At 66.0% G+C, this 115,343-nt stretch carries 98 protein-coding genes, 2 tRNA genes and 2 pseudogenes (2 of these 102 cut by a window edge); 40 read left to right on the forward strand and 62 right to left on the reverse strand.

Annotation, left to right across the window (positions count from 1 at the left end; translation table 11 throughout):
* Positions 1-767, reverse strand: the 5' portion of a protein-coding gene (gene ruvB / locus KX816_05960) for a Holliday junction branch migration DNA helicase RuvB (protein ID QXQ07564.1). Its footprint begins 265 nt before the window's first position; only the first 767 of its 1,032 coding nucleotides appear in the window; it begins with the start codon at positions 765-767; its stop codon lies off the left edge, out of view.
* A 148-nt stretch (positions 768-915) separates the two neighbouring features.
* On the opposite strand from ruvB, the gene KX816_05965 reads away from it, so the two are divergent.
* From KX816_05965 to KX816_05975, 3 genes and pseudogenes are all read left to right on the forward strand, one after another.
* Positions 916-1,353, forward strand: coding sequence for a hypothetical protein (locus tag KX816_05965; GenBank protein ID QXQ07565.1), 438 nt, complete (start codon positions 916-918; stop codon positions 1,351-1,353).
* Positions 1,350-1,636 (forward strand): annotated as a pseudogene (locus tag KX816_05970) (hypothetical protein). The gene KX816_05965 and the pseudogene KX816_05970 overlap by 4 nt, the downstream one beginning before the upstream one ends.
* A gap of 80 nt (positions 1,637-1,716) precedes the next feature.
* Positions 1,717-2,808: a dipeptidase gene (locus KX816_05975; GenBank protein QXQ07566.1), complete on the forward strand. Its 1,092-nt coding sequence runs from the start codon at positions 1,717-1,719 to the stop codon at positions 2,806-2,808.
* Here the strand turns inward: KX816_05975 and ruvA are convergent.
* The 5 genes from ruvA to KX816_06000 all read right to left on the reverse strand — a co-directional run bounded on the left by ruvA (position 2,805) and on the right by KX816_06000 (position 5,993).
* Positions 2,805-3,407: a Holliday junction branch migration protein RuvA gene (ruvA, locus tag KX816_05980; protein QXQ07567.1), complete on the reverse strand. Its 603-nt coding sequence runs from the start codon at positions 3,405-3,407 to the stop codon at positions 2,805-2,807. The genes KX816_05975 and ruvA overlap by 4 nt on opposite strands.
* Complete coding sequence (ruvC, locus tag KX816_05985; GenBank protein QXQ07568.1) at positions 3,404-3,901, reverse strand: crossover junction endodeoxyribonuclease RuvC; 498 nt, start codon at positions 3,899-3,901, stop codon at positions 3,404-3,406. Before ruvC ends, ruvA begins: the two co-directional genes overlap by 4 nt.
* Positions 3,902-3,986: 85 nt before the next feature.
* The gene (locus tag KX816_05990) at positions 3,987-4,730 is read right to left on the reverse strand and encodes a YebC/PmpR family DNA-binding transcriptional regulator (GenBank protein ID QXQ07569.1); all 744 of its coding nucleotides are present in this window, start codon (positions 4,728-4,730) and stop codon (positions 3,987-3,989) included.
* Positions 4,731-4,776: 46 nt separating this feature from the next.
* On the reverse strand, positions 4,777-5,172 hold the full coding sequence (locus KX816_05995) for a J domain-containing protein (protein ID QXQ07570.1): 396 nt from the start codon (positions 5,170-5,172) through the stop codon (positions 4,777-4,779).
* Positions 5,169-5,993, reverse strand: coding sequence for a division plane positioning ATPase MipZ (locus KX816_06000; protein QXQ07571.1), 825 nt, complete (start codon positions 5,991-5,993; stop codon positions 5,169-5,171). The genes KX816_05995 and KX816_06000 overlap by 4 nt, the downstream gene beginning before the upstream one ends.
* Positions 5,994-6,066: 73 nt before the next feature.
* On the opposite strand from KX816_06000, the gene panC reads away from it, so the two are divergent.
* Positions 6,067-6,954: a pantoate--beta-alanine ligase gene (gene panC, locus KX816_06005; GenBank protein ID QXQ07572.1), complete on the forward strand. Its 888-nt coding sequence runs from the start codon at positions 6,067-6,069 to the stop codon at positions 6,952-6,954.
* Between the two features lie 46 nt (positions 6,955-7,000).
* Here the strand turns inward: panC and KX816_06010 are convergent, their stop codons facing one another.
* The 12 genes from KX816_06010 to KX816_06065 form a co-directional block, all read right to left on the reverse strand.
* The gene (locus tag KX816_06010; GenBank protein QXQ07573.1) at positions 7,001-7,402 is read right to left on the reverse strand and encodes a hypothetical protein; all 402 of its coding nucleotides are present in this window, start codon (positions 7,400-7,402) and stop codon (positions 7,001-7,003) included.
* Between the two features lie 94 nt (positions 7,403-7,496).
* A complete protein-coding gene (locus KX816_06015) occupies positions 7,497-8,660 on the reverse strand; it encodes a GNAT family N-acetyltransferase (protein QXQ07574.1) in 1,164 nt (387 codons plus the stop codon).
* Positions 8,653-9,114 carry a RidA family protein gene (locus tag KX816_06020; GenBank protein QXQ07575.1) on the reverse strand — a complete coding sequence of 154 codons (462 nt, stop codon included), beginning with the start codon at positions 9,112-9,114 and terminating at the stop codon, positions 8,653-8,655. Before KX816_06020 ends, KX816_06015 begins: the two co-directional genes overlap by 8 nt.
* 1 nt (position 9,115) lies before the next feature.
* Complete coding sequence (locus KX816_06025; GenBank protein ID QXQ07576.1) at positions 9,116-9,721, reverse strand: HAD family hydrolase; 606 nt, start codon at positions 9,719-9,721, stop codon at positions 9,116-9,118.
* On the reverse strand, positions 9,718-9,957 hold the full coding sequence (locus KX816_06030) for a DUF3572 domain-containing protein (GenBank protein QXQ08423.1): 240 nt from the start codon (positions 9,955-9,957) through the stop codon (positions 9,718-9,720). The genes KX816_06025 and KX816_06030 overlap by 4 nt, the downstream gene beginning before the upstream one ends.
* A gap of 76 nt (positions 9,958-10,033) precedes the next feature.
* The gene (gene rpmG, locus KX816_06035; GenBank protein ID QXQ07577.1) at positions 10,034-10,207 is read right to left on the reverse strand and encodes a 50S ribosomal protein L33; all 174 of its coding nucleotides are present in this window, start codon (positions 10,205-10,207) and stop codon (positions 10,034-10,036) included.
* 126 nt (positions 10,208-10,333) lie between these two features.
* On the reverse strand, positions 10,334-12,538 hold the full coding sequence (locus KX816_06040) for a VacB/RNase II family 3'-5' exoribonuclease (GenBank protein QXQ07578.1): 2,205 nt from the start codon (positions 12,536-12,538) through the stop codon (positions 10,334-10,336).
* A gap of 49 nt (positions 12,539-12,587) precedes the next feature.
* Positions 12,588-12,977, reverse strand: a complete 390-nt coding sequence (locus KX816_06045; protein QXQ07579.1) for a DUF3597 domain-containing protein — start codon at positions 12,975-12,977, stop codon at positions 12,588-12,590.
* Positions 12,978-13,249: 272 nt separating this feature from the next.
* The gene (gene topA / locus KX816_06050) at positions 13,250-15,865 is read right to left on the reverse strand and encodes a type I DNA topoisomerase (GenBank protein ID QXQ07580.1); all 2,616 of its coding nucleotides are present in this window, start codon (positions 15,863-15,865) and stop codon (positions 13,250-13,252) included.
* Positions 15,866-15,962: 97 nt separating this feature from the next.
* Complete coding sequence (locus KX816_06055; GenBank protein ID QXQ07581.1) at positions 15,963-16,382, reverse strand: type II toxin-antitoxin system PemK/MazF family toxin; 420 nt, start codon at positions 16,380-16,382, stop codon at positions 15,963-15,965.
* Positions 16,342-16,623, reverse strand: coding sequence for a type II toxin-antitoxin system Phd/YefM family antitoxin (locus tag KX816_06060; protein QXQ08424.1), 282 nt, complete (start codon positions 16,621-16,623; stop codon positions 16,342-16,344). The genes KX816_06055 and KX816_06060 overlap by 41 nt, the downstream gene beginning before the upstream one ends.
* Positions 16,624-16,704: 81 nt before the next feature.
* On the reverse strand, positions 16,705-19,047 hold the full coding sequence (locus tag KX816_06065; protein QXQ07582.1) for a transketolase: 2,343 nt from the start codon (positions 19,045-19,047) through the stop codon (positions 16,705-16,707).
* A gap of 205 nt (positions 19,048-19,252) precedes the next feature.
* Here KX816_06065 and KX816_06070 point away from each other — a divergent pair, with 205 nt between their 5' ends.
* Positions 19,253-20,122, forward strand: coding sequence for an alpha/beta hydrolase (locus tag KX816_06070; GenBank protein QXQ07583.1), 870 nt, complete (start codon positions 19,253-19,255; stop codon positions 20,120-20,122).
* Here KX816_06070 and KX816_06075 read toward each other — a convergent pair.
* Complete coding sequence (locus tag KX816_06075) at positions 20,119-21,246, reverse strand: hypothetical protein (GenBank protein ID QXQ07584.1); 1,128 nt, start codon at positions 21,244-21,246, stop codon at positions 20,119-20,121. The two genes, KX816_06070 and KX816_06075, sit on opposite strands and share 4 nt — an antisense overlap.
* Positions 21,247-21,523: 277 nt before the next feature.
* Here KX816_06075 and KX816_06080 point away from each other — a divergent pair, with 277 nt between their 5' ends.
* Positions 21,524-22,975, forward strand: coding sequence for an oligosaccharide flippase family protein (locus tag KX816_06080; protein QXQ07585.1), 1,452 nt, complete (start codon positions 21,524-21,526; stop codon positions 22,973-22,975).
* Here KX816_06080 and KX816_06085 read toward each other — a convergent pair.
* Together KX816_06085 and KX816_06090 are read right to left on the reverse strand one after the other, a co-directional pair.
* The gene (locus KX816_06085) at positions 22,918-24,222 is read right to left on the reverse strand and encodes a hypothetical protein (GenBank protein ID QXQ07586.1); all 1,305 of its coding nucleotides are present in this window, start codon (positions 24,220-24,222) and stop codon (positions 22,918-22,920) included. The genes KX816_06080 and KX816_06085 overlap by 58 nt on opposite strands.
* Entirely contained in the window at positions 24,219-25,340 is a 1,122-nt protein-coding gene (locus KX816_06090) for an acyltransferase (protein ID QXQ07587.1), read from the reverse strand. The genes KX816_06085 and KX816_06090 overlap by 4 nt, the downstream gene beginning before the upstream one ends.
* A gap of 176 nt (positions 25,341-25,516) precedes the next feature.
* Between KX816_06090 and KX816_06095 the strand changes: the two genes are divergently transcribed.
* Complete coding sequence (locus KX816_06095; GenBank protein ID QXQ07588.1) at positions 25,517-25,750, forward strand: hypothetical protein; 234 nt, start codon at positions 25,517-25,519, stop codon at positions 25,748-25,750.
* A gap of 11 nt (positions 25,751-25,761) precedes the next feature.
* Here the strand turns inward: KX816_06095 and KX816_06100 are convergent, their stop codons facing one another.
* The 9 genes from KX816_06100 to KX816_06140 all read right to left on the reverse strand — a co-directional run bounded on the left by KX816_06100 (position 25,762) and on the right by KX816_06140 (position 36,042).
* Positions 25,762-27,939: a polysaccharide biosynthesis tyrosine autokinase gene (locus KX816_06100; protein ID QXQ07589.1), complete on the reverse strand. Its 2,178-nt coding sequence runs from the start codon at positions 27,937-27,939 to the stop codon at positions 25,762-25,764.
* Positions 27,940-27,941: 2 nt separating this feature from the next.
* Positions 27,942-29,252 (reverse strand): outer membrane beta-barrel protein, encoded by a 1,311-nt coding sequence (locus tag KX816_06105; GenBank protein ID QXQ07590.1) that lies wholly within the window; start codon positions 29,250-29,252, stop codon positions 27,942-27,944.
* The gene (locus tag KX816_06110) at positions 29,252-29,806 is read right to left on the reverse strand and encodes a polysaccharide export protein (protein QXQ07591.1); all 555 of its coding nucleotides are present in this window, start codon (positions 29,804-29,806) and stop codon (positions 29,252-29,254) included. Before KX816_06110 ends, KX816_06105 begins: the two co-directional genes overlap by 1 nt.
* Positions 29,803-30,837: a glycosyltransferase family 2 protein gene (locus KX816_06115; GenBank protein QXQ07592.1), complete on the reverse strand. Its 1,035-nt coding sequence runs from the start codon at positions 30,835-30,837 to the stop codon at positions 29,803-29,805. Before KX816_06115 ends, KX816_06110 begins: the two co-directional genes overlap by 4 nt.
* A gap of 2 nt (positions 30,838-30,839) precedes the next feature.
* Positions 30,840-31,955, reverse strand: a complete 1,116-nt coding sequence (locus KX816_06120) for a glycosyltransferase (GenBank protein QXQ07593.1) — start codon at positions 31,953-31,955, stop codon at positions 30,840-30,842.
* A gap of 3 nt (positions 31,956-31,958) precedes the next feature.
* The gene (locus KX816_06125; protein ID QXQ07594.1) at positions 31,959-33,080 is read right to left on the reverse strand and encodes a glycosyltransferase; all 1,122 of its coding nucleotides are present in this window, start codon (positions 33,078-33,080) and stop codon (positions 31,959-31,961) included.
* A gap of 56 nt (positions 33,081-33,136) precedes the next feature.
* Complete coding sequence (locus KX816_06130) at positions 33,137-33,838, reverse strand: sugar transferase (protein QXQ07595.1); 702 nt, start codon at positions 33,836-33,838, stop codon at positions 33,137-33,139.
* A 342-nt stretch (positions 33,839-34,180) separates the two neighbouring features.
* Positions 34,181-35,152 (reverse strand): glycosyltransferase, encoded by a 972-nt coding sequence (locus KX816_06135; protein QXQ07596.1) that lies wholly within the window; start codon positions 35,150-35,152, stop codon positions 34,181-34,183.
* Positions 35,149-36,042, reverse strand: coding sequence for a beta-1,6-N-acetylglucosaminyltransferase (locus KX816_06140; GenBank protein ID QXQ07597.1), 894 nt, complete (start codon positions 36,040-36,042; stop codon positions 35,149-35,151). The genes KX816_06135 and KX816_06140 overlap by 4 nt, the downstream gene beginning before the upstream one ends.
* Before the next feature lie 541 nt (positions 36,043-36,583).
* On the opposite strand from KX816_06140, the gene KX816_06145 reads away from it, so the two are divergent.
* Together KX816_06145 and KX816_06150 are read left to right on the forward strand one after the other, a co-directional pair.
* Entirely contained in the window at positions 36,584-37,084 is a 501-nt protein-coding gene (locus KX816_06145; protein QXQ08425.1) for a PEPxxWA-CTERM sorting domain-containing protein, read from the forward strand.
* A gap of 435 nt (positions 37,085-37,519) precedes the next feature.
* Positions 37,520-38,299 carry a Crp/Fnr family transcriptional regulator gene (locus tag KX816_06150; GenBank protein QXQ07598.1) on the forward strand — a complete coding sequence of 260 codons (780 nt, stop codon included), beginning with the start codon at positions 37,520-37,522 and terminating at the stop codon, positions 38,297-38,299.
* Here the strand turns inward: KX816_06150 and KX816_06155 are convergent.
* The 6 genes from KX816_06155 to KX816_06180 are packed head-to-tail and all read right to left on the reverse strand — an operon-like array spanning position 38,296 to position 46,412.
* Positions 38,296-39,723, reverse strand: coding sequence for an amidase (locus KX816_06155; protein QXQ07599.1), 1,428 nt, complete (start codon positions 39,721-39,723; stop codon positions 38,296-38,298). The two genes, KX816_06150 and KX816_06155, sit on opposite strands and share 4 nt — an antisense overlap.
* Positions 39,724-39,745: 22 nt before the next feature.
* On the reverse strand, positions 39,746-40,360 hold the full coding sequence (locus tag KX816_06160) for a TetR/AcrR family transcriptional regulator (protein QXQ07600.1): 615 nt from the start codon (positions 40,358-40,360) through the stop codon (positions 39,746-39,748).
* Positions 40,357-41,526 carry a hypothetical protein gene (locus KX816_06165; protein ID QXQ07601.1) on the reverse strand — a complete coding sequence of 390 codons (1,170 nt, stop codon included), beginning with the start codon at positions 41,524-41,526 and terminating at the stop codon, positions 40,357-40,359. The genes KX816_06160 and KX816_06165 overlap by 4 nt, the downstream gene beginning before the upstream one ends.
* On the reverse strand, positions 41,523-42,668 hold the full coding sequence (locus KX816_06170) for a DSD1 family PLP-dependent enzyme (GenBank protein ID QXQ07602.1): 1,146 nt from the start codon (positions 42,666-42,668) through the stop codon (positions 41,523-41,525). The genes KX816_06165 and KX816_06170 overlap by 4 nt, the downstream gene beginning before the upstream one ends.
* 10 nt (positions 42,669-42,678) lie before the next feature.
* A complete protein-coding gene (locus KX816_06175; protein ID QXQ07603.1) occupies positions 42,679-43,968 on the reverse strand; it encodes an FAD-binding protein in 1,290 nt (429 codons plus the stop codon).
* 2 nt (positions 43,969-43,970) lie between these two features.
* Entirely contained in the window at positions 43,971-46,412 is a 2,442-nt protein-coding gene (locus tag KX816_06180) for a TonB-dependent receptor (protein QXQ07604.1), read from the reverse strand.
* A 129-nt stretch (positions 46,413-46,541) separates the two neighbouring features.
* Between KX816_06180 and KX816_06185 the strand changes: the two genes are divergently transcribed.
* Positions 46,542-47,129 (forward strand): biliverdin-producing heme oxygenase, encoded by a 588-nt coding sequence (locus KX816_06185; protein QXQ07605.1) that lies wholly within the window; start codon positions 46,542-46,544, stop codon positions 47,127-47,129.
* Here KX816_06185 and KX816_06190 read toward each other — a convergent pair.
* Positions 47,122-48,744 carry an OFA family MFS transporter gene (locus KX816_06190; GenBank protein ID QXQ07606.1) on the reverse strand — a complete coding sequence of 541 codons (1,623 nt, stop codon included), beginning with the start codon at positions 48,742-48,744 and terminating at the stop codon, positions 47,122-47,124. The genes KX816_06185 and KX816_06190 overlap by 8 nt on opposite strands.
* 223 nt (positions 48,745-48,967) lie before the next feature.
* Here KX816_06190 and KX816_06195 point away from each other — a divergent pair, with 223 nt between their 5' ends.
* The 3 genes from KX816_06195 to KX816_06205 all read left to right on the forward strand — a co-directional run bounded on the left by KX816_06195 (position 48,968) and on the right by KX816_06205 (position 51,060).
* Complete coding sequence (locus KX816_06195; GenBank protein QXQ07607.1) at positions 48,968-49,252, forward strand: hypothetical protein; 285 nt, start codon at positions 48,968-48,970, stop codon at positions 49,250-49,252.
* A gap of 19 nt (positions 49,253-49,271) precedes the next feature.
* The gene (locus tag KX816_06200; protein QXQ07608.1) at positions 49,272-49,928 is read left to right on the forward strand and encodes an HAD-IA family hydrolase; all 657 of its coding nucleotides are present in this window, start codon (positions 49,272-49,274) and stop codon (positions 49,926-49,928) included.
* 121 nt (positions 49,929-50,049) lie between these two features.
* Positions 50,050-51,060 carry a nitronate monooxygenase family protein gene (locus KX816_06205; protein ID QXQ07609.1) on the forward strand — a complete coding sequence of 337 codons (1,011 nt, stop codon included), beginning with the start codon at positions 50,050-50,052 and terminating at the stop codon, positions 51,058-51,060.
* Here the strand turns inward: KX816_06205 and KX816_06210 are convergent.
* The gene (locus KX816_06210) at positions 51,028-51,597 is read right to left on the reverse strand and encodes a TetR/AcrR family transcriptional regulator (protein QXQ07610.1); all 570 of its coding nucleotides are present in this window, start codon (positions 51,595-51,597) and stop codon (positions 51,028-51,030) included. The genes KX816_06205 and KX816_06210 overlap by 33 nt on opposite strands.
* 275 nt (positions 51,598-51,872) lie before the next feature.
* On the opposite strand from KX816_06210, the gene KX816_06215 reads away from it, so the two are divergent.
* From KX816_06215 to KX816_06240, 6 genes are read left to right on the forward strand one after another with little or no spacing between them, the layout of a single operon-like run.
* A complete protein-coding gene (locus tag KX816_06215) occupies positions 51,873-54,032 on the forward strand; it encodes a TonB-dependent receptor plug domain-containing protein (protein QXQ07611.1) in 2,160 nt (719 codons plus the stop codon).
* A complete protein-coding gene (locus KX816_06220) occupies positions 54,032-54,853 on the forward strand; it encodes an SDR family oxidoreductase (GenBank protein QXQ07612.1) in 822 nt (273 codons plus the stop codon). The genes KX816_06215 and KX816_06220 overlap by 1 nt, the downstream gene beginning before the upstream one ends.
* Before the next feature lie 13 nt (positions 54,854-54,866).
* Positions 54,867-56,234 carry an aromatic ring-hydroxylating dioxygenase subunit alpha gene (locus KX816_06225; GenBank protein QXQ07613.1) on the forward strand — a complete coding sequence of 456 codons (1,368 nt, stop codon included), beginning with the start codon at positions 54,867-54,869 and terminating at the stop codon, positions 56,232-56,234.
* Positions 56,234-57,028, forward strand: coding sequence for a ThuA domain-containing protein (locus tag KX816_06230; GenBank protein QXQ07614.1), 795 nt, complete (start codon positions 56,234-56,236; stop codon positions 57,026-57,028). Before KX816_06225 ends, KX816_06230 begins: the two co-directional genes overlap by 1 nt.
* On the forward strand, positions 57,025-57,771 hold the full coding sequence (locus KX816_06235; protein ID QXQ07615.1) for an SDR family oxidoreductase: 747 nt from the start codon (positions 57,025-57,027) through the stop codon (positions 57,769-57,771). The genes KX816_06230 and KX816_06235 overlap by 4 nt, the downstream gene beginning before the upstream one ends.
* Positions 57,768-58,136: a Rieske 2Fe-2S domain-containing protein gene (locus KX816_06240; GenBank protein ID QXQ07616.1), complete on the forward strand. Its 369-nt coding sequence runs from the start codon at positions 57,768-57,770 to the stop codon at positions 58,134-58,136. The genes KX816_06235 and KX816_06240 overlap by 4 nt, the downstream gene beginning before the upstream one ends.
* On the opposite strand, the gene KX816_06245 is transcribed toward KX816_06240, so the two are convergent.
* Complete coding sequence (locus KX816_06245; GenBank protein ID QXQ07617.1) at positions 58,133-59,038, reverse strand: LysR family transcriptional regulator; 906 nt, start codon at positions 59,036-59,038, stop codon at positions 58,133-58,135. The genes KX816_06240 and KX816_06245 overlap by 4 nt on opposite strands.
* 161 nt (positions 59,039-59,199) lie before the next feature.
* On the opposite strand from KX816_06245, the gene KX816_06250 reads away from it, so the two are divergent.
* The 5 genes from KX816_06250 (at position 59,200) to KX816_06270 (ending at position 68,851) form a co-directional block, all read left to right on the forward strand.
* A complete protein-coding gene (locus KX816_06250; GenBank protein QXQ07618.1) occupies positions 59,200-62,391 on the forward strand; it encodes an efflux RND transporter permease subunit in 3,192 nt (1,063 codons plus the stop codon).
* A complete protein-coding gene (locus KX816_06255; protein ID QXQ07619.1) occupies positions 62,384-63,535 on the forward strand; it encodes an efflux RND transporter periplasmic adaptor subunit in 1,152 nt (383 codons plus the stop codon). The genes KX816_06250 and KX816_06255 overlap by 8 nt, the downstream gene beginning before the upstream one ends.
* A complete protein-coding gene (locus KX816_06260; GenBank protein QXQ07620.1) occupies positions 63,522-64,940 on the forward strand; it encodes an efflux transporter outer membrane subunit in 1,419 nt (472 codons plus the stop codon). Before KX816_06255 ends, KX816_06260 begins: the two co-directional genes overlap by 14 nt.
* A gap of 33 nt (positions 64,941-64,973) precedes the next feature.
* The gene (locus tag KX816_06265; protein QXQ07621.1) at positions 64,974-65,357 is read left to right on the forward strand and encodes a hypothetical protein; all 384 of its coding nucleotides are present in this window, start codon (positions 64,974-64,976) and stop codon (positions 65,355-65,357) included.
* Between the two features lie 101 nt (positions 65,358-65,458).
* A complete protein-coding gene (locus KX816_06270) occupies positions 65,459-68,851 on the forward strand; it encodes an amidohydrolase family protein (GenBank protein QXQ07622.1) in 3,393 nt (1,130 codons plus the stop codon).
* Here KX816_06270 and KX816_06275 read toward each other — a convergent pair.
* From KX816_06275 to KX816_06290, 4 genes are all read right to left on the reverse strand, one after another.
* Entirely contained in the window at positions 68,848-69,657 is an 810-nt protein-coding gene (locus KX816_06275; protein QXQ07623.1) for a MaoC family dehydratase N-terminal domain-containing protein, read from the reverse strand. The two genes, KX816_06270 and KX816_06275, sit on opposite strands and share 4 nt — an antisense overlap.
* 13 nt (positions 69,658-69,670) lie before the next feature.
* Positions 69,671-70,828: an acyl-CoA/acyl-ACP dehydrogenase gene (locus tag KX816_06280; protein ID QXQ07624.1), complete on the reverse strand. Its 1,158-nt coding sequence runs from the start codon at positions 70,826-70,828 to the stop codon at positions 69,671-69,673.
* A gap of 33 nt (positions 70,829-70,861) precedes the next feature.
* A complete protein-coding gene (locus KX816_06285) occupies positions 70,862-71,236 on the reverse strand; it encodes a reverse transcriptase-like protein (GenBank protein QXQ08426.1) in 375 nt (124 codons plus the stop codon).
* Between the two features lie 262 nt (positions 71,237-71,498).
* Positions 71,499-72,314, reverse strand: coding sequence for a transglutaminase family protein (locus KX816_06290; GenBank protein QXQ07625.1), 816 nt, complete (start codon positions 72,312-72,314; stop codon positions 71,499-71,501).
* Between the two features lie 865 nt (positions 72,315-73,179).
* Here KX816_06290 and KX816_06295 point away from each other — a divergent pair.
* Both KX816_06295 and KX816_06300 read left to right on the forward strand, forming a co-directional pair.
* The gene (locus KX816_06295; GenBank protein ID QXQ07626.1) at positions 73,180-73,461 is read left to right on the forward strand and encodes a hypothetical protein; all 282 of its coding nucleotides are present in this window, start codon (positions 73,180-73,182) and stop codon (positions 73,459-73,461) included.
* Complete coding sequence (locus tag KX816_06300; protein ID QXQ07627.1) at positions 73,458-73,757, forward strand: hypothetical protein; 300 nt, start codon at positions 73,458-73,460, stop codon at positions 73,755-73,757. The genes KX816_06295 and KX816_06300 overlap by 4 nt, the downstream gene beginning before the upstream one ends.
* Positions 73,758-74,480: 723 nt before the next feature.
* Here KX816_06300 and KX816_06305 read toward each other — a convergent pair.
* Genes KX816_06305 through KX816_06315 form a run of 3 tightly spaced genes read right to left on the reverse strand, consistent with a single transcriptional unit; the run spans position 74,481 to position 79,911 of the window.
* Positions 74,481-77,519, reverse strand: a complete 3,039-nt coding sequence (locus KX816_06305; GenBank protein ID QXQ07628.1) for an efflux RND transporter permease subunit — start codon at positions 77,517-77,519, stop codon at positions 74,481-74,483.
* Complete coding sequence (locus KX816_06310; protein QXQ07629.1) at positions 77,519-78,556, reverse strand: efflux RND transporter periplasmic adaptor subunit; 1,038 nt, start codon at positions 78,554-78,556, stop codon at positions 77,519-77,521. Before KX816_06310 ends, KX816_06305 begins: the two co-directional genes overlap by 1 nt.
* The gene (locus KX816_06315; protein QXQ07630.1) at positions 78,553-79,911 is read right to left on the reverse strand and encodes a TolC family protein; all 1,359 of its coding nucleotides are present in this window, start codon (positions 79,909-79,911) and stop codon (positions 78,553-78,555) included. The genes KX816_06310 and KX816_06315 overlap by 4 nt, the downstream gene beginning before the upstream one ends.
* 182 nt (positions 79,912-80,093) lie before the next feature.
* Between KX816_06315 and KX816_06320 the strand changes: the two genes are divergently transcribed.
* The 4 genes from KX816_06320 to KX816_06335 all read left to right on the forward strand — a co-directional run bounded on the left by KX816_06320 (position 80,094) and on the right by KX816_06335 (position 85,882).
* Positions 80,094-80,774 carry a response regulator transcription factor gene (locus tag KX816_06320; GenBank protein ID QXQ07631.1) on the forward strand — a complete coding sequence of 227 codons (681 nt, stop codon included), beginning with the start codon at positions 80,094-80,096 and terminating at the stop codon, positions 80,772-80,774.
* Positions 80,771-82,147 carry a HAMP domain-containing histidine kinase gene (locus KX816_06325; GenBank protein ID QXQ07632.1) on the forward strand — a complete coding sequence of 459 codons (1,377 nt, stop codon included), beginning with the start codon at positions 80,771-80,773 and terminating at the stop codon, positions 82,145-82,147. Before KX816_06320 ends, KX816_06325 begins: the two co-directional genes overlap by 4 nt.
* Positions 82,148-82,311: 164 nt before the next feature.
* On the forward strand, positions 82,312-84,882 hold the full coding sequence (locus KX816_06330) for a TonB-dependent receptor (GenBank protein QXQ07633.1): 2,571 nt from the start codon (positions 82,312-82,314) through the stop codon (positions 84,880-84,882).
* A gap of 10 nt (positions 84,883-84,892) precedes the next feature.
* Positions 84,893-85,882 (forward strand): YncE family protein, encoded by a 990-nt coding sequence (locus KX816_06335; GenBank protein QXQ07634.1) that lies wholly within the window; start codon positions 84,893-84,895, stop codon positions 85,880-85,882.
* A gap of 518 nt (positions 85,883-86,400) precedes the next feature.
* Here KX816_06335 and KX816_06340 read toward each other — a convergent pair.
* From KX816_06340 to istA, 4 genes are all read right to left on the reverse strand, one after another.
* Complete coding sequence (locus KX816_06340) at positions 86,401-86,697, reverse strand: antibiotic biosynthesis monooxygenase (GenBank protein QXQ07635.1); 297 nt, start codon at positions 86,695-86,697, stop codon at positions 86,401-86,403.
* Positions 86,698-86,959: 262 nt separating this feature from the next.
* Complete coding sequence (locus KX816_06345) at positions 86,960-87,667, reverse strand: AhpC/TSA family protein (GenBank protein ID QXQ07636.1); 708 nt, start codon at positions 87,665-87,667, stop codon at positions 86,960-86,962.
* Between the two features lie 254 nt (positions 87,668-87,921).
* The gene (istB, locus tag KX816_06350) at positions 87,922-88,701 is read right to left on the reverse strand and encodes an IS21-like element helper ATPase IstB (GenBank protein QXQ08427.1); all 780 of its coding nucleotides are present in this window, start codon (positions 88,699-88,701) and stop codon (positions 87,922-87,924) included.
* Entirely contained in the window at positions 88,691-90,217 is a 1,527-nt protein-coding gene (istA, locus tag KX816_06355; GenBank protein QXQ07637.1) for an IS21 family transposase, read from the reverse strand. Before istA ends, istB begins: the two co-directional genes overlap by 11 nt.
* 211 nt (positions 90,218-90,428) lie before the next feature.
* Between istA and KX816_06360 the strand changes: the two genes are divergently transcribed.
* From KX816_06360 to KX816_06375, 4 genes and pseudogenes are all read left to right on the forward strand, one after another.
* On the forward strand, positions 90,429-93,107 hold the full coding sequence (locus tag KX816_06360) for a hypothetical protein (protein ID QXQ07638.1): 2,679 nt from the start codon (positions 90,429-90,431) through the stop codon (positions 93,105-93,107).
* The gene (locus KX816_06365; GenBank protein QXQ07639.1) at positions 93,104-93,661 is read left to right on the forward strand and encodes a response regulator transcription factor; all 558 of its coding nucleotides are present in this window, start codon (positions 93,104-93,106) and stop codon (positions 93,659-93,661) included. The genes KX816_06360 and KX816_06365 overlap by 4 nt, the downstream gene beginning before the upstream one ends.
* Before the next feature lie 60 nt (positions 93,662-93,721).
* Positions 93,722-94,893: pseudogene (locus KX816_06370) on the forward strand (IS3 family transposase).
* Between the two features lie 20 nt (positions 94,894-94,913).
* Positions 94,914-95,357, forward strand: a complete 444-nt coding sequence (locus KX816_06375) for a DUF2779 domain-containing protein (protein QXQ07640.1) — start codon at positions 94,914-94,916, stop codon at positions 95,355-95,357.
* Between the two features lie 551 nt (positions 95,358-95,908).
* On the opposite strand, the gene KX816_06380 is transcribed toward KX816_06375, so the two are convergent.
* From KX816_06380 to KX816_06400, 5 genes are all read right to left on the reverse strand, one after another.
* Positions 95,909-95,995, reverse strand: a tRNA-Leu gene (locus tag KX816_06380).
* A gap of 79 nt (positions 95,996-96,074) precedes the next feature.
* Positions 96,075-97,601 (reverse strand): acetyl-CoA acetyltransferase, encoded by a 1,527-nt coding sequence (locus tag KX816_06385; protein ID QXQ07641.1) that lies wholly within the window; start codon positions 97,599-97,601, stop codon positions 96,075-96,077.
* On the reverse strand, positions 97,598-98,818 hold the full coding sequence (locus KX816_06390) for an FAD-dependent oxidoreductase (GenBank protein QXQ07642.1): 1,221 nt from the start codon (positions 98,816-98,818) through the stop codon (positions 97,598-97,600). Before KX816_06390 ends, KX816_06385 begins: the two co-directional genes overlap by 4 nt.
* A 32-nt stretch (positions 98,819-98,850) precedes the next feature.
* On the reverse strand, positions 98,851-100,071 hold the full coding sequence (locus KX816_06395; protein ID QXQ07643.1) for an acyl-CoA dehydrogenase family protein: 1,221 nt from the start codon (positions 100,069-100,071) through the stop codon (positions 98,851-98,853).
* Positions 100,072-100,159: 88 nt separating this feature from the next.
* Complete coding sequence (locus KX816_06400) at positions 100,160-100,900, reverse strand: zinc-ribbon domain-containing protein (protein ID QXQ07644.1); 741 nt, start codon at positions 100,898-100,900, stop codon at positions 100,160-100,162.
* 198 nt (positions 100,901-101,098) lie between these two features.
* On the opposite strand from KX816_06400, the gene serS reads away from it, so the two are divergent.
* Positions 101,099-102,364, forward strand: coding sequence for a serine--tRNA ligase (gene serS, locus KX816_06405; GenBank protein ID QXQ07645.1), 1,266 nt, complete (start codon positions 101,099-101,101; stop codon positions 102,362-102,364).
* A gap of 5 nt (positions 102,365-102,369) precedes the next feature.
* Here the strand turns inward: serS and KX816_06410 are convergent, their stop codons facing one another.
* Together KX816_06410 and KX816_06415 are read right to left on the reverse strand one after the other, a co-directional pair.
* Positions 102,370-102,651: a hypothetical protein gene (locus KX816_06410; GenBank protein QXQ07646.1), complete on the reverse strand. Its 282-nt coding sequence runs from the start codon at positions 102,649-102,651 to the stop codon at positions 102,370-102,372.
* Between the two features lie 473 nt (positions 102,652-103,124).
* Entirely contained in the window at positions 103,125-103,970 is an 846-nt protein-coding gene (locus KX816_06415) for a hypothetical protein (protein ID QXQ07647.1), read from the reverse strand.
* 662 nt (positions 103,971-104,632) lie between these two features.
* On the opposite strand from KX816_06415, the gene KX816_06420 reads away from it, so the two are divergent.
* The 3 genes from KX816_06420 to KX816_06430 all read left to right on the forward strand — a co-directional run bounded on the left by KX816_06420 (position 104,633) and on the right by KX816_06430 (position 108,249).
* Complete coding sequence (locus tag KX816_06420; GenBank protein ID QXQ07648.1) at positions 104,633-105,307, forward strand: recombinase family protein; 675 nt, start codon at positions 104,633-104,635, stop codon at positions 105,305-105,307.
* A 1,307-nt stretch (positions 105,308-106,614) separates the two neighbouring features.
* A complete protein-coding gene (locus KX816_06425) occupies positions 106,615-107,100 on the forward strand; it encodes a hypothetical protein (protein QXQ07649.1) in 486 nt (161 codons plus the stop codon).
* A 594-nt stretch (positions 107,101-107,694) separates the two neighbouring features.
* A complete protein-coding gene (locus KX816_06430; GenBank protein ID QXQ07650.1) occupies positions 107,695-108,249 on the forward strand; it encodes a hypothetical protein in 555 nt (184 codons plus the stop codon).
* Positions 108,250-108,690: 441 nt separating this feature from the next.
* On the opposite strand, the gene KX816_06435 is transcribed toward KX816_06430, so the two are convergent.
* The 4 genes from KX816_06435 to KX816_06450 form a co-directional block, all read right to left on the reverse strand.
* A complete protein-coding gene (locus tag KX816_06435; protein ID QXQ07651.1) occupies positions 108,691-109,026 on the reverse strand; it encodes a hypothetical protein in 336 nt (111 codons plus the stop codon).
* 46 nt (positions 109,027-109,072) lie between these two features.
* Positions 109,073-110,449, reverse strand: coding sequence for a site-specific integrase (locus tag KX816_06440; GenBank protein ID QXQ07652.1), 1,377 nt, complete (start codon positions 110,447-110,449; stop codon positions 109,073-109,075).
* Positions 110,450-110,617: 168 nt separating this feature from the next.
* Positions 110,618-110,706: transfer RNA gene (locus KX816_06445), tRNA-Ser, on the reverse strand.
* A 69-nt stretch (positions 110,707-110,775) separates the two neighbouring features.
* Entirely contained in the window at positions 110,776-112,077 is a 1,302-nt protein-coding gene (locus KX816_06450) for a UDP-glucose/GDP-mannose dehydrogenase family protein (protein ID QXQ07653.1), read from the reverse strand.
* 110 nt (positions 112,078-112,187) lie between these two features.
* On the opposite strand from KX816_06450, the gene KX816_06455 reads away from it, so the two are divergent.
* Positions 112,188-112,820, forward strand: coding sequence for a DUF1134 domain-containing protein (locus KX816_06455; GenBank protein QXQ07654.1), 633 nt, complete (start codon positions 112,188-112,190; stop codon positions 112,818-112,820).
* A 59-nt stretch (positions 112,821-112,879) separates the two neighbouring features.
* On the opposite strand, the gene KX816_06460 is transcribed toward KX816_06455, so the two are convergent.
* Positions 112,880-113,848 (reverse strand): LysR family transcriptional regulator, encoded by a 969-nt coding sequence (locus tag KX816_06460; protein QXQ07655.1) that lies wholly within the window; start codon positions 113,846-113,848, stop codon positions 112,880-112,882.
* A gap of 129 nt (positions 113,849-113,977) precedes the next feature.
* Here KX816_06460 and KX816_06465 point away from each other — a divergent pair, with 129 nt between their 5' ends.
* On the forward strand, positions 113,978-115,343 hold the 5' portion of the coding sequence (locus KX816_06465) for an L-serine ammonia-lyase (GenBank protein QXQ07656.1). The gene runs 11 nt beyond the window's last position; only the first 1,366 of its 1,377 coding nucleotides appear in the window; its start codon is at positions 113,978-113,980; the stop codon falls past the right edge of the window.

Consider the following 115,343-nt stretch of genomic DNA (forward strand, 5'->3'; position numbering starts at 1 on the left):
CCGAGCCCGTCGACCTCGAGCCGGTTCAGCGCCGCGTCGGCGATCTTGACGGTGACCTGCCCGTCGCCCGCAACCACGGCAAAGTCGCGCACGCGCCTGAGCAGCCGCCCGGCGATCCGCGGCGTGCCCCGTGCTCGCCCGGCAATCTCGCGCGCGCCGTCGTCGGTCAGGTCGAGCCCGAGCAGCCCGGCCGCGCGGCGCACCACGAGGTCGAGCTCGGCGACGGTGTAGAACGTCAGCCGCAGCGGGATCCCGAAGCGGTCGCGCAGCGGCGTCGTCACCAGCCCCGAGCGGGTGGTCGCGCCGATCAGCGTGAACGGCGGCAGGTCGATCCGCACCGACCGCGCGCTCGGCCCTTCGCCGATCATCAGGTCGAGCGCCCGGTCCTCCATCGCCGGATACAGGATCTCCTCGATCGCCGGCGACAGGCGGTGAATCTCGTCGATGAACAGCACGTCGTGCGGTTCGAGGTTGGTCAGCAGCGCCGCGAGGTCGCCCGCCTTAGCAATCACCGGGCCACTGGTCGCGCGGAAGCCGACGCCCAGTTCGCGCGCCACGATCTGCGCCAGCGTCGTCTTGCCCAGCCCCGGCGGCCCCGACAGCAGGACGTGGTCGAGCGCCTCGCCCCGCGACCGCGCTGCCTCGATGAACACCCGCAAATTGGCACGCAGCCCGGCCTGGCCGACGAACTCGTCGAGCGTCTTCGGGCGTAAGGCCGCGTCGACATCCTCGGGGCGGCGCAGCGGAGTTTGGAGGCGGTCGTCCATGTGCTTCCTTGCACCGCGGACCCGAGGCTTGGGAAGGGTAGGAAAGCTCGCATGTTACGTCGTAGAGCGCGATAATGATCTGATACGGTTATAATACTCGACTTTATAAGTCATTTTAGGTAAATATTTGTCCAGTCGGAGGGATTACATGGAGCCGGATATCCGCGGCGCAGCGTCTCTGACGTCTGCACGGCTCGCCTATCGATATTATCTGCGGACGGGCCGCCGCGTCGCCGAGAGCACGTTTGAGAGTCCGCCGATTGAAGCCAAGTTCAACCCGAACCACGATCCGGGCAATGGTCAGTTCACCTTTGGCTTAGGCGGCGGGTTTGGGCGCACCAATCCGCTGCGCATGCAAGTTCAATATCGTGCGAACCCGCGTGCGCGGATTGGTGTAAACAGCGGTGCTTTCCGTGACCCGATGACGTTCGAACACACGTTTCCAGGCCTTCGCGACGCGCCGGGCGGCGTCATGGGCGGGCTCGCCGACAATGCCTTCGACCTGATGGGACCGGGTAGAGAGGCGACCGACGCGCTGACGATCGCACGGACGAGGGAGCTGGTCGCGATATGCTCGCATCAATGATGCTTGCCTCTCCCACCTTTATCGACCGTCTTGGAGACTTTCCGGATCGCAATATCGACACAGAATTTGCGGCGTTAAAGGAGAGCTTCAGCGTTGTTCCCCGCAAACTTGGCGAAGAGCGCTACGCACAACTGATCGACATGGCCGACCGCATGCGCGCCATTTCGAAGCGGACCCGGAAGAGAAGACCGAGGACAGCGCGGCCGGGCGCCGGCTGATCGTCGAGATGGAGGACATCCTGCTCGCGGCGCGGGCTCGCAAGCCGAAGGCCGCCGACGGCTGACTGGTCGCGCGGCCCGGTTCCCCCTATCGTCATGGGCGACATTGGGGGACACACGAATGCAGGCCACAAGGCGAGCGCTCATGGCGGGCGCGGGGATGCTCGCGGCGAGCGCGGCGCTGGCGAAGCTGCCGGCTGGCTCCCACTACGACCGCGCCATCGTCATCGACGGCCTCGGCACTCCCGACGATCCGGACGGCAAGGACGGCAGCTTCGAGTTGTCCCCCCGCGGCCTCGCCCAGATTCGCAACTCGGGGGCGACCGCGTGGCAGGTCACCGTCGGCGACGTCGGCAACCTGCCGACCAACTGGGACAATTCGGTGGACCAGACCGCCTACTGGTCGGGGCTTATCGCTGCCAACCCCAAGGTCTTCATCCTCGCCCGCACCGCCGCCGACATTCGCGAGGCGAAGGCCTCGGGCCGCGCGGCGATCATCTTCGGGACGCAGGACACGGCGATGGCGGGGACCAATCTCGACCGCCTCGACACGCTAGGCAACCTCGGCGTCCGCGTCGTCCAGCTGACGTACAACAACCGCAACCTGAGCGGCGACGGCGCGCTGGAGTCGGCCAACGCCGGGCTGTCGAAGCTTGGCTACAAGACCATCGAGCGCATCGAGAAGAACAAGCAGCTGCTCGACCTGTCGCATGGCGGCCAGCGCACCATCGCCGAGGCCATCGCCACCGCGAAGCGCCCGCCGACGATCAGCCACACCGGCTGCCGCTCGGTCTACGATCACCCGCGCAATGTCTGGGATGCCGAGCTGAAGGCGCTCGCCGACAAGGGTGGCGTCGTCGGCATCTACTGGATGCCGTTCCTGGTCGCGGGCGGCAAGCCGACCACCGCCGACCTCGTCCGCCACATCAGCCATGCCGTCGACGTCTGCGGCGAGGACCACGTCGGGATCGGCACCGACGGCGGGCTCCGCGAGATCGTCGTCGACGCCAAGTACCGCGCCGAGGCAAAGAAATCCAACGAGGACCGCACCGCTCGGGGCATTGCCGCGCCGGGCGAGGGACCCGAGGTTTTCCCCTTCATCGCCGAGCTTAATAGCCCGATGCGTTTCCGGATGCTCGGCGAAGCGCTCGACAAGGCGGGCTGGAGCGCGGCGCGGGTCGACAAGGTACTCGGCGGCAACCTGCTCCGGCTGTACGGCGAGGCCTGGGGCGGCTAGCGCGCGCTTTTCTTCAGCGCCACCCGGACCAGCGCGCCGACGTCGGCCGCTTCTCCGACCTCCGCGACTGCCTCGGCGACCGCGCGGCTGGCATCCATCGGGCGGAAGCCGAGGTTGGCGAGCGCCGACAGCGCGTCCGCGACCGCGGACTTGGGCGAAGCGGCAAGCGGCGCGACGCCGAGCGGTCCGGTCGGCAGCACCCCGGCCTTGTCCTTGAGCTCCAGCACGATCCGCGCGGCGAGCTTCGGCCCGACGCCGTTGGCGCGCGCGACGCTGGCGGTGTCCTTGGCGGCGACGGCTTGCTGGAGATCGCCCGGCGTCAGCACCGACAGGATCGCCAGCGCGACCCGCCCGCCGACGCCCTGGACCGAGAGCAACAGCCGGAACCAGTCGCGCTCCTCGTGGCTGCCGAAGCCGAACAGCTGGATCGCGTCCTCGCGGACCTGGGTCTCTATGTGCAGGCTGAGCGGACCGCCGATCGGGCCGAGGTTGCCGAGCGTCCGTGCGCTCGCGGCGACGAGATAGCCGACCCCGTCGACGTCGACGACGCAGGTGTCGACGGCGACTGAATCGAGCAGACCGGTGAGTTTGGCGATCACGCCAGCACCCGCGCGCGCGTCGTCGCCGACCCGGCAATGTGGGCGTGGCAGATCGCCACCGCGAGCGCATCCGCCGCGTCCTCGCCGTCGACCGCGCAGCCGGGCAGCAGCCGCTCGACCATCGCGCGGATCTGCGCCTTGTCGGCGGTGCCGGTGCCGACGATCGCCTTCTTGACGAAGCGCGTCGCATATTCCGCTACGGGGAGCCCGGCCTTGGCGGCGACCAGCAGCACGATCCCGCGGGCTTGGCCGAGCTTGAGGGTCGACTGCGGGTTGACGTTGACGAAGGTTTCCTCGACCGCCGCACCGTCGGGGCGATGGGCGGCGATCACCGCGGCCAGCGCGTCGTACAATTGCACGAGCCGGTCGCTCAGGCTGTCCGCCGACCGGCTTTTCACGCAGCCGTTGGCGATGTGGCGCAGGCGGTTGCCCTGCGCCTCGATGACACCCCAGCCGGTCTTCTGCAGCCCCGGGTCGAGGCCGATCAGGATCACCGCGAAAGGTCGCCGTCATCCCCGCGCAGGCGGGGACCCATCACCCACTGCGCGGGGATGACGGGCGAAAAGTTGCAGGCTCCGGTCACCCCAGCTTCGCCAGCACGTCCTCGGGCACGTCGTAGTTGCCCCACACGGTCTGGACGTCGTCGTCGTCCTCGAGCGCGTCGATCAGGCGGAGCAGGGTGCCGGCGTCGCTCTCGCCGACCGTGACCTCGAGCTGCGGGCGCCACGCGAGCTTGCCGCCGTCGCCCTCGCCGAGCACGGCCTCCAGCGCCTTGACGACTTCGTGCAGGTTATCGAGCGCGGTCCAGATCTCGTGGCCGTCTTCCGTCGAGACGACGTCCTCGGCCCCGGCTTCGAGCGCGGCTTCGAAAACCTTGTCGGGGCTGCCCGCCTTGGCGGGGTAGGTGACCAGGCCCATGCGGGCGAAGCCGTGGCTGACCGAGCCGCTGGCACCGAGGTTGCCGCCGTTCTTGGCGACGATGGTGCGGACGTTGGTAGCGGTCCGGTTGCGGTTGTCGGTAAGGGTCTCGATGATCAGGCTGACGCCGCCGGGACCGAAGCCCTCATAGCGGATTTCCTCGTAGATCTCGCCGTCGTTGCCCGCCGCCTTGTTGATCGAGCGCTCGATATTGTCCTTCGGCATACCGCCGGCGCGCGCCGCCAGCACCGCAGCGCGAAGCCGCGCGTTCATCGCCGGGTCGGGTAGGCCGGACTTCGCCGCGACGGTGATCTCGCGCGCCAGTTTCGAGAAAGCGGCGGCGCGCTTGCGGTCCTGCGCACCCTTGCGGTGCATGATGTTCTTGAATTTGGAATGGCCGGCCATGGGGTCTCTTGCGTTCGCTAATTATGACGGCGGTGTAGCGCCTCGGTCAGCGGCGCGCCAGCCGGGCAAGCAGCAGGTCTCGCGCCGCGGTCGCCTGGGCGGTCGCCTCGCTCGACCCACCGGCATCGGGATGGGCGGTGGCGAGTGCCCGGCGCCACGCGGCATGAACCTGGTCGGCATCCGCCTCGGCCGTGACTCCGAGCACCTTCCGTGCCTGCGCCGCCTGGCGCTCGTCGCCGAGTTTCTGGCGCGAGGCATAGCCCCAGAAGGCCGCGCCGGCCGCCGCGAGCGCCGCCGCAGCGATGTTGCCGGTCTCGAGGAAACGCAGCGCCAGCAGCCCGAGCGCCGCGACCGCACCCCAGCGCTTGACCGCGGGGATCAGCTCGCCGCGCGTGTGCAGCCAGTAGGCGAGCAGCGCGACGGCGACGATCGGAAGGATCATGCCGCTGCTGCCGCGATGGCACTCTCCCAACCCGGGAGTGCAAGCGCGCCGATCAGTGCCCGCAGCTCGGCGCGCGCGGCGACGTGGCTGAGGCTGAAATCCTCGAGTTGCCCGACGTCGAGCAAGGTCAGCCCGCGCGGGAACAGCTCGCGGAAGATGACGCGCTCGCTGAGGCCCGGGGCAACGCGGAAGCCGACGCGCTTCGACAGCTCCGCCAGCGCCGACGCCATGCGCCGCATGTTGCGCGCGTCGAGGTTGGCGAGGCGGTTGCGCAGCACGACCCAGTCGACGGTGCCGCCGTCGACGCGGCCGCGGACCTTGCGGGCGTCCCAGACCAGCTCGGAGTAGAAGCTCGGGCGCCTGACCTTGAAGGTGTCGGGGTCGACCTGCCCGATCAGGTCGAAGTCGACGAAGCTGTCGTTCATCGGCGTGACCAGCGTGTCGGACTTGGCGAGCGCTGCGCGGGCCATGGCGGAGTCGCGGCCCGGCGTGTCGACCACGATGAAGTCCTTGCCGCGCCATTCGAGCAGCTGGTCGGTCAGGATATCGACGTCGCCGGCGCCGTCCTCGATCACCGCAATGTCGGGCGAGGGCAGGGTGACATCGCGCTTCTTCGACAGCGCCGCACGGTTCTCGAGGTAGCGCGCGACGGTGCGCTGCCGCGCGTCGATGTCGATCGCGCCGACGTCGAAACCGGCGTGGGACAGGGCCACAGCGATGTGGACGGCGGTCGTGGACTTGCCCGAACCGCCCTTTTCGTTGCCGAGCACGATGATGTGCGCGCGCCGTTCCGCTGGCTTGTCGCCGGCCCCCGCCTGCATTGCGAATGATTTCCCGCTTGATTGACGCCGCGGTGTTTCCGACAGGGGGCCGTTCAAGTCAACGAAAGCCCGCATGTCCGACGCTCTCCCAGTCGTCTCCGACGCACTCCTCACCGTCCGCACGGTCGCCGACCTTCGGAAGCAGGTCGCGACCTGGCGCGCCGCGGGCCATGCCATCGGCCTCGTGCCGACGATGGGCGCGCTCCACGCCGGGCACCTGTCGCTGATCGCTGCAGCCCGCGCACGGGGTGGCCGGGTCGTTGCCTCGATCTTCGTCAACCCGAAGCAGTTCGGCCCGAACGAGGACCTCGACCGCTACCCCCGCGACGAGGCTGGCGACGCGGCGCTGCTGGCGGGTGCGGGCTGCGACCTGCTGTTCGCGCCGCCGGTGACCGAGGTCTATCCCGCGGGGTTCGCGACCGAGGTCCGTGTTGGCGGGCTCGGCGACCTGCTGTGCGGCGCGGCGCGTCCGGGGCATTTTGACGGCGTTGCGACGGTCGTGACCAAGCTTCTCAACATGGTGCGGGCCGACGCTGCGTTCTTCGGTGAGAAGGACTGGCAGCAATTGGCGATCATCCGGCGGCTGGCGGCGGACCTCGACAGCGGCACCGAGATCGTCGGGCGGCCGATCATCCGCGATGCCGACGGGCTCGCGATGAGCTCGCGCAACGCCTACCTTGACCTGGCTCAGCGCCACGATGCGGTCGCGCTACCGATCGCGCTTCATGCCGCCGCGCGGGCACTGACGAAGGGCGAAAAGGTCGAGACGACACTGATCGCGGCACGGGCTGCGCTGACGGCCGCGGGCTTCGGGCCGATTGACTATATGACGCTTGCCGACCCCGGCAGCCTGGTCACGCTCGACCGGCTGGACCGCCCGGCGCGCCTGCTGGCGGCGGCCTGGATGGGCAAGACCCGGCTGATCGACAACGTGCCGGTGCTGTTGCCAGACGCGCACTAGGCCGACGAGCGGTCACCAGGCGTATCGGTCGAAAAGCGCGTATTGCCTAGCGCGGGCGGTAGCGACGGCCGTCGAACTGGCTGTTCTCGAACGAGAAGCTGGCGCTGCCGGTGTCGCCGAGCGGCACCGTCGTCGCGCCATAGACGCCGTGCGAGCCGCCCGAGCCGACGAAGGCGCCGACCTCGCCGTGGGGGCGGCGGTCACGCGGCGCGGCGTTGGGGTTGTCGAACAGCGACCGGTCGAACAGCGGGTCGTAGGCAAGCTTGGGGTCCTGTGCGCGCGGGTTCGGGTCGATCTTGGCGATCTCGTCCGGCGACAGGCGATAGACGGTGCCGCCGTTGCTGGCCGGCTGCGTGATCGTCAGCGTGTCGGGTGCCGGCTCCTGCGCGAACGCGGCACTGCCGGCGATGGCCAGCGTGAACCCCAGCAGTGGCCGCAAAATATTCATCGTCGCTCCTTCGGCCCGCCCGCAATGCCCATCGTCAATGTAGGCATGCAGCGTACGGATAGCCAGTCGCCCACCCCCTGCATATTCGCCCGGCTCATTCGCCCTTGCGGAACGGCGTCTCGTCGTCGAGTTCGTCGATCTGCGCGACGACGGCCTCGCGCTCGACCTCGAGGTAGCGCGCGACCGCATCCCGGAAGCCTGGGTTGGGGATATAGTGGGCGCTGTAGGTCGGGGTCGGGCGGTAGCCGCGCGCCAGTTTGTGCGACCCCTGAGCCCCGGCCTCGACGCGCTTCAGGCCATGCTCGATCGCCCAGTCGATGGCGCGGTAATAGCACAGCTCGAAGTGCAGGAACGGCACCTCCTCGCTGCAGCCCCAGTAGCGACCGTACAAGCAGTCGTCGCCGATCAGGTTGAGCGCCCCGGCGACGTAGCGCCCGTCGCGCTTCGCCATCGCCAGCACGACGCGGTCGCCCATCGACGCGCCGAGCAGCGTAAAGAACTTGCGGGTCAGATACGGCCGGCCCCATTTGCGGCTGCCGGTGTCCTGGTAGAACTCCCAGAATGCGTCCCACTCCGTCTCGCCGATCTCGTCGCCGGTCAGCATGACGATCTCGAGGTCGGGGTCGATCAGGCGCTCCTTGCGGAGCTGCTTGCGCTTGCGGCTGCTCAGCGCCGCGAGGAAGCCGTCGAAGCTGGCGTAGCCATCGTTGTACCAGTGGAACTGCTGGTCGACGCGGATCAGCCAGTCGGCGGCCTCGAACGTCTGCACCTGCTCGGGCTCGATGAACGTCGCGTGCGCCGACGACAGGCCGTTCTGGACGGTCAGCGCCTCCGCCGCGCCGAGCAGGGCGGGGGCCAGCGCGGGGTCGCGGAGCAGCAGGCGCGGGCCGGTCGCCGGGGTGAACGGCACGCACGACTGGAGCTTGGGGTAATAGTCGCCGCCGGCCCGGCTCCAGGCATCCGCCCAGCCGTGGTCGAAGACGTATTCGCCCTGGCTGTGGGACTTCAGGTAACCCGGCAGGATCGCCGCGGCGGCTCCGTCGGGACCGTCGACGACGAGGTGGACGGCCTGCCATCCGGTCTTGGCGACGGCGCTGCCCGACTCCTCGAGCGCGACGAAGAATTCGTGCTGTACGAACGGGTTGCCGGAGCCGGCGCAGGCATTCCATTCAGCCGCGGGCAGGTCGCTGGCAGCGCGCAGGATGCGCGCGGTGACGCCGCCCTCGGCTCCGGCATCGGCTGTCCCCGAGTCAGCCATCGACGGCGATGATAGCGTCGATCTCGACGGCCACGCCGAGCGGAAGCGCTGCCACGCCGACCGCAGAACGTGCATGGCGGCCTTTCTCCCCGAACACTTCGACCATCAGGTCCGACGCGCCGTTGGCGACCTTGGGCTGGTCGGTGAAGTCAGGCGTCGACGACACGAACACCCCGAGCTTGACCACCCGCACGACCTTGTCGAGCGAGCCGAGCACCGCGTTCATCTGCGCCAGCAGCCCGATCGCGCAGCGGCGGGCAGCAACGACGCCCTCCTTCATGGTCAGGTCGTCGCCCACCCGGCCGCGGATGAGCTGCCCGTCCTCGTCGAACGGGATCTGCCCGGAAATGTGGAGCAGCCCGCCGTGGACGACGCCCGGCACATAATTGGCGGCGGGCGCAGCGGCATGGGGCAGGGTGATCCCGAGTGTCGCGAGGCGGTCGTTGATGCTCATGTCAGCCCTCCATATAGCGCAGGATGTGCGGCAGCGCCTGCGACCAATCGTCGATGCGGATGTCGGCGTCGGCGGCGCTCGGGATCAGATTGCGCAGCTTCGGCTCGGCGACCATGTGCAGCCGATACACCCCCGGCGATGCCTTCTTCACTGAGCTGTGGTGCGGCGGCAGGTCGTCGACGAAGACCGCGCGGCGCGGCTGGAACTGGTCGACCAGCGCCGCCACCGGAGCGCCCTTCGGGCCGTTGTTGCCGATTACCCGGTACGGCATGCCGAGCTTCTCCAACTCGCCGGTGCGGACCAGCGCGTGATGCTCGGCGATGTTGGTCAGGATGATGATGTCGGCCACCTTGGCGATCTCGGCGAGCGCCTCGGGGGCACCCGGCGCCGGCGTTTGGGTCGGCATGTGGGTGTCGAAGAAGCCGTCGAGGAGCGGCTTGAACTCCCACGGCTCGACCGCGCTGCCGTCGTTGCGGCGGACGTTGCCGGTCAGCGCGAAGCTGTCGAGGTGGAGGGTCAGGTCGTGGACTTCGGTCAGATAGTCCGAGAACGGCGTCACGAAGTGCAGCAGCACCTCGTCGCAATCGCAGATCAGCAGCGGCTTCATGCCTCAAGCAGCCTTTCCGCCGCGGCGAGTGCCTGCGGCTTGACGTCGAGAGCTTCGGCGGTGGCGATCAGGCTCGGCTCGTGACCGGTCAGGAAGCCGAGCACGGCCGCGAGGGTATCGGGGTCACCGGCCCGCGCCCGCAGCGTCGCGGCATCGAGCCCGGTGATGTCGAGCAAACGCGGCCCGAGGTCGGGGTCGCCCGCGACATAAGCGAGGGCGCGCAGCGCGAGGGTCATCGCGCCGTCGATGGATGTCGGATTTGAACTCACCGGGGAGGCTCTACCGCCTCCGCAAGCCGTCCGCCAGCGGCGGCTACTTGATCTTCGCTTCCTTGAACTCGACGTGCTTGCGAACGACGGGGTCGTACTTGCGGAAGGTCAGCTTTTCCGTGGTGTTCGGGCTGCGCGGGTTCTTCTTGGTGACGTAGTAATAGCCCGTGTCGGCGGTCGAAACGAGCTTGATCTTGAGGGTTGTCGGCTTGGCCATGTCACTATCCTGGAGAGCGCGGACAGCAGGCTGACGCGCGAACGAGGGCGGTCAATGGCGGCGGGGGGGCGAAAAGTCAACCTGCAGGTGAGGGAGCTGGCTGCTTCGTCGTCACTACAGCAATCGCTACCGCCTCCGCCGCACCCCCCTCGGCACCCGGCTCTGCCCGACCCGCCGCCCCTTGTGGACCCGGTCGTTCCGCGGTCGCGCTGTCCCGGTCCCCTCGCCGAACGGCAGCTCGAAGCGCAGCGCCCCGGTGATCGGGTTCGACTCGACCAGCCGGAGATCGAGGCGCTGGCCGGGCACGAAGCGCGTCCCGGTCTCGATGCCCTCCAGCACCTTGGTGCCCTCGTCGAACACGAAGCGCTCGTCGCCGAGCGTCGACACCGGCACCAGCCCGTCGCCGCCGATGCCCTCGACCGTCGCGAAGAAGCCGAAGCGCGCGACGCCGGTGATGCGGGTCGGCAGCGTCTCGCCGACGCGGGTCGCGAGGAACGCAGCGACGTAGCGGTCGACGGTGTCGCGCTCGGCCTCCATGGCGCGGCGCTCGGTCATCGAGATGTGCTCGGCGGTGCGGACCAGCCGCGCGTCCTCGGCGTCGCCCAGTCCGCCGTCGCCGAGCTTGTAGGCCCGGACCAAGGCGCGGTGGACGATCAGATCCGCGTATCGCCGGATCGGCGAGGTGAAGTGGCCATAGCTCGACAGCGCCAGCCCGAAGTGGCCCTTGTTCTCGGGCGAGTAATACGCCTGGGTCTGCGTCCGCAGCACCTGCTCGCTGACCTGCTGGCTGTGCTCCTGAGTCTTGGCGTCGTGGAGGATCCTGTTGAAGGTCCGCGGCTGGATGACCTGGCCGAGCGCGAACGGCACGCCGAAGGTTTCGAGATAGTCCTTCAGCGCGACCAGTTTCTCGCGGCCGGGCGCCTCGTGGACACGGTACATGCACGATGTCCGCTTCGCCTCGAGCGCCAGTGCGGCGGCGACGTTGGCGGCGATCATGAAATCCTCGATGACCCGGTGGGCGTCGAGCCGCTCGCGGACCTCGATCGCGGCGATGCGACCGGCCTCGTCGAGGCGGACGCGGCGTTCGGGCAGGTCGAGGTCGAGCGGGGCGCGGGCGTCACGGGCGACGGACAAGGACTTCCACGCGCCCCAGAGCGGCTTTAGCACCGGCAGCCACTCGCCCGCGTCGGCGTCGATGGTCGCCTGCGCTTCCTCATAGGCGATGTTCGCGGCGCAGCGGATCACCGCTCGCGTAAACCGGTGCCCGAGTAATTTGCCGTCGCCGCCGATGTGCAGGTGGCACGCCAGCACGGCGCGGTCGACGCCCTCGACCAGCGAGCACGCGTCGGCGCTGAGCACCTCGGGCAGCATCGGCACGACGCGGTCGGGGAAGTACACCGAGTTGCCGCGCTCGCGGGCCGAGCGGTCGAGCGCGCTGCCCTCGCGGACGTAGAAGGATACGTCGGCGATCGCGACGACCGCGTCCCAGCCGCCGTCGTCGCGGGGTGTAGCGAACACCGCGTCGTCGTGGTCGCGAGCGTCGGCAGGGTCGATGGTCAGGATCGGGAGGACGCGGAGGTCCTCGCGCGGCCCGAGGTCGCGGTGGGCGGCGGCTTCGGCCTCGTTGAGCACGTCGGCGTTGAAGGCGTGCGGGATACCCTTGGCGTGAATTGCGATCAGCGAGAAGCTGCGCGGCGCGAACGGGTCGCCGAGCACCTCGACGATGCGGGCATGCTGGCGGGGCGGACGGCCCGAGGGCTCGGCGAGGACAAGGTCGCCGGGCTCGGCCTCGCCGCGGTCGAGGACGGCAAGGTCGGTTCGGGCGCGCTTGTCGGTGGGGATGAGGCGGAAGCCGTTGGCATCCTTGCGCAGGATGCCGAGAACGAACTCCTCGGTCTTGGCCAGCGTCTTCATCGGGAAGGCCTGGTAGCCCGAGCCCTTTTCCTCGATGCGCGCCAGCACGCGGTCGTTGACGCCCAGCGCGGCGCGGTTGCGGCCCTCGATCAGGCGGATGCGGGGCGGCGGGGTGCCGCGGTCCCAGGCGTCGGGGACAGCGATGGTGCCGCCGTCGCCGGCCTCGACGATGCGGAGCACAGTAACCGGGGGCAGGCCGCCGCCCTTATGGACCGAGCGCCCGGGGCCACTGTCAAGGGCGCCGTCGTCGGCCATCTCGCGCAGCAGCGCCTTCAGTGCGATCTTGTCCTGGGCGTGGAGTCCGAAGGCCTTGGCGATCTCGCGCTTGCCAACCGCGGTCGGGGAGCCGCTGACGAACGCCAGCACCTGTTCGCGGGTCGGAAGGCCCGGAGGCGGAGCGGGGGGACGGCGTGGCACGTATGCCTAATGCACGGCGAACGCCGTCCCCCGCAACGTTTAGTCGAGATTAGTCCCGCAGTGTCGCCGGCACGCGCCCGCCGTTCTCGGCGAGCTTGGCCCAGACGGCCTTCGACAGCGCGATGTTCTGCTCGGCGCTACCGTCGGCACCGGCGTGGACGCCGAGTTCCTGGCCGAGCGCGGTGCGGTTCGACAGGCTCGAGTCGATGCCCAGCAGCTTGAGCAGGTCGACGATCGAGGTCTGCCAGTTGCCGCCGCCGCCCGACTGCTGCGCCATGATCGTCAGGACCTGCTCGACATCGACCTGCGGCTGGGCGGCAGGTGCAGCGGCTGCGGCAGGCGCGGCGGCGGCAGCAGCGGGCGCTGCGGTTGGAGCCGGCGCGGCCTTGGCGGCGCTGTGGTGGAAGATCTTGTCCATTATACTGCCGAAGACGCTCATTGCTCATACTCCTTGGTTGTGCGGAGCGCTAACGCCCGTCGCGGCAACTTGGTCGCGCGGCCCGTCGCGCAATCACACGAAAGGGCCGCCCGCGAACGGACGGCCCCCTGTGCGCACCCAGCGTACAAACTTCCGGCGAGCCACCGGCTCAGCCACGAATGATACGCTTTCGGCTATGCAACGACCGTGCCAAGCTTCGCAATTACACGATAACAACGAGTTCGCCGTTAACTATATTACCAAAGTGTAAAGAAACCCGACGTTTCGCCGGGTCACGCCTTCGTCGACGCACGCTTGGCTGCCGGTTTGGCAGCGGTCTTGCCGGCCGGCTTTGCCTTGGCTGCGGGCTTTGCCGCCGCCTTCTTCGCCACCGGGCGCTTCTTGCCCTTCGCCGGAGCTGCCGCCGCCCGCGCATCGAGCAGCGCCACCGCCTCGTCCAGCGTCAGCGTCATGCCGTCCGAACCCTTGGGCACCGTCGCGTTGGTGGTGCCGTCCGCCAGATACTGGCCGAAGCGTCCCTCGATCAGCTTGATCGTCGCGCCGCTGACCGGGTGCGCCCCGACTTCGCGCAGCGGTGCGGGCGAATTGCGCGAGCGTGGCCCCGCGGCCAGCGCCTCCGCCAGCTTGACGACCGCGGTGTTCATGCCGGTCTCGAAGACCTCGGCGGTCGAGGTCAAGCGCGCGTACTTGCCGTTGTGGGCGAGGTACGGCCCATAGCGCCCGATGCTCGCGGTGATCGGCTCGCCGCTCTCCGGGTGGATGCCGACTTCGCGGGGCAGCGCCAGCAGGCGCAGCGCCAGCGGCAGGTCCTCGGGACCGGCGACCGACACGTCCTTGGGGATCGAGGCGCGCGGCGGCTTGGGCGCGCCCTTCTCGCCGTCCTCGCCGAGCTGGATGTAGGCGCCGAAGCGCCCCGAGCGCAGCGTCACCGGCTCGCCGCTGACGTCATCGATGCCGAGCAGCAGCGGTGCGCCGCCGGTCGCCGCAGAGTCGCCGCCTTCGCTGGCGAACTGGCGGGTGTAGCGGCACTCGGGGTAGTTCGAGCACGCCACGAAGGCACCGAACTTGCCGGTCTTGAGGCTCAGGCGTCCCGTCCCGCAGGTCGGGCACAGGCGCGGATCGCTGCCGTCTTCCTTGGGCGGGAACAGCAAGGGCGACAGGAACTCGTCGAGCGCGATCGTCACGTCGGACGGCCGCATGTCGAGGATTTCCTTGGTCCGCGCCTCGAAGTCGCCCCAGAAGTCGCGGAGTACCTTGAGATAGTCCAGCGTGCCGGCCGAGACCTCGTCGAGCTCGGTCTCGAGCTCGGCGGTGAAGTCGTAGCCGACGTATTTCTCGAAGAAGCGCTCGAGGAACGCCGTGACCAGCCGGCCCTTCTCCTCGGCGAAGAAGCGGTTCTTCTCCATCTTGACGTACGAGCGGTCGCGCAGCGTCTGCAGGATCGAGGCGTAGGTCGACGGCCGGCCGATGCCGAGCTCTTCGAGCTTCTTGACCAGGGTCGCTTCCGAGAAGCGCGGGGGTGGCTCGGTGAAATGCTGGTCGGCGGTGACGTCGTTGACCGCCGGAGTCTCGCCCTGCGTCAGCTTGGGCAGGCGCTTGCCGTCGTCGTCGTCCTCGGCGTCGGTCGGCGTCTCGTCGCGGGTCTCGGTGTAGACCGCGAGGAAGCCCGGGAACAGCATGACCTGGCCCGAGGCGCGCAGGCCGGTGCGGCCGTCGTCGCTGAGCAGGTCGACGCTGGTCCGCTCCATGCGGGCGCTCGCCATCTGGCTGGCGATCGTGCGCTTCCAGATCAGGTCGTACAATTTGGCGGCATCGGCGTTGCCGGCGTGGCGCTTCGATGGCTCGGTGGGCCTGATCGCCTCGTGCGCTTCCTGCGCGTTCTTGGCCTTTGTCGCGTAGTGACGCGCCTTCTCGGGGAGCGCGTCCTTGCCGAACTCCTTGGCGATGACGTCGCGGATCACCGCGATCGACTCCGCCCCGATCTGGACGCCGTCGGTCCGCATGTAGGTGATGTGGCCCTCCTCATAGAGCCCCTGCGCGACGCGCATCGTGTGGCTGGCCGTGAAACCGAGCTTGCGCGATGCTTCCTGCTGCAGGGTCGAGGTGGTGAACGGCGGATAGGGGTTGCGGGTGACCGGCTTGGTCTCGACCGCCGACACCGTGAAGCGCCCGGCCTGGACCTGTGCCTTGGCCTTGGCGGCGTCGGCCTCGTTGGTCAGGTCGAACTTGTCGACCTTCTTGCCGCCGAGCAGCGACAGGCGCGCGGTGAAGACAGTGCCGGACGAAGCCGCCAGCGTCGCCTCGACGGTCCAGTATTCGCGCGCCCGGAAGGCCTCGATCTCACGCTCCCGGTCGACCACGAGGCGCAGGGCCACCGACTGCACGCGCCCCGCCGACTTGGCGCCCGGCAGCTTGCGCCACAGCACCGGCGACAGCGTGAAGCCGACCAGATAGTCCAGCGCCCGCCGCGCCTTGTAGGCGTCGATCAGCGCGTCATCGAGCTCGCGCGGATTGGCCATCGCCTCCAGCACGGTCGCCTTGGTGATGGCGTTGAACGTCACCCGCTGCGCACCGCCCTTGGGCACTGCCTTCTTGCCCTTCAGCCACTCCAGCAGATGCCAGCTGATCGCCTCGCCCTCACGATCGGGGTCGGTCGCGAGGATGACGCGGTCGGCACCCTTGGTCGCATCGGCGATGGCCTTCAGCTGCCGCGACTTGTCGCCGTACAGCTCCCACTGCATCGCAAAGTCGTGCTCCGGGTCGACCGAACCGTCCTTCGCCGGCAGGTCGCGGATGTGCCCATAGCTGGCGAGCACGGTGAAACCGGGGCCGAGGTACTTCTCGATGGTCTTCGCCTTGGCCGGCGATTCCACGATGACGACTTGCATTTATGTCTCCGGGGACGGCCCAACAGGCGGGGCGGCCCCTACGCGCATGATATGGGGCTTGGCAAGCGGAGGGGGCAAGGGTGGGGTGCGTTACCGCTCAGACCGACCTGTCCACCGGTGCGATCGCGGCATTATGGACGAGGACCCTGACCCTGTCCCACAGCAGCCCCGGCACCTGTCCGTAGTAGGGCGTACCGCCGCGGAGCAGCCCCACATCAGGCCCGACCCACGTAAAGCGGTTGAGGTCGGTCCAGACGATCCGGGACCGGTCGTCGAGGCCGAGATGTCGAATGACACGCGGTGGAATTTCGACGGAATGCGCGGGATCGTATTTTCGCGTCGTGATCGCAACCGTGATGACGGTCAGCCCACCGCTGCGCTGGTCGGCGCTCAACACCAAACACGGCCGATCCTTGCGTCCGTCCTCCTCGCCACGCTCCGCCTCATGCCGCCACAAATAGCGGTAGTGGATGACGTCAGCCGGTTGCGGCGTCGTCCATGAGGTAGTTGAGGGCATGCGCGGTTTCCGGGGCCTTGGCGTCCCGGAGGGCGCGGATGTCGTTGCGGCTTAGTTCTTGGGGTGTCAGCGCGACGTGATCGAGCGCTGCCAGCCGCAGATATTCTGCGACCGGCATCATGACTACGCGCGCCGTTCCATTACGCTCGACTGCAATCGGGTGCGTGATGGCCTCGTCGTAAAAATGGCCGAAGCGCTTGGAAACGTCGGTGGAGGAAACCCTCTCCAAGGTAGCTGCCATGACTGCCTCAATCTGGCGCGCCAATAGTGGAACGCTCGAATAGGCATATATCACGGAAAATCCGTATTTCAAGGAATCTTGTTAGAGGAACAGCTCCGCCGCCGCATCGACAATCGCCGCCGCATCCAGCCGGTACTCGCGGTACAAATCCCCCAGGTTCCCCGTCTGCCCGAACCGGTCGACCCCGAGCGGCGAGACCCGCTGCCCGCGCACGCCCCCCAGCCACGACAGCGTCCCCGGCGCGCCGTCGCAGACCGTGACCAGCCCGGCAGTGGGGCTAAGCGCGGCGAGCAGTTTCGCGGCGTGGCTCTCGGCGCGCTCGCCGGTCCAGCGCGCGGCGCGGGCGGCGGACCAGCTGCGGTGGAGGAGGTCGGGGGAGGTGACCGCGAGCAGCCCGATGCCCGGCAGGTCGTCCTTGAGCTGTTCCCACGCGGCCAGCGCCTCGGGCATCAGCGCACCCATCGCGACGATCGCGGCCTCGGCGCCGGGGGCGGGGGGCTTGAGCCAGTAGCCGCCGGCCAGTGCCCCGGTTTCCCAGCGGTCATCGGCTCGCTCGACCTGCGCGATGCTGCGCGTGGTCAGGCGGAGGTAGACCGCGCCGCCGTCGTCGGCCTGCATGTGGTCGAAGCTCCAGCGCATCAGCAGCGCCAGCTCGTCGGCGTAGGCGGGCTCGAAATAGGTCAGGCCGGGCTGGCCCATGCCGATCAGGGGCGAGTTGATCGATTGGTGCGCGCCGCCCTCCGGCCCGAGGGTCAGGCCGCTCGGCGTCGCGACCAGCAGGAAGCGCGCGTTCTGGTAACACCCGTAGTTGAGCGCATCGAGGCCGCGCGCGATGAACGGGTCGTAGACGGTGCCGATGGGCAGCAGCCGCGTCCCGAACAGCGGCGCCGAGAGCCCCGCGGCGGCAAGCATAAGGAACAAATTGTTCTCGGCGATCCCCAGCTCGATGTGCTGGCCCGCCGGACGGCCGGCCCACTTCTGGGCGCTCGGGATGCGCGCGATGTTGAACACGTCCGCCATGTCCTGCCGGCGGAACAGGCCGCGCTGGTTGACCCACGCGCCGAGGTTGGTCGACACGGTGACGTCGGGCGAGGTCGTGACGATGTGGTCCGCCAGCGGCCCGCCAGCCTTGGAGATGTCGAGCAGGATGCGCCCGAAGGCGGCCTGGGTCGACTGCTCGACTCCGTCGGGCACCGGCAGGCGATAGGGTATCTGGATACCTTCAAAGGCCCGGTCGCCGACCTTGGCATGGAGTGGCGACGCCTCGACGAAGGCCTGGACGCTTGCCGCGGCGTTGTTGCCTAACCCCGCATAAGCGTCCCATTCGTACCCTTCGGGGATGCCCATCGAGGTTCGGAGGCCGTCGATCTGGCCCGGGTTCATCAGCCCGGCGTGGTTGTCCTTGTGCCCCGCGAACGGCAGGCCGTAGCCCTTGATGGTGTAGGCGATGAAGCACGTCGGGGTGTCGTCCTGCGCCTCCGCGAACGCCTCCAGCAGAGTCGCGATGCAATGCCCGCCGAGGTTGGTCATCAGGCGCGCGAGGGCATCATCGTCGTGTGCCGCGAGCAACTCGACGACGGTCTGACCGAGGTCCTTCTGCAGCCGCTCGCGCCACGCCGCGCCGCCCTGGTAGGTCAGCGCCGCGTACTCGGCGTTCGGGCAGGCATCGATCCACGCCTCGAGCGCCTTGCCGCCCTGCTTCGCGAACGCCGCCTTCTGCAGCTTGCCCGACTTCAGCGTCAGCACCCGCCAGCCGCAGGTCGCGAAGATGTCGTCGAAGCGGTCGAACATGCGGTCGGCGGTGGTGTGGTCGAGCGACTGGCGGTTGTAGTCGACGATCCACCAGCAGTTGCGGACGTCGTGCTTGTACGCCTCGATCAGGCACTCGTAGATGTTGCCCTCGTCGAGCTCGGCGTCGCCCATCAGCGCGATCATCCGGCCGCGGTCGGCGTCCGCGAGCTTGCCGTGGGCGACCAGATAGTCCTGCACCAGGCTGGCGAAAGCGGTGACCGCGACGCCGAGGCCGACCGAGCCGGTCGAGAAGTCGACGTCGATGCGGTCCTTGGTGCGGCTCGGGTAGCTCTGCATGCCGCCGAACGCCCGGAACGCTTTGAGCTGCTCCACCGTCTGCCGCCCGAGCAGGTACTGGATCGCGTGCAGCACCGGCCCCGCGTGCGGCTTGACCGCGACCCGGTCGTTCGGCCCGAGCGCGGCGAAGTACAGCGCGGTCATGATCGTCGAGATCGACGCGCACGATGCCTGGTGGCCGCCGACCTTCAGGCCGTCGGGATGCTCGCGCAGGTGATTGGCGTTGTGGATCGTCCACGACGCGAGCCAGCGCAGCCGCGCGTCAAGGGTGTCGAGCGTCGCGATCAGCTCGCGTGAAACGCCGGCGGGTTCGGTGACACGGAGGGAGCTGGCCATGCTTTCGCGGTACCCCGCTGCGGAAGGCCCCGCAAGAACATGGGGTCATGCTTTTAGCGGTGAGCCACCACGTGCGGCCACGACGCTTGCTTCCGTATCAGGGGTTGCGGCGTTATGCTCGCAGCCTCGATGAGTGGTTGAAGTTATGCGTCGGCCTATTCGCGTCTTCGGTGTCCTCCTCGCTGTCATTGTGGGGGCATCGCTGGTGAGCGCCGCCGATACGCCGGCACCGACGACCCCGATGTTCCCGGGGGATCGGATCGAGACCTTCCCGCGGATCAGCGTCGAGGTGACCGGCTCGGGTCCGGACGTGATCTTCATTCACGGCTGGGGCAGTTCGCGCGAAGTCTGGCGCGAGGCTGCGGAGCGCCTACGCCATCGATACCGCCTTCATCTCGTGCAGATTGCCGGGTTTGCCGGTGAGCCGTCGCGGGACAACGCGTCCGGCCCGGTGTTGCTGCCCACTGCCGAGGCGATCGATGCGTATATCCGTGCGGCGAAACTGAAGTCCCCCGCCGTCGTGGGCCATTCGTCGGGCGGCACGATCGCGCTCTGGCTTAGCGAGATGCACCCCGAGGATATCGGCAAGGTGTTGCTCGTCGACGCGATCCCGTCCCAGAATCTGGCCGCGCTCAACCCCGACCAGAGCGTCGAGATGGCACGCGCCAAGGCGGGCTCGATGCGGCGCCAGATCAGCCAGACCGACTACCGGGACGTGTGGATCCACGCGAAACTGCGCGCCCGCATGCAGTGGCTGACGACCTCCGATAAGAGCGAGGAAATCATCGACTGGATGGCGGCCGGCGACCGGTTGGTGAATGCCCAGGCGTACTATGACCTCGGTATGCTCGACCTGCGGCCCGGGCTCGACGGCATTCAGGTTCCGGTGACGCTCATGTATCCGGTCGATCGCTCGCTCCCGAGCGGCATGGTGCCGGACGAGGCACTGTACCGCGCCGCCTATGCGTCGGTGCCGCACATGCGGTTCGTGCGGATCGATAGTTCCCGCCATTATATCATGTACGACCAGCCGAAGGTGTTCGACGCCCAGCTCAGGCGGTTCCTGCGCTCTTAGCAGCCAGCCCTGGGCTTTTCGGTACCGAAGCAGGCCGCCCAGACTTTCGCCGCCAGCGGCTTGCGCCCAGTCTTGAACTCCCAGTCGCCGTCGCCGAGCCTGGTGTCCCAGATGTTGACGTTGCGGACGGTGATGCCCAGCGCCTCGATGCGGGCGATCTGCTGCGCTAGGAAACGCGGGTATTCCGGCTCGTCGTCGCGGCCGAGCGCGCCCTTCGCGGCCCCGGAGCCGGCCTCGTCGAAGCCGATCGGCTTGTTGTGCAGCTTGGCCATCGCAATGGTCTGCTCGAGCGACCAGCCCCAGTTGCCCAGCTTGGGCTGCTTGATGCGCGCCGACGCGTTCGGGTAGTGCCAATAGTGGACGCGGTTCGCCAGGATGTCGGCCCACTCCTGCTTGCTGCCGAGCTGCCGCGTCCCGCCGGTCGACCAGTCGGTCAGGTCGAGCGGGTACATTGGGCTGTAGAGGTCGGTCGAGATCACGTCGACGTACGCGTCGCCCGGATACAGCGACTGGACGTCGAACGACGTGTCGTTGATGGCGCAGGGGTTCCAGTGGATGTACGCGCGGATGTGCTTTTCCTTCGCCCGGGCGTGGATGATGTCGGCGACGTGGCGGAAGGCGGCGACGAAATTGGCGCGCGCCGCGGGAGCCTTGGAGTTGCCCGGGGCCCACGGCATGAAGTTGCCGTTCATCTCGTAGGCGATGCGGAAATCGACGGTTTTGTAGCCCTGTCCGGCCCAGGCATCGACGATGCCGGCGTAGATCGCGTCATATTTGCCGGCGATGATCTCCTGGTAGAAGGTATCGACCTTGCCCCAGCCGCCGGTATTGGAGGCCAGCGGCACCCCAACCAGCGGGATCATGCCCGACTCCGCCGCGAGATAGTCCCTGCCGCTCTGCTTCGCCGACCACGCGCCCCAGTTAGCAGAGGAAATCCACGCTGCGGTCGGCTGGCCGAAGTCGGTGAAGGTGTTGAAGAATTTCGGACGCCGGCCGTTTAGCGCGGCAATGTGCGCATCGAAGTCATGCTTGAAGCGCGCCATCGCCTTGGGATCGTTGCCGTTCGGCCCGCCGACGTAGACGCCGGTCTCGTAAGCGGCGGCGCTGCCGGCGTCGAGCGCCATGCACGCTCCGACGCATAGCGCATAGCAGGCAGCGCGCATAAATATATCGGAAACAACTTTCACGTTATCGATCCAATGTTGATTGCATGAACTGCTACGAATACTGATCAGAACCCTGTTGAAAAGCGCGAGCTGTTTCACGTCAGGCATTTAAACACACCTTATTTGGCTCTGATGTGAATGACCTCTTTATCACGGAACCGAATGTGGGTATGCCGCCTTGTGAAGCCGCACGACACTCGATCCGATCGTCGTCGGGTTGAAAAACGGGATATTCATGGCAGTCCGCTCCTCCTTCGTCTGGATGGCCTTTGGCCAGGCGAGCTATTTCGGGCTGCAGTTCGTCGGCTCGATCGTCGTCGCGCGCCTGCTCGGCCCGTACGACATGGGCGTTTTCGCGATCGCCATGGCGGTCATCGGCATGATCGGCGTCGTCCAGATGGTCGGCCTCAACACCTTCCTGATCCGGGAACCGGTCCTGACCCCGGAGATCATCGCGACCGCCGCCACCGTGAACCTCGCGATCTCCGCGCTGATGGCGGTCGTGATCGGCGGGCTGGGGCTGGCCGGCGACGCGTTGTTCGCCGAACCTGGGGTGCGGAGTTTGTTGCTTCTGCTCGCCGTGGTCCCGCTCATCGGGCAGTTCGCGTTCGTTCCCAACGCCCTTCTGGAGCGCGACGGAGCTTTCAAGACCATCGCTACGATCAAGGCTGCGTCGACGGCGTTCGGAATGGCCCTGACGATCATCCTCGCGCTCAAGGGCTTTCGATACATGAGCCTCGGGTACAGCCAGGTCGCGACCGCGCTGCTGACCAATATCGCGATCAACATCATTGCGAGGCAGCACGTCAGCTTCCGCCTGTCGCTCGCCCATTGGTCGGCGATGTCCCGCTTCGGCGGACAGATATTCGCCGTCTCGGGCCTCACCCGGGTTGCGTCGCGCCTTATGGAACTGGTGCTCGGGCGCACCCTCGGGGTCGCGGCCCTCGGACTGTATTCGCGCGCCTCCAGCAACCACGCAATGGTCTGGGACAGCATCCACGGAGTCGTCGCCCGCGTCGTCTTTGCCGACTTTTCGCGCTGCCAACGTGAGAATATCCCGCTTGGCGACCGTTATCTCAAGGTCCTGGAGCTGATGACCGGCATCCTCTGGCCGCTGTTCGCCGGGGTGGCGATCCTCGCCGGCCCAGCCGTGCAGCTGATTTACGGCCGTGACTGGAGCGGCGCTGCCGTGCCGTTGTCGCTGCTGTGCATCGCCAGCATGGTCCTCGTCTCGACGACGATGAGCTGGGAAGTCTTCGTGGTGCGGGGCGAGACCGGACGCCAGGCTCGCTTCGAGTTCATTCGCACGATCTTCGGCACCACCATCTTCGTCGCGGCGTGCTTCCATAGTCTTGCCGCTGCTGCTGCGACCCGGATCGCCGACGCGCTGTTCGCGCAATATCTGTATCGCCCTCATCTTGAGCGGATGACCGGCACCAAGCGCTCGCAATTCGGCGCGGTCTATCTGCGCAGCGGCATCGCGGCGGTCGCGGCGGTCGCGCCGGCGCTCGGACTGATGATCTTCTGGCGGTTTTCTGTGACGGTCCCCATCGTGCCGCTCGGAGTTGCGGTCGCTGCCGGGGGACTGGCGTGGCTGCTGGCGATGCGCAGCACCGACCACGTCATCTATCACGAGATGCGAACTGCGCTGCGCCGGTTGCGCGGTTCCGCGGCCCCTGCCACCTGAGGCGCGGCCCAGATACACAGCAGGCCCGACATCACCACGAACGGCGCGAACAGCAGGTTGCCGCCACCAAGCTGGAAATTGGCGAACGCGAACAGCGACACCAGCGCGACGTCGCGCCGCCATAGCGAGGTGATGAAGAACAATGCGAACGCCGCGAGTCCGATGAAGCCGTAGTCGATGAACAGCTTGACGATCGGGTTGCCGCTACCCGCCGAGTAAAAGGTGGCGCGGTCGAGCGCGCCCGGCCCGTAGCCGATCAGCGTTCGGGTCTCGCCCCAAACCGCGTCGAACGCGTCGAACTGGAGCATGTAGCGCGCATAGCCGCTGCTGCCCGCATACTGCACCTCGTTGGCGCGCCCGGCGAGCGACGCGAACTGGCTTGGAAAGGCGAGCGCGACGATCGCCGCGACGATGAGCATCGCCAGCCCGAACAGGATGATCCGCCCCGATCCGCGCGGTGCCACGACGACCGACAGGACGCACGCGACCGCCAGCGCGAGCAGTCCGGTGCCGGCGTAGGTGACCAGATACGCGACGGCGTACAGCGGCAGGAAGCGCCAGTCGCGCCGGATGAAGACGTCGACCACGATCCCGAGCGCGAGGAGCTGGGAGAAGGTGCTCGGCTCGACGAGGAAGAACCCGTTGGAGCGCAGGATGCTCGAGCCGTATTCGAGGATCGGCCAGTAGTTATACAGCGGCTCGACAAGGATCGGCCGGAGCACCGGAAACGATACGAGGAACGAGAACAAGCGAATGCCGGCGAACTGCGCGAGATACTGCGCGATGCCGAGAACCGCGCACAGCCGGACATAGAACAGGAAGATGTCGAACACCCGGCGGCCGTCGAACCGATCCGTCGGTCCTATGGTGTAGCCCGCGTACAGGACCAGCAGCGACATCAACGAGCCGATGCTGAAGGAACTGATGCGGGTGTCGCTGCTGTTGGCAGCGACCAGCGCGCTGACCAATGCGGCGACCGCGACCGCGCCGTACAGCGCTACCGGCAGGGGCCTGAAGGCGCCGCGCCGGGTGACCAGCATCCAGGCCAGTGCGGCAAAGAACAGCGGCAGGCAGACATAGATCGGACTGCCGCCCAGATAGATGCAGAAGCGCTGCAGGCAGAGGCAGCCGAACATCCCGATGTGGATGAAGAGGCTGCTGGCGCGCTGGTCGGTCACGACCGTCGACGGTGCCGCGATCGTCGCCGCCCGCGGTGGACCGGCGAAGTCCGCGGTCAGGGCGTTCACCGGGTGCTCGCCGTCGGATAGGGGCTCGCGGTGACGGGCGCATGCCCTTTGCCCTCGCTCGGCCCGTGCCGTCGAAGCCAGCGGGTCAGCTGCACCTCGATCCAGCGCTGGCTGTAGTGCGCCACCAGTAACGCGATCGGCAGCGCGACGACCGCGAACACCAACTGGGCAGCCGGGCCTGCGGCCGCCGCCATGCCGCTCAGCTTAAGCAGATACTTGACCGGAGCCATCACCACGGGGTGCCAGAGGTAGAAGCTGTAGCTGATCGTACCGAGCCACTGTAGCGGCGCGGTGCGCAGGGTCGCGCTGAGCAGACCCTTGCCCATCGCGATCCCGAGGAGCGCCATGCCGCCCAGGAGTGCCGAACCGACGAGCAACGGCGCGGTCGCCAGCCAGTCGGTGAACGGCATGTCGAGCGGCGTCACCGTCATCATGTCGCCGCCGTTCGCCAGCTCGATCAGACGCCAGCACAGCAGGCAGGCGAGGAGCATCGGTAGCGGCCATCCCGCCAGGCGCCGGATGAACGGCGTACGCGGCAGCCCGGCGGCGATCGCCAGTCCGGCCGGAAACAATGCTCCACGCGGGAATAGCGCCAGCAGAACGACCCCGGTCACCACCGCGACCGGCTTCCACCAGGTCTGGCCTCGCGACCGTAACCACCAGAAGACCGTGCACAGCGCGTAGAAGGTGATTTCATAGCCCAGCGACCAGGCCGCTGGATTGACCTGTCCGACATGGATGAAGGGTGGCGGCGCAAGCAAGTTGAGCAGCCATTCGCCGAGCGACGGCAACCAATAATGGGTCACGATGCTGATTGCGGTGATCGCCAGGATCGTCGTCCACAGTAACGGAAAGATCCGAGTCGCGCGGTCCCACGCGAACGATCGCATCGACGGAGCCCGCGCCAGCGCGCCGAGGATGACGTACCCGCTGATCCCGAAAAACAGCTCCACGCCGAACTGGAAGGAGCCGAGCAGATACAGCGTCAGCGGGGCATCGGCGGGGAGGAAGCCCGCCAGGCCCGAGTTCGCGACATGGAACACGAACACCATCAGCGCGAACAGGCCGCGAGCGCCGTGGATCGATGGATTAAAAGACGCGCTCCGCTGCCGTTTCACAAGCTGTCCGACGCATCGGCGACCCTGCATGAACCCTCGGGCGGCCTAGCAATTATAACAGGGGAGTTGTCGACGACATGCCCGCTACGCAAGTCCAATGGAACATGGTAGGGTCCCCTCGGGGAGACGGTTTGACCGAAGATAAGCCAGTGCAGACGGCGTCCGTCAGCAACACGATGACCGAAGTGCCGCGGTTCGCCGGATCGGGCGCACGGCCGCGGCGCGTCGACGTCATGGCCAATACCGCGCATCTCGATTTGCCCGGGGCTCCGGCGCGAAAGCCTGGAGCCGGGTCTCGCACGCCGGTGCTGCTCCCGCAGTCGCTCTATCGTGCCGTCGATTTCCGCTACTGGATCGTGGCGGTCGGGGGCGGCATGCTGGCGTGGTGGGTGCTTTTCCATATTCTCTAGGCGCACTGCGGTCACGCGTAGAAACCTTCCCAGCGGCGATATTCATGGTCGACGTCGTCGATAGCGTAAGCGGCAATAGCCTTCATATCGACCTGGGTCATGACGACACCGACGGGATCGACGCCGATCGACCGTAACCTCTGGAGAGCATTGCGGACGGCGGAAATCCGGGTATTCCGCCAGCGCACCGCGAGGATCGTCTGCTCGACATGGCTCATCAGCAGCCGCGACTCGACCGCCATCATCGACGGCGCGGTGTCGATGATGACCAGGTCGAAGAACTCCACCAGCCGCGACATCAACGAGCGCAAGGCTTCCTCGGAGTTGATCTGGGCGTGCTGGTAAGGCCGCGCCATCGTCGGCAGGACCCAGGCACCGCTGCGCTCATCCTGAAGCACCGCGTCCTTGAGCGGCCACTCGCCCGACAGCACGTCGACCAGTCCAACCTTCGGGGTCAGGCCGAGCATCGCCGCGACCCGCGGACGACGGATATCGCCGTCGATGAGCAGGGTCCGGCGACCGCTGATCGCGGCGACGCGCGCCAGGCAGACAGCGAGTGTGCTCTTGCCCTCGCCCGGTCGCGCCGAGGCGATGCCGACGATGCGTGGCCCGCCGCCCCGCGAGTTGCGCTCGATCGACAGCAGCAAGCTCCGCATCGACTCGGCGATCATCGACATCGGGCGGTCGATGACGAAATCGACCGGCGCGATCGCGCGTTCGCTGCGCCTCGCAATCGATGCGATCGAGGGCATGTTGACGAGATGGGGCAGGCCCACCCGCACCTCGACATCGTGCGACGACACCAACCGCTGGTCGAACAGCTGCAGCAGCGCGACGACCGCACTGGCCAGCAGCAGCGCCAGCAAGGTGCCGAGGGCGAGGTTGAGCTTGCGGTTCGGGGCGCTCGGCTGTTTCGGTACCAGCGCCGAAGACAGCAGCCGCGCGTCGACGTCCGCGACCACTGCCTGGCTGGCGAGAACGGTCTGACGGGCCAGCAACCCGGCGTAGTTGGTCCGCAACGCGTCCGCCCGGCGTTCGAGTTCGGCGAGCCGTACCGACGCACCGGCGTTGGTGGCGAGGGCGCCGCGCGCCTCGCCGAGGATACTGCTGGCAACGCCCGCCCGCTGCTGCGCGACCTGTACCCGGGCGCCAAGGTTGGAGACGACCCGCCCGATCTCGGTCTTGATCGCGGCATCGAGGTCGGCGACCTCCTGGCGGGCCTTTATGACGCTCGGGTGGTCGGGCTGGTAGCGCGCCTCGAGCTGCGCCAGCTGCGCGCTCGCGGTGGCGCGCTGGCCGCGCAATCCCCCGACGACCGAAGAGTTCAGCGCCTCGCCGACATCGTCGCCGCTCGAGCCCCGTGCCAGCTGTGAACGCGCCGTCGTATAGCGGGCGCGTTCCTCCGCGAGGGCAGTTTCCGAAGCGGCCTCCTGCTGGCGGAACAGCGACTGGTCGCGCTCGGTGAGGGTAACGCCATCGGCGCTGAGCAGATTGTGGTTGCGCCGGTAATCGGCGACTTCCTGTTCAGCAGTCTGGAGGCGGCCACGCAGCGCGTCGAGTTCCTTGCGAAGCCCGGCGTCGGCCGAGCGCGCTGCATCGAGCCTTACATCGCCCTTCGAGAGGATATACTGGCGGACCAGTTCGTTCGCGACGCTGGCGGCGACGAGGGGATCGGTCGCAGTGTAGCTGACTTGGATGACGTTGGTGTTGCCCGGCCGCTCGATCCGGGTGTGACCACGGACCGTCTCGAGGACAGCAGCCGGTGCGCTGGCGGGCGGAAGCTGGGTGAGCGCCTCCTCGATCCGTGGCATCGGGCCGGCCTTCAACGCTGCGACAGCGCGCCGGATGACGTCGTTGGACTGCAACACCTGGATCTCGCTGTCGACCGCGCGGTCTTCGTCGCTGGCATCGGGAATGACGTTGTCGGCCTTCGCGGTGACGTTCAGGATGCGCGAGTTGACCAGCACCGTCGTGGCTGCGGTGAACTCGGTCGTCCGCATGTAGGTGTAGACTGTGACCGCGCCGAGCACCGTCACGAACACCAGCGCGAACCACACCCAGCGTCGCCGCAGGGCCGCGACGCCGTGGCGGATGCGGTCGCCGACAGGCGCCAATTCGGTCGATTGGCGGGGCCGCTCGGCGGGGAGGTTGATCCTCTGCCCGGCCGCTACTGGGAGCTGCTCGTTCACGGTCAAACCCTGTACCTGATGCCTATGCTCGCACGGTTACGACTGAAAGACCGATAGCTCTCGGCACCGCGTGAGGACAAATCGATGAAATCATAGTCGGCACGCACCGACAAGGAACGGTTGAGCCGATACTCAGCGCTTGCGGAGGCGCCGAAGCGGCCGTCACGCCGGTCGACGCCGTTGAAGGTGTCGTGCTCGTACTGGATCCCGGCACCCAGGATCAGGTTGCGAAGCAGCTCGTGGTCGACCTGCACGCTGCCGACGGTCGCGATATAACCCGTCGAATTCAAAGTGCCGGCATCACTGACGCTGCGCCGTGCGGCGACCGTGACCGTCGTCAGGTCGCTCGGGAACAGCAAGACTTTCGACGATATCGCGAGGCCGGAGAAGTTGCGGTATTGGGCGCCCTTGAATTCTCCGTTGACATAGCCGAGGCCGATTTCGCCGCGCGCCCCAAAGGGTAGTTCGAAGCGCGAGCCACCAAGGACCTGGTACGTCGTCGAGCCGCGCGCATTGCCGCTGTTGGTATCGCGCGCATCATAGCTCGTCGACACCCGACTGGCCTCCACGAAATAGGCCAGCGACGGCGATTGCGCGATCTCGGCACGAACGCGGAGTCGGAACGTGTCCTGGTTGCGGAAGCTTTCGTCGAGCGGCGTGCCGTCCATCAGCCGGGCATCTTGATACTGGTAGCGGGTGTAGCCGGCCTCGCCGTTGACCAGGAACTGCGCGAACCGCTGCGACAGGCCGAGAGCCCCTTCCATCGTCTGGTAATTGACCGGGCGCTGGGTGAGCGCGAACGCCGTCTGGGCCTCGCGTGATTCGCGGTCGTTGACGTAGCGGCCGATGAGGCGGAGGCGCGTGCTGTCGCCGAACTGCTGGACCCCGTAGGCTGACGCGTTGATCGCGCTGACGTTCTCCGAACTGTGGTCGGCATAGCGGTCGAGCCGGCCGTTCGCGGACAGCGTCAGCGAACGCTGGCTCCAGTTCGATTGCAGCAGCGCCGAAGGTTCGATGCGCGCCAGCGCATCGCCGACCTTGTCGTCCTTCGCGGCGAAGATGTTGTCGGTGTACTGGGCCGTTGCGTTGATCGAGGGCGATAATGTGAAGGAGCCGACGGGAACACCAACGGCATCGTAGCCCTCGATGCGCCGCTCGCGTACCGCGGTAAAGCGCCGGAAGTTCACCAGCGTATCGTCGGGCGGCAGGACTTGGGCGCTCGCCGTCGAAGTCAAGACTGCCGACGTCAGCAGCGCCGACGCCAACGCCGCGAGCGACGGCGCAAAGGTGCCGCCGCGCGGCATGCCGCGCATCAGAAAAACCTCTCAAGAACCCGGATGGTGTCGCCGGGGCCGACCTGCAGGTCGGCGGTCAGGCGGTAGCGCTGCTCGCCGGTGGTACCGTAGCGCTGGATGGCGACGGCGCGGTGATTGGCGCGGTAGGTGAAGCCGCCCGCGGTCGCAACCGCGGCATTGACCGTCAGGCCGGAGCGATACGGATATTGGCCAGCCCTGTTCACCTCACCTAGTACGTAGAACGGACGATAACCGATGACGTCGGCCGTGACCTTCGGGTCTTTCAGGTAGCGCGTTGCCAGCACCTGGCTAATTGCGGCCTGCAGTTCCGCCAGCGTCAGGCCATTGGCCTGGATCATGCCGATCAGCGGGAACGAGACGTTGCCGTCGCTGCCGACCAGGAATTCGCCGGTCAGGTCGGGCTCGCCGTAGACCGTGATCTTGAGGCGGTCGTCGGGCGCGAGGTGGTAGATCGGGACGACCGCGACGGTGTTGGTCGACTCGACCGGATCGGATGCGCAGCCCGAGCAGGCCAGCGCGAGAGCGACGAGCGCCCATGTGACCTGCTTCATGTTCGTGTCCTGTCTGCTGCCTGCTCCGACGTTCGCGACCAGTGCGGGGAAGGTGATCGTACCGGACGCGCACTGGTCGACAACAGTGCAGCGCAGAACCCGGTTCCCCAAGCGATATGCATCGTGGCGGCGGCGGGCAGGGCAAGCAAGGTGCAGACGCTCGGCGATTTGCGCCACAGCATGAAGGTCGCGACGGAGAGCGCCATAACATAGGCGAGGGGCAACAGCAGCAGGGCCGGGAGCAGCGGCGACAGCAGGATTGCCGAGGCCAACGCGATGACCAGCAGCGGCGGCAGCATCTGGCGCGGCCGCAGGCGCTCACCGTGCTTGCGGAAGGTCTGTGCGCGCCCGCGCCCGTAACGCCAATATTGAATGAACAGCCGGCGGAGCGTCGAACGCGGCAGGTACTCGACCTGAATGTCGGCAGCGAGCCAGATCCGGCCACCGGCCTTGCGGACACGGAGGTCGAGCTCAGCGTCCTCGTTGGCGACGAAGCTGCGGTCGTAGCCGCCGACGCGCTCGAACATCGCGCGGCTCATCCCGGCGTGATGGCCGTGATCGACGAAGCCCGACGGTGCGCCGACCCGGTGCGCCGCTCCGCCGGTCCCGATGCGGCTGTTGGAGGCGGCTGCGATGCCACGCTGGACGCAGGTTTTCGCGACTGTCCGCAGCCCGACCGCGACCATGTTCGCCTGGGTTGCGGCAAAGGCCGCGACGATGCGCGGGACGTAATCGTCCGGGTAGTGCGCGTGCGCGTCGACCCGGATCAGGATGTCGGCGTGGCAGTCGGCCAGCGCCACCGCGCGGTTAACGCCCGCGGACTGGATGCGCTCGGGATTGTCGACCAGCCGGATGCGAGCATCGAGGCCGGCGGCGGTCGTGACGATCGCCTGCGTGCCGTCGGTGCTGCCACCGTCGGCGACGAGGATATCGAGCACCAGGTCGGCCGGCTGCTGGGCAATCTGCGCGAGCAGGTCGCCGATGCGCTCGGCCTCGTTCAACGTCGGAATGATCACCGCGACCTGATTCATGGTCAGGCCGCCAATGCCGCGGCGAAACTCGACTGGGCCGCTTCGAGCGTGTGCGTACCGAGTGTCGCGCTGGCCGCCGCAGCAAAGCCCGCTGCCGCCTCGGGGCGAGTCATCGACGCCAGCGCCGCCGCCAGGTCGACCGTGTCGAAGTCGACCAGCGCATCGGCCGGCAGATAGTCACGCATGACGTCGATGCTCGATGCCAGCACGGGCAGGCCGCAGTGCATCGCTTCGAGCAGGACCAGCGGCAGGCCCTCGAAGCGCGATGGCAGCAACAACACGTCGGCCGCCGAAAGATACATGTCGGGCTGGTCGGTCCACGGGACCAGCCGGAGATCGACGCCGCTCCGCCTGGCGGTGCGCTCGAGCAGCGGGCGTCCCGGACCGTCGCCGACAAACAGGAAGGTCCAGCCCGCCAGCCGCTCGCGACCAGCCCGCTCGATAGCACCGACAAGGCGGTCGAGGCCCTTTTGGGCCGGATCGAGACGACCGAGGAATAGCGCCGTGCGCCGCTGCACCGGCAGGCCCAGCGCCAGCCGCGCCACCGCCTTGCTGCGCTTGGGCGGCGGCCCGACGAAATTGTGCGCGACGGTGATCGGCGCCGTGCCGCCTGCCGCCTCGACCTGCTGGGCGACGGCTTCGGAGGGCACGATATAATGGTCGGGGCGACGGTACAGCCATTGCCGGATACGGTCGCCGATCAGCCCGTTGCGGTCCATCTCGCGCTGCCGATGCGCCATCGGCAGGTAGCTGACCAGCCGCGCTCCGCCGAAATCGGCAAGCATCGGCACCACAAGGTTCTCGATCCGGCCCTGCACCAGCAGCACGGTATCGGGCCGCTCGGCGGCAAGTATATCCCGGACGGCACGCCGGTAGCGCCACCGCAGCCAGCCGAGATAGGGCTCGCCGCGGCGCTTGACGAAGGGCCAGGTGATGATCCGGATGTGCGGCTCGAACGCCTGCAGGACATCGTGCAAGCGCTGGTTGCTCTCCGGGAAGCAGAACACGATCTCGGTGAATTGCTCGCGCTCGATCACGCCGGGCAGCAGCGCCAGCAGCATGCGCTCGTGACCGCCGAAATCGGCGCTATCGTGGAGGATGAGCAGCTTCCGGGTCATGGCTCAAGCCGCGCGCCGCTCGGTCTCGGTGTTCCATGAGCCCAGCGCGTCCTGGTAAACCTGGAGCGTCATCGATGCGATGCTCGTCCAGCTCGGCACGTTGGCGGACAAATCACGTGTCGGGCGGCGTCCGATCGAGGCGCTGAGCGCGACTGCCAGGTCGGCAGCACTTCCCGGCGCGACCAGCGTCCCGGCGCAATCGTCGCGACCGACCATCTCCGAGAACGCCCCGAGGTCGCTCGCGACCACCCATTTTTTGAGCGGAGCGACCGCGAACAACACGCCACTGGCCTCGATCGCATGATAGGGAAAGACGAACGTATCGGCCTCGCCCAGAACCGTGGCCATTTCGGTCGCCGAATGCCGGTGCAGGCGAAATTCGAGGAGTTCCGGCCCCAGCCCGAGTGCGCGCGCCCGCTCGATATGGTGAGCCATGTCGCTCATCGGCTCACCCGCGACGATCACCGACAGGCGCTCGCGCTCGTCGTGCGGGAGCTGTCCGAGCGCCTCGATCAGGACGTCGATGCCCTTGTAGTCCTGCAATTTGCCGAACAGCACGACGCGCCAGCGTCCGTCAGGGGCGCGCGCCGGCGATGCGCCGCCCGGTAATATCCCGTGGGGAATGACCGAGATCATCTCGTCCGCCACCCCGGCATCGACCAGCGTCGCCTTGCCTTTCGGCGTGTGGACGATGATCCGGTCGACCTCGCCGAGCACAGCGCCGAAGCCGTCGCGCTGCAGCCGACTGACCTGCTTGCCGTTGAACGGTGTCGAATCATGGACGGTCAGTACGACCGGACAAATCGAGCGCATCCGCCGAATCGCGCGCGCGTCGATCAACGGCAGCACCGACCACTGGAAATGAATGATGTCGAAGCGACCGGTCTGCACCAGACCGCCGAGGCGCTTCATGCCGGACGCGTGCTCGACACCCTTGACCAGCCGCCACAGGCCGCCCTGGCGCCGCCGCGGGCCGTCGCTCAGCGGGTAGAAGAAATCGAGCGAACGCGATGCGCCGATCTCGTTGGCTTCATCGGCCCGCAGCTGGCGGGTCGCCCAATGCGCATTGATGCCAAGCGACTCGAGTCCGTCTGACAGGGCAGCGTCGTACGGTGCGGTAAACATCGAGGGATCGACTAGCAGGACATTCCTAACCGTCACTGCATGGCCGTTCGAATGCTTCAAGAACAGCCTCGTCCCGACACCACCGCGGGGATCGTCCGGCCGAGAATGAACAGGTCGACGGCAAGCGACTTGTTGCGCGCATACACAGTGTCGAGCGCGACCCGGCGCTGATAGCTGACGGCGTTGCGGCCGCTGACCTGCCAGAGACCGGTGATACCCGGGCGTACGCGGCAATACTCGCGGAAATAGCGGCCATAGCGCGGAATTTCAGCCGCAACGATCGGACGCGGTCCGACCAGGCTCATCTGGCCATACAGTACGTTCAACAGCTGCGGGATCTCGTCGAGGCTGGACTTGCGCAGAAACGAACCCAGCGGCGTGACGCGCGGGTCGTCGCGAAGCTTGCGGTCCTGCGCCCACTCTTGCGCCGCGGCGGCGTTGGTTTCGAGGTGCTCCTTGAGACGATGCTCGGAGTCGACCACCATCGTCCGCAGCTTGAGGCACGGAAACGGGATGCCGCCCTTGCCGATGCGCCAGTGCACGAAGATCGGCGCACCGCCGTCCTGCATCCACAAGGCGACGCTGAGGCCGAGCAGAACGGGCGCGAGAACGATCAGTGCGGCCGTAGCGATCACGAGGTCGATCGTCCGCACGATCCATGCGCCGATGACGGCTACCGATACGGCATCAGAGTCCGCTGCGGCGGAATCGTCCACGAGGTTGGCCTGATAGCTCGCCACGAGCGGATCGCCCGTCATCGCGCATACCGCGCTTGAACACAGCTGGGAGCTCCGAGCTGGCTCGGGGCTGGGACCGAATGATCGACACTCCCAAAGGGCATACCCGCTCCATCAACTGCTTCCGCGACCGGCCCCCCCAGGCCCTTATATCCCGATAAAACCATGAATCCAGCATGTTTGTTGCATAGCAGCATAAAGTAACTCGAAGTTAAAACGGATGCGTAATTAGTTAACGTGCGGGTTTCGTACGAGACGTGGCTTCCTGGCGTCCGCCACCTGAACAATAGAATAACGGATTATGACGTTACAGCGTGGCGAATTGTGGGCAGCCTGACGCCGGCGGCCATCTACGGCGCGCCGCTAGCGGCGGTAACCGCCGCGCAAAGCCTTGCGAACAATGATCGGTGCCTGCCGGGCGAGCTCTTGCGCGATGGCAGCGGTGCGTCGGGGATCACCCAGCAACTCGCGGGCGGCGACGCCCGGCCGACGATCCTTCACGGCGTCGGTGAAGGCCCGATAATGGAGACAACGGTACACTACCGTACGCTGTCTCTCGATCGACCGGACGAGGTCGCTATCGTCCGCCGCGACGCGAATCAATGCGTCGAGTCGGCTGTGCAGGATGCCGAGGTCGGCAACCGTCTGGACCTGGGTCAGTGAATCGGCGCGGACGCGGTAGCGGTAGGTTGCCGCCGGCGACATCCACCAGCGCGCGCCGGCACGGAAGCAATCGATGTAGAGCGCGTAATCCTCGGCAAACCGGACGCGCTCGTCGTAGCGGATGGCGTTGGCGACCAGGAAGTCGCGCCGAAAGATCGGCTTCAGGAAGCCCAGGTTGAGCCGCGGCCACTGCGGGTCGGCGACATTGCGCTGGACGAACTCGTGCAGGCCCAGCTCGCGCGGGGTCGAGAGTATCGCGGGCGGGATCATCGGCTGCGGGTCGCCCGGTTCACCGTCGATATCGAGGGCGAGATTGTCGCTGCACAACTGCGCGTCGTGCCGCTCGCCGAGTTCGACCAGATGCGCCAGCCGGTCAGGCCCGTAGCTGTCGTCGGCGTCGAGCAGCGCGATCCAGCGCCCCTCCGCCGCCGCGAGGCCCTGGTTGCGCGCCGCAGAGGGGCCCGAATTGACCGCCCGCCGCAGCAACCGGATGCGCGGGTCAGCCGCCGCCGCGGCCTCGACCAGTGCCGAGGTGCCGTCCGTCGATGCGTCGTCGATAACGATGACCTCGATGTCGACCAGCGTTTGCGCCCGCAGCGACGCCAGCGCCTCGCCGATGAACGCGGCGGCGTTGAAAGCCGGCACGATGACCGAGACGATCGGGGTCGTCACGCCACGCCGGCCACGGGAGGGGATCGAAAGCCGTTCGCCGCGGCAAGCGCGCGGAGTACCTGTTCGTCGACCTCGGCATCGAACTTGCGCGCGAACAATGAGGTGCTGTGGCTCAGGACGGGAAGATCGTCGCGGGTCAGCACGCGCGGTCCCGGCCAGTAGATTTCCCGGCCGTAATGGCCGGCAATGCGGTCGCGAAAGGGACTGTTCAGCGCGAGTGTCTGCATGATCAACTCGTCACTGAGCAGCCGCCCGCGCAGGTATTTCGTGATCGGCGGGACCAGCGGCGAGGTCACGATCCACTCGCAGAACGACCGCGGCAGCATCACCCACTGCGAGCCCTTGTGGTCGACCGCGAAACCCTCCGGAGCGGCCTGGCGCCCCGACCGCCGGATCGCCCGCAGCGGCAGTTCGAGCATCGGTGAAGCGGCGTGGTGCCAGTCGTCGGCGGGCAGGTCGGCAATCCTGAGCAGCTCGACATGGACACTGTCGCTGCCATCGGCGAGCGCCTGCTTGAGCGCCGGCAGCGGATGCAGCGGATAGCACTGGCCGCTGAGGTTGATGAAATACTCCCACTCGCCATCGGCCTTAAGCGCGCTGGCGATCGCATCGAGCAGCATCTGCGACAGCGACCAGCCGCCCCAGTTGGTGAACCGCGACGGCAGGATGCGGACGTTGGGCCGGCCCGCGCACAGCCGGCGCACCTCCGCCATCACGCCACGACGATCGGCCTTGAGACCGAGCCGCGACTTCATGTCGACATGAACCATGATGAGGTCGCCGGGATCGCTGCCCCGATCGGCGGCCGGCTCATCGATCGCATCGAGCAGCCAGCCGAATTGTGCAGGCTTGTGATGGACCATGACGAAATAGGCGAGCTTGGGCTTCACGCCGCAGTCCGTAACAGGCTCACGGCGACCCCGCACAGACTAAAAATCGCAAGTTCGTTGCCCGCACCCGCCGCGGCCACCGTCGGCGACCCGCCCGCGTATCAGGGTGGCACCGTAATGTCCGCGCATCCGCCAGGCATCGTTTTGTAACCGTACAAATTACTCTCCTTGTACGACCAATTGTTCGGTTTCGGACCAAGTAAATCAACACAACTGTAAGACCTCCCGACAGTCGTCGTGAAATCGCAATTGATAGAAATTACAATGAAAGGCTAACTAAAGTTAGTTATAATTCACGGCTCGATGGAGAATCGGATTAATAACGTTACTGAAGCGAAATGGCATGAGTCTTGCTGCGTAACGATCGAGCATTTCGCTCTACTCAACAGGGACAGCCATCATGCGCAGAACACTATTCGCGACCGCAGTAGCCGCCGCGGCGGTCTTGGCGGCCGCTGGAGCGCAAGCGGCAACGACTTTCACCTCGGTCCAGGGCCCCGACGGTATCGGCCAGCACATCCTTTTCGACTTCGAGAGCGGTATGCCGGCGGGCCTGTCGGGTAATGCCGGCATCCACATCGGAACCGTCGCCAACGCGTATGCGGCACCGATGGGCGACGCCACGCACTTCCTGGTCGTTCCGACCACCGGCAGCAGCGGCAGCGGCATACTCGACCTCGGCGGCGGGTATGACAATATCAGCTTCTACTGGGGCTCGATCGACACCTACAACAGCGTCGAATTCTTTACCGGCGTCGGTGGCACCGGCACCAGTCTCGGCGTCATCAGCGGCGGCAGCATCCCGGGAGCCACCGGAAATGGTGCCCAGGGTACGGTCGCGAACAATCGCCGCGTATTCTTCGACTTCGGCACCGACCTGGCCCAGAGCGTGCGCTTCACGTCGACCAACATTGCGTTCGAGCTCGACGACATCGGCACGGTCGCCGTGCCAGAGCCGGCCGTGTGGGGCACCATGTTGTTCGGCTTCGGCCTCGTTGGCGCCACCATGCGCCGTCGTCGCCTGACGAGCGTCACTGCCTGACGCAACTGGTGCGGCGGCAGCCCCCGCCATGCACTTGGGGCGAATGGCACCGGTCCGGCGCAACTTCGCGCTGGACCGGTAGCCGACGCCTTGCGCCGACGATCTAGTAGCCTGTGCAGGTTATTCCGCAGTCGAAATGCAGAATGTCGCGGTGACAAATCCACTGCCAATTTAGCGCAGCGAGCGAGGACCGGCGGTCTTCGACGCATAGATTTTTATTTGTACGCTAACGAACTAAGTTTCTCAAGTTTCTTTGCGTTGGTATGAAACTCTTTCGTGACACCCGCGTTTTAACTCTTGGTTAACCTCATCCAGCAGGAAAATATTTGCGGGGAGTTGGGCTGGGCGCTGGGTCGCGCAACGCGTTGAGGGAGGTGCAGGCATGATTGCCGGTCCAATCGGGGGAACACGCCATGACTACAGTTCGGAGGCGTCGTGAACGTCGCGCTCCTGCATCGGGAGCGATCCTTTCGCGGACGCTCGGATGCGAGGTCGCCGGTCGCGCTTAATCGTCTGCAACGGCTCCTCGGCCTGGCTGACGACGCGCACGACGATCTGGTCCGCTTGTGCGAGGACGCCGTGGTTCACGTCGGTGCCCGCTCGATCATCGCCGACGAGGGCGAGCCGCAGTCGCAAGCGTATCTGATCCTCGAGGGGTGGGCCTGTCGCTGCCGCTTCGTCGACAGCAACCGTCGGCAGATCACGTCGCTGCTTCTGCCGGGCGATTTCAGCAATCCCGAACTCGACCTCGATCCGAGGCTGGGCATCGACCACATGGTCTGTTCGCTGACGCCTTTGATCTATGCAGCGGTCGACACCGATGAACTCGCAGCGGTCGTGGCGCGCTCGCCAGGGCTGGCGCTGGCCTTGCAGCTACAGCGGCGTCGCGAGCAGTCGATCCAGCGTGAATGGGCGGTCAGTCTCGGCCGGCGCAGCGCCTGCGAGCGTGTCGCCCACCTGATCTGCGAGCTACACCGCCGGCTCGACTGCGACCCGTCGAAGCGGAGCCTGACGATCGACATGCCGTTGTTGCAGGCCGATCTGGCCGACGCGGTCGGCCTGACCCCGATCCACGTCAACCGGATGCTCCAGCAACTGCGGGCGCTGGGCCTGATCAAGTCGAGCCACAACCACATCACGATCAGCGATCTCGCGGGTTTGCAACGCCTTGCGTGCTTCGACGAGACCTATCTCCGCCTCGCCGGGGTCGCCTAGACGGCGAGCCCCGGCCGCCGGTCCGACCACGGCATCTCCTTCTCCAGCTGCCCGGCAAGGCGGAACAGCGTCGCCTCGTCGCCGTAGCGCGCGGTCAGCATCATCCCGATCGGCAGGCCCTCGGCGCTCTCCGCCAGCGGCAGCGACACCGAGGGCTGGCCGGTGAAGTTGAACATCGCGGTGTACGGGTAGAGCGCCGCCTGCCGCTTGTTGATCTCGCCGGGATGCACGGTCCGGGGGTCGCTGAAGCCGATCGGTGGCGGCGGCGCGGTCATCACCGGGCACAGGTAGACGTCGAACGCCTCGAACCGGCTGACAATGCCGCGCGCCAGCATGCGCAACTCCTGCAGCGCCCAGAACGCCTGCTCGCCGGTGACGCCGCGCGAGCCCTGCAGCGCCGCCCAGGTCAGCGGCTCGAGCTCGTCCTCGCGAGGCTCGCGACCGACCTCGTCGATCACGCGCTTCATGCCCGCGGCGAAGTTGGCCCCGGAGACCGCGGCGCGAACCTGATACAGTTTGCGGTAGTCTACCCCGAGGCCCTCGGGCCGCACCTCGTGGCCGAGCGCTGCGAGCGTCGCCGCGGTCGCCTCCAAAGCGGCCTGGACCTGCGGGTCGATCGGCTCGCCGCGCGGGGTCTCGGCGGACCATGCGATGCGGAGGCAGCCCGGCGAGCGCGACACTTCGTCGAGGTAAGCTCCGGCCTTGGGGGGCAGGGCGTAGGGCGAGCCGGGCTCCGGAATGCCGGTCGCGTCGAGCATCGCGGCGCTGTCACGGACGCTGCGGCTGACGACGTGGTCGACGCAGAAGCCCATCGCATAGTCGAAACCGTCGGGCAGGTTGGGGACCCGGTCGCGGGTCGGCTTCATGCCCACCAGCCCGCAGCACGCCGCCGGTATGCGGATCGACCCAAGCCCGTCCGATGCATGCGCCAGCGGCACCAAGCCCGCCGCGACCGCCGCCGCCGACCCGCCCGACGAGCCGCCGGCGATGTGCGCGGGGTTCCAAGGGTTGCGCGTCGGTCCGAACAGCGCGGTCTCGACATTGCCGACGATACCGAACTCCGACGACGCGCCGCGCCCGAGCAGGACGACGCCAGACTCGCGGTAGCGGCGGGTCAGCCCAGTATCCTCGCGGTCGACGACGCCCTCGCAGAATTTGCTGCCGCTGGTCCGCGGCCAGCCTGCCACACCAATGCCGAAGTCCTTGACCAGAAACGGTATTCCGGCGAACGCCCCGGCGGGCAGGGGGCCTGCTGCGGCCGCGCGCGCCTCGTCGAAGGCCCGGTAGACGACGGCGTTGAGCTGGGGGTTAAGCGCCTCGATCCGGGCGATCGCTGCGTCGACCAGCTCGACCGGAGTGACCTCGCCGCCGCGGACCAGCGCCGCCAGCGCCAGCCCGTCGTGGTCGGCATACTCGGTGAACATCGGGTGCTCCCTTCGGTTCAGGTCACGTCGCGAGGTCGCCCTTCAGCAGCCGGGCCGCATGCCGGAACATGGCGTCGGCCGGGATGCGCGGCTCCTCGTACAACATCTCGTCGGTCGCAAAGCCCAATTCCACGGATAAGCGCAAACGTTGCCACAATTCGTCCCGGTCGACGCCAGGCATGTAGCGGACGTAGGCGGCCACCAGCAGGTCGGTAACGTGGCGATGGGACTCGACCCTGACGTGCACGAGCCGCGGCGAGGCATGGAGCGCGCGCAGGATCCACACCGCGCCGGGCTCGCTGGCGGTCACTGCCGCATTCTCGCGCAGCAGGTCCTCGATGCCGTCGCGCAAAGCGTCGATGCCGTGATGCTGCGTCCGCTCCAGCCACGCCTCGAGGGCAAGGTTCTGCCGCGCCATCAGCCGGTGCGCGAGGGCCTCGATGACGGCGTGCTTGTCGCTGAAATAGCGGTACAGCGCCGGCGGCGTCAGCCCGGCGCGCGCGCAGATCAGGTTGGTCGAGATGCGGTCGATCCCGACCTCCGCGAGCAGTTCGCCGGCGACGTTGAGCAACAGTTCGCGCGTCTGGACGGCGCGCTCCTGCTTCGGGAGTGAGCGCAAGCCGCTGGTTGCCGTCATGGCAGCGCTGGCGCGGCCGGCCTCCGGCTCGTTGCCGCCGCGAAGGCGCCGACCGCAAGCACCAGCGAGGTCGCGCCGAACCACAGCACAGGTGCGACGTTGGTATCGGTGACGAGGAAGGACGCGGCCAGTGGCCCGAGGCTAGCGCCGACGAGCTGCGCGCCACCGATCAGCACTGCGGCGCGGCGGCTCGGGTCGGCGGCGATGACCAGCGGCACCATGAAGGGCATCGCGAAAAGCCACAACAGCCCGAAGATCGCGGTGGCGCCGACGAATGCCGTCGCCGACGACGCGAGGCCCATGACCGCGAGCAATGCGAGGTTGGCCGCGGCGACCAGTATGACGACGAGCAGCGCCGGAATGCGTTCGGCCAGCACCGTCGCGAAACCGACGCCGACGACCTGCATGCCCAGGGACAGCGGCGTGACCACCGCGAGAGTCGCAGCATCGATGCCGCGCTCGAGGCCCAGGGGTTCGACGTAGACCCAGACCGCGATGATGAAGCCAAGGTAGAGCAGCACCCCTGCCAACGCGACGAGGCCGCGCGCCGGGGGCAGGCCGCTGGTCTCGTGCCCGGTTTCGATGGGCTGGTAACGCTCCGGCAGCCACGGTAGCGCCGCCAGCCCGAGCAAGGTGAACAGCCCCAGCCCGGCAAAGCCGCCGGTCGATCCGAGGCTGGGGATGACATACAGCCCGAGCAACGTCGCCAGGCCGAGTTGCGCCAGGGTCTGGACGAGCAGGTAGATGCCCGACCACCGCGCCGGCTCGATGCTCCGCACGATCAGTCCGATCGCGATCCAGGTCAGTACGCCCTCCGCGACGCCGGTCACGGCGCGGACCACGAGCAGAAGCCAGCCACCGACGCTCGGCGTGATCAGGTCGAGCGCCGCGGTCAGGATGATCGCCACCGCCGCGATCAGCCGCAGCCGCGTCACCGGCAAAACGAAGCTGGAAGCCCCGGCGGCGATGCCCATCGTCAGCAGCTCGACCGTCGCCAGCAAGCCGAGGGCGCTCGCGGTCAGCCGGCCGTCGTGGGCGAGTGCGCCGAGCAGTTGCGGCTGCAGCCCCGGGACCATCATGCCGACGGTCCCGACCGCCACGACCGCGATGATCGCCGCCGGCCGGAAGCCTGCCTCGTTATCGTTCAGCAGGCCCGGATCGTTCAACGGGCGCGGCCGCGGGCGCTGACCGACCACATCTCGACCAAGGTATCACCCCGGACGACGTGGTAGGTGTCGTACAGGTTCACCGTCGGGTCGCAGTGCGGGACGGTCAGGCTGACCGGGTCGCCGGGGTGCATGCGCTCGCCGATGCCTTCGCCGATCAGCGCGGCGTGCTCGTCGCCCATGAAGAAGAATTTGGTGTCGGTCGGGGCACCGCGCTGGACGGTGGCGACGCCGCCGTCGGTCGACAGCGACTTGAACCCGGCGTCGATGGTGACGAGCCCGGCGTGGTTGGCGCTGACCACCCGCGCATCGACCGACAGCGCGGTCTCGAACGGCGACGCGGGCCCATCGGCGAGATCGCAGTCGAGGTACTGCTGGTCCATGAACACGTACGATCCGGCCTGCAGTTCGGTGAACACGCCGAGGTCGAGGTCGATGCGGTGGGTACCAGTGCCCGACCCGGTGACGATCTCCGGCGCGAACCCGGCCTCGGCCAGCGCCGCGATGACGGTCTGCAGGTAGCGCGTGCGGTCCTCGATCGCGCCGCGACGGCTGTCGTACTTCTCGATGTGCTGCTGCTGGCCGCAATAATATTGAACGCCGCGGTAGCGGAGATTGCGCAACTCGGCGATCGCCTGCGCCAGCGCGACGGCAGCCTCCGCGGAGGCGACGCCGGTGCGCATGATGCCCGGGTCGATGTCGATGACGACGTCGAGCGTGGTGCCGGCTGCGGCAAGCGCGTGGTCGATCGCTGCCGCCACTGCCGGGTTGTCGACGGTCGCCATCAGCCCGGTCGCTGTCCCCGCCAGCGCCGCCAGCCGGACGATCGCGGCCGGGGCCGCCACCGGCGAGGTGATCAGCAGGCCGCCGATGCCGCCGTCGGCCAACACCTCCGCCTCGCCGATCTTGGCGCAGCATAGGCCGACCGCCCCGGCCGCGATCTGGCGCTTGCCGATGTCGACGCTCTTGTGGGTCTTGGCGTGAGGGCGAAGCCCGACATTGTGCTTCGCTGCTAGGCCCGCCAGCGTCGCGATGTTTCGGTCGAGCGCCTCGACATCGAGGACTAGCACAGGCGTGTTGAGCGCCGCTCGCGATCCCTGCTGGTTGATCAGGCCGGCGTGCAACTCGCGATCGTTCATCAAATCGAGCCCATCAGGAAAACAGCGCGGCGAGGTGCGCATTCAGGAACTTGCCCGCCGGGTCGACGCCGCGCCGGACCTCGCGGTAGCGCTCCGCCATCGGGTACAGCGCATCGACGTCGGCGCGGTTGAGGGTGTGGCGCTTGGCCCAGTGCGGGCGGCCGCCATGGCTGCGGAACACCTGCTCGGCATCGGCGAACAGCGTCTGCCACGGCATCGGCGCGTACTGGTGCATCGAGATCGAGGCCACCGGCCCGTCGTTCATCGGGCTCATCCAGATGTCATCGGCGGCGACGGTGCGGAACTCGAACGGGAAAGACACCGGCAGGCGGTTCTTGCGGATCCAGCCCACGACCTCGTCGAGCGCCTCAAGCCCGACGGCGCGCGGCATCTCGTACTCCATCTCCTCGAAGCGCGTGTTGCGCTCCGAAGGGAAAACCGTGTGCGCCGGGCCACGCCGCTTGCCGCTCATCGGGCCGCGCATCATCAGCCGCTGTAGCGTCGGGATCAGGAACGGCACCGCCGCGCCGACGCCGAGGAGCCGGCGGAAGGTCGCCTCCTCGAGGTCGGTCGAGGTTGGCGGCGGCCCGCACGGCTCGTGGAAGTCGAGGGTCTTCAGGATCACGAAGTCGGTGTGCGGGAAGAACCAGAACTCGACATGGCGGTGCTGGTCGACGAGGTCGTCGAAGCTCTCGCGGATTTCCGCCCACGGTTTCTTCTCGATGCGCTCCGACAGGTGGAACGCCGGCACGACCGCGACGTCGATCTCGGTGGCGACCCCAAACATGCCGAGCGACAGGCGCGCCGCCTCGAACAGGTCGGGGTTCTCCGTCCTGTCGCACCAGACGATGCTGCCATCGCCGGTGACGAGGCGGAAGCCACGCGCGAAGGTGGCGAGCGAGCCGAGGTCGCGCCCGGTGCCGTGGGTCCCGGTCGCCATCGCGCCGGCGAGCGACTGCGGGTTGACGTCGCCCTGGTTGGCGAGCGCCAGCCCCTCGTCCCACAGCGCCGCGGTCAGGCGCTTGAGGCTCCAGCCAGCGGGCGCCCGGACGCTGTTCCGGTCATCGGCGACGACCAATGATCCCGCCATGTCCTCGAGGTTCACGATGAGGTCGTCGGATGCGCACAGCGGCATGAACGAGTGCCCGGCCCCGGTGGCGCGGACCTGTCCGGCGGCAGCGATTGCCTCGGCGAGTTCGCCCTCTGTGCGCGGGCGCAGCACGGCGCGGGGCAGGGCGCGGACACTGCCGGACCAGTTGCTCCAGCCGGCCAGCGCGGCCGCGGGTTCGATCAATGTTGCCATGCCTAGTAGCGTAGGCCGATCTCGACCCCGAAGAAGCGGGGCTTATCGACGCGCACATAAGGCGTTCCGAAGATATCGGCCGAGATCGTGTTGAGCGTCCGCAGCCGCTGATCGTTGAACAAATTCTCGGTATAGAGCGACAGCGACAGGTGGTCGCCCGGCAGACGCCAGCCGATCTTGGCGTTGACGACGTTCTCAGGCGACCGCAGCTTCTTCAGCTTCGAGAAGTCGACCACCGCCGCAATCGACGCGTCGCTGTCGCGGACAGCATCGTTGATCCGGACCCGCGACGTATAGCTGTAGCTGGCGTCGGCGAAGATGGTGCCGTGCTCGCCGATCTCGTGGGCGTAATGCGCGCTCAGCACGCCGCGGAACGACGGCTCGCCGGTCGGCTGGTGTGAGATGTCGATGTCACGCTCGACGCGGGTCACCCACTTCGAATCGATCGCGCCCGCCGTCGCCGATAGGGTCAGGGCACGGGTCACCACGAACTGGGTCTCGAGGTCGAGGCCGTAGGCGCGCGAGTCTCCGGAGCGGGTGATGTACTGCGGCAACTCGCTGCCGGCGACCGACTCGAGGCTGATCGACTGGCGGTTCCTGTACTTGAAGTAATAGCCGGCGGCGTTGAAGCGCAGCCGCCGGTCGAACAGCTCGGTCTTGAAGCCGCCCTCGAAGTTCCAGACGTTCTCGGGCTTGAAGAAGGAGTTGATCTCGGTGCTGTTGTAGCCGCCTGCCTTGTAGCCGCGGGTCGCCGACGCATAGAGCAACTTGTCGTCGTCGAGCTGATACTGGACGACGAAGCGCGGGCTCACGTCGTTGAACTTCTCGTGCCGGGTGAACGGAACGCCCTCGAGTGCGCCCTCGTCGAAGATCAGGCCGTTCGCGCCGACTGTGGCGCGGAAGAAGTCGGCGGCGCTGATCGACGCGTCGGCAGGGAATGCGTCAGCGCCCAGGATGGCGTTGTAGAGCGCGCCGGGCGCGGCGACCGCCTCCAGCCCGGGGGAGATGAACCCGCCGTTTTCCCAGGTGAATTTCTTGTCGTCGTGGGTGTAGCGCAGGCCGGCGATGACGCTGAACTTGTCGGTGACGTGGTACGTCGCGTCGGCGAAGGCGGCGTAGCTTTCGTTGGCGGCGCGATTGTTCATGTCCTCGCGGAACGGCAGCCCGAACACCGGCAGGCCGACGCTGTCGAGGATGGTGAAGATCGGGAATGGCTGTCCCTGAGCGGTAGTCACCGCATTGACGAGCCGATCGACCGAATCCGTCAGCAACGTCGCCGCACTCGTCTGGCGGGCGCGCTCATGGAAATAGCTTACGCCGGCGATCAAGTTGAGCTTGTCGCTGTCGTATCCGAGGCGGAGCTCCTGGTAGAAGCTCTTGTTGTGCTCGATGTTCTCGGTGTCGAAATACCGCGTCGGGTCACCGGTGCCGTCCTCGTCCTCGCGATTGTGCGTCGCGAACTTCTTGTAGGCGGTGATGCTGGTCAGGGAGACCTTGCCGATGTCCTGCCGGATGGTCAGCGACACATCGTTCAGGATGCGCGTCTCCTTGTTGCCGATGACGTCGTTGGTGAACGGCTTGAACGGGTCCTGGTTTAGCGCGAAGACGCTGACGCCCACCGATGCCGGGCCGTCCTTGTTGGTGTCGTCGTGGTCGTAGGCGAGGACGACGTCGGTCGACGGTGACGGGGCCCAGCGCAGCGCCGCGCGGCCCGACCAGTTGTGTTCGCGCTCGCGGTCCTCGCCGGTGACGGCATCGTGGAGATAGCCGTCGCGCCGGTTGAAGACGCCGTTGGCGCGGAAATACAGCGTGTCGCTGAGCGGCACGTTGATCGTCGCGTCGGCGCGGGTCTTGCTGTAGTTGCCGAGCTGCACCGTGGCGAACGCCTCGAGCTTGTCGACCGGCTTGTTGGTGATGATCGAGATCGCGCCCGCCGACGTGTTGCGGCCGAACAACGTGCCCTGCGGGCCCTTCAGCACCTCGACCCGCTCGACGTCGTTGAAGAACACCAGCGAGCCGCCGGACCGCGCCGAGTAGACACCGTCGATGAAGATGCCGACCGAGGGCTCGGTGCCGATGCCGAAGTCGTCGGTGGAGACGCCGCGGATCGTGTACGACGGCTGGGTCACCGAGGTGTCGTTGATGCTGAGCCCCGGGGTGAACTTGTCGAGGTCGCCGATGCTCTCGGCGCTCAACGCGGCGATCGCCTGGGCGTTGAAGGCGTTGATGCTGATCGGCACGTCCTGTCGGGACTGCTCGCGCTTCTGCGCGGTGACGACGATGTCGTCGAGGACGAGGCCATTCGATGTCGCGGTCTGGGAAGAGGGCGGCGTTCCAGCCTGGCCGCGGTCAGGCGCAGCATCGGCGGCGATCTGCGCACCCGCCGGCTGAGCGACCGCGAGCACTGCGCTCGCCACGACGATGGCCCAATCCCGTTCGTTCATCTGAAACCCCCCATGACGTAGCCGAAATTGATGTCATGGATGTTTCATAGTCAAGACTATCTTTGTGACCCTCGGTGCTTTGTTTGTACGCTATGTCTATCGGGTTGCGCTTGTCTTGGGTGCCGGTCGATGCGCAGTGGCTGGATGCCCGCAACCCAGCCCCCGACCCTGCACGCGTTCCTGAAGCGCGAGACCCGCGACCTCCACGACCGCGTCGAGACCGGCTTCGACCTGACCGGGCGGGTGCGGAGCCTGGACGGCTACCGCGGTGCGCTGCTTGCCTTGCACCACCTGCACGGCGTCGCCGGCGCGGCGCTCGACGCGGTCGACTGGCGGGGCGAGGCGGTCGACACCGACCGCATGGCGACGCGGCGCGGCTGGCTGGCGGACGACCTCCGCGCGCTGGGCTACGACGTCCCGCCGCCGTCGTCGCAGCGTCTCGACCTCGACGGCCCGGTGGAGGCGCTCGGCTGCCTGTACGTGCTCGAGGGCTCGATGCTCGGCGGGCGGGTGATCTACCGGACCATCGGCAGCGCGCTCGGCATCGGCAGCGCCAACGGCGGGCGCTATTTCTGCGGCTTCGGGTCGGGCACCGCCGGCGCGTGGTCGGAGTTCGTCACGGTGCTCGACACGCACGCGGTGGCCGCTGACGGCGCGGCGGCACTGCGCGGGGCGCGCAAGACCTTCGCGCTGTTCGAGGCCCCCGCGCTTACTTGAGCAGCACGGCGGCTTTTGCCAGCGTCATGTAGACCCCCCAGGCGATCGGGATACCGACCGCCGCCCATGCCAGCAGCGCCGTCGTCGTCAGGCCCTCGGTCGTGCCGGTGGCCGCCGCGGCAACGCCCGGTGCACCGACGACGGCGGGCTCCTCGGCGGGCATATGGAAACGCTCGGCGACCGGCTTGACCAGCAGGTTGGCGACGAACCCGACAACCAGCATGCCCGCGAGGATCAGGTAGATCGGCTGGTACAACTGGTCGCGCGGCACGTCCGCGGCGATCCGCGCGTCCCGCATGTAGGCGACCACCAGCGGCCCGAGGATGCCCGCGGTCGACCATGCGGTCAGCAGCCGGCCGTGGATCGCGCCGACGTACTTGGTCCCGAAGATGTCGGCGAGATAGGCCGGCACGGTCGCGAAGCCGCCGCCGTACATCGAGGCGATGATGCAGAAGGTCAGGATGAACAGGCCGATGGTCCCGCCCGCCAGCGCCGGCGCGGCGACGCCGTAGAGCACCGCCCCGAGCGCCAGGATCACCGCGTACAACCGTTTGCGCCCGAGCCGGTCGGACAGCGACGCCCAGAAGAAGCGCCCGCCGATGTTGAACAGGCTGATCATCCCGACGAAGCCCGCGCCGACCGCGGCGGCAGCTTTCTTCTGGTCATCGTCGAAGGCGGTGAACAGCACGCTCGGCGCATCGATCAGCCGGCCGCCAAAGATCTCCTGCAACATCGGCGAGGCGACCCCGATGATGCCGATCGAGGCCGAGACGTTGAGCAGGAGGACCAGCCAGATCAGCCAGAACTGGGGCGTCCGGTGGGCGTCCTTCAGGTCGACGTTGAAGCGGCTCATCAGCTTCGCGGTGGTTGCCGGCGGGGTCCAGCCGGCGGGGGCCCAGCCCTCGGGCGGGACGCGGTAGCCGAGCGCGCCCGCCATCATGAAGACGAAATAGCCTGCCGCGAGCACCAGGAAGGTCTGCCAGACGCCGACGCCGGTGGCGCTGGCGAAGTGTTTCATCAGGATGTCGGCGAGCGGGCTGCCGATCATCGCGCCGCCGCCGAAGCCCATGATCGCCATGCCGGTCGCCATGCCGCGGCGGTCGGGGAACCACTTGATCAGCGTCGACACCGGCGAGATGTAGCCGAGGCCCAGCCCGATGCCGCCGATCAGCCCGGAGCCGAGCCAGACCAGCCACAACTGGTGGATCGACACGCCGATCGCCGAGATGCCCATGCCGCCGGCCCAGCAGAACGCCGCGACGACGCCGGCCTTGCGGGGGCCGGCGCGCTCCAGCCAGCCGCCCCACAAGGCCGCTGACGCGCCGAGCACGACGAAGAACAGGGTGTAGGTCCACACCAGGTCGCTGACCCGCCAGTCGCAGGTCGTCGTGGTGATCGCCTGCGCCAGCGTCATCGCCTTGCAGACGACCGGGTCCGAGATGCCGATGGCGCGCGACAGCGGCAGCCAGAACACGCTGAAACCATAGGCCATGCCGATGCACAGGTGGATCGCCAGCGCGCACGGCGGCACCAGCCAGCGGTTGAACCCCACGCCCGCCACCGTCCCGGCGCGGTCGAGAAAGCCCGAAGGCACGAGTGCTGCGTCGGTGGCCATGCGAATCCCCTGGTTTGCCCCGGCGCGCCTGACGGCCGGCGGGGCTCCGGACCCTTGCCGGGTCGCTCGAGCGCCACAGTAGCGAGCGCGCCTCGTTTTCCAACAGCGAACTCGGTCGCACCGTCACCGCCGGACGACACCGCCGGAACGACAAGTGTTGCGGCCCGGGCGTCAGCCTGCGAAGGTCGCCGGCAGCGGCCGTATCGGCCGAGGAGCACCGCGCATGTCCATCGCCCGAAGCGCGCGCATCGCCGCCGCCAAGTCCGGGTTCCGGCGCCTGATCGTCTATCTCGCGATCGCCGGGGTCGGCATGGTGATCGCGTCGACGCTGTACCTGGCGTCTTATGGACTGGCGACGCCAGGCGTCGTCGTTGTCGTCGGTATCGCGGAGATGCTCGCGGTCCTGCTCGGCGGCGGCCTGATGGCGATGGGTTTCTACAGCTCGGACAGCGGGCTCGACGAGACTGTCGCCGGCGCGGCAACGACCAAGAAACGCCGCAAGCGTTGAAGCCGGGAGGAAGCGCCTGATGGCGACGCCGTCGTTCGAAGCCGTGATCTGGGATTTCGGCGGGGTCATCACCAGCTCGCCGTTCGAGGCGTTCACCCGCTTCGAGACCGAGCGCGGCCTGCCGACCGACTTCATCCGGCGGATCAACGCGACCGACGGCGATCGCAACGCCTGGGCGCAGCTCGAGCGCGCCGAGATCGGGGCCGATGACTTCGACGCGCTGTTCGCCTCAGAGGCAAAGGCAGCCGGCTTCGATGTCCGCGGTGCCGAGGTGCTGGCGCTGCTCGCCGGCGCGATCCGCCCGCGGATGGTCGAGGCGCTGGCGCGGTGCCGGTCGGCCGGGCTGAAACTCGGCTGCATCACCAACAACGCCAAGGTCGGGCGCGGCTCCGGCATGGTCGACGACGAGGCCAAGTCGGATGCCGTCGCCGCCGTCATGGCGAAGTTCGACCATGTCATCGAGAGCTCGAAGATCGGCCTGCGCAAGCCCGATCCGCGCATCTATCAGCTGATGTGCGAGCAACTGGGCGTCGCGCCCGCGACCTGCGTCTACCTCGACGACCTCGGCATCAACTGCAAGCCGGCAGCGGCGCTCGGCATGACCGCGATCAAGGTCAGCGGCGAAGCCCAGGCGCTCGACGACCTCGGGCGGATCCTCGGCATCGCGTTCGACTGAGCGGGCGACGGGGCTGGCGACTGGGCCGAGGCCGCCGCTCGCGACCAGCATTTGTGCCAGCTTGCCGGGGCAGGCCGACTGCGGCACGTCACGGCCTCATCAGTCCGACCAGGAGGGCGCCGTGGCTTTCAAGACCCGCATCACCGAAATGCTCGGCATCGAGCACCCGATCGTCCAGGGCGGCATGCAGTCGGTCGGCGTCGCGGAGCTGGCGAGCGCGGTCTCCAACGCCGGCGGCCTCGGCATCCTGACCGCGCTGACGCAGCCGTCGCCCGAAGCGCTGCGCGACGAGATCGAGCGCTGCCGGTCGATGACCGACAAGCCGTTCGGCGTGAATTTGACGGTGTTCCCGACGATCAACGCGCCTGACTATGTCGCCTATGCTCAGGCGATCATCGACGGTGGCATCCGCATCGTCGAGACCGCGGGCACTCCCGCCGTGCGCGAGATCTGGGCAATGCTGAAGCCGCACGGCGTCATGATCCTGCACAAATGCACCGCCGTCCGCCACGCGCTGTCGGCCGAGCGCGCCGGGGTCGACGTCATCTCGATCGACGGCTTCGAGTGCGCCGGCCACCCCGGCGAGGACGATATTCCCGGCCTGATCCTGATCCCCGCGGCGGCCGACAAAGTGAAGATTCCGATGCTCGCGAGCGGCGGTTTCGGCGACGGTCGCGGGCTGGTCGCGGCGCTGGCGCTCGGCGCCGACGGCATCAACATGGGCACGCGCTTCTGCGCGACCGCCGAGGCGCAGATCCACCCGAACGTGAAGCAGGCCTATATCGACAACGACGAGCGCGGTTCGTACCTGATCTTCCGCAGCCTCAAGAACACCGCCCGCGTCGGCAAGAGCGCGGTGTCGGAGGAGGTCGTGCGCCGCCTCGCGGAACCCGGCGCGACCTTCGCCGACGTCCAGGAACTGGTCAGCGGCAAGGCCGGCAAGGAGCTGCTGGAGACCGGCGACATGAGCCGCGGCGTGTTCTGGGCCGGCATGGTGCAGGGCTTGATCCACGACATCCCGACCTGCCGGGAACTCATCGACCGCATCATCGGCGATGCCGAGCAGATCGTCACCGAGCGGCTGGCGGGCTCGCTCTCGTCAAGCCGCTCCGCTGCCCGTCTGGTCGCGTAGGACCTGCTTGGTATAGGCGAGCAACTGGTCGATTTCGGCGGCACCGAGCTGCCCGCCGAGGTTACCATAAGCCATGCCCTCGAGGATGTAGTGGGCGATGTTGCCGGCCCGGGCGACGTCGGGGTCGGTGTAGTTCCACTTGAAGGTCGTGCGCGCGATCTCGTGCCATTCGTGCAGGAAGGCGCTGTACTGCGAGGCCAGCAGCGCCGCGAGCTCGGGCTGTGACCGCGCCGCCAGCACCATCTCCTGGTAGGCGCGGAACTCGCGCTCGTTGAGGTGACGCCAGTGCGTGTCGATGACGTGGTCGATGACGTTCGCGCCCTCGGGCAACGCCGACAGGTCGGTGCGGAACAGGTCGAGGCGGCGGGTGTGCAGGAACTCGACCGCCGACCGCATCAGCGCCAGCCAGGTTGGGAAATGATATTGTAGGCCGCCCCGCGACACGCCCGCCTGCTTGGCGACCAGCGCCGCCGACACCTCCGAATAGGGTCGCTCCGCCAGGCAGTCGATGACCGTCTCCAGGATCTGCGTGCGCATCGCGTCGCTCTTGGCGAGCTGGTTACGCGACGCTCCCGGTTCACGCGGACGTCGCAGCCGGGCTGTGCGTGACGTCGTCGTCGCAACAATGGTCAAGCCGGCCTCATCCAGTCGCTCCGCAGCGTTCATCGCCCTTCTCCAATTGCGGTCTCCCGTCAACAATCACGCACGCGTGAAACGACCGTCACAGCCCGGTTGACAATTATCGTACGCAGTGCTCTTTTTAAAACAAGCAGCACAGCTTGAAATAGGCGCTGCACTCTGGGGAGACGATGATGAAGCCGAAGATCCGCGCTGGATTGCTGTGCTCAATAGCCGTGCTAGGCGTAGCGATCCTACCATTCGCGGCCTCTGCACAGGTCCTCGCTTCGGCCGACGATACCGCTGCTGCGGCCGGTAGCGAGAACATCGTCGTCACCGCCCAGCGCCGCGCCCAGGCGATCCGCGACGTGCCACAGTCGGTGCAGGCCCTCGGCGGCGACCAGTTGATCGCGACCGGCGTCGACGATCTCGCCAAGGCGATCAGCCTGGTGCCGAGCGCGACCACCGGCTCGACGATCTCGGCCGGCAGCAACTCACTCCAGATCCGCGGCGTCGCGGCATCGGAGACCGACGGCGATGCCACCGTCGGCTTCTACCTCGACAACTTCGCCTTCTCGCTCCCCGGCCGTCCGTTCGCGCCCGCTGTCGACTTCTACGACCTGCAGCGCGTCGAGGTCCTGCGCGGACCGTCCGGCACGCTCTACGGCCTCGGCTCGCTCGGCGGCACGATCAAGGTGCTGACCAACGACCCCGACCTGAACGACGTCTCAGGCTCGGTCCGGGTCCAGGCCAACGCGACCGAGAGCAGCGAGCCTGGCGGCGGCGTCGATCTGATGCTCAACGCGCCGATCATTCCGGGCAAGCTCGCGGTGCGCGGCGTGTTCTCGTACAAGCTGATCGGCGGCTATGCGGACTCGATCCCGACGGGCAAGAAGAACATCAACGACGCACGCAGCCTGACCGGTCGCGTCAAGGTTCTCGCTGAGCCCACCGAGAACCTGAAAATCCGCCTGACCTACTGGCGCAACCAGTCCGACCAGGATTTCTCGAACCGCATCACCTCGTACGATCCGCCGCTGCTCAACCAGACCTTCGGCATCGCGAACTCGAAATACTCGGTCTACACTGGCGACATCGACTACGACCTCGGCTTTGCGACCATCCAGAGCACGACCGGCTACATCAAGAACACGGTCGTCACCAACAACGGCGGCGCGATCATCGGCATCGGTGATTTCACCTCGATCTGGCCGCTGACGACGAAGAACTTCAACGAGGACTTCCGCATCACGTCGTCCGGCAGCGGTCCCTTCCGCTGGATCGTCGGTGCGTTCTATCAGGATGGCAAGACTTCCGGTGGCCAGAGCGTGTCGCTGTTCGACCTGCCCGTCGGCGGCCAGACCGGACTGGCGACGTTCAACGACAATACCCTCAAGAGTACCGGCTACGCGGTCTACGGCGAGGGCACGTATTCGCTGTTCCAGCGCAGCCTCGACCTCACCGTCGGCGGCCGCTATTTCCGGGAAAAGCGCCGGTTCATCGAGAACAGCTCGCTGACCCTGATCGGGGCGGGCATCACCACGCCGACGATTGGCACTGACCGCGCGACCAACGACACGTTCAACCCGCGCTTCAATATCGCCTACCACGCCGGCCATGACGGGCTGCTCTACGTCGAGGCGGCCAAGGGCTTCCGCAGTGCGTCGATCACCTCGAGCTCGATCGTCGGCGGTGCCAACCTCGCGCTCGGCACCAACTTCTCGAACTCGTCCGCTCCCGACACCTTGTGGAACTACGAAGCCGGCGTGAAATGGGGCTTCTTCGACAACCACGTCAACGTCGAGCTGTCGGCCTATTACTTCGACTGGAAGGACGCGCAGATCGAGCTGTCGCCGACGCTCCAGACCATCGTCGTGCCGATCGGCAACGTCCACGGCCGCGGTATCGATGCGCAGGTCGACTGGCGTACGCCGATCACCGGGCTCCGCATCCAGGCGAGCGGCAATCTCAACAAGACCGAACTGCGCAGCATCCTGCCGGCGATCACCAGCGCGCTGCCGTTCCTGGCCGACGGACGGCAGTTGCCGGGCACTGCGAAACGGACCTTCGCAATTGCGGCGAACTATGCCGCACCGCTGAACTCCAACGGCCTCGAGTTGCGCGCCAACGGTCGCTACACCTACCGCTCGCGCCAGCAGAGCGTCTTCGACGGCCGCTATGCGCCGTGGAACGGCCTCGGCTCGGCCCGCCTCGGCGTCGGCAACGAGGGCTTCGACCTCGCGCTATTCTCCGACAACATCGGGAACGCCAAGCGCCCGATCTCGGTGCCCGGCGGGCAGGTTCAGGTGCCCTATCCCCGGACCTTCGGCGTCGTGCTCGAAAAGAAGTTCTGATGGCGGCTGCGGCCCCGGCAGGCGAGGCGGTCGGGGCGCAGCGGCTTGCCGGCCGAACCGCGCTGGTGACCGGCGCGCTCGGCGGGATCGGCCTGCCGATTGCCGAGCGCTTCGCCGCCGAGGGCTGTGCCGTGATCCTGGCCGACCTTGCGGACCACGACGATCCGGCGGCGACCGCTGCCCTCGGACGGGCCGGCAAAAACGCGCGCTACCTACGGCTCGACATCACCAGCCAGGCCGACTGGCAGGAAGCGGCCACGAAAATCGGCGAAGGTGGCGGCACGCTCCACATTCTCGTCAACAACGCGGGCATAGCGACCACCGGGGCCATCGCGGGCGTGCCGCTCGAGGATTGGCGTCGGACGATGACGGTCAACTGCGAGGGCGCGTTCCTCGGCGTTCAGACCCTTATCGCACTGCTGGCCGCGGGAGCCCGAGCCTCGGGTTCATGGTCGAGCGTGATCAACCTGTCCTCCATCCTCGGCATCGTCGGCTACGCAGACAGCGCCGCATACTCGGCGAGCAAGGGGGCGATCCGTGCTTTCAGCAAGGCGGCGGCAGTCGAATTCGCGCGCTCGGGCGACCGCATCCCCGTCAACGCGCTGCATCCCGGCTTCGTCCGCACCCCGATGACGGTGAAGGGTGCGGCCGAGATGGCAGGCGGCGATGCGCTGCTCGACAGTCTCGCTGCCGCGACCCCGATGGGACGGCTCGCGGAGGTCCACGAAATCGCCGCTGCGGCCGCCTTCCTCGCCTCCGACGACAGCAGCTTCATGACCGGTGCCGAACTCGTGATCGATGGCGGCTGGACCGCGCAATAGACTGGAAACTGGCATGGCGAAGATCGAACAGGAGTTTCACGCGGCCTGGCAGTCGCAGGGCGAATATCAGGCGACGCCGTTCCTGCCGCGCAAGCCGATCCCTGATATCGGCCACGAGCGCATCGATGGCGAGCGGTTTCATTCGCCTGACTTCATGGCGCGCGAGTGGTCGCATATCTGGACGAAGACGTGGAATATCGGCTGCCACGTCAGCGAGTTGCCCGACCCGGGTTCTTTCCGCGTCCACACGCTCGGCAAGGAATCACTATTGTTCGTGCGTGGCGAGGACGAGGTCGTCCGCGGCTTCTTCAACGTCTGCCAGCACCGCGGCAACATCCTCTGCCAGGTCCACGAGGGCGATGCGACTGTGTTCAAATGCCCGTTCCACGGCTGGGAGTGGAACGTCGACGGCACCCTGCGCCGGATCATGCACCCGCAGCTGTTCCCGCAGTTCAACGGCGGCATCGCGCCCGGCGAGCTCGATCTGCCGCCCCTCAAGGTCGAGACCTGGGGCGGCTGGGTGTGGTTCAACATGGACCTTGGCGCGCAGCCCCTCGCCGATTTCCTGGGCGAGGCCGGCCGCCACCTCGAAAGCTACGAGCTCGACAAGTTCAGTCTCGTCGAGTCCAAAAGCTTCGAGTGGCACGGCAACTGGAAGCACGCGCACGACGCCTTCAACGAGAGCTATCACTTCGAGGCGCTGCACCCTGAGTTCCTGCACTTCGCCGAAGGCTTCGACGTGCCGATCGAGCTGCTCGGCATCCACAGCCGCATGCTCAACTTCAACAGCACGGTCAGCGAGATCATCGAGGAGCGCGACGAGATGACCCCGGTGCGCGAGAAGTTCCTGGGATCGCACGAGGACTACACCGGCTCGGCCAAGGACGTGCACCTCGACATCGTCGCCCGCAAGCGCGCGATGCAGGATGATACCCACCTGCCGTACAAACGCCTGAACGACGAGCAGCTGGCGCACCAGTATCATTACACGTTCTTCCCGGGGACAACGTTCACCTCGACGCCCGAGGTTTCGATCGTCTTCCGCTACCGGCCGCACGAGAGCGATCCGAATTATTGCTACTACGACTTCCTGATCACCCGCCACGACCCGCCGGGGTCGCCGCGCCCGGAGTTCGAGCATCGCCTGTACCGCCACGCCGAGCTGCCCGACTACGCCGAGGCGTTCGAGGGCACGTTCGACCCGGTGTTGTCGAACGTGCTGCGGCAGGACGGTTCGAACATGCCGACGATGCAGCAGGGCACGCAGTCCGAGGGTTTCCGCGGCATGATACTGGGCGAGCAGGAGGTGCGTTTGCGACATTTTCACCAGACGATCGATCGGTACCTGATGGGCAATGCCCCACGGACGGGGGACCGATAATGACCGCTCCGGCGCGTATCCACGTCATCAGCGGCGGTCGTTTCCACGACTTCGACCTCGCGCGCCGCACCCTGCTCAACCTGATCGGCGAGGACGACCGCACCCGCGCCACCTGCGCGCAGGACTTCACCGGCATCGACCAGCTCGACGGCTATGCAGGGCTCATCCTCTACACCTGCGACCTGATGCCGACGGATGCTGAGGCCGATGCGATCGATGCGTTCGTCAGCGGTGGCGGCCGGCTGTTCGCCCTCCACGCTGCCAACGCCGAGCTCGAGTTCACCGATGGCCCCGAGATCGTCGCCAGCGGCGTGCGCATCCCGGGCCTCGTCAAGCCGACCGCGGTGACCGTCGCGCCCAAGTTCATCGCGCTCATCGGCAGCCGCTTCCAGGCGCACCTCGCGGCGGAGACGATGCACATCCACGTCGAGGACCACGCCCACCCGATCACCGCGGGCCTGCAGGACTTCGAGATCGTCGACGAGCCGTACCTGGCGACACCCGTCGGCGAATATCACACCCTGTTGTCGGCCCGGTACAGCGGCAAGGCGAACGGCTACATCCTGTCGGACTGGCCGGACGACCCGCCGCGCCCACAGCTTTACGTTAAGGATCACGGCGCCGGCGGCGTCCTTTACACACCCCTCGGCCACGCCTGCGGCAAGTTCGACATGCAGCCGATGATGGAGGAGGCACCGGTGGTCCGCGGCCCCTGGGACGAGCCGATCTTCCAGGAGATCCTGCGCCGCGGCATTGGCTGGATCGTCGAAGGCCACACGGCCACCGCAGGATGAGCCTCGACGCGGAGCTCGCCGGCAAAGTCGTCATCGTCACCGGAGCCGCCTCGGGGATCGGCGCCCGCACCGTCGAGCGGATCCTCGCGGCCGGGGGGAGCGTCGTCGCCGTCGACCGCGTCGCCACCGCGCGCCCTGCAACGCTGAATGCCGTGTTCGACGTGACCGACGAGGACGGCTGGCGGGCCCTCGCCGCGCAGGTCGTCGAACGCTTCGGACGCATCGACGGGCTGGTCAACTGCGCCGGCGTGATCCGCATGGGCGCGGTCGTCGACCTGTCGCTGGCCGACTTCCGCACGGTGATGGCGGTCAACGTCGAGGGCGTCTTCCTCGGCATGAAGTACGTCCTGCCGGCGATGCTGGCGGCGGCCAGCGGTGCGGTCGTCAACCTGTCCTCGACCGCCGGCATCGCCGGAGCGGCGGGGGCGGGCGCCTATTGTGCGAGCAAGGGCGCGGTGCGGATGCTGTCAAAGTCCGCCGCGCTCGAGGCGATCGCGGCGGGCGGCCACGTCCGCGTCAACTCGCTCCACCCGGCGATGACCGAGACGCCGATGGTCGCCGACATCGTGCGCCAGCTTGGTGGCGATGCTGCAATCGAGGACCAGATGCGGGCCCTCCAGCCGTCTGGCAATTTCATCCCGGCGGACGCCGTGGTCGACGGCATCCTGTTCTTGCTCTCCGACCGCTCGGTCTTCATGAATGGGACCGAGTTGATCGTCGACAACGGATTCACCGCGCAATGACCGAGGGCGAGCTCGATACACCGGTCGATTTCGTGCCCGCGCTGGGCACCGGCGACATCGCCCCCGGCACCCTGAAGGTCGTCAAGGCCGGCGGCTTCGACGTCATGGTCGTCAACCTTGCGGGCGAGTTCTTCGCTGTCGAGAACCGCTGCAGCCATGCCGAGAGCACGCTTGACGGCGGTCGCCTCCGCATGGGCCGCATTTCGTGCCCGCTGCACGGCGCGATGTTCGATATCCGGACCGGCGGCTCCAAGAGCGGCAACCTCGTGCGGACCGGACTCCGCACCTTCGCGACGCGCATCGACGGGGACATGGTGCTGGTCGCGACGATCCCGACGCCGGCGCTGACCCAGCCTGTGAGCTAGGTTGCGAGCTCGGGTTTGTCGGACCCGGTGACGATGTCGATCAGCTTGCGGCATGCCGGCGACACGTCGCGGTTGTGGATCAGCCACAGGCGGCTGATCGCGCCGGGCGAGACCAGCGGACGATAGACGAGATCCTCGAGGTGGAGCGCCGCCAGCGACCGCGCCAGCACGGTGATACCGAAACCCGCGGCGACCAGCCCGAGCAATGTCGCCAGCGCCCCGACCTCCTGCACCACCCGCGGCTCGAAGCCGGCGGCGCGGCAAAGCCGCGTCAGGTGCTCGTTGAAGCCCGAGCCGAGCTTGCTTTCGTACAGCACGAACGCTTCGTCGCTCAGGTCGGCGATACCCAGCGTCGCGCGGGCCGCCAGCCGGTGGTCGGCGCGCATCGCGACCAGGATATCCTCTTCGAGCAACATGCTGGCGACCAGCGTCGACGGCAGCACCGGCGGCTCGACCCCGCGGATGAAGCCGACATCGAGGGCCCGTTCAGCGAGCCGCTCGATCTGGCTGGCACGCGGCATCTCGGCGAGGTCGAGGTGGACCGCGGGGTAGGCGGCGCGGAAGTCGAACAGCGCCTTCGACAGCAGCGGCGTCAGCGGGGCCGACGTGATGAAGCCGATCGCCAGCTCGCCGATCTCGCCGCGCTCGGCCCGGCGCGCCGTGGCGATGGCGTGGTCCGCCTGCGCCAGCGTCTTGCGCGCCTCGTCGAGGAACGCCTTGCCGGCCTCGGTCAGCCGCACCCGGCGGCTGGTGCGCTCGAACAATTCGAGCCCGAGTTCGGTCTCGAGCGCCCGTATCTGCTGGCTGAGCGGCGGCTGCGAAATGCCGAGGCGCATTGCCGCACGTCCGAAGTGCAGTTCCTCGGCGACGCCGACGAAGTACCTGAAGTGACGCAATTCCACGATCGGGTCGCCCTGCCTATCAATCGTGCCGTATCAGGTATTGGACGGCACTGCAGCATTTCATCAGATCGACCCTCGGCCCAGCGAGCGCTGCCCCGCGACGGCTTGCGGTATGGCGTTTGCGCGGAGCGTGTCTGTAGTGATGTTGTGATCGGCCCCTCGTGATCGGTATCGTTAAAATCGCGTTGCAGCGGCCGCTGACGTTTATCGTCATGGCGATGCTGATCGCCATCGTCGGCATCCTCGCGGCGCTGCGCACCCCGGTCGACATCTTCCCAAACATCCGCGTGCCGGTCATCGCGGTGGCGTGGAACTACGCCGGCCTGTCGCCCGACGACATGGCCGGGCGCATCGTGACGCCGTACGAGCGCGTCCTGACGACGACGGTCAACGATATCGAGCATATCGAAAGCCAGTCGCTGCAGGGCATCGGCATCGTCAAGATCTTCTTCCAGCCGGGCGCCGATATCCGGACCGCAACGGCGCAGGTGACCTCGATCTCGCAGAGCGTCCTGAAGCAGTTGCCGCCTGGCGTGACCCCGCCGCTGATCCTCAACTACAGCGCCTCGACGGTGCCGATCCTGCAGCTCGCACTGTCGGGCAAGGGGCTGAGCGAGCAGCAGTTGTTCGACATCGGGCAGACCCAGGTGCGGACGACGCTGGTCACCGTGCCCGGCGCAGCGATCCCCTATCCGTCGGGCGGCAAGGCGCGGCAGGTGCAGATCGACATCGACCCGCAGGCGCTGCAATCGAAGGGCCTGTCGGCGCAGGACGTCGGCAACGCCATTGCCGCGCAGAACCAGATCAACCCCGCCGGCTTCGCCAAGATCGGGTCGTACCAGTACAGCATCAAGCTCAACAACGCCCCCGACACCATCGCCGGGCTGAACGACTTGCCGGTCAAGGTCGTCAACGGCGCGACGATCTACATGCGCGACGTCGCCTATGTCCGCGACGGCAGCGGGCCGCAGACCAATGTCGTCCACGTCGACGGTCGCCGGTCGGTGCTGATGACGATCCTCAAGAACGGTGCGACCTCGACGCTGGCGATCGTCCAGGGCGTCAAGGACAGCCTGCCCGGCATCGCCGCGACGTTGCCCGAAAGCCTGCGCATCGTGCCGATCGGCGACCAGTCGATATTCGTGAAGGGCGCCGTCACCGGCGTCGTCGTCGAGGGCGCGATCGCCGCGGCACTGACCTCGCTGATGATCCTGCTGTTCCTCGGCTCGTGGCGTTCGACGGTGATCATCGCCTTGTCGATCCCGCTCTCGGTGCTGGCGGCGGTGGCGATGCTGGCGGCGTCCGGCCAGACCCTCAACGTGATGACGCTCGGCGGCCTCGCGCTCGCGGTCGGCATCCTGGTCGACGACGCCACCGTCACCATCGAGAGCATCGAGTGGCACCTCGAGAAGGGCAAGACCGTCATCCAGTCGATCCTCGACGGGGCCGCGCAGATCGTCACCCCGGCGTTCGTCTCACTGCTGTGCATCTGCATCGTTTTCGTGCCGATGTTTTTCCTGCCGGGCGTTGCCGGCTTCCTGTTCGTGCCGCTGGCGATGGCGGTGGTGTTCGCGATGATCGCGTCGTTCGTGTTGTCGCGCACGCTGGTGCCGACGATGGCGATGTACCTGCTGCGGCCGCACCATGTCGGCGAGGACGGCCACGCCGCCGGCAAGCCGACGTCGCGCAACCCGCTGGTCCGCTTCCAGCGCGGCTTCGAAAGCAATTTTGCGCGCATCCGCGTCGGCTACGGCGGGCTGCTGGAGCGGGCGCTCGGGGCCCGCGCCCTGTTCATGGGCGGCTTCCTGGCCGTCGTATTGCTGTCCTTCCTGCTGGTGCCGTTCCTCGGCAGCAACTTCTTCCCAACCGTCGACGCCGGGCAGATCACCATGCACGTCCGTGCTCCGATCGGCTCACGGATCGAGGACACCGCCGCCGAGTTCGACCTGATCCAGCGCCGCATCCGCCAGCTCATCCCGCCGTCGCAACTGGCCTCGGTAGTGGATAACATCGGGCTGCCGGTCAGCGCGATCAACACGATCTACAACAACTCCGGGACCATCGGCTCCCAGGACGGCGATATCCTGATCGCGCTGACCAAGGAGCATCGCCCGACCGCGGACTATATTGCGACGCTGCGCCGCGAACTGCCGAGGGATTTCCCCGGCACGAATTTTGCCTTCTTGCCCGCCGACATCACCAGCCAGATCCTCAACTTCGGCGCACCGGCCCCGATCGATATCCAGGTTACTGGCAAGAAGGCGGCGGACAACACCGCTCATGCGGCGCGCATCCTGCGGGCCATCCGCTCGATCCCGGGCCTCGCCGACGCGCGCATCCAGCAGTCGGCGCGGTCGCCGCAGCTTAACGTCGAGATCGACCGCTCGCGCATCGGCCAGTACGGTCTGACCGAGCGCGACGTGACCAACAGCCTGTCGACGACGCTGGCGGGCACGGCGACCACCGCGCCGGTGTTCTTCCTCAATCCGGACAACGGGGTCTCCTACGCGGTCGTCGCGCAGACGCCGGAATACCGCATCGGCTCGATTTCCGACCTGCAGGGCATCCCGGTCTCGGGCGGCCCCGGCACCGCTTCGCAGACGCTGGGCGGCCTCAGCACCGTCGTCCGGACCAACACCGCGCCGGTGATCAGCCACTACAACATTGCGCCTGTCATCGACATTTACGCGACCCCGCAAGGCCGCGACCTGGGCGCCGTGGCCGCCGACATCAACACGGCGATCCACGCCCTCAACAAGCAGAAGGCCAAGGGCGTGACGGTCACCCTGCGCGGGCAATACGTGACCATGAACGACAGTTTCACCGGCCTCGGCTTCGGCATTGTCGCAGCTATCGCGTTGATTTACTTGCTGATTGTCGTCAATTTCCAAAGCTGGGTCGACCCCTTCGTGATCATCACCGCCTTGCCCGCCGCACTTGCCGGAATAGTGTGGATGTTGTTCGCTACGGGCACCACGCTTTCGGTCCCGGCGCTGACCGGAGCGATCATGTGCATGGGCGTCGCCACCGCCAACTCGATCCTCGTCGTCAGCTTCGCCCGCGAACAGCTCGAGGAACTCGGCGACTCTACCAAGGCTGCACTCGAAGCCGGCATGGTCCGCTTCCGCCCAGTGCTGATGACCGCGCTCGCGATGATCATCGGCATGATGCCGATGGCGCTCGGCCTTGGCGACGGTGGCGAGCAGAACGCGCCGCTCGGTCGCGCCGTGATCGGGGGCTTGATCTTCGCCACCGTCGCCACCTTGTTCTTCGTGCCCACCATCTTCAGCTTCGTCCATCGGCATGGCCGGACCAAGCACGTCGCACAGGAGCTCGAGCTCGCCCATGCCTGATACGCGAAACCTCAAGCGCGCCGGAATCGGTGCCGCCGTCGTCGCTGTTGCCGTCGTCGGCTTCGGCATCGCCTCGCGCAGCAGCGCCGACCGCCAGCTCGTCGGCATCGCCAACGAAGCGGCGATCCCGGCGGTCGAGGTGGTCACGCCGAGCCGCGCCGACACGTCCTCCGGGCTCGTCCTGCCGGGCAGCGTGCAGGCGTACAACAGCGCCTCGATCTACGCCCGGACGAACGGCTACGTCCGCCGCTGGCTGGTCGACATCGGCGACCGCGTTGCCGCCGGGCAGACACTCGCCATCCTCGACGCGCCGGAGGTCGACCAGCAGCTGGCGCAGGCGCAGGCCGACTACCAGACCGCATTGGCCAACGAGGCGCTGGCCAAGAGCACCTCGGTGCGATGGACCGCGTTGCAGGCGAAGGACGCCGTCTCGCGGCAGGAAACCGACGAGAAGGCCGGGGACCTCGCCTCCAAGACGGCCATCGCCAACGGCGAGCTCGCCAACCTCAAGCGCCTCCGCGCGCTGCAAGGCTTTACCCGCCTGACCGCTCCGTTCGCCGGGACCGTGACCAGCCGTTCCGCGCAGATCGGCGGCCTCGTTAGCTCCGGCACCGCGTCCGCAACGGCGTTGTTCACCGTGTCCGACGTCCACCGCATGCGGGTCTATGTCCGCGTTCCGCAGGGTGCGTCGGCGCAGGTCCATCCCGGGCTGCATGCGACGATGACCTTGCCCGAATATCCGGGCCGGACCTTCGACGTCGTGCTGACCCGCGCTGCCGGAGCCGTCGACCTGCAGTCGGGCACCGTGCTCGTCGAGCTACAGGCCGACAACGCCGGCCGCGCACTGAAGCCCGGCGCCTACGCCCAGGTCACTTTCCCGATCGCCGCCGCCGGCAACAGCGTCCGCCTGCCCGCCAGCGCGCTGATCTTCCGTGCCGACGGGCCGACTGTGGCGCTCGTCGACCGTAACGGGCGGGTCACGCTGAAGTCGGTGACGGTCGGCCGCGACGAGGGCAAGCAGGTCGAGATATCAGCCGGGCTGACCGGTAGCGAGCGCATCGTCGACTCCCCGCCCGACGCGCTCGAGAACGGCGACAGGGTCCGCATCCAAAGCCCGCGCGAGGCGGCCCGTGCGCAGAGCTAGGCTTCTTACGACGTCGGCGCTGACGGCGGCCCTTCTGGCGACCGCTGCGTGCTCGCTCGCGCCACCTTACGTAGCACCGACGACGGTCGCTCCGCCGGCGTTCAAGGAAGTCGCCGGCTGGACTCAGGCGACCCCTGCCGATGCCGTGCCGCGCGGCAGTTGGTGGACGATCTTCGGCGACCCGGTCCTCGACGATCTGGAGGCGCGCAGCGAGCGCGCCAGCCCGACGCTCGCGGCCGCACTGGCGCGCTACGATGCTGCCCGCGGCCTCGCCGATGTTACCGCTGCCGATCTGGTGCCGACCGTCACCGCCAACGCCAGCGCGGGCCGGACGCGCGCTTCAGGGGGCCGGCCGCTGGGGGGCGGCACCGCGGCGACCTACAACGAGTTCTCGATCGGCGCGACGCTCGACTACGAGCTCGACCTGTGGGGCCGGGTCCGCAACAGCGTCCGCGCCGACCGCGCCGACGCAGCCGCCAGCAAGGCCGACCTCGCGGCAGTCCGCCTGAGCCTGCAAGCCTCGGTCGCGGATGCCTATTTCCGGCTGCGTGGCCTCGATGCAGAGGCGGCGCTGCTCGACCAGACGGTCAAGGCCTATGAGCGCGCCCTCGACCTGACCACAACCCGCCACGACGGCGGCATCGCCTCAGGGCTCGATGTCAGCCGCTCCGAGAACATCCTGTCCGCGGCGCGCGCCCAGATATCCGCGACCGCTAACCAGCGCGCCGTCACCGAGCACGAGATCGCCGCGTTGGTCGGCGAGGTCGCGTCGAGCTTCGCGATCACGCCGCTGGTACGCCCGCTCGAACCACCCGCGGTCGCCGCCGGCGTACCTTCGCAACTGGTCGAGCGCAGGCCCGATGTGGCGGAGGCCGAGCGGCGTATCGCGGCGGCGAACTTCCGCATCGGCGTCGCCCGCGCCGCGTATTTCCCGAACATCTCGCTCGGCCTCGGCGGCGGTGTCGAGGCGACCAGCGGCTCGTTGTTCAGCAGCCCGGCGATCTTCTGGGGGCTCGGACCGGCGCAGGCCCTACTGACTTTGTTCGACGGTGGCCGGCGGCGTGCACAGGTCCGCATCTCGCGTGCCCAATACGACGAGGCCGCAGCCAGCTACCGCTCGACCGTGCTGACCGCCTTCCGCGAGGCCGAGGACCAGCTCGCCGCGACGCGGCACCTCGCGGCGCAGGCGATCGACCAGCAGGCCGCTGCCGCCGCCGCCGAACGGACCCGTGAGCTGGCGCTGACCCGCTACCGCGATGGTGCCTCTGACTACCTCGATGTCGTCACCGCGCAGACTGCCTCGCTCGATGCCGAGCGGGCGGCGTTGGCGGTCCAGACGAACCGCATGCAGACCGCGGTCGCACTGGTCCGCGCGCTCGGCGGCAGCTACGTTCCCGAGGCCTGAGGCAGTTCGGCCTCCTGGCATGGAGGGTCCCACATGAAGCGCATCCTGTTCGTTGGCCAGAAACCCGAGACCGTCGATTTTTCTGATCCCGCTTTGCCGCCGGGCTTCGACGCCGAGAAGATCAACGCCGGCATTGCGCTCGGTCTTGCCAAGATCGCCGAGCGCGGCTGGCAGGGCGATCCCTGCATGGTCATGCCCGATGAAACCGCTGGCCCGACCATCGAAACCCATTTGCGGAGCGCGAACTACGACTGCGTCGTCATCGGCGGTGGTCTGCGCCTGCCACCGAAGAGCCTGTGGCTGTTCGAAGCGGTGGTCAACGCCGTCCACAGGGCCGCGCCGAACGCCGCGATCGCGTTCAACACGAGCCCGCAGGACACCGCGGACGCCGCCGCGCGCTGGCTCGACAAAGCCTGAGACATCGCGGCCGACCGGCAGATCCGGGGCACCCATAATTGCGATGACGCCGCCCGGATTTCGACTTATGCGGGCGGCAACCAACCAGCGGACCCCCCTGCATGAAACATCGTAGCGCGACCGCCGTAGCTTTGTCGCTGATGCTGATCGAGGCCGCCGCGCAGGCCCAGTCGACGCCGCCCAAGCCGACGCCCAGCCCGGTCGATGCGACGCAGGCGCCAGAGAACCAGGCGATCAACCCGACGCAGCGCCCGACCGGCCCGCTCGCGCCGACTGCTGCCCCCGCAGCCGCCGCGCCGAAGGCCAAGCCCGCCAAGTGGGACGTCAACGCGCCGCCGGGGATGGTCACGCGGGCCGTGCCGATCAAGGTCGACAACGGCACCTGGATGAACGTCGACGTGTCGCACGACGGCAAGACCATCGCCTTCGACCTGCTCGGCGACATCTACACGATGCCGATCGCCGGCGGCATGCCGACCCGCATCGCGGAGGGCCTGGCCTATGAGCAGCAGCCGCGCTTCTCGCCCGATGGCAAGCGCATCGCCTTCACCTCGGACCGTGGCGGCGGCGACAACATCTGGATCATGAACATCGACGGCAGCGACAAGCGCCAGTTGACCAAGGAAGACTTCCGCCTGCTCAACCAGCCGAGCTGGAGCCCCGACGGGCGCTTCATCATCGCTAAGAAGCATTTCACCACCGGCCGCTCGCTCGGCACTGGCGAGGTTTGGCTGTACCACGTCTCGGGCGGCGGCGGCGTACAGTTGGTCAAGCGTGCCAGCGAGCAGCTCCAGAAGGAACTCGGCGAGCCGATCTACGCGCCCGACGGCAAAAGCCTGTACTACACCCGCAACATCACCCCCGGCGCGATCTTCGAGTACGCGCAAGACTCGAACACCGACCTGTTCGACATCGAGCGCTACGACATCGGCACCGGCGAGGTCACCACCGCCGTCTCCGGCGTCGGCGGCTCGGTGCGCCCAACCCCTTCGCCCGACGGCAAGTTGATCGCCTTCGTCCGCCGCGAGCGCGCCCGCTCCAAGCTGTACGTCAAGGACCTCGCCTCGGGCGTCGAGCGCAAGGTCTACGACGCGCTCGACCAGGACGTGCAGGAGACGTGGGCGGTCACCGGTGTCTATCCGAACATGGGCTGGACACCCGACAGTCGCAGCATCGTGTTCTGGGCCGGCGGCAAGATCCGGCGCGTGGCGAGCGACGGCAGTGGTGCCCGCGAAATCCCGTTCAAGGTCGACGACACCCGCATCGTCATCGACGCGACCCACCCGCAGGTCGCGCTCGCGCCCGACAGCTTCGCGACGAAGATGCCGCGCTGGGCGGCGGTCTCGCCCGACGGCAAGCAAGTCGTGTTCGAGACGCTCGGCAAATTGTGGATCAAGCCCGCCAGCGGCGGCACGGCGCGGCGGTTGGTGAAGGGCGACGAGTCCGAGTTCGAGCTGTTCCCGTCGTGGTCGCGCGACGGCCGCAGCATCGTCTTCGTCGGCTGGACAGATTTGGGCCTCGGCCAGCTCCGCACCGTCGCTGCAACCGGCGGCGCGGCGCGCACCGTCTCCGCGCACCCGGGCCACTATTCGCGCCCGCGCTTCTCGCCCGACGGTCGCGCGATCGTCTTCGAGAGCGGGCAGGGCGGTAACCTGACCTCGCCGCGTTGGTCGGAGAACCCCGGCGTCTACCGCATCGCCACGACCGGCGGCACTGCCGTGCGCGTCGCCAAGGACGCGGCCGAGCCGCAGTTCGGCTCCGCCAACGACCGCGTCTTCATGATCGCCGAGGAGAAGGGCAAGCGCCAGCTGGTCAGCACCAATCTCGACGGCGAGGCGAAGCGCGTCCACGCGACCGGCGACCTGGTCAACGACTTCCAGGTCTCGCCCGACGGCGAATACGTCGCCTTCCGCCAGAACTACGAGGCGTTCGTGATGCCGCTGATGCCCGGCACGCAGGACGTCGCGACCGATGAAAAGGGCGGCCCGCTGCCCGCAACCCGCGCCAGTGCGGAAGGTGCGGACTTCATCAACTGGTCGAACAACGGCCGTGAACTGCACTGGAGCATGGGGCCGACGCTCTACACGGTGCAGACCGACGCACTGTTCGGCTCCGCTCCGGCGGTCGAGGACGCGCCCAAGTTCAAGCCGCCGGTCACCGGTGTCTCACTGTCGATGGACGTCACCGCCGACAAGCCGACCGGCACCGTCGTGCTGACCGGCGCGCGCATCGTCAGCATGGCCGACAAGGCCGGCGGCATCATCGACGATGGTGTCATCGTCATCCGCGGCGACCGCATCGTCGCGGTCGGCAAGCGCGGCGCGGTCGTCGTCCCGGCCGGTGCGAAGACGGTCGACGTCAGCGGCAAGACCATCATCCCCGGTCTGGTCGACGCCCATGCCCACGGTCCGCAGGGCGATGACGAGCTCGTGCCGCAGCAGAACTGGTCGTCGATGGTCAACCTCGCAATGGGCGCGACGACGATCCACGACCCGTCCGCCCGTGCCGCCGAGATCTTCGTCGCCGCCGAGATGCAGCGCGCCGGCAAGATCCTGGCACCCCGCACCTTCTCGACCGGCGAGATCATCTACGGGGCCAAGGCCGCCGATGTGTACGCCGAGATCGACAATCTCGACGACGCGCTGGCCGACGTCCGCCGCCTCAAGTCGCAGGGCGCGCACAGCGTCAAGAACTACAACCAGCCGCGTCGCGAGCAGCGCCAGATGGTCGTCGCCGCCGGCCAGCGCGAAGGCGTCGAGGTCGTGCCGGAGGGCGGCTCGCTGTTCGCGATGGACATCTCGCTGATCCAGGACGGCAACTCGACGCTCGAGCACAATCTGCCGGTCGAATATTTTTACGACGACGTCGTCAGCCTGTGGTCGCAGACCAAGACCAACTACACGCCGACATTGGTGGTGACCTACGGCGGCCTCGCGGGCGATCCCTACTGGCGCCAGCACATGGACGTCTGGAAGCACCCGATCCTGTCGAAGTACGAGCCGCCGGCGCAGCTCGCGGCGAAGAACGTCCGGCGGACGATGGCACCCGAGGAGGATTTCGTCGACGCGTGGAGCGCCCGCGAGGCGAAGAAGCTCGCCGACCGCGGTGTCCAGGTCTCGATCGGCGCGCACGGGCAGCAGGCCGGCCTCGGCCCGCACTGGGAGATGTGGTCGTTCGTCCGTGGCGGCTGGAGCCCGGTCGAGGCCCTGCGCGCCGCGACGATCATGCCCGCGACCTCGCTCGGCTATGCGAAGGACGTCGGTTCGCTCGAGGTCGGCAAGCTGGCGGACCTCGTCGTCCTCGATGCCGATCCGACCGTCGACATCCGCAACAGCGACAAGATCTACCGGGTGATGCTCGGCGGCCGGATGTACGACCCGGCGACGATGGACGAGACGGTGACCGGAACCCGCAAGCGCGCGCCGTTCTGGTGGCAGGCGGACGGCGGCAGCGGTGCCGGCGGCACACCTGCGGCAGCGAGCGACGGCGACTAGCGCAGGGTCACCGAGGCACTCATTCGCTCGCCACCGTCGGCTCCGCTCGTCCACAAGGCGAAGCCGTCGTCGGTCTGGGCGAAGTTCAGGTCGAATGCCTCGTCGGCGAAGAGCGGTGCTCGACCCCGGAAGCTGAAGCTTGCGATATCCAGCCCCGGGCGCTCCCGGGACAGTTGGTTCAGCAACAGGATCGCCTGCAGCGGCCCGTGCACGACCAGCCCGGGGTAGCCCTCGACGTCACGTGCATAGTCCGCGTCGTAGTGGATGCGGTGCGCGTTGAATGTCAGTGCCGAAAAGCGGAATAGCGCACGCGCGTCCAGGGACCGTCGGTGCGAGGCCTCGGGTTGTAGGGGCGCCGGTCGCAGCACGGGCGGCGGTGCGGAACCCAGACCTCGGAAGACGAGGTCCTGCTCCTCGACGATGGCGACGCCGCCGGCGGCAGTGATCGTGTGGCGGACGGTGGCGAAGTGCAACAGCCCGGTGCGACCTGACTTGGTCTCGACATTGTTGACGACACTCGACCGGGTGCCATCGCTGCCGAGTGCGACCGGGGCCCGAAACTCGACCCGGCTACCAGCCCACATCCGGCGTGGGGCATCGGGCGGCGGCGCGACCAGCCCGGTGGCGGGGTGGCCGTCCGGAGCTAGCCTCGACTGCCGCTCGTCGGGCAGGAAGTACAGCCAGTGGGCGAGCGGCGGCAGCACGGCCGCCGGCCACGGTGGCGACGGGTAGTCGAGCAGTGCGGCGAGCCGTTGCAGCGGTCCTTCCACGAAGGTGTCGACCCGCTCGAAGCTGGCCCCGATCACCGGCCCGGCGGGTCTAGAAGGACTTAGGGAGGTCGAGGACATGGGTCGCGACGTGGCTGAGGATGAGGTTCGTGCTGATCGGGGCGACCTGGTAGAGGCGCGTCTCGCGGAACTTGCGCTCGATGTCGTATTCCTCCGCGAACCCGAAGCCGCCATGGGTCTGGACGCACATGTCGGCAGCATACCAGCTCGCCTCAGAAGCCAGCATCTTGGCCATGTTGGCCTCGGTCCCGCAGAACTCGCCGGCGTCGAACATTGCGGCGGCGCGGTCGACCATCAGTGCCGCAGCCGAGAGCTGGACATGTGCGCGCGCGATCGGGAACTGGACGCCCTGGTTCTCGCCGATGGCGCGGCCGAAGACGCTGCGGTCGCGGGCATAGGCGCTGGCGCGGTCGATGAAGAAGCGTCCATCGCCGATGCACTCACTGGCGATGAGGATACGCTCGGCGTTCATGCCGTCGAGGATGTAGCGGAAGCCCTTGCCTTCCTCACCGATCAGATTGGCAGCGGGCACGCGGAGCTCGTCGAAGAACAGTTCGGTGGTGGCGTGGTTCAGCATCGTGCGGATCGGCCGGATCGTCAGGCCATTGCCGACCGCGTCGCGCATCTCGACGAGAAGCACGCTCATGCCGTCGCCCGGACGGGCTGCGTCCTCACGCGCCGTAGTGCGGACCAGCAGCACCATCAGGTCGCTGTGCTCGGCGCGGCTGATCCAGATCTTCTGCCCCGAGACGACATAGTCGTCGCCGTCGCGGCGCGCGAAAGTCCGGATGCGGGTGGTGTCGGTGCCGCTGGTCGGTTCGGTCACGGCAAACGCCTGCAGCCGGAGGTCGCCGCTCGCCACCTTGGGCAGGTACCGCTGCTTCTGCGCGTCGCTACCATGCTTGAGGAGGGTACCCATGACGTACATCTGGGCGTGGCACGCGCCGCCGTTGCAGCCGGAGCGATGCACTTCCTCGAGGATCGCCGTCGCCGCCCCGAGCCCGAGGCCCGAGCCGCCGAACGCCTCCGGGATCAGCACCGACAGGAAACCGGCCTCCGTCAGCGCGGCGACGAATTCGCCCGGGTAGGCGCGCTCGCGGTCCTTCTCCTGCCAGTAGGACCCGGGGAACTCGGCGCACAGCCGGCGCACCGACTCCCGGATTTCGGGAAAGCTGATCGCGGTGTTCATCGCCGGTCTTTTCGGCGCAATGCGCGGTCTTTGCTAGCGTCCCGAGTGGCGCTTCGCCAAGACGATGCCGGCGAGGTTCTGCGACCGCTTGATGCGTCGGACGCGGACCCTGACAAAGCTCGAGCGCAGGCTTTCGAACGGTGCGCGATGGGCCTCGAATTCATCGGCCCGCCATTTCACCGTGCCGTTCACCCGGTCAATGACGGTCGCCGAGTCACCGAGCAACTGCAGGTCCGTTGCGCCGAGCCGGGCCGCCACACGCAGCGCATGGTTCACCGCCAGCCACTCCGCGTCATTGTTCGAGCCGAAACGGAGATCAGATTCGAAATACGTGACGCCGAGCGCGACGACGGCAACTTCGATCCTGCCCGGGTTAGGCCGGCAACCGCCGTCAAAAAACAGCTTCATACACGGAAGATCCTCAAACTTTTTGGCTCCGCTCATCTCGGGACATCAAGGCGAGGAGCGCGTTTTCAGCCAGGTCTTTCTGCAGAAATTTGAGATCCTGCCGTATCTGCTGCCACCGCGAATTCGTCTGCACTGGCAGACCCGGTGGATGCATTATGGCCATGCCGCTGACGGATTGACGATACCGGCTCACCGTTGGCATGAGCATCCGACGTTCAAAGGAATTCGCCGCGAGCGCGCTCAATCAAACGATCATGCTGCCTCAGATCCCGAGGCGGTCCTCGTCGGTATAGACCTCGAACTTCGTCAGCGTTGCGAAACCGAACGTCGTCGTCAGGGCGACATCGGTTGCATCGCGACCGCGGGCCATCAGGATGCGACCCTTGCGCGGCCGGTTGTGCCGGGCATCGAACACATACCACCTGCCACCAAGGTACGCTTCGAACCACGCCGAGAAGTCCATGTCGCCAACGATCGCCGGCAGGTCCATGTCGCCCATGTAGCCGGTGCAGTAGCGCGCCGGGATATTCATGCAGCGGCATAGCGTTATCGCGAGATGGGCAAAGTCGCGGCAGACGCCTTCACGTTCCTGATGTGCGTCCCAGGCCGATTTGCTCGGGCGCGCCTTGGTGTAGTCGAAGCGGATGCGGTCGTGGGTGTAGTCGAGGATCGCCTGGATCCGCGCCCAACCCGGTGCCACGCCGCCGAACAAGGTCCATGCCGCGTCCGACAGCCGGTCGGTCTCGCAGTAGCGACTGCTGAGCAGGTAGACGAGTACGTCGTCCGGCAGTTCTTCTATCGGCGACTGCGTGGCACCGGGCGCGACGAGATCGGCCTCGAACGGGTCCTCGATGACGAAGCCGCAATTGATGGCGATGCCACCGGCGGGCATCGTCAGCCGGGTACAGACGTTGCCGAACCGATCGACGTAATCATACAGCGGCACGTCGGGCGTCGTCATGATCCGTTGCGCCGTACGCAAGTCGCGGTTGCGCGAGGCGTGGACGCTGAGATTGGCCAGCATCGGCACCTGCTGCTCGGCGGAGAAGGCGATGGTGAAGCCGGCACGGATCAGCATTCGTTTTCCTTGTTTAGCGAGAGCGACGCGGCCTTTGGGACGCTCGTGTACGCCATCGCTCGAACCAGCGCGATAATGCGAGTGGCGCTTCAAATCGCCCCCAAACTGACCTCGACGCAGGATCCGGAGCGTCGCCCGGGATAGAGTTTTGCGCGATGGACGGACGGTGGAGACGTCACCGATGACAATCCGCAAGCCCCGAAACAGCGGTAAAAATCCCGCCAGGGCCTGCTTGGTTGCAGATAACCCCGGGACTGTGGACGGGTTAGTGCGCGACGCAGTCCTGAGCCAACCGGTCTCGCTGTAGATTGCGCTGATAATGGCGGATTTACAGCGAAATTTGCCGCATAGGGGGCAACGCTGCTCACTAGCATCGGAAGCCAGGGTTTAATCTTAGCAAGTAAACTTGGAGTTTCGCTACGCTGCGGACAGCGGAATTACACCTGTTAACAGCGGAATGATGACCGTTAGCAGCCGAACCTCGCGCTATCCCTGGACGCGTTAAATTGACCGGTCGCAACTGATCGCGGTTCGTCAGCTGCTCATACGTCTGAGAGTTTTCCGGCAAGCGCCCTGGCTTCATCATGAGAGCACCGCGGGCCTACAATGCTATCTTCAGCTCGCTAATGCAGAAAGACGATACTGTTGACAAAGACTTAGATTAAAATAGCAAATTCTCCCTTGCACTTGTGCATTCCAGCTTTCTCGGATAAGGTTTGATTGTTCGCAGCATGGGGACAAGTCCTTCGAGCAGTTCTGAACAGGCACCGCCCACATCCGGTCGACATTTGTGCCTTAATGACTGTTTTCGAAGGAAGATGCCGTGCATACTGATATTTCGACTTTCCGCCATCGCGTACGACCGATGTTGCAACCCGTTGCAGCGGCGTCCGTGGTCGCTCCGCCAGCGGCGCCCGCTGGATCAAACTGGCGCCTTGGCGGTCCGCCGCTGCAGATTTCGTATCGGCGGGTCGATGCGCTGACCTTGCCGGCGCGCCTGGTTCGAGCCCACAAGCCAAAGCAGGTGACGCAGGTTGCCGCAAGCATTGCAGAATTCGGGTTCATCGAGCCGATCCTAGTCGACGCGAAGGGTGTCGTGGTAGCGTGCGTCTGCAGTCTGCTGGCGGCGCGCGAGCTGGGGGTATGATCGAGGTCTCGACGATCTGTATCGATCATTTAAGCGAGGCACAGCGGCGCGCTTATGCAATCGCCGCTAATCGGCTGGCCGAGCTGTCCGGCTGGGATGACGCGCTGCTGCGCCTCGAGCTCGGCGAGCTCGCGGTCCTCGATCTCGACTTCACGATTGAGCTTGCCGGTTTCGCGACCGCCGAGATCGAGGCCATCGTGCTTGCGCCAGCCCTAGATGCCCCCGACCCTGCCGACGTTGTCCCCGAACTCTCTGCTATGCCGTCAGTTGTCGACCTCGGCGACTGCTGCCATTAGGCAAATCCGGTTTGAGCGGATCTTGCTTGAGCGCCTTGGTGAACAAGGCGGCGACATTACCTGAGGTCCGGTCGGAATTGGGATTCTGGCCACGATCGCCAGCGGCGTAATCTGCAGTTGTCAAATTGTCTCTGAGCACCTTCGCCGCCGCGATTCGCGCAGCAATACCTGGTAAATTCACGGTCACGGCCATATACTTCAAAAAGAGGGAATTAAAGCAGGCGCGACCGTGTCGGTTTATTAGATACCGCGATTGAGACAGAGACTTGCACAAAAAACTGTGATACGCCATCATTTAAACTCGAATGATAATAAATAGCGCTGGCCTTGGCCCTTTACAGATTTAGCTTTTTATCCTGACACAAGTGATTGACCGACGGTCGTTGGGGGTCGCGACTTATCGACTGGTCCTTAATCCGCACAGCTTTTGTCGATCTGGAGCCAGGAGTTGTCTATCCTTCTAATGGTCTCTCCCGCCAAAAATGGTCTTTCGCTTTGCGGCCTGGGAACGGCGTAAACTGGTCGAGAGCAGCCGCCAGCTTCGAGACCGTGCTGACGTATATCCGGATGCTTGGCTGCGCATTCTCGAAACCCAATTTTTGGACGATCATTCATGTGATAAGCGCGGCAACCATGCGCCCTAAGTTAGCAGTACGGTTGTAAACTGAGCGAGCTCGAAACAATGCTTCATCTGTCGCTGAGGCGATGCTGCATGAACGTCGGTTACCGTCCAGGCATAAGGGTAAGGCTTACGAGGACTGGCATTGCGAGGAGGACGAGAGGGTACTGCAACAGCAGCCCGGCGATGATGGCGATCGCCAGTGGTTGCTGGATGCCGGAGCCCTGGCCGATCGCCAGCGCGAGCGGCAGCAAGGTCAGGATGGCTGCCAGTGTCGTCATCGTTATCGGGCGCAGCCGGTTGCGGCTCGCCTCTCGGACGGCCTGCGTCGGGGTCATAGTGCGCGACAGTTCCTCGAACTCCGAGACGTAAAAGATCGCCATTTCGGTACCGATGCCGATGATCATCGTCATACCCATCAGCGCGGTGATGTTGAGGTCGACGCCCGCCAGCCACAGCGCGGTGAACACCGCCGTCGTCGACAGCAAGGAGCAGCCGATGATGATCACCGGCAGCCAGAAGCGGCGGTAGAGGATCAACAGCAGCACGAACTCGCCGACCAGCGCCGCCCCGAAAACCTTGGTCAGGCCGGCGAAGGCGACCTGCTGCTGCGCATACAGTCCGCCCATCTCGTAGCGGATGCCGGGCGACAGGACACCGGGCCGGTCGAGCGCGGCCGTGACATCGCCGGCCGCAGCGCCGAGCCCGCGCCCGATGATCCGGGCGGTGACGGCGATCATCGGCTCGAGGTTCTCGCGGCTGATCTGCGGCTGCCCGGCAACCGACGTCACCTCGGCGACCCGCGACAACGGAAAGACATGGCCGTCGGCGGCGCGGATCGGCAGCTGCGCCAGTTCGGCCTCGGTCATCGACTGCGCATCCGGCAGGCGGACGCGCACATCGACCGCCTTGGTGGGCTGCGGCAGCGAGGTCGCGACCGCCCCGGTCAGCGCATCGTTGAGCATGGACTGGACGTCGGCGGGGGTGACGCCCTCGACACCGGCGCGGATCGGGTCGACGCGGACGTTGAGCGCATCGCCGGCGAGCTGGACCCCGTCCTTGACCTCGGCGACACCGTCGATCTTGCCGATCAGCGCGGCGACCTTCTCGGCCTCGGGCCGCAGCAGCGAGGCATCGGCGGCATACAGCTTGACCTCGATCGGCTGGGGTACCGAGGTCAAGTCGCCGATCAGGTCTTCCATCAACTGCGCGACCTCAATCTCGACGCCGGGTACGGTCGCCAGGATGCGGTCGCGGATGTCGGCGGCGACGTCCTCGGTCGGCTGGCCGTGGTTGGTCTTTAGCCGGACGAAATAATCGCCGTGGTAGCTTTGCCCGAGGTCGCCGCCGAGACCGGTGCCGAGCCGCCGCGAGAAGGTCTCGACCGCGGGATCGGTATGGAGCATCGCGTCGATCTGGCCGACCTGCCGGCTGGTTTCGTCGAGCGACGTTCCCGGCGGCGTGTAATAATCCATGATGAAGCCGCCCTCGTCGACCTTGGGCATGAACCCGGTCTCGACCTTCGAGTAGCCGACGTAGCCGACGGCAAGCAGCGGCACGAGGATGACCAGCAGCAGCCACGGCCGACGGGCGACGCCGTTTAGTGCGCGGTCATGGTTGCGCCCCAGCCAGCCTTCGCCGGCAGCGCCCGGGTCGTGCCACTTGCCGAAGTCGACCAAGCGGCGGACCAGCACCGGCACGACGAAAGCGGTCATTGCCCACGAGATCGCCAGCGCCGCCGCCATCGTGATCGACAGCGCCTTCGAGAAAGCGCCGGTCACGCCGGTGAGGAACGACAGCGGCAGGAAAACGATCAGCGTCGCCAGGCTGGAGCCGGTAAGCGGTGCCATGAACTCGCGCGCCGCGGGCAGCACGGCGGCGTCCCCGAACGGCTTGCCGTCCGCATCGAGGGCACCGGCGCGGCGCGCAATATGCTCGACCATGACGATGACGTCGTCGATCAGCAGGCCGACCGCGGCCGCAATGCCGCCGAGCGTCATGATGTTGAAACTCATTCCGAGCAGGCTGAGCACCAGCATTGTCGTTGCCAGCGTCGCCGGCACGACGATCACCGCGATCAGCGTCACCCGCCAGCTGCGCAGGAAGAACAGCAGCACCGCGGCGGCGAGGAACAGGCCGATCAGTACCGCGTCGCGGACACTGGCGACCGACTGGGTGACCAGCTGGCTCTGGTCGTACCAGTTGACTAGCCGCACGCCCGGCGGGAGCCCGAAGCCGGCAAGCTTGGCCTCGACGGCGCGCGCGATCTGGACCGCGTTGCCGTCGGGCTGCTCGTAGATGTTGAACAACACCGCCGGCTTGCCGTCCTCGACGATGCGCTGCCACTGCGGCAGCACCCCGTCCTGGACCGTCGCGACGTCGCGAACGCGGACGATACCGGCGGGGTCAGAGCGCACGACGATGTCGCCGACCTGCGCCGCATCGGTGACACTGCGGTCGACGAGCACCAGCGACAGCCGGCCGCGGTCCTGCACCTGCCCGACCGCGCTGAGCACGTTGCCGTTGCGGATCGCCGTTGCGACATCGGCGATGGCGAGGCCGTAGTCGGCGAGCCGGTGCGGATCCGCCAGCACCTCGACCTCCGCGGTGTCACCGCCCTGGACCCCGACGCGGGCCAGCCCCGGGATCGCCGAAAGCAGCGGCGTGATCTGGTAGCGCGCCAGGTCCTGTACCGCGACCGGCGGCAGCGTGTCGGAGACTAGGGCATAGGAGATGATTGGGAACACCGTCGGGTCCATGCGGCGGACGTCGTAGGCGGTGCCGGGCGGCAGCGTGCCGGTGACGCGCGCCACGGCAGTTTCGACGAGCAGCGTGCTCGCCACCATGTCGCGGCCCCAGCCGAAGTCGATCGAGATCTGCGCCGACCCGCGCGACGTGTTGGATCGTACGTCCTGGACGCCGGGAATGGCGCGGATCGCCTCCTCGACCGGGCGGGTGATGAGCAGCGCGGTCTGGTCGGCGGGGCGGCTGCCGGCATCGAGGTCGACGACGACGCGCGGGAACGCGACCTGCGGGAACAGGCCGATCGGCAGCGACAACGCGGCGACGACACCGGCGAGAGCCAGTGCCAGCGCGATCAGGATCAGCGCGCGCGATTGGCGGCCGAGCAGGCGCTCCAGCATCAGCGCTCGGCCCGCTGCCCGCCCGACCGGATCACGGCACCGTCGTCGAGCTGATAAGCTCCGGCGACGATCAACCCGCGTGCGGCGTCGAGCGGTCCTTCGACGACGTCGACCGCCTTGCCCGGCAGCAACAGCCTGACCTTCACGGCGTGCGCCTTGTTGCCGACCGCCTGAAACACGCGGACCGGGCCGTTGGCAGTGACGACGGCATCGTGCGGGACAAGCCAGCCGGAAACCGTGCCTACGGCGATTTCGGCGCGCACGCCCTCGTTCGGCAGCAGGCTTCCGGCCGGGACCGCGATATCGACGTCGATCATCCGGGTCTTGGGGTTGAGCAGGCCGTCGATGCGGATGACGCGTCCCGAAACCTGGGCGCCGCCGGTCAACCGCTCGACGGTCGCGCGCTGGCCGAGCCGGACGCGGCCGGCATCCGACGCGCCGATCCCGGCGGTGGCGATGATGCTGCTGTCCCGCGCGACGGTGACCAGCGGCGCGCCGGGCTGGGTGCGGTCGCCCGGCGCGACAGAAACGACCGTCACGACACCGGCGAACGGCGCGTCCAGCGTATTTTGCGCGCTGCCGGCACCGTCGCGCTGCAGAGCAGCGAGGGCGGCCTGCGCATCGCTGACCGCCTTGTCGGCCTGGGTCAGCTGGTCGCGGGTGGCGAGCTGCTGGCCGAGCAACTGCGCGGTCGTCGCCCGCTGCTGCTGCGCCGCGGCCAGCGTGGTCCGCGCCTGTTTATAGCTGCTCAGGACACTGGGGGCGGTGGCGAAAACGAGCAACGCCTGCCCGCCCCGGACGCGGGCCCCGGCGGTCACGGCGAGGCGGGTCACCTGGCCCGGCTGGGCGACGCTGACCGTCTGCGACCCGTTGCCGGACGGACCGGCGCTGCCGTACGCGGTTAGCCATTCGGGCGCGGCCCCCCGCACCGCGGGCTGCAGGGTGACAAGGACGCTCGGCGGCGGGGCGGGAGCCGGGGTCGAGTTGCCGCAACCCGCGAGCAGGAGCAGTGCCGCAGATGGGAGCCCGGTTTTCATGTCGGCGTTCGCTCGTTGACCGCCGGCAGGGTCTCGACCGTCGGCAGGTCGGCACCGACCAGCGTCTGCAGCGCGACCTGACGGTCGAGCAAGCCAAGCTCCAGCGTCATGATTTCCTGCTCCTTGGCGTAGCGGTTGGTGACGAGGTCGACATAGCTGCGTTCGTCGAGGATCGAGGCACCGAAGGCGTTGGCGGCGCGCGTCGCGGCAACGCGCGCGGCGGGCAGGTCGCGGCGGACCACCGCCAGCTGGCCTTGCAGCTGCTGCATCTCCGCGAGCAGGGCACCGACCTGACCGACGGTGGCGGCGAGCCGCGCCGCATATTCGGCATGGAGCTGTGCCCTTGTGGCGTTGGCGATCGCGACATTGCCCTGGTTGCGGTCGAAAATCGGCAGGCCGACCGTCACCGAGGGGCCGCCGTTGATGACCCGGCTGTTGTCGCTGCTGCTCGTCGCGCCGAGGATGAGGTCGGGAAACTGCGCCAGGACGGCGACCCGCACCGCCTCGTCCTGCGCCGCGTAGCCGAGCCGCAGCGCGAGTAGGTCCGGCCGGCGGTAGGCCAACCCGGGCAGGCTGGCCGCGATCGCCGCCGGGTCGAACGGCGGCAGCACCGGTTGGGCGGCGAGCGGCACGACGACCTCGGGGGCGATGCCGAGCAAGGCGTTGAGCTGGTGCCGGAGGGCGAGCTGGCGCTGTTCGAAGGCGTCGAGGCTCGACCGTCCGGCCTGCAGCGCCACCAATGTCGGCGCGGCGGTAACCAGCGTCGCATTGCCTGCCGCGAGCGCTTGTTGAAGCACGATGTTGCGGCGCGACAGCAAGTCGAACGACTCCGTCAGCAGCGGCCGACTGCGCTCACCGGCGATCAGGTCGACGGCAATCTGCCGCGCCTGGCCCGCGACCTGCCACTCCTGCCACAGCAGGTCGGCATAAACCTGCCGGGTCGCGAAGTTCGCACCGCGCTGACGGGCGCGATAGGTGACCAGCGCCTTGACGTCCTGGGTGATGCCGATGCTCCACGCCGTGACATTGCCGACCCCCGATAGCAATGGCAGGACCGCCGCGCCGAGCGACGGATTGGGCAGGATGCCGGACTGCAGCAACTGCGCCTGCGCGACGCCGCGCCGGGCCCGAAGCGCGCGCAGGTCGGGATTGTTCGCGACGGCGAGCGCAGTCACCTGCGCGACCGAAAGCAGCGCACCGGAAACAGCGCTCTCCGGCGTTGGCACGGCAGACGAAAGCGCCGGCACCGGATCGAGCGGCAGCGCCGCATAATGCGCACAACCCGACAGTGCCGTAGCGACCGCGAGGAGCAGCGCCTGTCGTGGTCCCCGGATGCCGGGTCTGGCTGTCGGCATCGTGGTGCTTTCGATTAGCGCCTGACCGGTATGCGAACCTCGGGTCGCGAAATCCATCCCGGTGTAGCCGGTTGCGCGCAACAACCTTGGTCGCGCTTCACCCGCAAGTTGGGAATTGCCAACTTGCCGGGACGGTGCCGGGACTCGTGTATGGGTTTCCGCGGCGACGGAGGCCGCCGGCGATGAAGCTGCTGCTGCTGGAAGACGACGAGCTGACGCGGATGCATGTGCTGCGGACGCTGGTCGCGGCCGGGCATGTAGTCGATGCGTGCGGGACCGGCGAGGCCGCGCACGCCCTGGCGACGACCAACGAGTACGCGGTCCTGATTCTCGACCGCATGGTGCCCGGCATCGATGGCCTGTCGCTCCTCAAGCAGTTGCGCAGCGCCGGCGTCGCGACCCCGGCGATAATGCTCACCGCGATGGACGGCATCAGCGACCGCGTCGAAGGGCTCGAGGGGGGTGCGGACGACTATCTCGTCAAGCCGTTCGCCGCGACCGAACTGGTGGCGCGGGTCGCGGCGCTGGCGCGGCGGTCGCCGACCGTCGAGCCACTGACGGTGCTGCGCGTCGGCAGCCTCGAGCTCGACCTGCTCAAGCGCGCCGTTACCCGCGACGGACGCCGCATCGAGCTGCAGGCGCAGGAGATGAAGCTGCTCGAATACCTGATGCGGCACACCGGCGAGGTCGTCACCAGGACGATGATGCTCGAGAACATCTGGTCGTTCCACTTCGATCCGCAGACCAATCTCATCGAAAGCCACATGAGCCGGCTGCGCGCCAAGATCGACCGCGGCTTCGACGGCAACCTCATCCAGACGGTTCGGGGGGCGGGGTACCGCATCGAAGAACCGGCCGCGTGAACCAGCCGAGTATCTTCAACAGCGGCGCCTTTCGCTTCGCCGTGGTGATTGCGGCGATGTTCGCGATCGGCTCGCTGGTGCTCGTGCTCGTCGTCGACCGCTCGATGCGCGCCTATGCCGCCGAGGCCGCGGCGGTCGGACTCAAGGCCGAGACGGCAATCCTGGCGGGTGAGTTCGACGAAGGCGGCCGGCGCGAACTTGCCGCGACGATCGAACGCCGCCAACGCTCGGGCGACGAGCAGCCGTTCCGCTACCTGCTGCTCGACGCCGCCGGCGCACGACTTGCCGGCGACCTGCCGACGGCGAGCGCGCGCACCGGACGCGGCCGGCTGAGCTTTGCCGACGATGCCGCGACCCCCAGTGCGCAGCCCGATCAGGAAGTCCTGCAAAGTCTCGGCACGCGGCTGTCCGACGGTTCCCTGCTGCTCGTCGCCACCGATACCTTTGACATCGAGGTGCTGCGCGCCCGCGTTGTGGCTTTTGCAGGCTGGTCGGGCGCGGCGCTCACCGTCCTTGTTCTGGTCGGGGGCTATCTGGTCGGCCGACTGTTCTTGCGGCGGCTGGCTGGCGTCAACGCGGCGGTCGGGCGGATCATGGCCGGCGGCCTGTCGGAACGCCTGCCGTCGATCGGCATGAGCCCGGAGTTCGACCATCTCTCGACCAACTTGAACCTGATGCTCGACCGCATCGCGCGGCTGATGGAGGGCATGCGGCAGGTCTCGACGGACATCGCGCACGATTTGCGAACGCCGCTGACCCGCCTGCGCCAGCAACTCGAGCATCTGCGCAGTGCGCGCTCCCTCGACGAGTACGAGACCGGCACCGACCTTGCGCTGCACCAGACCGACGAGATCCTCGACATCTTTCGCGCCCTGCTGCGCATCGGCGCGCTGGAGGCGGGCGACGGACAGCGGCTACTGACCGGCGTCGACCTCAGCGACGTGCTGTCCCGCGTCGGCCAGGCCTATCTGCCCGCCGCCGAGGATGCCGGCCATGCGCTGGTCATGGATGTCGCGCCCGACCTGACCGTGACGGGCGATTCCGCCTTGCTGGCGCAACTGTTCACCAACCTGATCGAAAACGCCCTTGCCCACACCCCAGCCGGGTCGCGCATCGTCTTGTCGCTCGCGCGTGATGGTGATCACGCCGTCGCCGCTGTTGCCGACAATGGTCCCGGGGTACCGGCCGAAGCCCGCGCGAAGATCCTGACGCGCTTCTATCGCCTCGACAGCAGCCGCCATGCCCCTGGCGCCGGTCTTGGACTGGCGCTGGTTGCCGCGATCGCCACGCTCCATGACGCGGCATTGCGCATCGAAGACAACGCGCCCGGCTTGCGGGTCATCATGCGCTTTCCAGCGTCTGCTGTTCGATAAAGCCGTGTCGGGCGTCTTCGAAACATGCACCCGCTGCCGAGCCAGCGTGTCGACCGGCAGGGTTTGCTAACATTAGGAATAACCAATCTATTTCGGAGCTGGATTCGTAACATAACTGTCTCGGTCGCTCCCTACCGCCGGCACTTCCGAGTGCAGAGGTGGTCATGTCTAACTCAAAGCTGTTCAGTATTGTTCTGGTCGCCGCCGCCTATCCAGTCGTCCCGGCCAGCGCCCAGACCGCGCCGGTCCAGCTCGCCGACAACAACGTCGCGGGTGGGGAGATCATCGTCACCGCCCGGCGCCGCTCGGAAACGGCGCGCGAAGAGCAGCGACTGGCGCCGAACCTGGTCGACATCCAGGCGGCCGAGGAGATCGTCAAATACCCCGACTTCAACGCGGCTGAATCGCTGGGCCGCGTCCCGGGTGTCAGCCTCGCGATCGACACCGGCGAGGGCCGCTTCGTGAACATCCGCGGCATCGACGGCAATTTGAACGGCGCGACGTTCGGCGGCGTCGTCCTGCTCAACACCCAGCCCGGTGGCACCTACTTCGGTGGCGGCGGACGGGCGGTGGAGCTCGACACCATCCCGATCGGCGCGGTCGACCGGCTGATCGTTCGCAAGACCGGCATGCCCGACCAAGAAGCCGAAGGCCTCGGCGGTTCGGTCGAACTCAGCCCGCGCACCGCGTCGGGCATCAAGAAATCATTCGTCGATCTGACGTTCGGCGGCGGCTACCAGCCCGCGCATGACAGCGGCAAGGTCTACCGCCTCGACGGTGCCGCCGCGACGCGCTTCGGGCCCGACAAGTCGTTGGGTATCGTGCTGTACGGCTCCTACCATGAGGATCACCGCGGCTTCGACGATCTGGAGGCGGGTTACGTCGATGCGCAGGGCGACGGCGTACCCGACAAGGCCTTCGACTCCGCCGACCTCCGCCGCTACAACTACAACCGCCGCCGCTTCGGCTTCGGTGGCGAACTGTCGTACGATCCCTCGCCCGAGAACCACTTCTACCTGCGCGCCACCGACGCCGGCTACACCGAGTCCGTCAACCGCCAACTGCTGAACTATCAGAACCTCGGCGACCCGGGAGCGAACGCCAGCCTGATCGATCCGGCCAATCCGAACGGCTTCATCGCGCCGAATGCCAATGCCCGGCTGACGCTGCGCGACGAACAGGAAACCCATCTCAACTTCGTCGCGGCGGCAGGTGGCCGCAACGATCTCGGCGCGGTCATCATCGACTACCAGGTCGCCTACACCAGCGCGACCTATCACCGGGATTACGACCGCAACAGAACTTTCAGCCGCGCCGGAGCACCGTTCAGCGTCGCCTACGACAACATCACCAACCCCGACTTTCCGTCGATCGTGCCGACCGGTTTCAACCCGAACGACCCGGGCCAGTTCACCCTGAGCCGCTTCAACAACGCGACCGAGCGTGCCCATGACCGCGAGTATTCGGGCGTTATCGACGTCACGGTGCCGATCAAGCTGATCGCTGAAGACGAGACCATCAAGTTCGGTGGCAAGCTGCGCCTGCGCGACAAGATCGATGCACCGCACAACTTCAACTACGCCCCGCCGCCGATCGCGCTGACGTCGGTGCTGGGAGCCGGGCCGTTTGGTTTCTACGACGACCACTACGCGATCGGCTACAACGCCGACGCGGTCGCCGTGCGGTCGGGGCTCGCCGGCACGGCCGCGACCCCGAACCTGGCGCGAGACAACAGCGCCTTCTTCAATGACACCGAGAACGTCTATGCGGGCTACGGCGAATACAACGCGACGTTCGGCAAGTTCACGGTTCTCGCCGGTGTTCGCGTCGAGGTCACCGACGCGACCTATCGCGGCATCACCGACACGATCGGCGCCGATGGCAACGACAACTTCACGCCGTCATCGCGCAAGTCGAAATACACCGACTTCTTCCCGACCGTGCAGGGCCGCTATGAATTCGCGCCGAACCTGATCGCGAGGGCGACTTACTCGACGGGAATCGGCCGCCCGGGGTTCCTGCAGCTCAATGCGGGCGCGACGGTCGATGCCGGCAATCTAGCGGTATCGGTCGGCAACCCGTCGCTGAAGCCGACGACGGTCAACGCCTTCGACGGCGCCATCGAATATTACCTGCCCAATTCGGGCATCCTGTCGGTCGGCGTGTTCGACAAGGAATTCAAGGACTACACTCTGGCGCGGGTGTTGCGCACCTCCGCCTATCCGGGCCTCGAGGGCGAGATCGTCACGGTCAATTCCTACAGCAACATTGCCAGCTCGCACGCGCGCGGCGTCGAGGCCGCGTACACCCAGAAGTTCGACCACCTGCCGGCTCCGTTCGATGGCCTCGGCTTCACCGGCAACGTCACGTATGTCGACTCACGGATCGAGATTCGACCGGGCGAATTCTCGCTTTTGCCCGGCACTTCCAAGCTCACGTGGAACGTCGGCGGCTTCTACGAGGCACACGGAGTTCAGGTCCGCATCGCCGCGCAACGCGTCAGCGCCGCGATCTTCGGCGTCGGCGGCAGCGCCGGTGCCGACGTGTTCCAGGACGCCCGGCTGACCGCCGACCTGACCTCGAGCTACCAGGTGACGCGCAACGTCCAGGTCTATTTCAACGCTCGCAACCTGCTCAACACGCCCCTGCGCTATTACGAGGGCACCCCCAATCGACCGATCCAGCGCGAGTTCTACGACGTCAGCTATGAGGGCGGCGTTCGCCTGCAGTTCTGAAAGGCCCGACATGATGCACAAGACCGTGACCACCCTCGCCATGCTGTCGCTTGCTTCGGTAGCGCTCGGCGCAATGACCGTTCAGAAGCGCATCGCCGGCGCCGACGGCGGCTGGGATTATGCCAGCGTCGATGCCGGCAGCAACCGCCTGTTCGTGGCGCGCACCGACGGGGTCATGACGGTCGACCTGGCGACCGGCGCGGTCACGCCGCAACTCGTGGCAACGGGGCGAACCCACGCGGCATTCGTCATCCCGGGGACGTCGACCGGCGTCGTCACCAGCACCGTCGCCGGCGGCGCGCTGCTGTTCGACGCGGTCACCGGAGCGGTCGCCGCCACCATCAAGACCGGCGCCAAGCCCGACGCCGCGCTCTACGATCCGGCAACGCGAATGGTCTATGTCATGGACAACAGCGGGGGGACCGTTTCGATTATCGATCCGAAGGCCGCCGCGCTGGTCGGGACGATCATGGTCGGCGGTGCGCTCGAGTTCGCCGCTCTCGACGGACACGGCCACTTGTTCGTCAACGTCGAGGACAGGAACGAGCTGGTGATGATCGATCTCGCGACGCGCAAGGTCATGCGCCGCACCGCGCTGACCGGCTGTGACGAGCCCAGCGGCCTTGCTACGACAAAGGGTGGGGTGTTGATCTCGGCCTGCGCCAACGGCGTCGCAAAGACCATCGACGCGCGGTCGGGGCGCTTGCTCGCCGATATCACGATCGGCTTGCACCCGGATGCCGTGATGTACGACGCAGCCCGCGACCGCGCCTATATCCCCTCGGGCGGCGACGGCACGCTGACGGTGATCGATACGACCGGCAAGTCAACGCCACGCGCGGTCGCCGTGGTAGCGACGCAGAAGGGATCGCGAACCGGCGCGGTAGATCCTGCTACCGGCACCGTTTACCTACCAGGCGCGCGCTTCGCCGCAGCCGTCGGCTCGGAACGTCCCAAGGCAGTGCCTGGCAGCTTCGAAGTCTTGGCCGTACGGCCGTGAGCACGAGGTTCGCTTAAGCCAGCGGATGCGATGACCTGCACTGCTGTAATTTAGAATGGCAGCAGCAGGGCGGTAGTGACCCAGACGCGGGTAACCCAGCGGTACTTTGTGTCTTGCCAACTTTGGCGATTTGCTCAGTTCACAGCGCTTGCAATCTTCGATCATAAGGACATTGCCTAATGTCGCCGTCGCGTAGTTTCCAACTTGAGGTACGCGGATGACCAAGTTCTGGGCTTGGATCACGGATCCGCTTAATTTGACGTATTCGTGGCGTTGGCCAGCGGCCTCCGTTTCGTCTGACGCGATGTCGTCGCGCCACGGCTTTTGGGAATTCGGTTCAGCAGGTCGTGGAGTAACGGATTGCCACCGCCGACCGGGTACCGCGATTAATGCCCGCGATAATGCTGTCGTCGGGCCAGCCGGCGGGTTCCCGGTGGAGGTTGGGCGGCTGGCGTAAGCGTTGCGCCAAGCCGCCCAAGATCGTCGAAGATTTGGAAATCAAGAGCTAGCGTGCGGCATTACTTGTGTGCAACAATCTGCAAGCGACTAATTTTGGCCGCGGAGAAGAGCTCGCCCGCCTTGTCGATGAACTCCTGTCTGGCTTCGCCGTTTAGATGGGCTTCGCGAGCAGCTTCGTCTCCGAACGTGTCGAATACACGATAGGCCCCCGGTTCACCTTCGATCTTCGCGGCGTGCCATGTCAGGGTTCCAGGCTCGCCTTTCACCAGCGACGCTTCTTTCGTGAGAAACGTTTCAACCTCTGCTTCCTTTCCAGGCTTTGCCTTCATCTCGACCAGTAATGCGAACTTAGCCATTTTTTATTCCTTTGGTTGGCATGCTTGCGCGATCGTGTGCGCTGTACTCAGTTGGCTTCACATCGCCAGCTCAGTTCCTTGGTGTAAATATTGATTTACGCTTTTTGGAGATTTGCTTTCCAACCGCCTGCGAACCGGGTGCCGCGCCGTATCGGGCGCGCGATCCGGCAGCGGTGGTGCGCAGACGGGAACTCCAATCGCCTATCCCTCCCTCGAGTGCCCCAAGGCGCCGAAGTAGGGGCTGGGCGACGTTGAAGAGGAGTCAGGCGGCCCGCTTGAACGCCGGCTGTTCCAAGACCGGGAAGATCGCCGAGGGCTCGGGGCGCCGGGTGTAATCGGCGTTCACCTCTGCGTAGATGATCGTCCCGTCCTGCGCGATGACGTAACGCGCAGGCATCGGCAGGGTCCAGCTGTCCTCGCCATTGAACTGTGTCAGGTCGGCACCGAGCGTCTTGTGCGCGACACGCAGATAGTCCGGCAACATCCAGCGAACGTTGAATTGCAATGCTACCTTGCCGCCATGGTCGCCGAGGATCGGGAAGCCGAGCCCATTCTGGCGTTGCGATTTACGGCTATTGGGCGCCGTCTGCTGTGAGATTGCGACGAGGCTGGCACCACGCGCCTCGATCTCCGATCGGCATTCTTCGAGTGCGGTCAGGTCGTAGTTGCAGAACGGACACCAATTGCCGCGATAGAAGGTGACCACGAGCGGCCCTCTGGCCAGGAGTGTTCTGGAAGAGACCGTAGTGCCATCTGGGTCAGGGAGGCTGAACTCCGGTGCGACGTCGCCAACCTTCAACGCGCGTTCCGGTGCCCCCGAGGCGATCAGTTCGTCGACGGAGCGATGCAGGGCTTCGACTGCTGCCGGAGGTGCGAGGCGGGTATCGAATTCGAATTTGAACGCATCGAGCTTGCCTTGCAGCGGCAGATCGGATTGTGCAATCTTGTCGAAGGTTTCCTGGAAAGTCATCGATCTTCTCCGTGGCGGTTCAGCACCATCGCTGGCGTGACGCCTGAATGAGCTATTCCGGAGCATTGCAGTAGGGCGGTTAGTGAGATATGATCTATTCTAATATGGAATAGGCGACGAGGCGTATGGATCGACTGCACGCTATGGAAGTCTTCGTCCGCGTCGTTGAGTGTAGATTTCCACTGAGAAGTGACCCGGGGTTTTCATCGAGATTTGACCCGGGTGAAGTTATGTCCCGCGATGCGGGGTGTGGGTCAAGTTGATGATTTCTCCTTCCGTGTTTTGGGCGCAGCAGCGCTTGCCCTGAACCGGAAGCTGTCGTTGCCGGTTTCGAGAATGTGGCAGTGGTGGGTAAGCCTGTCGAGCAGGGCGGTGGTCATCTTGGCATCACCGAACACCTCGGCCCATTCGCTGAAGCTGAGGTTGGTGGTGATGATGACGCTGGTACGCTCATAGAGTTTGCTGAGCAGATGGAACAACAACGCCCCGCCTGACGGGCTGAACGGCAGGTAGCCCAGTTCATCGAGGATAATGAGGTCAAGGCGCAGCAGGCGCTCGGCAAGCTGGCCGGCTTTGTTCATTGCCTTTTCCTGTTCAAGCGCATTGACCAGATCGACCGTGGCAAAGAACCGGACCTTCTTGCGGTGATGTTCGACAGCCTGGACGCCCAGCGCGGTGGCGACGTGGGATTTTCCGGTGCCGGGACCGCCGATCAGTACGACGTTGTCGCCGCCGTCGATAAAGTCACCGCGGTGCAGTTGGCGGACCATTGCCTCGTTCACTTCGCTGGAAGCGAAGTCGAACCCGGCTAGATCCTTGTAGGCCGGGAACCGGGCAGCCTTGATCTGGTAGGCGATCGAGCGGACCTCCCGCTCGGCCATCTCTGCCTTGAGCAGCTGGGAGATGATCGGCACTGCCGCCTCGAACGCCGGGGCGCCTTGCTCGATAAGGTCGCCGACCGCCTGGGCCATGCCGTACATCTTGAGCGCCTTGAGCATGACGACCACTGCGGCGCTGGCGGGATCATGACGCATGGCGCAGCCCTCCATCGCGAAGACCGTCATATCGCCCGACATCGGCGAGCGGCTCTTGCGCAAGGCGCAGCGCCTGCGGGGCGTCGATCGGGGAGGCTGGCGTAGCCTTACCATCGGTGAGCCGGTGCAGAACGTTGAGGACGTGGGTCTTGGTCGCGACGCCAGCCTCCAGTGCCAGTTCGACCGCGCAAAGAACCGCCTGTTCGTCATGCTGCAGCACGAGCGCCAGGATCTCGGCCATCTCGCGATCGCCGCCGGCGCGGCGCAGTAACTGACTTTGCAGCTGCTTGAACGCATCGGGCAGTTGCGTGAACGGCGCGCCATTCCGCAGCGCCCCAGGCTTGCGCTGGATCACCGCCAGATAGTGCCGCCAGTCATAGATGGTCCGCCCGGGCAGGTGATGAGACCGCTCGATGATGCGGGCATGCTCGCACAGGATCAGCCCCTCGGCCGCCACGACGATCCGCTCGGGATAGATCCTGACGCTGACCGGGCGGTTGGCGAACGAGGCCGGCACGCTGTAACGGTTGCGCTCAAAATGCAGGAGGCAGATCGGCGAGACCCGCTTGGTGTGCTCGACGAAGCCGTCGAAGGGCCGACCCAGCGGCATCAGATTGCCGACCTCTTGCGCATGCACATCAGCGACAGTGCCGGGCAAGCTGCCGTGCTGGATCTCGCTCCACTGCGCGATGCATTGTTCCTCGAGCCAGACATTGAGCGCATCGATATCCGGGAAGCTCGGCAGTTGCTGCCATAGGCGGCGCCGCGCATCCTGCACGTTCTTCTCGACCTGGCCCTTCTCCCACCCCGACGCCGGGTTGCAGAACTCGGGCTCGAACAGGTAATGGCTGGCCATCGCGGCAAAGCGGGCGTTGACCTGCCGGGCTTTGCCGGTACCGATCCGGTCGACGGCGGTCTTCATGTTGTCGAAGATCCCGCGCTGCGGAACGCCGCCCAGAACCCGGAACGCCTGGGTCATCGCGTCGAACAGCATCTCGTGGGTCTGGAGCGGATAGGCCCGTACAATGAAGGCCTTGCTGTGTGACAGCTTCGTGTGCGCCGCCTGCAGCTTGACGCGCTCGCCGCCTATAATGGCCCAGTCTTCGCTCCAGTCGAACTGGAAGGCCTCGCCTGGCTGGAACACCAGCGGCACGAAGGTGCCGCGGCCGCTGGTCTGCTGTTCAATCTGTCGATCAGCCTTCCACGCCCGCACATATGACGCGACACGGCCGTAAGATCCATCGTAGCCCAAGACGACCAGATCGGCGTGCATCTGCTTGGCCGTGCGCTTCTGCTTGCGCGACTTGCCGGCATTGATCACCAGCCAGCCCGACAGCTTCTCGGCAAATGGGTCCAGCTTGCTCGGCCGGTCGGGAACCTTGAACTGCGGCTCAACCGTCTCAGCGCGCAGGTACTTGCGGATCGTGTTGCGCGACAAGCCGCTGCGCCGCTCGATCTCCCGAAGTGCGAGCTTCTGCCGGAAACGCCAGCGACGTACTACGCTCAGTAAATCCATGTTGATCACTCCTAATACCTCCGGCCGGTCAGCCAGAGGCAGGTCCAAACATGGGTCAAATCTCAGTGAAAACTTATGCCGCTCCCGGGTCACTTCTCACTGGAAATCTACAAGCGCAGTCTCAGCGCTGGCCGCAACCCGGTCTGGCGACCTCTGGATCGGCCTCCTGAACGGCCATGTCCTGTTGCAACGCAAAGGGACTCAGGTCGACGTGACGCCGGGTTTCGGCGGCATCCACATTCGCAAGCTGATCGAGGACCGGGCGGGCGGCATGTGGCTGCTCGGCTCGGGTGCCAGCATACAGGTCGGACGCTACGCCAACGGCTGCTGGACGTCGTTTGCCGCCGCTGCAGGCATCCCGGCTGGATCGTTCATCCGCGCGTTGCACGTCGCCCGTGATCGCTCCGTGTGGATCAGCGGATTCGACGCCATTCGCGTCCTTCGACCGGGCCAGAACCGGTTTGTACGCGTCGCTGACGGCTCGAAGAGCGTCGATGACATTGTCGAGGACGCGGCGGGCAGAATCTGGGTGCCGGATGCCCAAGGCGGCTTGCGAGTAATCGCAGCGCCGGCCAGTGACAGCATGCCCGGCAAGATCGATTATCCCAGCGACCCGAAGCACGATCTTCGCGGACTGATGTTCGACCGGGATGGCGCTGTCTGGGGCCAGCCACATTCCGCCGGGCTCGTGCGGATCGTGCCACCACGTCCGGGTACGTCGACGCCATCGAGGGTCGAGGCTTTTACGCAGAAGGAAGGCCTTACTTCGGACTCAGGCCGTGCGCTTCTGGAGGATCGTGAGCACAACATCTGGGTCGGCACCGCGCTTGGGCTGGACCGGTTCCGCGTCGCGAACGTCGTACTCGAAACAGCCATCCCGCAAATGTCGCCATACGGCTATATCGTTTTCGGCGACCACCATGGCACGATCTACGTCGCCGACACCGATACGCTTTACCGCGTCGCTCCGCACGGCTCACCCGTCCCGATCCTGCGAAACATCGACAATCCACAAGCGATTTGCGAGGCGAGTGACGGCGACATCTGGCTGGCGGCCACCAGCGGCATGTACCGCGTCCGCAACAGTGTCGTGAGAGCGGTAAAAGGCCCTGACTTCACCGGATTTTACCTTCAGTGCGAGGATGACCACCACGGTGGCTTGAAGTTTCTTACGCATCTGGGTGGCTTCTATCGCTACGCCGACGATGCCTGGTCCAAGGTCGAAGCCGTACCCCTAGCAGCTAACCAACTTGCAACCCTTTTCACTTTCGACAAGCAGGGGCGACACTTCGTCTATTACGAAAATCTCGGGCTGAAGTGGACCAGTCCAGACGGCTCGACGGGCTCATGGCCCGCCAGCCAGATCAATGGTGAACGGCTCGGCGTGCTCGCGGCTGGGCGAGACGACACGCTGGTCGGCACCATGGCGAGCTTGGCACGAATCAGAAGGGGAAACGTCGCCCAGCTTCCCGCGACCTATCCCTGGCTTCATCATGTTACCGGCATCGTCCGGACGCCACGCGGCGACACCTGGCTGCAGTCGTCCTCTGGTATATTCCGCGTGCCGACCACGACGCTCGAGGCCGCGTTCGATCACCCGTCTCGTGCGCTTCTGCCTGCGGTTTTCGACGCGCGCGACGGGTTGCCCGGGGTGAACCAGATGGAGCTCTCAGCAAACGGCGCCGCAGCCGGCGGCGACGGTCGCGTCTGGTTCACGACCGTCAACGGCATCGTCTGGATCGACCCGTCGAAGCTTGCTCGTAACCCTGTGGTGCCACCGGTGCTTATCAAAAGGATTATCGCTGACGGCGTCGCCAGAGAAAACCCTGTCTCGGTCGAGCTGGCAAAAGCTACGAAGAATCTTGAGATCGATTATGCGGCGTTGAGCCTGACAATGCCCGAGCGCGTCGCGTTCCGCTACAGGCTGGAAGGTGTCGATGACCGCTGGATCGATCCTGGCACGCGCCGGCAGGCGTTCTACGCGAACCTCGCGCCGGGCAACTACCGGTTCACGGTCATCGCGGCGAACAACGATGGCGTCTGGAACAGGACCGGCGCCAGCGTCCGCCTGACCCTGCCGCCGACCTTCGTGCAATCATGGATGTTCAAGCTGCTCTGTGCGGTCGCAGCGCTGATTTCGATCTGGGTGATATACCGGCTGCGGCTCAACACGATCACCGGGCGGCTGAAGACACGGCTCGAAGGCCGCTTGGCCGAACGTGAGCGGATCGCCCGCGACCTGCACGATACATTGCTCCAGGGGGTGCATGGCCTGATCCTGCGCTTCCAGGGTATCGCCGATCGGCTGCCGCGCGAACAGGTGCTTGGGCGGCTGATGGAGAAAGCCCTCGAGCGGGCCGAGGAGCTGCTGGTCGAAGGCCGGGAGCGTGTCCACGATCTGAGATCGGGGGTGCTGCCAGACGACCTCCGCGCCGCCGTAACCTCGACCGTGACGCATGCGGATCTTCCCGCTTCCATCGCTGTCGATATCCGACAGACCGGCCGGGCTCGCGATTTGGACCGGGTCGTCCGTGACGAGTTGATCTGGATCGTCCGAGAGGCACTGTCGAATGTGGTTCGGCACGCAGAAGCGACGAGGGTCGACATCGTGCTCGCCTATCGCTGGGACCGGCTGGTGGTATCGATTTCGGACGATGGCCGGGGGCTATCGCTGGCGACCGGGTTGCCGGCGGATGGTCGGCGCTACGGGATGACCGGGATGCGGGAGCGGGCAGGGCGTATCGCGGCGACGCTCGCGCTCGGCGCCAATGTCGACGGGATCGGGACCAAGATCGTGGTGACGGTCTCGGGCCGCTCGGCCTTTCCAGGGGATACCGGTCGGCGGCTGCGCGCTGTCTTCGGCCTTTCCAGCACCGAGGTGCCAGCATGACGCCAATCCGGGTAATGGTGGTCGACGACCATCCGCTGCTCCGGGAAGGGGTCGCGGCCGTACTCGACGCGCAGGATGACGTCGTCCTCGTCGGTGAAGCGCAAAGCGGCCGTGAAGCCGTCGACGGCTATCGACGCTGGCGGCCGGATGTGACGCTGATGGACCTGCAAATGCCCGACATGGGCGGAGTCGATGCAGTCGGTGCGATCCGTGCGGAGTTTCCACAGGCGCGGATCGTGATCCTCACCACCTACGTCGGCGACGTGCAGGCAACGCGCGCGCTCAAGGCGGGGGCAGTCGGATACCTCCTGAAAAGCAGTCTTCGTCGTGACCTGGTCAGCACGATTCGCGAGGTCCATCGCGGTCACAGGTTCCTTGCCCCAGAAGTTGCATCTGCGATCGCATTGGCAACGCTTGATGAGGCCCTTAGCCAACGCGAGATGGAAGTCCTGCAACTCGCTGCGTCCGGTCATGCTAACAAGCGTATCGCCTACTCCCTCGGCTTGTCCGAAGAGACGGTGAAATCACACATGAAAAGCATCCTTCTCAAGTGATCTGCCCCCGCCTGAGTGGTCCATCGACTATGATACTCTGGATCACGAAAGGGACAAGGAATGCCGAGCAAGAAGCACAAGCCGGAAGAGATCATCGGCAAGCTGCGCGAGGTTGATATCGTGTTGGGCCAGGGCGGGACGGCCGCCGAGGCATGCCGGCGGATCGCGGTCAGCGAGCAGACCTACTACCGCTGGCGCAAGGAGTATGGCGGTCTGAAGACCGACCAGGCGCGCCGGATGAAGGATCTGGAGAAGGAGAACCTGCGGCTTCGCCGTGCGATCTCGGACCTGACGCTCGACAAGCTGATCCTGCAGGAGGCTGCACGGGGAAACTTCTGAGCCCCGCGCGGCGACGACGATGCATTGACCAGTTGCGCCGGGAACTCCCGGTGTCCGAGCGAAGGATATGCCGGGTGCTCGGGCAGCATCGGTCGACGCATCGCAAGGTGCCGCGCGGGGCAGATGACGAACAGGCGCTGACGGATGACATCATCGCGCTGGCCAAGCAGTACGGGCGGTACGGCTATCGCCGAGTGACCGCGCTGCTGCGCCATGCCGGCTGGACGGTGAACCTCAAGCGCGTCGAGCGTATCTGGCGCAGGGAAGGTCTGAAGGTGCCGCAAAAGCAGCCGAAGCGCGGTCGGCTATGGCTGAACGACGGATCCTGCATTCGGCTTCGACCGGAGTATCCGGGACATGTCTGGGCCTACGACTTTGTCGAGGGACGCACCCATGACGGTCGCAAGTTCCGCATCCTGACCATCATCGACGAGGCCAGCCGGGAATGTCTGGCGCTCGTCGTCGCGCGCCAGCTCAAGCATGAAGACGTGCTCGCCGCCCTCGCCGATCTGTTTATTGCCAGAGGACCGCCAGCTCATATCAGATCGGACAACGGAGCTGAATTTATCGCCACCGCCGTGCAGGAATGGCTCGCCCAGATCGGCGTGAAGACGCTCTACATCGCGCCGGGCTCACCATGGGAGAACGGCTATAACGAGAGCTTCAACGGCTCGCTCCGCGACGAGCTGCTTAACGGCGAGATCTTCTACAGCCTCGCCGAAGCCAGGGTGCTGATCGAGGCCTGGCGGCGGCACTAGAACACCGTGCGCCCACACAGCAGCCTCGGCTACCGACCGCCAGCCCCGGAAACGGCGACGCCGCCATTGCCGCCGTCCGGTTCCGCTTCGCTCCACCTACCGGCGGCAATGGCGGCAGAGGCAACAATGCACTAACAATCAAAGCGGACCACTCAGTGGGGGCCGGTCAGTTCCCCGATCTGGAGCCGACGCTCACGTCGTTGGCTGATCGGCTCGTCGATCTGTTGCCGGTCGTCCGCCGCAACTACTACCACCGCGACATGCGCGGCAGCTGGTCAATTAAAGCTGTGCTGCCGACGCTCGCACCCGAATTGGGCTACGACAATCTCGACGTCAGATCGGGTACCGACGCGCAGGACGGCTATCTCAAGGCGATCGACCCGCCGGCGACGTTCGAGCAGAAGGCGGCTATTTGCGGCGCACTACTCGCTTATTGCCGGCGCGACACCGAGGCGATGAACGATTGGACAGTGCTGCTCCATCGCTACATCAAGCGCGTGACGCTGCGCGAGGGTGGTATTGAGATCGCCGTAATGTGTTGCGGGCTACTCGATTATGCAGGCTTGATCGCGAACGAGATTATTGTGCTTCAAGCATGAACTGTTCGGGTGCGCCGCGGACATGAGGTTCGCTTGATCATTCCTGCAGCGCGTCCGGAGCACCCGCCAAGCGGGACATACGGCTGGTCGATCTGATTGCTGAAGCCCAAGCCGCGCGCAGTCTGGTGATGGCGTCGCCAGGTCAGTCCCTTGATCAAATCGCCTCGGTTCAAGGTCGTTGCCGAACGCATCTTGGGCGGCTGATCAAACTCAGCTACCTCGCGCCTGACATCGTCACTATGATTCTCGAAGGGGAGCATCCTGCTTCGCTCACACGGCGCAGGCTCGTGTCCGTCGATCTACCCCTCGACTGGGCTGACCAACGCACAGCGCTGGGCTGCCTCTGAGCACAGATGCTCGAGCGCATCACGACGACTGCAGTCACCAAACCGCGCACAGAGATATTCAGAAAAAATTGGACCGCCAGTCGCGTCGTAGAGACCGAACTGACTGCAGTGGCGTACGCCCGGCGCGGCAAAGCCGCGGGAAAGCGGGCATTATTCCCGGGCTCTCCCGGTAGGTCTCGATATACGCCAGACCTGTGGACTGGGTGGTGCGGCCAAGAAGACTCGAACTTCCACGGCCTTTCGGCCACAACGACCTCAACGTTGCGCGTCTACCAGTTCCGCCATGGCCGCACGACCATCATGTCCAGGGCCGCGGCCCCGTCCGGTAGAGGCGGGCGGATAGCAGAGGGTTTCCGGGTGCGCAACCGACTTAGACGAAGACGGCCATGTTGACCGGGTCGCCGGTGGTCACCGCGACCCTTCGCCCGATCACGGGAATGTCGATCATGGCGTCGAGCCCGTCGTGCATCTGGGCCAGCGCGCGGGTGCCGGGCTGGCCTTCGCCGTCGTCGAGGCGGACGTAGAGGATGGCGAACGCCGGGCGGCCCTTGTCGTGGATAACGGTGAAGGTCTCGACGATGCCTTCGCCGGACGGGTTCTCGGTGAAGGCGGGAGCGGGCAGGGCGTCTATGGTCGCCTGGTAGACCGCGGGGTCGGTGCGCTGCCAGTTTGGAGCGGGCTGGCTCGAATAGACCCCGAAGCTGTGCTTGCTCAGGTAGCCGCCGTTGGCGAAGACAAGGCCCGTGGTGCCGGGATGCGCCCGACAGCGCGCCACCATCTCGGCGATGCCGTGCATCGAGTAATTGTTGCCCGGCCCGCCGAAGTAGGGGAGACCGCCGGTCAGGGTCAGCCCGCGCGGGTCTTCGTGGGCGATGCCGATCATGTCGGCGGCGATCTCCACCGCGACCGGGAAGCAGCTGTACAACTCGATATGATCGAGGTCGGCGGCATCGACTCCCGCCTGGCCCAGCGCCTGTGCCGCACCGATGCGGACGGCCGGTGACGAGTGATAGTCGACGCGGTCCGAGACGAGGATGTGCTCGTGCGTGTCGGCGCTGCCGTGGAGGTAGACCCGGTTCGCGTGCGGCACCCCCGCGGCGTCAGCGGCGGCGGTCGACATCAGCAGCACCGCGGCCGCCTGGTCGACGAACATGTTGGAGTTCAGGTACTTTGTGTACGGGTAGCCGATGTAGCGGTTTTCGGACGTCGGCTCGATCAATTCCTCGGGCGACCGCTCGATCGGCAGCGCCGAATAGGGGTTCGCAGCGGCGACCTTGGTGAACCGGCTCATCAGTTCCCCGATGCGGCGGCGGTGCGCGACCGGCTCGTCGCCGTAATGGGCAGCCAGGGCGTTTTCGAACAAAGGATAGACGCTGACCGGCATCGCGACGCCGTGGGCGATCTCGTGTCGGGACACGAGCCGCGTCTCCTTGCCGAGCGAGGCTGGCTCGCCGCCGGGATCGTCGGACCAGTCGAGCGTCAGCCCGGCTTTCTGCGCCTTGGCCTGGGTCCGCAGCGCCTCGCAGCCCGCGACCATCGCGACGTCGGCTTCGCCGGTACGGATCGCCTCCGCGAACATGTTGACGAACATCTGGGGCGTGTTGCCGCCGACCGGGCCGTAGATCTGCATAGCGGGTGACTGGCCGAGGCGGTTGGCGAGCGACTTCGGCAGGTTGGTGTAGGCACCGAACGGCGCACGGAAGGCGGGCGAGGAGTCGGCGAACAGGCGGACGACCGCAAGCGTGTCGACCACTATCCCGGCGCCGCCGCTGTCGGCCAGCGCGGCCGCCCCGACCTTCGCCAGCATGTCGAGCGGCGACAGCGCGGTGTCAGGCGGGGAGTCGCGGTCGACGTATTGCGCGACTCCGACGAGGACGGGGGTGCGGGGGTCGATCATCTGGCCTCGTGGGTTGGCGCTCTGGGCGAATGGATATGCTCTCGGCGGACGCCCATGCCGATGACATAGGCGGGAAGACGCTGGAGTAGTGGAACGCGGTCGAGGACGCGGATCGCCAGCGGTGGGTTCGCCGTGGAGGCTTGGCTGAGCAATGCGGCCTCGAGGACGCGGGTGTGGACGATGCGCTGGAGCCCCTGGATCACTTTGACCGGGAACAGGCGCCGCGCTTCGACGTGGGCGAGTAGCCCGTCCACGGGTTCGCCGCGCGCCATCTCAGCGGCAAGGATGTTTGCCGTGGCGACGGCGTCCTGCATCGCGAGGTTGATGCCGACCCCGCCGACCGGTGACATTGCGTGCGCGGCATCGCCGATCGCCAGCAGTCCCGGGCGGTGCCAGCGGGTCAGGCGGTCGAGGCTGACCGCGAGCAGCTTGACGTCGTCCCAGCTAGTGAGCGCGCCGATCGCATCGGCGACGGTTGGTGCGAGGCCGGCGATCTTGTCCCGGAATGCCGGCAACCCGCGCTCGCGCACCGCGTCGGCACTGCCCTTGGCGATAACATAAGCGCATTGCCAATAGTCGCCGCGGTCAATGAGCACGACCATCTGCCCGGGCTGGAAGACTCCGGTGGTGCCGTTCTCCCGCGTCCGCAACTTCGGCACCCGGAACCAGAACACGTCGATCGGCGCACCGAGGTCGAGCAGCGGCAGACCGGCCGCCTTGCGGAGGACCGATCCTCGTCCGTCGCACGCCAGCACCAGCCGCGCGCTCAACGTCTGCCCGTCTGCGGTCGTGACACCGGTGACCTGTTGGTCGGCTGTTGCAAGTCCGGTGACTTCGCAGTTCTGGCGCAATTCGAACGACGGGTATTTGCGCGCCTCGGCGGCAACGAAGTCGAGGAACTCCCACTGCGGCATCATCGCGATGAAACCGCGCACCGCCTTGAGGTGTCGAAAGTCAGCCACGTTGTAACTACGGCCGCCGATCAGGACGGAGACGCGCGGTGCCTCGTCGTGCGGGCGCTGCAGGAACGCCTCGAGCAGTCCAAGCTCGTCCAGCAGGTCAAGGGTCGAGGGGTGAACGGTGTCGCCGCGGAAATCGCGAAGGAAGTCGCCGTGCTTCTCCAGCACCAGGGTGCGAACGCCGGCGCGCGCGAACAACAGACCGGCCATCATTCCCGCCGGGCCGCCCCCGACGATCAGAAGATCGGCATCATTCATCGCGCGCCTGTTCTAGCGCCCCGGCGGGGACGCTAGTTATACCGCCGCAGCTCGTCCTTCGCGATCGCTGCCCGGTGGACCTCGTCCGGGCCGTCCGCCAGCCGCAGCGTGCGCTGGCCCGCATAGCCCGAGGCCAGCCCATAGTCCTGGCAGACGCCGCCGCCGCCGTGCGCCTGGATCGCCATGTCGTGGATCATGCACGACATGTTCGGGGCGATGACCTTGATCATCGCGATCTCGCGCTTGGCCGCCTTGTTGCCGACGGTGTCCATCAGGTACGCGGTCTTGAGCGTCAGCAGGCGGGCCTGCTCGATGGCGATACGGGCGTCGGCAATGCGCTCGTGCCAGACGCCCTGCTCGCTGATCGGCTTGCCGAACGCGGTGCGTGACTTCAGGCGCTTGCACATCTTCTCGAGCGCGCGCTCCGCCGCCCCGATCGAGCGCATGCAGTGGTGGATGCGGCCTGGCCCGAGGCGCCCCTGCGCGATCTCGAAACCCGCGCCCTCGCGCAGGACGACGTTCGACGCCGGCACCCGGACGTTGTCGAGGATAACTTCGAAGTGCCCATGCGGCGCGTCGTCATAGCCGAACACGTGAAGGGCGCGGACCTTGGTAATGCCGGGCGAGTCGAGCGGCACCAGCACCTGGCTCTGCTGCTCGTGGCGAGCCAGCGAGGTGTCGGTCTTACCCATCACGATGGCGATCTTGCAGCGCGGGTCGCCGACGCCCGACGACCACCACTTGCGCCCGTTGATGATGTAGTCCGAGCCGTCCTTGCGGATGCTGGTCTCGATGTTGGTCGCGTCCGACGAGGCAACCGCAGGCTCCGTCATCAGAAACGCCGAGCGGATCTCGCCCGCCATCAGCGGCCGCAGCCACTGCGCCTTCTGCTCCTGGGTGCCGTAGGTGCGCAGCACCTCCATGTTGCCGGTGTCGGGCGCGGAGCAGTTGAAGACTTCGCTCGACCACATCGCTCGGCCCATTTCCTCGGCCAGCGGCGCGTACTCGAGGTTGGTCAGGCCGGGGCCCTTCCACTCGTCGGTGTCGTGCTCGGACAGGTTGAGGAACAGGTTCCACAGGCCGGCTTCGCGGGCGACGGGCTTCAGTTCCTCGATCAGCGGCAGGACTTTCCAGCGCTCGCCCTCGGCGACTTCCTGCTCGTAGCGAGCCTCGTTCGGGTAAATATGCTGCCCCATGAAGGCGCGCAGGCGCTCGATGAGGTCTTTGCCCTTGTCGGAATAGTCGAAGTTCACGGCGCTCTCCTGATAACGGGTGTGTCCGGGATGGCGACGTATAGAGGTTTGGTCAGCCCCGGCTAGGGGGCGGCCGCTAGCCGATCTGCTAGTGGCCGACGACGACGCGTTCGCCGGTGGTGCCGAGCGCACTGGCGTCGAAGGCGACCTCCTGGCCCGGCAACATCACCGCCGCGGGGAGATTTATCCGCCAACGGTACGAGACTGCACCGTCGGGATCGACGAGTCGCCCTTCGAGCTTCGGCACGGGCTGCGGCTCGTCGGTCGGGTTGGCGACGGTCCCGGTCACCACGAACACGATGCGTCCGCCCACGACCGGCTGGGGGTCGACGGCAAAGCGCACCGTCACCGGGTTGCGCGGCGTGACCGGCGGCGCGACGATCCGCTCGAGCCACGGCACTTGGCTGAAGTCGAGGTCGACCGTCGGCAGGTTGGGCACCCACATTGCCGCTGCTGCAGCCGAGAAGCCGAGGCCGAGGACCAGCGCGAGTACCGTCTTCAGCGCAGGATGGCTGCGGGGGCGCTCGTCGTCGTCGTCCTCTTTGTCGATCAGATAATCGATGTGAGGACGATCGGCGCGGGTTTCGCTGGCCGTAGCTTCAAGGTCTGCGGCAGGGGCCACCGGAGACGGATCGGCTGGGAAGATCGGCATCTCCGGCTGCAGCGGCCGGTCGGCAAGGTCGCGCAGCTTGATGATCTCGACCGGCTCGGGGCCGAGTTCGAACCACCGATGCTTGCACGAGGCGCAGCGCATAGCGCGCCCGTCGGCGGGGATCGCATTGTCGGCGAGGCGGTAACGCGCGCCGCATTCGGGACAGGAGACGATCATTGGTCAGGATACTGTAGAACGCGCTGAAACCCTCGTCATCCCCGCGCTTCACGACCTTGTCATTCCGGCGAAGGCCTGAACCTAGCTATCCCACATACTCCGAACTTCGAGCTTCTGATGCAACGGGGTTCCGGCCTTCGCCGGAATGACAACGGTATATTGCGTCCCCGAGGTGCGGGCGGCATAGCCACGCGCATCATGCACGACATCAAGACCATCCGCGCCGACGGCCCCGCCTTCGACGCCGCGCTCGCGCGGCGGGGGGTGGCGGGTGCCGCCGCCGCCATCCTCGAACTCGATGCGACCCATCGCACCGAACAGACCGCGCTCCAGGAGAACATCGCCGCGCGCAACGCGCTCTCGAAGAAGATCGGGCAGGCGATGGGCCAGAGGAATACCGGGCTTGTCGAGCAGCTCAAGGCGGAAGTGCAAGCGCTCGCCGAGCAGGCCGGTGGCGACCGCGAGCCGGTCGAGCTGAACGACAGGCTCGCAGCGCTCCCGAACCTCCCCGCTGACGAAGTCCCTGATGGCGTAGACGAGCACTCTAACACCCTTGTCCACGAACGCGGCACCAAACCCACGTTCGACTTCCCCCCCGCCGAACATGATGCCCTCGCGCTCCGCCTTGGCTACGACCCGGATGCTGCGGCGGCCATCGCCGGCGCGCGCTTCGCCGTGCTCAAGGGGCCGATCGCCCGACTGCACCGCGCCCTCGGCCAGTGGATGCTCGACGAGCAGGTCGCGAACGGGTTCACCGAGGTCAATCCGCCGCTCCTCGTCCTCGAGAAGGCGGTGTTCGGCGTCGGCCAGTTACCGAAGTTTGAGGAGGATTTGTTCAAGACCACCGATGGTCGCTACCTGATCTCGACTTCGGAAGTGTCGCTGACCAACCTGGTGCGCGAGCGCATCCTCGACGGCGATGAACTGCCGCTGCGCTTTACCGCGTTGACCCCGTGCTTCCGGTCCGAAGCCGGGTCGGCGGGGCGCGACACGCGCGGGCTGATCCGCCAGCACCAGTTCGAGAAGGTCGAGATGGTCTGCATAGTTGCCGACCAGGACGCCGCGACCGCCGAACACGAGCGCATGGTCACGTGCGCCGAGGGCATCCTCGACAAGCTCGGGCTCGCCTATCGCCGGATGCTGCTGTGTGCGGGCGACATGGGGTTCGCGTCGCGCAAGACCTACGACCTCGAGGTCTGGCTGCCGGGGCAGGGCCAGTACCGCGAGATCTCGAGCGTGTCCGACTGCGGCGACTTCCAGGCGCGGCGCATGGACGCCCGCTGGAAGATGCGCGGCGAGAAGGGCACGAAGTTTGTCCACACCCTCAACGGCTCGGCGTTGGCGGTCGGGCGCACGCTGGTCGCGGTGCTGGAGAACTACCAGCAAGCCGATGGCAGCGTGCGCGTGCCGCCGGTCCTGCACCCCTACATGTCCGGCATCACGACCTTGTCCGCGACCGCCTGACGAACTCAGGCAGGGGTTGGCCCGGCAGGCAACTGCTTGACCGCCGGATCGGCGATCGTCGTCTCGTCGTCGCTCGGCGGCATGAACCACGACACGGCGAACGAGATCGCCAAAGTGATCGCTGCGCCGACGTCGCCGGGCAGGGCTTCGCTTGGAGCGTTCAGGAAATAGTGGTTCACGACGTAAATCAGGATTACGCTGACGGCACCTGCGAGACCGCCGACGGCGACCTTGCGGCGCGGCAGGTCGGTCGCTGCCCCGGTTGATTTCAATGCTGCGTTCGACATGATGCGGCTCCCTCGAAAAAGGTGACGGAGCAGCTTCTACCGCACCTGACCGACACGCGCGGTGACCGCCGTCACACCAGGCTGGTGAGATTTCTCGCAAACGAGACGTCCTGCTGGAGTCACGAACAGAGAAAGACCGTTCGAATCGGCCAACTTATGAGCTTCTCTCGTTGGGTCGCCTTGCGGACGGCTGGATTAGCCAGCATCCGGGTTGCGCTTTTTTCGCTAGCCTAAAATGCCCCTGAGCAGGGTGCGCTCGGATGAGACACCGACATTGCAACTGAGAGCCAACCTGAGCCCAAAACCTAAACTACAGGGTGTTAGAGACAGCAGAAGCACCCTGAAGCAGGGCGCTTGGCGGAGTCGGAGGGAAAGTCGTCTATCCCAACGAAACCAATGGCTTAGCTGTTATCCAGCGCTACAGTTTCGAGTGAAAAGTGTAGCAGTTTTCATCGGTGGCACAAGCGCTATGCTCAGGCGCTAAGCGGATACTGGGCTTCATAACCAATCTGTACGCTGGGATGCTTAGCTTGAAGGGCTGCAAGTACAATCCTACCGCATATGCTCAGAACATCGTCTGCACCCACGGTACGCTGAGACGCTGACATGTACTTGTTAGCATGGAACACAGCACTTCTCTGGCCATACAGTTTATCCCAACGCGGCTTAAGACTTTCGAGTCCCAACGTCGTTAGAAGCAGCTTAATGCCCGTTGTTATAGACTTCTGTTTTTGAAGCCTGCTTAGAACTTTTATCAGATCGGTCAACTCGCTAGGCGGGACTTCGCAATCTTGCTCGGCTACGTCAATAAGGCGGCCAATCGATAAGGTCTGCGCCTCTGTCCAGCCGCTACCAGTAGCAAGTAGCTCAACTGCGGATATAGCCAGCACCATTCTAGCCAATGCGTCAATGTTCATCATCGCTGCATTCATCAGTAACACCGCCTGATACTCAGGAGCGTCTGCTATCTCGACTTGACTGAGCAAGGCCTCGATATGGGTAAGCGTGCCACTGGCTTTCGTGAATGCTGTGACGATGCCCCCTGAAGCCGTGATAACAGTATGCGGCGTATTTGGATAGACTGTAACACCATGAACATCATCGAGCATCTTAAGCCCAAAATCTTTGAATATAGTATCCTTGATAGAGTCGGCAAAATTACTCGTTGCGACGTTCTCCCCAACATCGATACCTATGCGCTGAAATGATGCGGCGATCGATGATGACCGTTGAAGTCTTATGCCAAGCTGCCTCGCATCCTCCTCGCTTCTTAGGCCCCTTATAGTTACCACTAGCCAATCAGTATCACGGATCAGCATATCGCCAGTGCGAGGAACTAACTTGGCTCGGTAGCCTGCTATCCGAAATGGGAATGATTTGCGCTCAATGTCTAGGCGTATTCCAACACGAAAGCGGAACCTTATCTTGAAAGTCTGGGAGGCGTTTGCGGCAGGGGGAATAATTTGCTGATCCATAGGATTAGCCTAGCGGCTCGCTAACGACCTGAAAATGGCGAGCTTCCGATAGTGTGCTTTCTCTGCCGCACTAAGCTTAGGTGCGACGAACGGAGTGCATAAGCCGTTGAAGCGTTCCGAACCCCCGCCTATCACAAGTTTGCCGGGGAGTTAGCCGGTGCTTTGTAGCGTTGCGTAGAGCGGGGCGAACCTCGCGTAATCACAGGGTTATCCCGCGCTTCCTCAGGGGGCAAGCGACCTGAAAATGGTGTGGTTACGCGAGGGGGCAACTGCAAGTCCGAGCGCGCGTGTGGCCCCCGTGCCCCCCCTCTGTCAGCCCAGCCAGCCACGGTGCCACTCAGCCGGGTAGGGAAGGCCACGGGCAGGGCTGGCGCTCAGTCTTGGCGGATCATGGCGGGTCCAGCCGGGGACGCTGAGCGGGCTTGCAAGCCAGTCATTTCGGGACTTGCTTTACATAGTTGTTCATGGGTATACGACGGTAGACATGTGAACAGGGCAGGGCTGATATGGCTTCGATCTACAAGGCTACCACGGCAATCGCATACCTACGGGTATCCACGGATAGGCAGGGCCGCAGCGGTCTAGGGCTAGAGGCTCAGCGGGCTGCTGTAGCTCGGTACGCTGCTGACACTGGCCTAGAGCTAGTCGGGGAATACCTAGAGGTTGAAACCGGCAAGGGGTCCAACGCGCTAGCCAAGCGCCCTCAGCTACTCGCTGCCCTCACTGAGGCTAAGCGGGGTAAGGCCAAGCTCGTATTCGCCAAGCTGGACCGGCTGGCCCGCAACGTGCATTTCATCTCAGGGCTAATGGAAACCGGGGTGGACTTCGCTGTAGCGGATATGCCGGATGCTGACCGCTTCATGCTGCACCTGTACGCTGCCCTCGCTGAGAAGGAGGCGCTAGTCATATCCCAGCGGACCATTGCAGCATTGAAGGCAGCGAAGGACCGTGGCCAGATACTCGGTAAGCACGGCAAGGTATTGGCCGCTGCTAATAAGGCTGCTGCGGTAGAGCGGCTAGCGCCCTCAGTCCCTGCGATCATGGAGCTAAAGGCCAAGGGTCTAACCCTGAGGGCCATAGTGGCATCCCTGAATGAGCAGGGCGTGCCCTCGCCAGCCGGGGGCAAGTGGCACGTCTCAAACCTGCATCGCGCTATCAGTCGGATGGCTCCCACGGCATAGCCCAGCCAGACAGGCTCAGAGGCATCCTACAGCACCGGGAGGGGTGCGGCTGGCACCAATCCCTCCCCAATCATGGGAAAGCGCTGAGCGGGCTTCTCTGTGGCTCTGAGGGCATTGGACTAGGATAGCTGGACTACATGGCCTGAGGCTGAGCAGTTGACGCGCGCCGGATCGTTGAGGATGACCGGGGCTGTAAGCGGATAACAGGGACTGATTGGCGATTCGATACCATACCACACAGAGACCGATTGATACCATTCTAAATAGGAGCATTACTGTTCGCAGGTATCTACCGGCTAACCGGACGGCTGCAATTACCACCATGGTAAGCTGCATCTATTGATTGGGTAGAGATAAGCGGGTTACACTAAGGTATACCCTTGGCTAGCCCTAGCCTCTCTATCTGCTGATCCTAGATCATAACAGATCATGACATGACCGGATAGCAGCTAGGCAACTACCCTGATGAATGACTATGGTAACATCAGAACTACAATACCCGGCTAATACTAAGAACCTATCTACAGGGTTAGCCAAGGGTAAACCCATGGTATACCAGATGTTATGATAGCGAGTATTCTACCTAGCTATCTTACTGCCTAAATCTCGGTAATATCATAGACTATATACGCGGGCGTCACGTACGCATACGCGGGGGTAGTTGGACATTTCTAAGCAGGGTTCAGAAGCTATTCAATTACTAAGGTTTCATACGATCTACTAGATTACGCTAATCCTGTAAGTTAGCCCCGGTTATACTAATGGATGGATCTTCCTAGGACATACCATAACGTACTCTCATTGAACGGCGCTTTGAGACTACGGTTAGCCGGGGCTTACTTACAGGATGGCAGCAGGATAATCCTACCTGCGGTTAAGCTCATACATGCGCGGGCTTGTACGCGGGCCATCTCTATATATCGCGGGACTAATACTACCCTGTATATTTCAGGACACAATCCACCTTAACAAATCGAATGGAGCTTATGCATACAATCACTATCGACTACGCGGTAATCCATAGCCCTGAGGCGGAAGCCTATTTCTCACGTGCTGACCGGCGTGTAACCATTGGCCTCCGTGCTGCATTGGAACTGCTGGGTATCCCGGTGCCTGATTGGGCTACGCGTAGGAAGCCCGGACGTACTCCCGCTAGGGACGTGCTGGCTGCTTATACCTCTGACAATCCCCAGCCCCGGCCTATGACGATGGCTCCCCGTAAGCCGAACTACGTCGCGCCTATTGCGCTTAGCCCAGAGGGCAACGGCCTTGGTCTATTCAATGAAACCTTCGGATAAACAGAACCAATGACCAATGACCTCAACGACCTGACCGCTTACGTGCAGTCCCTCACGGCTGCCCTGAATGAGACAAGCGCGGATGTGGCGCTGCTTACCCGCTTGAAGGATGCCGAGACGAACGCAGCCCGGCTGTCTATCGAACTCGGGGACGCTCAGGATAAGCTCGCCGCTGCCATGGCCGATAAGGTTTTGGCGGATCGTAGGGCTGTGTTCGCCCGCTTCCGGGACATCATCATCACTGTGGCTCATGGCAGCAACTCCAACGGCTCAGCCTTGGCCGCTGCCTACAACATCACTTACGAAGCGCTGACCTACGACCACACTATCCATGACAGCGTGTTCATGGACCACAGCGTTGAGGGCTTCGCTGCCCTGCCGGGAGAAGTCTATGAATACCTGATGAGCGAGAAGCCCCATGTCCTCCCCCCATCATCCTGGCCCTCGCTCCCGGCGATCCTCAGAAGGCTATGGACGTCTACCATATCGGCATGAAGCGCGGGTATCTCACCCAGTGAGCGGAGCCGCTAAGCGGAAGGGTTCTCAGCAGCGGTTTGACCTTAAGATGATGCGGAAGTTTGTCCCCGTGGCTGACCGGGACCCGCTGGACCTTGGCATCATCCACCCAGCCCCGGCCTATGACACGGCTAATCGCGTTGGCTGGGTAGCCTATAAGATCTTCCCCGACACGCTAGAGGACCTTGGCAGTAGGCTTGGCATCCATGCTGAGGCTGGCATCATTGATACCCTGTGGTCCCCAGTATCGCGATGGCTATTGAAGTCCTATGGCACTGACCAGCTAAGCAACCCGTATGACGTTGCTAGCCTCGCTGTCCGCCTATGTATGTTCCATGATCGTAAGCGTCTTGGTTTCCCCGTCTATCCGGACAATGCCATAAGGTTTGCACTGGACGACCTCACAGAGGACAATCGACAAGAAGCCCTACGTGTAGCCGCTGAGACTATCGTAGACTGCCAACGCGCCGGTATGCACGAACCTACTGCTGGCGACATCAAACACACCTATCAGCTAGTCACGAACATGGTCATTCATCTGGCCACCCTAGATATAACAAAGGAGACTGCGGCATGTCCGCTCTAAGTCATAAACACCGTATCACTGTTAATGCAGCACTCGCCACTATCCATGCCAGCGGGGGAGATGCCTCGTTCGTCACCCGTACCGCTCGTACTCACATGGCTAGCGGGCATGACCCTAGGAAAGCCTACGAACTGGCGCTGAATAGTTTCGCCGCATCCACCCCGGCCCTTAGCGGTACGTTGCAGCGGATCACCCGGCTAGTGCTGGCCAGCGATGCGGCGACCCTAGCCAAGTACGACACGGCCTTGCACCACTACAATGCGACCGGGGACGAAAGCGGGCTGAACGCGCTTACCCCTATGATCGAGGCGGACATGGATGCGCTGGACGTGCGGGAGGATGCCAAGGGGGAAGCGGAGGCTAACCCCGCTGCTACCCCCGCCGCTGCACCTGTAGTTGAACAGCCCCGCTCGTTCACTAATCCAGCCCAGTCCGGGGGAGCGGGCTTCCGTCCCTCGAAGTCCGGGGAGGCACTGGCTTGCCAGACAGGGGTGCCGCTGAGCTACACCGGGCCAGCCATCGACATGCCCCCGTCGTCTTAGGGCGGCATACCGGGGAGCGACAGGGAGGCCCGCTGAGTGCCATCCTTTGGCGAGTGGCATAATCTCCCCCGCTAACTCACGAACGCGCTGTACGGCCCCTCTGAGCCTGCCGCGCTGCCAACCCTCTACCAACATTCAACCAATGGAAACCCTAATGTCGTACTTGACGGCCAGTATTCGACGTACTGATATATATATAAGCATCAAGCACGTAACTAGACTGCACGTAGGGCTATTGCTATTACAGGCTCAGCCCTTGACCTCGCTAACTACTGCGCTGAGCTTTTCATAGGTACAGCCGGTGCGGTTACGGTTATCCCCGTGGACAGCGATGACTATGCGACTGTAAGCTTCACCACGCATCGAGTTGGATACTTACGGCTACAGTGCCGACGTGTTACCGTTTGCCCGGCCGGAACCACCGCGCTCTATCAGTAAGGTTTATTGGTCTGGTTTCTTGCTTAGTTGCGCAAGCAGTTCCAGCGCAACCATTGCAATGCTGTCCAGTGGTCGATCAACGCAGCGCTTGTCGATCCATGCCAACGCTCCTTCCACGTCGGCGCTCGATGCTATGGTGCCGCTGGATACCATGCTCGCGCCGGTCAAAAAGCCAGAAACCCACCCAACCTCCATCAACCTATAGGTCTGATTACTGGCGTCTGCGGTCCACTTACCGCAGGAGTTATTCGCTGGGCCGAACACCCGCACAGCTAGAGCCGGTGCTGCGAACATCAGCGAGGCGACAATACAAGCAGTTGTCTTCGCTAATAGCCGCATCTACCATAACCCTTGTTCTCTGAATAAGATTATCTAAAACGACCAACTACGCATAATGGCTGAGCGGAAGCGGATCGAACCGGGGGACCTTGTACTTAGCCATCCCCTCAACAAGAGGATGGAGCGGGTAAGACAAGCCGCCGTAGTCATCTGCTACGTTGCCAGTATCATGGCCGGTAATCTCATTCTGCACATCTGGTGCAAGCTGGGAGTACCGGGCATTTTCCTTGAAAGTATGCCGGAAGCTGTGGAATACGATGCGCTTATCTGTAACAAGACAAACCTTACGAAGATAGCCGCCGTACCACTTAGACCAGTTCGCTGTGATTGTATCGAAGCGGTCCCCCTTTAGCCCCGGAAACAATCTCGCCTGTCCATTGGCCCTAGCGTCCGCAGCAAACTTGAGGAAGCCAAGGCGCACAAGCTCGGAGTGTACCGGAATACGGCGCTCACTACTCAGTGTCTTTAATCGCAGACCAGCCGCGCTATCGGATACTAGGCGGATCACCCACGCCATCTGTTCCGTGTCGTTATCGCCAACGTAGCTTTCCTCTACCACGTCAACCGGTCGAAGCTGGCCCAGTTCGTTCAGCCTCGCTCCCGTGTACAGCCCTAGGATTGGCAGCCAGTAAGCCGCTTCTCCCTTGCCACCCTCAGGGCGCGCACCGTCCTTGTAGACAGGGCTACCGAACACAGCCGCAAGCGCCTTGGCGTCGTATGAGGTACGAGCATCCTTCGCCAACCGCTTGCTTGCCAGTCGTATCCCTGCGGACGGATCATGCGGGATCATGGCGTTAGCGACGGCGTAGCGCAGCACGATACGCAGACGGTTCAACCTCCCGTTCGCCGTAGCCGGATGCTGCTGCTTGGCTACCATGTCATCCTTGAAGGCGATGACGTGCTGCTTGGTGACGGCAGTGACGGGAAGCACCCCGACTACCGCATAGAAATCCTCGACGGTCTTACCCGTAGTCTCGATTATCTTTAGGCTGGGCTTAATCTCACCGGCCCACTTGTCCACAATGGCAGGGAGTAGCAGCCCGACCACCGCAGCATTGCGCTCAGCCTTTGCCAGCCGCTTAGCCTCCGCCCTTTCCTCAGCCAGAACCGCTAGCCGCCACTCGATACCCTCAGCGACCCGCTGGGCTAATGGATCTTCCTCGTCACTGTCGCTGGGCTGCTCAATCTGCTCGCGCTCATAGTCCTCCCACGCTGCCTTTAACCGTGCCGCCACCTGAGGGGAGCGAGGGGTTCTCGGCTCCGACGCTTCCGGCCCGGCTGCTGTGCCAAGGGCGAGGCGCTTGATAGTGAACTCCCGGTCCAGCTTGACCCATTCGAGCGCGTGTAGCTGCCTTGCAGAGGAAGGGTCCGCCGTCTTGAGGGCGCGGACTATCTCCCGCTTACCGCCGTAGCTGGGCCGCAAGTCTGTCGGGATTACCCGGCGTGTAGAGTACCGTCCGTCGCGTCTGATTAGGCCCGTTGGCATGTCGTCCCGCTCCGCTCCAAGTGTAGCAGACACAGGGCACATTGCCTTTCTAAGCCATTGAAAGGGCGGGATTACTTGGCTTTTCAAAGCCTTGTAACACCGCCCCGGAGTCGGAGGGATTCGAACCCTCGGATCCGGTTACCCAGATCGGCAGTTTAGCAAACTACTGGTTTCAGCCACTCACCCACGACTCCCGGCGCGGAGCGGGGGCTATGCCGCAGCCGTCGCGACGGGTCAACGCTCGTTTGGACAATGCCGTGCGCTTATCGACCGACGCTGGTGTAGGTGAAGCCCCGCGCGCGCACCTCCTCGGGGCGGTAGACGTTGCGCAGGTCGACGATCGCGGGGTTCGCCATCACGGCGTTCATGCGGTCGAGGTCGAGGGCGCGGAAGGCGTCCCACTCGGTGACCAGCACCGCGACTTCGGCCCCGGCAGCGGCGTCGTAGGCGTTGTCGGCATAGTGGACGTCCTTGAGCACCAGCTTGGCCTGCTCGGTGCCTTCGGGGTCGTAGGCGCGGATCACGGCACCGGCGTCCTGGAGCGCCTGGATAATCGCGATAGCGGGGCTATCCCGCATATCGTCGGTGTTCGGCTTGAAGGTCAGGCCCAGTATCGCGACGGTCTTGCCGCGCACGTCGCCACCGGCGGCGGTGATGACCTTCTTGGCCATCGCGCGCTTGCGGATGTCGTTGACGTTGGCGACCGCCTCGACGATCCGCACCGGCGTGCCGAAGTCCTGCGCGGTCTTGATCAGCGCCAATGTGTCCTTGGGGAAGCAGCTGCCGCCATAGCCCGGGCCCGCGTGAAGGAACTTGGACCCGATACGGTTGTCGAGGCCGATGCCACGCGCCACGTCCTGGACGTTCGCTCCGACCGCCTCGCACAGGTCGGCGATCTCGTTGATGAAGGTGATCTTGGTCGCGAGGAACGCGTTGGCAGCGTACTTGATCAACTCCGCGGTACGGCGCGCGGTGAACAGCAGCGGCGAGTGGTTGAGGAACAGCGGGCGGTACAGCTCGGTCATCACGGCGCGGGCGCGCTCGTCGTCCGTGCCGATGACGATGCGGTCGGGGCGCTTGAAGTCCTGGATCGCGGCGCCTTCACGCAGGAACTCGGGGTTCGAGACGACGGCAAAGTCGGCATTGGGATTGGCTTCGCGGATGATGCGTTCGACCTCGTCGCCGGTGCCGACCGGGACCGTCGATTTGGTGACGATGACGGTGTAGCGCGTCATCGCCCGCGCGATGTCCTTGGCTGCGGCGTGCACATAGCTGAGGTCGGCGTGACCGTCGCCGCGCCGCGATGGGGTGCCGACCGCGATGAACACCGCGTCCGCCTTGGCGATGCCCTCCGTCAGGTTGGTGGTGAAGGTAAGGCGGCCGGCGCGGGCGTTGCCGTTGACCAACTCCGCCAGCCCGGGCTCGTAGATCGGCATGACGCCGGCGTTGAGGGCATCGATCTTGGACGGGTCGAGGTCGACGCAGCAGACATCGTGGCCGAAGTCGGCAAAGCACGCCCCCGACACCAGACCGACATAACCCGCACCGATCATCGCCACTTGCATGCTGATTGATTCCTTGCTCGACGTATTGAGGCTCGACCGTGCCGGGGGTTACAGGCTGCGGTGCGGTGTGGGAAGGTTGGACATCACCGGTTCAGCCCGATTATTGGCTGATGCATGATCCTGTTCGGAGAAGCTTGATGCGTCTAGCCCTTGCCCTTGCGGTCCCCCTGGCGCTTCTCGCCGGATGCAGCGATCCCGAGCGTGCGGCGCGACCGACCAGCGTCGCCGCGGCACCGGCCAATGCCCCTATCGGATCGAGCCCGACCTACGCCCAGCCGGACGTGCTGTCGGCAGCCGAGGACGTCTTCGGGCGCGGTGCCAAGGGCTTGGCGGAGATCATCCAGCGTACCTTCCGGGAGCGCGGCGAACCTAACGGCTACATCGTCGGGCGCGAGGCGGGCGGTGCCTTCATCGTCGGGCTGCGCTATGGCAGCGGTACCCTGTTCCACAAGGTCGAGGGCCAGCTGCCGGTGTTCTGGACCGGGCCATCGGTCGGCTTCGACGCGGGCGCGGACGCGTCGCGGACTTTCATCCTCGTCTACAACCTCAACAACACCGAGGACCTGTACAAGCGCTACCCCGCCGCCGAGGGCAAGGCGTACTTCGTCGGGGGCTTCGGGGCGAACTACCTGCAGCGCGACGACGTCGTGCTGGTGCCGATCAAGCTGGGCGTCGGGCTGCGCCTCGGGATCAGCGCGGGCTATTTGAACTTCACGCATGAGCTGAAGAAGGTGCCGCTGTGACGTTGGTTCACCTCTAGCGGCGTCGGAATGGTAGCATTTGGACGCCTAGACGCGTTTTATCATACCATTTTCGGCCACGTCAGCACCGTCGCGACCCACGGCAGCGCCGATGTCAGTTGCTCCCGGCAGGTGGTCTGGAGCGTCGCGGCGGCCATCATCGCGATGTCGTTAGGCAGGCTGCCGAACTCGCCGCGGCGCACGAGCAGCTGGACCTGACGCCGGAACTGCGCCTTGCCCATCGGCATGACCCGGAGCCGCGGCAGCAGCTCCATGTGGCTGGCGAGGCACAGCGGCGTGGTGATGCTCCAGCCCACCCCGGCCGCGACCGCCGACAATTGCTGCATCGTCGAATCGACCTCGATGACGTTGGCGAGGCGCAAGCGCATGCGCGTCACCTGGCGCTCGATGGTCTGGCCCATCGCGGAGAGCAGCGAATAGCGGATGAAGGGCAGGGACGCGGCCAGCGCCTCGATCGGCTCGAGATCGCCAGGATGTTCGGCCGGCGCGACCAGCACGAACTCCTCGGTCATGATCGGAAAATGCTCGATCTCGGGGACGTCCTCGAGCTGGCTGCTGCCGGTGATCAGCATGTCGAGCTTGCGGGCGAGGAACTCGTGGTGCTGGAGCAGCGAGATGCCCGACCGCAGTTGCCAGCGGACGGCGCGGTCGCCCATCGTCTGAAGGAGCGGGGCGGTGAGGTGGTTGGCGATGCTTTCGGCCATCGCCAGCGTCACGCACTCGGCCGGCCGCTCGCCGCCGTCGCGGACTTCGCGGGCCAGCGCCTTGGCATCGGCGATCAGCTGCGAGCCGTCGCGGAGCAGCAGCTTGCCGCTCGGGGTCAGCGCCATCGGCCGCATGCCCCGGTCGAACAGCCGCACGCCGAGCGCCGCCTCCAGCTTGGAGATCGTCTGCGAGACCGCCGACTGAGTCGTGCCGAGGTGCTGCGCGGTCTGCGTCATGCCGCCGAACTCGGCGGTCAGCATGAACACCTCGACCGAGTTGAGATCGAATCCCGAGGGCAGCTTCATCGGGTCACCGGTCCCCTGCGCGCCTTCCGGCAATCGCTTCCGCTTCACCTAACCATAAGAGACGCTAATCGCCAGCCTTGCGGTTGCGGTGCAGCGCAGACCGTCTAGTCAGACTGGCGAGGGGGCGTGATGATCAGTGTCACCGAGATGTTCAAGGTCGGGGTCGGGCCCTCCAGCTCGCACACCACCGGGCCCCTGGTGGCGGCACGGCGCTTTGCCGAATACCTCGTCGCGAGCGGGCTACTGGACGGCACGGCGCGCGTCTGCTGCGACCTGTTCGGATCGCTGGCGCTGACCGGCAAGGGCCACAAGTCGGACGTCGCGCTGATCGCTGGGCTCGCCGGCGAGACCCCCCAGGACACCTCCGCGCTGCGCATCGAGCGGATCATCGCCGACGTCGGCACGACCGGCCACCTCGCGTTGCTCGGGCATCACCTGGTGCCGTTCGATCCGGCGGTCGACATCCGTTTCCACATGCGCCGCCGCCAGCCGTTCCACTCCAACGCGATGGCGTTCGAGGCGCTGGATGCCGCCGGCTGCGTCCTGCTGCGCCGGCACTATTACTCCACCGGCGGCGGGTTCGTCGTCGACGAGGACGAGGCCGAGGGCGCAGTGCCGGTCGCGACCGGGCCGGTCCTTCCGTACGTCTTCACGACGGGTGCCGAACTGCTGTCGGTCGCGGCGACGGCGGACCTCGGCATCGCCGACCTGATGCTGGCCAACGAGTTGGTCAGCCAACCTCTCGAAGCCATCGAAGCGAGCCTCGACAGAATCGCCGGCGCGATGTCGGACTGCATCGATGCCGGCATCGTCGGCGGCGAAGCGACGCTGCCCGGCGGCCTCAACCTGAAGCGCCGCGCGCCCGGCCTCGCGGCGAGCATCGCCGAGCGCCACGGCCGCAACATCCTCGACGCGCTCGAGGCGCTCGACTGGATCCACGTCTGGGCGATCGCGGTCAACGAGGAGAACGCCGCCGGCGGGCGTGTCGTCACCGCGCCGACCAACGGCGCCGCGGGCATCATCCCGTCGATCATCCGCTACTACCAGACGATCTGCGGCGGCGACCGCGCCGGGGTCCGACGCTTCCTGCTGACCGCGACCGCGATCGGCGCCCTCTACCGCCGCAACGCTTCGATCTCCGGCGCCGAGGTCGGTTGCCAGGGCGAGGTCGGGGTCGCTTGCTCGATGGCCGCCGCCGGGCTGACCGCGGCGCTCGGCGGCACCAACGCCCAGGTCGAGAACGCTGCCGAGATCGCCATGGAGCACAACCTCGGGCTGACCTGCGACCCCGTCGGTGGGCTGGTCCAGATCCCCTGTATCGAGCGCAACGCCATCGGCGCGGCGAAGGCGGTCAACGCGTCGCGGCTGGCGATGATGGGCGACGGCTCGCACTTCGTCAGCCTCGACCAGGTCATCGAGACGATGCGCCAGACCGGGCTCGACATGCGCAGCAAGTACAAGGAAACCTCGCGCGGTGGTCTCGCGGTCAACGTCG

It is taken from the genome of Sphingosinicellaceae bacterium, from assembly GCA_019285715.1.
In the GTDB taxonomy this organism is placed as follows: Bacteria; Pseudomonadota; Alphaproteobacteria; order Sphingomonadales; family Sphingomonadaceae; genus Glacieibacterium.

Excerpts from the sequence above, each read along its gene's own strand:
- KX816_06460 (QXQ07655.1), bottom strand. The coding sequence starts at position 113,848 with ATGAAGCTGCCCTCGGGATTCGATCTCAACTCGGTCGAGGTGTTCATG.
- KX816_06120 (QXQ07593.1), bottom strand. The coding sequence starts at position 31,955 with ATGACCCGGAAGCTGCTCATCCTCCACGATAGCGCCGATTTCGGCGGT.
- KX816_06385 (QXQ07641.1), bottom strand. The coding sequence starts at position 97,601 with ATGATCGACCCCCGCACCCCCGTCCTCGTCGGAGTCGCGCAATACGTC.
- rpmG (QXQ07577.1), bottom strand. The coding sequence starts at position 10,207 with ATGGCCAAGCCGACAACCCTCAAGATCAAGCTCGTTTCGACCGCCGAC.
- KX816_06255 (QXQ07619.1), top strand. The coding sequence starts at position 62,384 with ATGCCTGATACGCGAAACCTCAAGCGCGCCGGAATCGGTGCCGCCGTC.
- KX816_06435 (QXQ07651.1), bottom strand. The coding sequence starts at position 109,026 with ATGCGGCTATTAGCGAAGACAACTGCTTGTATTGTCGCCTCGCTGATG.
- KX816_06010 (QXQ07573.1), bottom strand. The coding sequence starts at position 7,402 with ATGAATATTTTGCGGCCACTGCTGGGGTTCACGCTGGCCATCGCCGGC.
- KX816_06365 (QXQ07639.1), top strand. The coding sequence starts at position 93,104 with ATGACGCCAATCCGGGTAATGGTGGTCGACGACCATCCGCTGCTCCGG.
- KX816_06025 (QXQ07576.1), bottom strand. The coding sequence starts at position 9,721 with ATGAAGCCGCTGCTGATCTGCGATTGCGACGAGGTGCTGCTGCACTTC.
- KX816_06055 (QXQ07581.1), bottom strand. The coding sequence starts at position 16,382 with ATGCCCTCAACTACCTCATGGACGACGCCGCAACCGGCTGACGTCATC.
- KX816_06200 (QXQ07608.1), top strand. The coding sequence starts at position 49,272 with ATGGCGACGCCGTCGTTCGAAGCCGTGATCTGGGATTTCGGCGGGGTC.
- KX816_06225 (QXQ07613.1), top strand. The coding sequence starts at position 54,867 with ATGGCGAAGATCGAACAGGAGTTTCACGCGGCCTGGCAGTCGCAGGGC.
- KX816_06215 (QXQ07611.1), top strand. The coding sequence starts at position 51,873 with ATGAAGCCGAAGATCCGCGCTGGATTGCTGTGCTCAATAGCCGTGCTA.
- KX816_06320 (QXQ07631.1), top strand. The coding sequence starts at position 80,094 with ATGAAGCTGCTGCTGCTGGAAGACGACGAGCTGACGCGGATGCATGTG.
- KX816_05995 (QXQ07570.1), bottom strand. The coding sequence starts at position 5,172 with ATGATCCTTCCGATCGTCGCCGTCGCGCTGCTCGCCTACTGGCTGCAC.
- KX816_06285 (QXQ08426.1), bottom strand. The coding sequence starts at position 71,236 with ATGAAGCTGTTTTTTGACGGCGGTTGCCGGCCTAACCCGGGCAGGATC.
- KX816_06105 (QXQ07590.1), bottom strand. The coding sequence starts at position 29,252 with ATGCGCGGCATGCCGCGCGGCGGCACCTTTGCGCCGTCGCTCGCGGCG.
- KX816_06400 (QXQ07644.1), bottom strand. The coding sequence starts at position 100,900 with ATGATCGTCTCCTGTCCCGAATGCGGCGCGCGTTACCGCCTCGCCGAC.
- KX816_06115 (QXQ07592.1), bottom strand. The coding sequence starts at position 30,837 with ATGAATCAGGTCGCGGTGATCATTCCGACGTTGAACGAGGCCGAGCGC.
- KX816_06020 (QXQ07575.1), bottom strand. The coding sequence starts at position 9,114 with ATGAGCATCAACGACCGCCTCGCGACACTCGGGATCACCCTGCCCCAT.
- KX816_05965 (QXQ07565.1), top strand. The coding sequence starts at position 916 with ATGGAGCCGGATATCCGCGGCGCAGCGTCTCTGACGTCTGCACGGCTC.
- KX816_06220 (QXQ07612.1), top strand. The coding sequence starts at position 54,032 with ATGGCGGCTGCGGCCCCGGCAGGCGAGGCGGTCGGGGCGCAGCGGCTT.
- KX816_06110 (QXQ07591.1), bottom strand. The coding sequence starts at position 29,806 with ATGAAGCAGGTCACATGGGCGCTCGTCGCTCTCGCGCTGGCCTGCTCG.
- serS (QXQ07645.1), top strand. The coding sequence starts at position 101,099 with ATGCACGACATCAAGACCATCCGCGCCGACGGCCCCGCCTTCGACGCC.
- KX816_06340 (QXQ07635.1), bottom strand. The coding sequence starts at position 86,697 with ATGGCTAAGTTCGCATTACTGGTCGAGATGAAGGCAAAGCCTGGAAAG.
- KX816_06045 (QXQ07579.1), bottom strand. The coding sequence starts at position 12,977 with ATGAGCGTCTTCGGCAGTATAATGGACAAGATCTTCCACCACAGCGCC.
- KX816_06265 (QXQ07621.1), top strand. The coding sequence starts at position 64,974 with ATGAAGCGCATCCTGTTCGTTGGCCAGAAACCCGAGACCGTCGATTTT.
- KX816_06160 (QXQ07600.1), bottom strand. The coding sequence starts at position 40,360 with ATGACGGCAACCAGCGGCTTGCGCTCACTCCCGAAGCAGGAGCGCGCC.
- KX816_06210 (QXQ07610.1), bottom strand. The coding sequence starts at position 51,597 with ATGCGCACGCAGATCCTGGAGACGGTCATCGACTGCCTGGCGGAGCGA.
- KX816_06270 (QXQ07622.1), top strand. The coding sequence starts at position 65,459 with ATGAAACATCGTAGCGCGACCGCCGTAGCTTTGTCGCTGATGCTGATC.
- KX816_06290 (QXQ07625.1), bottom strand. The coding sequence starts at position 72,314 with ATGCTGATCCGTGCCGGCTTCACCATCGCCTTCTCCGCCGAGCAGCAG.
- KX816_06230 (QXQ07614.1), top strand. The coding sequence starts at position 56,234 with ATGACCGCTCCGGCGCGTATCCACGTCATCAGCGGCGGTCGTTTCCAC.
- KX816_06190 (QXQ07606.1), bottom strand. The coding sequence starts at position 48,744 with ATGGCCACCGACGCAGCACTCGTGCCTTCGGGCTTTCTCGACCGCGCC.
- KX816_06130 (QXQ07595.1), bottom strand. The coding sequence starts at position 33,838 with ATGACGGGCGATCCGCTCGTGGCGAGCTATCAGGCCAACCTCGTGGAC.
- KX816_06185 (QXQ07605.1), top strand. The coding sequence starts at position 46,542 with ATGCGCAGTGGCTGGATGCCCGCAACCCAGCCCCCGACCCTGCACGCG.
- KX816_06450 (QXQ07653.1), bottom strand. The coding sequence starts at position 112,077 with ATGCAAGTGGCGATGATCGGTGCGGGTTATGTCGGTCTGGTGTCGGGG.
- KX816_06195 (QXQ07607.1), top strand. The coding sequence starts at position 48,968 with ATGTCCATCGCCCGAAGCGCGCGCATCGCCGCCGCCAAGTCCGGGTTC.
- KX816_06305 (QXQ07628.1), bottom strand. The coding sequence starts at position 77,519 with ATGCTGGAGCGCCTGCTCGGCCGCCAATCGCGCGCGCTGATCCTGATC.
- KX816_06345 (QXQ07636.1), bottom strand. The coding sequence starts at position 87,667 with ATGACTTTCCAGGAAACCTTCGACAAGATTGCACAATCCGATCTGCCG.
- KX816_06075 (QXQ07584.1), bottom strand. The coding sequence starts at position 21,246 with ATGGCGCTCGACGCCGGCAGCGCCGCCGCTTACGAGACCGGCGTCTAC.
- KX816_06125 (QXQ07594.1), bottom strand. The coding sequence starts at position 33,080 with ATGTTTACCGCACCGTACGACGCTGCCCTGTCAGACGGACTCGAGTCG.
- KX816_06030 (QXQ08423.1), bottom strand. The coding sequence starts at position 9,957 with ATGACCCTCGCGCTGCGCGCCCTCGCTTATGTCGCGGGCGACCCCGAC.
- KX816_06415 (QXQ07647.1), bottom strand. The coding sequence starts at position 103,970 with ATGCTGATCCGTGATACTGATTGGCTAGTGGTAACTATAAGGGGCCTA.
- KX816_06175 (QXQ07603.1), bottom strand. The coding sequence starts at position 43,968 with ATGGCAACATTGATCGAACCCGCGGCCGCGCTGGCCGGCTGGAGCAAC.
- KX816_06280 (QXQ07624.1), bottom strand. The coding sequence starts at position 70,828 with ATGAACACCGCGATCAGCTTTCCCGAAATCCGGGAGTCGGTGCGCCGG.
- KX816_06315 (QXQ07630.1), bottom strand. The coding sequence starts at position 79,911 with ATGCCGACAGCCAGACCCGGCATCCGGGGACCACGACAGGCGCTGCTC.
- KX816_06430 (QXQ07650.1), top strand. The coding sequence starts at position 107,695 with ATGTCCGCTCTAAGTCATAAACACCGTATCACTGTTAATGCAGCACTC.
- KX816_06425 (QXQ07649.1), top strand. The coding sequence starts at position 106,615 with ATGACCAATGACCTCAACGACCTGACCGCTTACGTGCAGTCCCTCACG.
- KX816_06310 (QXQ07629.1), bottom strand. The coding sequence starts at position 78,556 with ATGAAAACCGGGCTCCCATCTGCGGCACTGCTCCTGCTCGCGGGTTGC.
- KX816_06155 (QXQ07599.1), bottom strand. The coding sequence starts at position 39,723 with ATGTTCACCGAGTATGCCGACCACGACGGGCTGGCGCTGGCGGCGCTG.
- KX816_06455 (QXQ07654.1), top strand. The coding sequence starts at position 112,188 with ATGCATGATCCTGTTCGGAGAAGCTTGATGCGTCTAGCCCTTGCCCTT.
- KX816_05975 (QXQ07566.1), top strand. The coding sequence starts at position 1,717 with ATGGCGGGCGCGGGGATGCTCGCGGCGAGCGCGGCGCTGGCGAAGCTG.
- KX816_06390 (QXQ07642.1), bottom strand. The coding sequence starts at position 98,818 with ATGAATGATGCCGATCTTCTGATCGTCGGGGGCGGCCCGGCGGGAATG.
- KX816_06335 (QXQ07634.1), top strand. The coding sequence starts at position 84,893 with ATGATGCACAAGACCGTGACCACCCTCGCCATGCTGTCGCTTGCTTCG.
- panC (QXQ07572.1), top strand. The coding sequence starts at position 6,067 with ATGTCCGACGCTCTCCCAGTCGTCTCCGACGCACTCCTCACCGTCCGC.
- KX816_06410 (QXQ07646.1), bottom strand. The coding sequence starts at position 102,651 with ATGTCGAACGCAGCATTGAAATCAACCGGGGCAGCGACCGACCTGCCG.
- KX816_06095 (QXQ07588.1), top strand. The coding sequence starts at position 25,517 with ATGACCGAAGTGCCGCGGTTCGCCGGATCGGGCGCACGGCCGCGGCGC.
- KX816_05990 (QXQ07569.1), bottom strand. The coding sequence starts at position 4,730 with ATGGCCGGCCATTCCAAATTCAAGAACATCATGCACCGCAAGGGTGCG.
- KX816_06295 (QXQ07626.1), top strand. The coding sequence starts at position 73,180 with ATGTTGCAACCCGTTGCAGCGGCGTCCGTGGTCGCTCCGCCAGCGGCG.
- KX816_06235 (QXQ07615.1), top strand. The coding sequence starts at position 57,025 with ATGAGCCTCGACGCGGAGCTCGCCGGCAAAGTCGTCATCGTCACCGGA.
- istB (QXQ08427.1), bottom strand. The coding sequence starts at position 88,701 with ATGCGTCATGATCCCGCCAGCGCCGCAGTGGTCGTCATGCTCAAGGCG.
- KX816_06060 (QXQ08424.1), bottom strand. The coding sequence starts at position 16,623 with ATGGCAGCTACCTTGGAGAGGGTTTCCTCCACCGACGTTTCCAAGCGC.
- KX816_06330 (QXQ07633.1), top strand. The coding sequence starts at position 82,312 with ATGTCTAACTCAAAGCTGTTCAGTATTGTTCTGGTCGCCGCCGCCTAT.
- KX816_06420 (QXQ07648.1), top strand. The coding sequence starts at position 104,633 with ATGGCTTCGATCTACAAGGCTACCACGGCAATCGCATACCTACGGGTA.
- KX816_06180 (QXQ07604.1), bottom strand. The coding sequence starts at position 46,412 with ATGAACGAACGGGATTGGGCCATCGTCGTGGCGAGCGCAGTGCTCGCG.
- KX816_06065 (QXQ07582.1), bottom strand. The coding sequence starts at position 19,047 with ATGGCCAGCTCCCTCCGTGTCACCGAACCCGCCGGCGTTTCACGCGAG.
- KX816_06240 (QXQ07616.1), top strand. The coding sequence starts at position 57,768 with ATGACCGAGGGCGAGCTCGATACACCGGTCGATTTCGTGCCCGCGCTG.
- istA (QXQ07637.1), bottom strand. The coding sequence starts at position 90,217 with ATGGATTTACTGAGCGTAGTACGTCGCTGGCGTTTCCGGCAGAAGCTC.
- KX816_06000 (QXQ07571.1), bottom strand. The coding sequence starts at position 5,993 with ATGCAGGCGGGGGCCGGCGACAAGCCAGCGGAACGGCGCGCGCACATC.
- topA (QXQ07580.1), bottom strand. The coding sequence starts at position 15,865 with ATGCAAGTCGTCATCGTGGAATCGCCGGCCAAGGCGAAGACCATCGAG.
- KX816_06145 (QXQ08425.1), top strand. The coding sequence starts at position 36,584 with ATGCCGGCGGGCCTGTCGGGTAATGCCGGCATCCACATCGGAACCGTC.
- KX816_06300 (QXQ07627.1), top strand. The coding sequence starts at position 73,458 with ATGATCGAGGTCTCGACGATCTGTATCGATCATTTAAGCGAGGCACAG.
- KX816_06015 (QXQ07574.1), bottom strand. The coding sequence starts at position 8,660 with ATGGCTGACTCGGGGACAGCCGATGCCGGAGCCGAGGGCGGCGTCACC.
- KX816_06080 (QXQ07585.1), top strand. The coding sequence starts at position 21,524 with ATGGCAGTCCGCTCCTCCTTCGTCTGGATGGCCTTTGGCCAGGCGAGC.